General features: G+C 67.3%; 96 protein-coding genes and 2 tRNA genes. 61 read left to right on the top strand and 37 right to left on the bottom strand.

Annotation, left to right across the window (positions count from 1 at the left end):
- Positions 1 to 313 (bottom strand): metal ABC transporter permease (locus OXM58_04975; GenBank protein ID MDE0147703.1); only part of this gene is annotated, 313 nt, incomplete at its 3' end.
- Complete coding sequence (gene aztA, locus OXM58_04970) at positions 310 to 1065, bottom strand: zinc ABC transporter ATP-binding protein AztA (GenBank protein ID MDE0147702.1); 756 nt, start codon at positions 1063 to 1065, stop codon at positions 310 to 312. The genes OXM58_04975 and aztA, both read right to left, overlap by 4 nt.
- 382 nt (positions 1066 to 1447) lie before the next feature.
- Between aztA and OXM58_04965 the strand changes: the two genes are divergently transcribed.
- Positions 1448 to 2488, top strand: coding sequence for a hypothetical protein (locus OXM58_04965; GenBank protein MDE0147701.1), 1041 nt, complete (start codon positions 1448 to 1450; stop codon positions 2486 to 2488).
- 26 nt (positions 2489 to 2514) lie between these two features.
- On the opposite strand, the gene OXM58_04960 is transcribed toward OXM58_04965, so the two are convergent.
- The gene (locus OXM58_04960; GenBank protein ID MDE0147700.1) at positions 2515 to 2937 is read right to left on the bottom strand and encodes a VOC family protein; all 423 of its coding nucleotides are present in this window, start codon (positions 2935 to 2937) and stop codon (positions 2515 to 2517) included.
- A gap of 131 nt (positions 2938 to 3068) precedes the next feature.
- Positions 3069 to 3602 (bottom strand): hypothetical protein, encoded by a 534-nt coding sequence (locus OXM58_04955; GenBank protein ID MDE0147699.1) that lies wholly within the window; start codon positions 3600 to 3602, stop codon positions 3069 to 3071.
- A 151-nt stretch (positions 3603 to 3753) separates the two neighbouring features.
- On the opposite strand from OXM58_04955, the gene kdsA reads away from it, so the two are divergent.
- The 9 genes from kdsA to pntB all read left to right on the top strand — a co-directional run bounded on the left by kdsA (position 3754) and on the right by pntB (position 15081).
- Complete coding sequence (kdsA, locus tag OXM58_04950; protein ID MDE0147698.1) at positions 3754 to 4617, top strand: 3-deoxy-8-phosphooctulonate synthase; 864 nt, start codon at positions 3754 to 3756, stop codon at positions 4615 to 4617.
- 47 nt (positions 4618 to 4664) lie between these two features.
- Positions 4665 to 5948 (top strand): phosphopyruvate hydratase, encoded by a 1284-nt coding sequence (eno, locus tag OXM58_04945; protein ID MDE0147697.1) that lies wholly within the window; start codon positions 4665 to 4667, stop codon positions 5946 to 5948.
- A 112-nt stretch (positions 5949 to 6060) separates the two neighbouring features.
- Complete coding sequence (locus tag OXM58_04940) at positions 6061 to 6390, top strand: septum formation initiator family protein (GenBank protein MDE0147696.1); 330 nt, start codon at positions 6061 to 6063, stop codon at positions 6388 to 6390.
- Positions 6391 to 6568: 178 nt separating this feature from the next.
- Entirely contained in the window at positions 6569 to 7558 is a 990-nt protein-coding gene (gene pdhA, locus OXM58_04935) for a pyruvate dehydrogenase (acetyl-transferring) E1 component subunit alpha (GenBank protein MDE0147695.1), read from the top strand.
- Positions 7559 to 7600: 42 nt separating this feature from the next.
- On the top strand, positions 7601 to 8995 hold the full coding sequence (locus tag OXM58_04930; protein MDE0147694.1) for a pyruvate dehydrogenase complex E1 component subunit beta: 1395 nt from the start codon (positions 7601 to 7603) through the stop codon (positions 8993 to 8995).
- Between the two features lie 35 nt (positions 8996 to 9030).
- Entirely contained in the window at positions 9031 to 10428 is a 1398-nt protein-coding gene (locus tag OXM58_04925; protein ID MDE0147693.1) for a pyruvate dehydrogenase complex dihydrolipoamide acetyltransferase, read from the top strand.
- A gap of 63 nt (positions 10429 to 10491) precedes the next feature.
- A complete protein-coding gene (gene lpdA / locus OXM58_04920) occupies positions 10492 to 11913 on the top strand; it encodes a dihydrolipoyl dehydrogenase (GenBank protein MDE0147692.1) in 1422 nt (473 codons plus the stop codon).
- Between the two features lie 185 nt (positions 11914 to 12098).
- On the top strand, positions 12099 to 13667 hold the full coding sequence (locus OXM58_04915) for a Re/Si-specific NAD(P)(+) transhydrogenase subunit alpha (protein ID MDE0147691.1): 1569 nt from the start codon (positions 12099 to 12101) through the stop codon (positions 13665 to 13667).
- Between the two features lie 4 nt (positions 13668 to 13671).
- Positions 13672 to 15081: a Re/Si-specific NAD(P)(+) transhydrogenase subunit beta gene (pntB, locus tag OXM58_04910; protein MDE0147690.1), complete on the top strand. Its 1410-nt coding sequence runs from the start codon at positions 13672 to 13674 to the stop codon at positions 15079 to 15081.
- A 1-nt stretch (position 15082) separates the two neighbouring features.
- Here pntB and OXM58_04905 read toward each other — a convergent pair whose 3' ends face one another.
- Positions 15083 to 15856 (bottom strand): PhnD/SsuA/transferrin family substrate-binding protein, encoded by a 774-nt coding sequence (locus OXM58_04905; GenBank protein MDE0147689.1) that lies wholly within the window; start codon positions 15854 to 15856, stop codon positions 15083 to 15085.
- Positions 15857 to 15864: 8 nt separating this feature from the next.
- The gene (locus OXM58_04900) at positions 15865 to 16764 is read right to left on the bottom strand and encodes a fatty acid desaturase (protein ID MDE0147688.1); all 900 of its coding nucleotides are present in this window, start codon (positions 16762 to 16764) and stop codon (positions 15865 to 15867) included.
- Positions 16765 to 16929: 165 nt separating this feature from the next.
- Here OXM58_04900 and OXM58_04895 point away from each other — a divergent pair, with 165 nt between their 5' ends.
- From OXM58_04895 to OXM58_04880, 4 genes are all read left to right on the top strand, one after another.
- A complete protein-coding gene (locus OXM58_04895) occupies positions 16930 to 17772 on the top strand; it encodes a helix-turn-helix domain-containing protein (protein ID MDE0147687.1) in 843 nt (280 codons plus the stop codon).
- Between the two features lie 95 nt (positions 17773 to 17867).
- Complete coding sequence (locus OXM58_04890; protein ID MDE0147686.1) at positions 17868 to 20579, top strand: valine--tRNA ligase; 2712 nt, start codon at positions 17868 to 17870, stop codon at positions 20577 to 20579.
- 64 nt (positions 20580 to 20643) lie between these two features.
- Positions 20644 to 21366: a DNA alkylation repair protein gene (locus OXM58_04885; GenBank protein ID MDE0147685.1), complete on the top strand. Its 723-nt coding sequence runs from the start codon at positions 20644 to 20646 to the stop codon at positions 21364 to 21366.
- 52 nt (positions 21367 to 21418) lie between these two features.
- Positions 21419 to 22513 carry an alcohol dehydrogenase family protein gene (locus tag OXM58_04880; GenBank protein ID MDE0147684.1) on the top strand — a complete coding sequence of 365 codons (1095 nt, stop codon included), beginning with the start codon at positions 21419 to 21421 and terminating at the stop codon, positions 22511 to 22513.
- 201 nt (positions 22514 to 22714) lie between these two features.
- On the opposite strand, the gene OXM58_04875 is transcribed toward OXM58_04880, so the two are convergent.
- Both OXM58_04875 and OXM58_04870 read right to left on the bottom strand, forming a co-directional pair.
- Positions 22715 to 23362, bottom strand: coding sequence for a class I SAM-dependent methyltransferase (locus OXM58_04875; protein ID MDE0147683.1), 648 nt, complete (start codon positions 23360 to 23362; stop codon positions 22715 to 22717).
- A 28-nt stretch (positions 23363 to 23390) separates the two neighbouring features.
- Entirely contained in the window at positions 23391 to 24041 is a 651-nt protein-coding gene (locus OXM58_04870; GenBank protein MDE0147682.1) for a class I SAM-dependent methyltransferase, read from the bottom strand.
- A 106-nt stretch (positions 24042 to 24147) separates the two neighbouring features.
- Here OXM58_04870 and OXM58_04865 point away from each other — a divergent pair, with 106 nt between their 5' ends.
- Entirely contained in the window at positions 24148 to 24759 is a 612-nt protein-coding gene (locus OXM58_04865; GenBank protein MDE0147681.1) for a nuclear transport factor 2 family protein, read from the top strand.
- A gap of 10 nt (positions 24760 to 24769) precedes the next feature.
- Here the strand turns inward: OXM58_04865 and argC are convergent, their stop codons facing one another.
- Entirely contained in the window at positions 24770 to 25828 is a 1059-nt protein-coding gene (gene argC, locus OXM58_04860) for an N-acetyl-gamma-glutamyl-phosphate reductase (GenBank protein ID MDE0147680.1), read from the bottom strand.
- Between the two features lie 115 nt (positions 25829 to 25943).
- On the opposite strand from argC, the gene OXM58_04855 reads away from it, so the two are divergent.
- A complete protein-coding gene (locus OXM58_04855; protein ID MDE0147679.1) occupies positions 25944 to 26315 on the top strand; it encodes a hypothetical protein in 372 nt (123 codons plus the stop codon).
- 46 nt (positions 26316 to 26361) lie between these two features.
- Here the strand turns inward: OXM58_04855 and rpsI are convergent, their stop codons facing one another.
- The 4 genes from rpsI to OXM58_04835 all read right to left on the bottom strand — a co-directional run bounded on the left by rpsI (position 26362) and on the right by OXM58_04835 (position 28788).
- The gene (gene rpsI / locus OXM58_04850; protein MDE0147678.1) at positions 26362 to 26757 is read right to left on the bottom strand and encodes a 30S ribosomal protein S9; all 396 of its coding nucleotides are present in this window, start codon (positions 26755 to 26757) and stop codon (positions 26362 to 26364) included.
- Positions 26758 to 26948: 191 nt separating this feature from the next.
- Positions 26949 to 27431 carry a 50S ribosomal protein L13 gene (gene rplM, locus OXM58_04845; protein MDE0147677.1) on the bottom strand — a complete coding sequence of 161 codons (483 nt, stop codon included), beginning with the start codon at positions 27429 to 27431 and terminating at the stop codon, positions 26949 to 26951.
- 199 nt (positions 27432 to 27630) lie between these two features.
- Positions 27631 to 28260 carry a hypothetical protein gene (locus OXM58_04840; GenBank protein ID MDE0147676.1) on the bottom strand — a complete coding sequence of 210 codons (630 nt, stop codon included), beginning with the start codon at positions 28258 to 28260 and terminating at the stop codon, positions 27631 to 27633.
- 108 nt (positions 28261 to 28368) lie between these two features.
- Positions 28369 to 28788: a PaaI family thioesterase gene (locus OXM58_04835; GenBank protein ID MDE0147675.1), complete on the bottom strand. Its 420-nt coding sequence runs from the start codon at positions 28786 to 28788 to the stop codon at positions 28369 to 28371.
- Positions 28789 to 28947: 159 nt separating this feature from the next.
- Here OXM58_04835 and OXM58_04830 point away from each other — a divergent pair, with 159 nt between their 5' ends.
- From OXM58_04830 to OXM58_04820, 3 genes are all read left to right on the top strand, one after another.
- Positions 28948 to 29700: an SDR family NAD(P)-dependent oxidoreductase gene (locus OXM58_04830; protein MDE0147674.1), complete on the top strand. Its 753-nt coding sequence runs from the start codon at positions 28948 to 28950 to the stop codon at positions 29698 to 29700.
- 110 nt (positions 29701 to 29810) lie between these two features.
- Positions 29811 to 31193 carry a 3-deoxy-7-phosphoheptulonate synthase class II gene (locus tag OXM58_04825; protein ID MDE0147673.1) on the top strand — a complete coding sequence of 461 codons (1383 nt, stop codon included), beginning with the start codon at positions 29811 to 29813 and terminating at the stop codon, positions 31191 to 31193.
- Positions 31194 to 31234: 41 nt separating this feature from the next.
- Entirely contained in the window at positions 31235 to 32362 is a 1128-nt protein-coding gene (locus tag OXM58_04820; protein MDE0147672.1) for a nicotinate phosphoribosyltransferase, read from the top strand.
- A gap of 13 nt (positions 32363 to 32375) precedes the next feature.
- Here the strand turns inward: OXM58_04820 and OXM58_04815 are convergent, their stop codons facing one another.
- From OXM58_04815 to OXM58_04805, 3 genes are read right to left on the bottom strand one after another with little or no spacing between them, the layout of a single operon-like run.
- A complete protein-coding gene (locus OXM58_04815; protein MDE0147671.1) occupies positions 32376 to 32915 on the bottom strand; it encodes a DUF3859 domain-containing protein in 540 nt (179 codons plus the stop codon).
- Complete coding sequence (locus OXM58_04810) at positions 32893 to 33384, bottom strand: DUF3859 domain-containing protein (GenBank protein MDE0147670.1); 492 nt, start codon at positions 33382 to 33384, stop codon at positions 32893 to 32895. The genes OXM58_04815 and OXM58_04810 overlap by 23 nt, the downstream gene beginning before the upstream one ends.
- A 15-nt stretch (positions 33385 to 33399) precedes the next feature.
- Positions 33400 to 33975 carry a Uma2 family endonuclease gene (locus tag OXM58_04805; protein MDE0147669.1) on the bottom strand — a complete coding sequence of 192 codons (576 nt, stop codon included), beginning with the start codon at positions 33973 to 33975 and terminating at the stop codon, positions 33400 to 33402.
- 221 nt (positions 33976 to 34196) lie between these two features.
- On the opposite strand from OXM58_04805, the gene OXM58_04800 reads away from it, so the two are divergent.
- Positions 34197 to 35855 carry an NAD+ synthase gene (locus tag OXM58_04800; protein ID MDE0147668.1) on the top strand — a complete coding sequence of 553 codons (1659 nt, stop codon included), beginning with the start codon at positions 34197 to 34199 and terminating at the stop codon, positions 35853 to 35855.
- 72 nt (positions 35856 to 35927) lie between these two features.
- On the opposite strand, the gene OXM58_04795 is transcribed toward OXM58_04800, so the two are convergent.
- Positions 35928 to 36719, bottom strand: a complete 792-nt coding sequence (locus tag OXM58_04795) for a DsbA family protein (protein ID MDE0147667.1) — start codon at positions 36717 to 36719, stop codon at positions 35928 to 35930.
- A gap of 41 nt (positions 36720 to 36760) precedes the next feature.
- Complete coding sequence (locus OXM58_04790; GenBank protein MDE0147666.1) at positions 36761 to 38107, bottom strand: M48 family metalloprotease; 1347 nt, start codon at positions 38105 to 38107, stop codon at positions 36761 to 36763.
- A 155-nt stretch (positions 38108 to 38262) separates the two neighbouring features.
- On the opposite strand from OXM58_04790, the gene OXM58_04785 reads away from it, so the two are divergent.
- A complete protein-coding gene (locus OXM58_04785) occupies positions 38263 to 39369 on the top strand; it encodes an aminotransferase class I/II-fold pyridoxal phosphate-dependent enzyme (GenBank protein MDE0147665.1) in 1107 nt (368 codons plus the stop codon).
- A 62-nt stretch (positions 39370 to 39431) separates the two neighbouring features.
- Here OXM58_04785 and OXM58_04780 read toward each other — a convergent pair whose 3' ends face one another.
- Positions 39432 to 42263: an Rne/Rng family ribonuclease gene (locus OXM58_04780; GenBank protein MDE0147664.1), complete on the bottom strand. Its 2832-nt coding sequence runs from the start codon at positions 42261 to 42263 to the stop codon at positions 39432 to 39434.
- A 557-nt stretch (positions 42264 to 42820) separates the two neighbouring features.
- Here OXM58_04780 and OXM58_04775 point away from each other — a divergent pair.
- The 7 genes from OXM58_04775 (at position 42821) to OXM58_04745 (ending at position 50137) form a co-directional block, all read left to right on the top strand.
- Positions 42821 to 43690: an N-acetylmuramoyl-L-alanine amidase gene (locus tag OXM58_04775; GenBank protein ID MDE0147663.1), complete on the top strand. Its 870-nt coding sequence runs from the start codon at positions 42821 to 42823 to the stop codon at positions 43688 to 43690.
- 108 nt (positions 43691 to 43798) lie between these two features.
- Complete coding sequence (locus OXM58_04770; GenBank protein MDE0147662.1) at positions 43799 to 46369, top strand: penicillin-binding protein 1A; 2571 nt, start codon at positions 43799 to 43801, stop codon at positions 46367 to 46369.
- Positions 46370 to 46477: 108 nt separating this feature from the next.
- Entirely contained in the window at positions 46478 to 46789 is a 312-nt protein-coding gene (locus OXM58_04765) for a DUF1778 domain-containing protein (GenBank protein MDE0147661.1), read from the top strand.
- Positions 46779 to 47342 carry a GNAT family N-acetyltransferase gene (locus tag OXM58_04760; protein ID MDE0147660.1) on the top strand — a complete coding sequence of 188 codons (564 nt, stop codon included), beginning with the start codon at positions 46779 to 46781 and terminating at the stop codon, positions 47340 to 47342. Before OXM58_04765 ends, OXM58_04760 begins: the two co-directional genes overlap by 11 nt.
- Before the next feature lie 176 nt (positions 47343 to 47518).
- A protein-coding gene (prfB, locus tag OXM58_04755) for a peptide chain release factor 2 (protein MDE0147659.1) occupies positions 47519 to 48632 on the top strand; the annotation gives its coding sequence in 2 pieces (ribosomal slippage) (positions 47519 to 47587 and positions 47589 to 48632; 1113 coding nt in all).
- A gap of 117 nt (positions 48633 to 48749) precedes the next feature.
- On the top strand, positions 48750 to 49451 hold the full coding sequence (locus tag OXM58_04750) for an SDR family NAD(P)-dependent oxidoreductase (protein ID MDE0147658.1): 702 nt from the start codon (positions 48750 to 48752) through the stop codon (positions 49449 to 49451).
- Between the two features lie 116 nt (positions 49452 to 49567).
- The gene (locus OXM58_04745; GenBank protein ID MDE0147657.1) at positions 49568 to 50137 is read left to right on the top strand and encodes a VOC family protein; all 570 of its coding nucleotides are present in this window, start codon (positions 49568 to 49570) and stop codon (positions 50135 to 50137) included.
- Positions 50138 to 50205: 68 nt separating this feature from the next.
- On the opposite strand, the gene OXM58_04740 is transcribed toward OXM58_04745, so the two are convergent.
- Complete coding sequence (locus tag OXM58_04740) at positions 50206 to 53229, bottom strand: bifunctional [glutamine synthetase] adenylyltransferase/[glutamine synthetase]-adenylyl-L-tyrosine phosphorylase (protein MDE0147656.1); 3024 nt, start codon at positions 53227 to 53229, stop codon at positions 50206 to 50208.
- Positions 53230 to 53363: 134 nt separating this feature from the next.
- Between OXM58_04740 and OXM58_04735 the strand changes: the two genes are divergently transcribed.
- Positions 53364 to 56483 carry an AsmA-like C-terminal domain-containing protein gene (locus OXM58_04735; protein MDE0147655.1) on the top strand — a complete coding sequence of 1040 codons (3120 nt, stop codon included), beginning with the start codon at positions 53364 to 53366 and terminating at the stop codon, positions 56481 to 56483.
- On the opposite strand, the gene tyrS is transcribed toward OXM58_04735, so the two are convergent.
- Positions 56480 to 57742, bottom strand: a complete 1263-nt coding sequence (gene tyrS, locus OXM58_04730; protein MDE0147654.1) for a tyrosine--tRNA ligase — start codon at positions 57740 to 57742, stop codon at positions 56480 to 56482. The two genes, OXM58_04735 and tyrS, sit on opposite strands and share 4 nt — an antisense overlap.
- 150 nt (positions 57743 to 57892) lie before the next feature.
- Here tyrS and OXM58_04725 point away from each other — a divergent pair, with 150 nt between their 5' ends.
- Positions 57893 to 58981 carry an anhydro-N-acetylmuramic acid kinase gene (locus OXM58_04725; protein MDE0147653.1) on the top strand — a complete coding sequence of 363 codons (1089 nt, stop codon included), beginning with the start codon at positions 57893 to 57895 and terminating at the stop codon, positions 58979 to 58981.
- Here OXM58_04725 and OXM58_04720 read toward each other — a convergent pair.
- On the bottom strand, positions 58978 to 59649 hold the full coding sequence (locus OXM58_04720) for an alpha/beta hydrolase (protein MDE0147652.1): 672 nt from the start codon (positions 59647 to 59649) through the stop codon (positions 58978 to 58980). The genes OXM58_04725 and OXM58_04720 overlap by 4 nt on opposite strands.
- Positions 59650 to 59924: 275 nt before the next feature.
- Between OXM58_04720 and cysE the strand changes: the two genes are divergently transcribed.
- The 25 genes from cysE (at position 59925) to OXM58_04595 (ending at position 81499) form a co-directional block, all read left to right on the top strand.
- Complete coding sequence (gene cysE, locus OXM58_04715) at positions 59925 to 60635, top strand: serine O-acetyltransferase (protein ID MDE0147651.1); 711 nt, start codon at positions 59925 to 59927, stop codon at positions 60633 to 60635.
- Between the two features lie 65 nt (positions 60636 to 60700).
- Positions 60701 to 61804 (top strand): cysteine desulfurase family protein, encoded by a 1104-nt coding sequence (locus OXM58_04710; GenBank protein MDE0147650.1) that lies wholly within the window; start codon positions 60701 to 60703, stop codon positions 61802 to 61804.
- 145 nt (positions 61805 to 61949) lie between these two features.
- Positions 61950 to 62423: an SUF system Fe-S cluster assembly regulator gene (locus OXM58_04705; protein ID MDE0147649.1), complete on the top strand. Its 474-nt coding sequence runs from the start codon at positions 61950 to 61952 to the stop codon at positions 62421 to 62423.
- Between the two features lie 2 nt (positions 62424 to 62425).
- Positions 62426 to 63892 (top strand): Fe-S cluster assembly protein SufB, encoded by a 1467-nt coding sequence (sufB, locus tag OXM58_04700; GenBank protein MDE0147648.1) that lies wholly within the window; start codon positions 62426 to 62428, stop codon positions 63890 to 63892.
- Between the two features lie 57 nt (positions 63893 to 63949).
- Positions 63950 to 64702, top strand: a complete 753-nt coding sequence (gene sufC / locus OXM58_04695) for a Fe-S cluster assembly ATPase SufC (protein ID MDE0147647.1) — start codon at positions 63950 to 63952, stop codon at positions 64700 to 64702.
- A 3-nt stretch (positions 64703 to 64705) separates the two neighbouring features.
- Positions 64706 to 66064: a Fe-S cluster assembly protein SufD gene (gene sufD / locus OXM58_04690; protein MDE0147646.1), complete on the top strand. Its 1359-nt coding sequence runs from the start codon at positions 64706 to 64708 to the stop codon at positions 66062 to 66064.
- A gap of 11 nt (positions 66065 to 66075) precedes the next feature.
- Positions 66076 to 67341: a cysteine desulfurase gene (locus tag OXM58_04685; protein ID MDE0147645.1), complete on the top strand. Its 1266-nt coding sequence runs from the start codon at positions 66076 to 66078 to the stop codon at positions 67339 to 67341.
- Positions 67342 to 67346: 5 nt separating this feature from the next.
- On the top strand, positions 67347 to 67769 hold the full coding sequence (locus tag OXM58_04680; protein ID MDE0147644.1) for a SufE family protein: 423 nt from the start codon (positions 67347 to 67349) through the stop codon (positions 67767 to 67769).
- A 2-nt stretch (positions 67770 to 67771) separates the two neighbouring features.
- Positions 67772 to 68194, top strand: coding sequence for a DUF59 domain-containing protein (locus OXM58_04675; protein ID MDE0147643.1), 423 nt, complete (start codon positions 67772 to 67774; stop codon positions 68192 to 68194).
- Between the two features lie 44 nt (positions 68195 to 68238).
- Positions 68239 to 68406: a hypothetical protein gene (locus OXM58_04670; protein MDE0147642.1), complete on the top strand. Its 168-nt coding sequence runs from the start codon at positions 68239 to 68241 to the stop codon at positions 68404 to 68406.
- Positions 68406 to 68831, top strand: a complete 426-nt coding sequence (locus OXM58_04665) for a hypothetical protein (GenBank protein MDE0147641.1) — start codon at positions 68406 to 68408, stop codon at positions 68829 to 68831. The genes OXM58_04670 and OXM58_04665 overlap by 1 nt, the downstream gene beginning before the upstream one ends.
- Before the next feature lie 29 nt (positions 68832 to 68860).
- Positions 68861 to 69196 carry an iron-sulfur cluster assembly accessory protein gene (locus OXM58_04660; protein MDE0147640.1) on the top strand — a complete coding sequence of 112 codons (336 nt, stop codon included), beginning with the start codon at positions 68861 to 68863 and terminating at the stop codon, positions 69194 to 69196.
- An 84-nt stretch (positions 69197 to 69280) separates the two neighbouring features.
- Positions 69281 to 69610, top strand: coding sequence for a ferredoxin family 2Fe-2S iron-sulfur cluster binding protein (locus OXM58_04655; protein MDE0147639.1), 330 nt, complete (start codon positions 69281 to 69283; stop codon positions 69608 to 69610).
- 105 nt (positions 69611 to 69715) lie between these two features.
- On the top strand, positions 69716 to 69928 hold the full coding sequence (locus OXM58_04650) for a hypothetical protein (GenBank protein MDE0147638.1): 213 nt from the start codon (positions 69716 to 69718) through the stop codon (positions 69926 to 69928).
- A 38-nt stretch (positions 69929 to 69966) separates the two neighbouring features.
- Positions 69967 to 70404 (top strand): hypothetical protein, encoded by a 438-nt coding sequence (locus tag OXM58_04645; protein MDE0147637.1) that lies wholly within the window; start codon positions 69967 to 69969, stop codon positions 70402 to 70404.
- A gap of 202 nt (positions 70405 to 70606) precedes the next feature.
- Complete coding sequence (tenA, locus tag OXM58_04640; GenBank protein MDE0147636.1) at positions 70607 to 71296, top strand: thiaminase II; 690 nt, start codon at positions 70607 to 70609, stop codon at positions 71294 to 71296.
- Positions 71293 to 73161, top strand: a complete 1869-nt coding sequence (locus OXM58_04635; protein ID MDE0147635.1) for an acyl-CoA synthetase — start codon at positions 71293 to 71295, stop codon at positions 73159 to 73161. The genes tenA and OXM58_04635 overlap by 4 nt, the downstream gene beginning before the upstream one ends.
- A gap of 170 nt (positions 73162 to 73331) precedes the next feature.
- Positions 73332 to 73416 (top strand) — tRNA-Leu (locus OXM58_04630).
- A gap of 79 nt (positions 73417 to 73495) precedes the next feature.
- Positions 73496 to 74848, top strand: a complete 1353-nt coding sequence (tig, locus tag OXM58_04625) for a trigger factor (protein MDE0147634.1) — start codon at positions 73496 to 73498, stop codon at positions 74846 to 74848.
- Between the two features lie 166 nt (positions 74849 to 75014).
- Entirely contained in the window at positions 75015 to 75659 is a 645-nt protein-coding gene (gene clpP, locus OXM58_04620; protein MDE0147633.1) for an ATP-dependent Clp endopeptidase proteolytic subunit ClpP, read from the top strand.
- A 186-nt stretch (positions 75660 to 75845) separates the two neighbouring features.
- Positions 75846 to 77114 carry an ATP-dependent Clp protease ATP-binding subunit ClpX gene (gene clpX / locus OXM58_04615; protein MDE0147632.1) on the top strand — a complete coding sequence of 423 codons (1269 nt, stop codon included), beginning with the start codon at positions 75846 to 75848 and terminating at the stop codon, positions 77112 to 77114.
- Positions 77115 to 77291: 177 nt separating this feature from the next.
- Positions 77292 to 79700, top strand: coding sequence for an endopeptidase La (gene lon, locus OXM58_04610; GenBank protein MDE0147631.1), 2409 nt, complete (start codon positions 77292 to 77294; stop codon positions 79698 to 79700).
- 248 nt (positions 79701 to 79948) lie between these two features.
- Positions 79949 to 80221, top strand: a complete 273-nt coding sequence (locus OXM58_04605) for an HU family DNA-binding protein (protein MDE0147630.1) — start codon at positions 79949 to 79951, stop codon at positions 80219 to 80221.
- 151 nt (positions 80222 to 80372) lie between these two features.
- Positions 80373 to 80448: transfer RNA gene (locus tag OXM58_04600), tRNA-Val, on the top strand.
- Between the two features lie 541 nt (positions 80449 to 80989).
- Positions 80990 to 81499: a polymer-forming cytoskeletal protein gene (locus OXM58_04595; protein ID MDE0147629.1), complete on the top strand. Its 510-nt coding sequence runs from the start codon at positions 80990 to 80992 to the stop codon at positions 81497 to 81499.
- Between the two features lie 47 nt (positions 81500 to 81546).
- On the opposite strand, the gene OXM58_04590 is transcribed toward OXM58_04595, so the two are convergent.
- Genes OXM58_04590 through OXM58_04580 form a run of 3 tightly spaced genes read right to left on the bottom strand, consistent with a single transcriptional unit; the run spans position 81547 to position 85581 of the window.
- Positions 81547 to 82551 carry a threonine/serine dehydratase gene (locus tag OXM58_04590; GenBank protein MDE0147628.1) on the bottom strand — a complete coding sequence of 335 codons (1005 nt, stop codon included), beginning with the start codon at positions 82549 to 82551 and terminating at the stop codon, positions 81547 to 81549.
- Positions 82535 to 83416 carry an alpha/beta hydrolase gene (locus OXM58_04585; protein MDE0147627.1) on the bottom strand — a complete coding sequence of 294 codons (882 nt, stop codon included), beginning with the start codon at positions 83414 to 83416 and terminating at the stop codon, positions 82535 to 82537. Before OXM58_04585 ends, OXM58_04590 begins: the two co-directional genes overlap by 17 nt.
- Positions 83413 to 85581 carry a lytic transglycosylase domain-containing protein gene (locus OXM58_04580; protein MDE0147626.1) on the bottom strand — a complete coding sequence of 723 codons (2169 nt, stop codon included), beginning with the start codon at positions 85579 to 85581 and terminating at the stop codon, positions 83413 to 83415. Before OXM58_04580 ends, OXM58_04585 begins: the two co-directional genes overlap by 4 nt.
- A gap of 120 nt (positions 85582 to 85701) precedes the next feature.
- Here OXM58_04580 and dapA point away from each other — a divergent pair, with 120 nt between their 5' ends.
- On the top strand, positions 85702 to 86598 hold the full coding sequence (gene dapA, locus OXM58_04575) for a 4-hydroxy-tetrahydrodipicolinate synthase (GenBank protein MDE0147625.1): 897 nt from the start codon (positions 85702 to 85704) through the stop codon (positions 86596 to 86598).
- 33 nt (positions 86599 to 86631) lie between these two features.
- Here the strand turns inward: dapA and OXM58_04570 are convergent, their stop codons facing one another.
- The 3 genes from OXM58_04570 to OXM58_04560 form a co-directional block, all read right to left on the bottom strand.
- On the bottom strand, positions 86632 to 87870 hold the full coding sequence (locus OXM58_04570) for a cyclopropane-fatty-acyl-phospholipid synthase (GenBank protein ID MDE0147624.1): 1239 nt from the start codon (positions 87868 to 87870) through the stop codon (positions 86632 to 86634).
- A gap of 819 nt (positions 87871 to 88689) precedes the next feature.
- Positions 88690 to 90945, bottom strand: a complete 2256-nt coding sequence (locus OXM58_04565) for an anthranilate synthase component I (protein MDE0147623.1) — start codon at positions 90943 to 90945, stop codon at positions 88690 to 88692.
- Between the two features lie 262 nt (positions 90946 to 91207).
- A complete protein-coding gene (locus OXM58_04560; protein MDE0147622.1) occupies positions 91208 to 91792 on the bottom strand; it encodes a hypothetical protein in 585 nt (194 codons plus the stop codon).
- A gap of 315 nt (positions 91793 to 92107) precedes the next feature.
- Here OXM58_04560 and OXM58_04555 point away from each other — a divergent pair, with 315 nt between their 5' ends.
- From OXM58_04555 to der, 3 genes are read left to right on the top strand one after another with little or no spacing between them, the layout of a single operon-like run.
- The gene (locus OXM58_04555; GenBank protein ID MDE0147621.1) at positions 92108 to 92815 is read left to right on the top strand and encodes a tetratricopeptide repeat protein; all 708 of its coding nucleotides are present in this window, start codon (positions 92108 to 92110) and stop codon (positions 92813 to 92815) included.
- Between the two features lie 43 nt (positions 92816 to 92858).
- The gene (locus OXM58_04550) at positions 92859 to 94211 is read left to right on the top strand and encodes a PQQ-binding-like beta-propeller repeat protein (protein ID MDE0147620.1); all 1353 of its coding nucleotides are present in this window, start codon (positions 92859 to 92861) and stop codon (positions 94209 to 94211) included.
- Positions 94211 to 95599 carry a ribosome biogenesis GTPase Der gene (der, locus tag OXM58_04545; protein MDE0147619.1) on the top strand — a complete coding sequence of 463 codons (1389 nt, stop codon included), beginning with the start codon at positions 94211 to 94213 and terminating at the stop codon, positions 95597 to 95599. The genes OXM58_04550 and der overlap by 1 nt, the downstream gene beginning before the upstream one ends.
- Positions 95600 to 95606: 7 nt before the next feature.
- On the opposite strand, the gene OXM58_04540 is transcribed toward der, so the two are convergent.
- The 9 genes from OXM58_04540 to upp form a co-directional block, all read right to left on the bottom strand.
- Entirely contained in the window at positions 95607 to 96314 is a 708-nt protein-coding gene (locus OXM58_04540) for an SDR family NAD(P)-dependent oxidoreductase (protein MDE0147618.1), read from the bottom strand.
- Positions 96315 to 96318: 4 nt separating this feature from the next.
- Complete coding sequence (gene purF / locus OXM58_04535) at positions 96319 to 97770, bottom strand: amidophosphoribosyltransferase (protein MDE0147617.1); 1452 nt, start codon at positions 97768 to 97770, stop codon at positions 96319 to 96321.
- 40 nt (positions 97771 to 97810) lie between these two features.
- Positions 97811 to 98401, bottom strand: coding sequence for a CvpA family protein (locus OXM58_04530; GenBank protein ID MDE0147616.1), 591 nt, complete (start codon positions 98399 to 98401; stop codon positions 97811 to 97813).
- On the bottom strand, positions 98398 to 99816 hold the full coding sequence (gene radA / locus OXM58_04525; GenBank protein ID MDE0147615.1) for a DNA repair protein RadA: 1419 nt from the start codon (positions 99814 to 99816) through the stop codon (positions 98398 to 98400). Before radA ends, OXM58_04530 begins: the two co-directional genes overlap by 4 nt.
- A gap of 2 nt (positions 99817 to 99818) precedes the next feature.
- Positions 99819 to 100613, bottom strand: a complete 795-nt coding sequence (locus OXM58_04520) for an ATP-binding cassette domain-containing protein (protein MDE0147614.1) — start codon at positions 100611 to 100613, stop codon at positions 99819 to 99821.
- 3 nt (positions 100614 to 100616) lie between these two features.
- Positions 100617 to 101390, bottom strand: a complete 774-nt coding sequence (locus OXM58_04515) for an ABC transporter permease (protein ID MDE0147613.1) — start codon at positions 101388 to 101390, stop codon at positions 100617 to 100619.
- Entirely contained in the window at positions 101387 to 102559 is a 1173-nt protein-coding gene (alr, locus tag OXM58_04510; protein MDE0147612.1) for an alanine racemase, read from the bottom strand. The genes OXM58_04515 and alr overlap by 4 nt, the downstream gene beginning before the upstream one ends.
- The gene (locus tag OXM58_04505) at positions 102543 to 104063 is read right to left on the bottom strand and encodes a replicative DNA helicase (protein MDE0147611.1); all 1521 of its coding nucleotides are present in this window, start codon (positions 104061 to 104063) and stop codon (positions 102543 to 102545) included. Before OXM58_04505 ends, alr begins: the two co-directional genes overlap by 17 nt.
- Positions 104064 to 104374: 311 nt before the next feature.
- Positions 104375 to 105004, bottom strand: coding sequence for a uracil phosphoribosyltransferase (gene upp / locus OXM58_04500; protein ID MDE0147610.1), 630 nt, complete (start codon positions 105002 to 105004; stop codon positions 104375 to 104377).
- Positions 105005 to 105212: 208 nt separating this feature from the next.
- On the opposite strand from upp, the gene OXM58_04495 reads away from it, so the two are divergent.
- Both OXM58_04495 and OXM58_04490 read left to right on the top strand, forming a co-directional pair.
- The gene (locus tag OXM58_04495) at positions 105213 to 105575 is read left to right on the top strand and encodes a hypothetical protein (GenBank protein MDE0147609.1); all 363 of its coding nucleotides are present in this window, start codon (positions 105213 to 105215) and stop codon (positions 105573 to 105575) included.
- Between the two features lie 12 nt (positions 105576 to 105587).
- On the top strand, positions 105588 to 106099 hold a 512-nt coding region (locus OXM58_04490), incomplete at its 3' end, for an ABC transporter substrate-binding protein (protein ID MDE0147608.1).

Genomic DNA, 106099 nt, shown 5'->3' with positions numbered 1-106099 from the left:
AGAAGGCCGCCAGGCTCGCATCCTCGCGCAGCGCCGTGACGCGGGTCACGAAGCCGGCAAGCAATGCCACGGCCATGCCTGCGATCAGCCCGCCAATCGTCATCGCCCCGAGCGAGAGGCCGGCGACGAGATAGCCGACGGCCGCGCCTGGCAGGATCGCGCAGGCCATTGCGTCGCCCGTCAGGCTCATGCGGCGCAGCATCAGGAACACCCCGACCGGCGTCGCGCCGACCGAGATCGCAATGCAGCCGATCAGCGCGCGCCGCATGAAGCCGAAATCAGCGAAGGGCTGGACGAGGAGCTCCCAGATCATGCGGCGTCTCGCCCGCATATATGCGGGGGGCCGGTGCAGGCCTCGCACATCTGGCGTGCGCGGAACCGGTTTTCGGCCGTCAGCACCTCTGCCGTGGGTCCGTGGGCAACGAGCTCGCGCGCCAGCATCAGCGTGCGGGGGAAGTGGGCCCGCACCGTGTCGACGTCGTGCAGGACGGCGAGCACCGTGCGGCCTTCGCCGTGCCAGCGCCGCACCACGCCGATCAGGTCCGCCACCGTTTGCGCGTCGACCGCGGTAAACGGCTCGTCAAGCAGGACGAGCCGGGCGTCCTGCAGCAGCAGGCGGGCAAAGAGGGCGCGCTGTGTCTGCCCGCCCGACAGCGACCCGATCGGCCGCGTCTCGAACCCTTCGAGGCCGACTGCGGAAATCGCATCGGCGACGCGGGCGCGATGACCGGCCCGCAAGCCCGCGAAACCGCCGATCTCCCGCCAGAGGCCCATCGCCACAAGGTCGGCGACCACGATCGGGAACGACCGGTCGACGTCCGATTGCTGCGGCAGGTAGGCGATCTCACTGCGCGCGATCCCGCCGAAGGCGATCCGGCCTTCGAGCGGCCGCAGCGAGCCGGTCACGCCCTTCAGCATCGTGGATTTGCCGGCCCCGTTCGGCCCCACGATGGCGGTCAGGCTGCCCGCGGCGATCTCGCCGTCGAGCCGGTACACGGCCGGATGGCGGTCGTAGCCGAGGGTCAGGTTCTGGAACGAAAGGGCATGGTTCATGATCCGCCCCATGACCCGCCGGACGTGGATGTTGCCCAGAAAAAGCCGGCCCAAAGAACGGCCGCCGCGAGCGCCGCTCCGGCCAGCCGCAGCCCGACGCCGACCGCAAGAAGACGAAACCGGGTTACAGATGGCGTCGTCATAGCCGTTCCTCAGCCGACATCGGTGCGCGGTGGCTCGGCAGGACGGAAAGCGCCTCGGCCTGCATTCGTTGTCCGCGCCTGCCCATGAGACTTTCTCTGCCGAAAGATCGTCAGTCTGTTATATTATAACATTTGATAAATCAACGCCCGACCGGCCGGCTGACATGACGCGACGACGGCCCGGCCGCACCGAACGGGTTTTCCGCTGCCATACCTTTGACGCCGCCGCCTCACTCCCCACATGACCGGGGATGAGCGAACCGCCCAAATCGCCCCCACCGCACTCACCGGCTACGCCCGGCACGGAAATCGCGCTGCCGCCGCTGGACCGGCAGGCCGTCGCCGGCATCTTCGACGATGCCGTGCGCCGCTACGTTGCCGGGCGGCGCGAACGGATACCGGCCTTCGTCGACCGGAATTTCGCGCTGCGCGGCTCGCTCGAGCTGCACCGCCACGCCTTCGGCCTCGACCTCTTGCGCGCGCCGTACAACGTCATGGCCGGGGTCGCGACGGCGGCGCGCGGCGTCGCCGCCGCCGGGTTGCAGGTTGCGGGTGCACGCGGCGCGGCGGACCGGCTGACCGGCCGCACCCTGTTCTGGCAGACGCGGGTCGCCCGCGAGCTGGAATGGCGCCTGCACGCGGATTTGCTGGAACTGCCACTCGACCAGGGCGACCGCCGCACCGAACGGGACCGGCTGGTCGAGGAGGCGCTATGCGATCCGCGGCTGGCCGCGCATTTCGACCGCCTGCTCAAGATCGTCGGTGACCGGGCCGAAGACCGGGCCTTTCGCGACCGGGTCCACGCCGCGATGCAGGACTATCTCGGCAGCCGCGCGGCGGCGGCAGATATCACAGCCTCGCTGTTCGCCGCCGGAGCGGGCTATATCGCGGCCCAGAAGTTTACGCCGGGGGCGGCGGCGCTCTCCGGCGTCGTCGCCGGTTCGATCGCCCATTCCGCCGCGGTCGGGAGTTTCTTTGCCGGGCCCTGGCTGGGCGGGCTGTATTACAGCCTGGTCTCGGTCAAGGTCTCGCCGCTGCTCTACGCCGGCGTGTTCGCCGGGATGCTGGTGCCGTTCGCCATGCTGACGGCGTTCGCCGGGGTGGTCGCCGATCCGCTGCAGCGGACGTTCGGCCTGCACCAACGGCGGCTGAACCGGCTGCTCGACGTGTTCGAAGCCAACCTGACCGGCGAGTCCGACGCCGGGTTCGGCGCCCGCGACCATTATGTGGCGCGGCTGATGGACCTGCTCGACTGGTCTGCCTCGATCGTGCGGCTGGCCGGCGCGCGGTAGGCCGGGCGTGCCGCCGGGCCGTACCCCTAGTCCTTCGGCGGATCGAAGCTGATCATCCAGGCGATACCGAAACGGTCGGTCCAGTTGCCGAAATAGGAGCCCCAGAAGGTCTCCTGCATCGGCATCCTGACCGAGCCGCCCGCCGACAGGGCGGCGAACACCCGGTCGCAGTGTTCGCGGCTTTCCCCGGTCAGGGAGATGGCGAAATTGTCGCCCGCCGCGGGCGGCGGTCCGAAGGCCGAGCAGCTGTCGCTTCCCATCAGGACGGCCGGCCCGATCGGCAGGGAGACGTGCATGATCCGGTCCTTCTCCGCCTCCGGCACGCCCATGTCGGGCGGCCCGTCCCAGAAGGTCTGGAGCACCGAGAAGTCGCCGCCGAAGACCGAGCGGTAGAACTCGAAGACCTCGCGGCAGGTGCCGTCGAAGAAGAGATAGGGGTTGAGCGACATTCGTTTCTTTCCCGGAAGCGGATGGCCGAAGCGGCGGATGCGGTTCCGGCGGTATACGGTTCACCGAACGGAGGGTGCAACGGTCAACGTGCGGGCACGCCGGCCGGACGCAGCCTTCGCAGCCTTCTTCGTCAGGAGTCGCGTCCCCCGCGCCGCGAACGGTCGCGTTCGCGGTCCCGCCGGCGCGGCGGTTCGCCGTTTTCACGGCGCGGCGGCCGGTCTGCGACGCGCTTCGGCGGCCGGGCCCGGGGGTCGCGCAGGCTGAGCCGCGCGTGGACCTTGTCGATCCGGCGGGCGATCCGCGCCACTTCGGGACTGCGGCAGCGCAGGCGCCCCGCGTCCCGCCGCCAGGCTGCGGCGTCGGCGCTGCGCCGGAGCGCCTTGCGGAGGCGGCGCCCGGACCAGCGGCCGGGCCGCTTCGGCGACTTGTTGGCGGCCCTCGCGTTCCAGGCGGCGCGGCGGGCATCTTTCCGCCGGCCGCAGGCGGCCATGACGCCGGCGGCATGCACCATGCGGTGACGCAAGCGGTCGTGCTTGTGCGCGATATGATGCGGCGCCTTCGGCGGGCCGGCGCGAGGGTGCCCGCGGTCCTTGCCGCCGCCGGTCGCGGTACACCCGCCGGCCAGCAGCAGGATGGCCAGGCAGAGGATCGGCTTTCGTATCATGTCGGGGGCGCCTCCGTTTGCCGTGATACGGCGCCGCCCTGACTTTCCGTCGTAATGGCGCGGCCTTGTGAGACACCTACACCGCTGACTTGCGCCTCTTTGCGCCCTACATTCGCGCCAATCCAATGCCGGAAGCCGCCCCGAACTAATCATGCCCGAAGGCGCCGCCGCCCTGCACAACCGTTCCGTCCGCGTCCGCGACGTCGAACTCGGCAACGACCGGCCGTTCGTGCTGATCGCCGGGCCGTGCGCGCTCGAATCCCGCGATCATGCGCTGGAGATGGCAGCGGCGGTGAAGGAGGCCGCCGGGAGCGCCGGCGTGCGCGCGATCTACAAGACCAGCTTCGACAAGGCGAACCGGACCAGCGTGGACAGCCCGCGCGGCATCGGCCTGGACAAGGCGCTTTCGATCTTCGGGGACATCCGTGCAACGACCGGCCTGCCGGTGCTGACCGACGTCCATACCGAGGAACAGTGTGCGGTCGCCGCCGAAGCGGTCGACGTGCTCCAGATCCCGGCCTTCCTGTGCCGCCAGACCGACCTGCTGCTCGCCGCCGGGCGGACCGGGAAGGCCGTCAACGTCAAGAAAGGCCAGTTCCTCGCGCCGTGGGACATGCAGAACGTGCTCGCCAAGGTCGCCAGCACGGGGAACGGCAACATCCTGCAGACCGAGCGCGGCGTGAGCTTCGGCTACAACACGCTGGTCTCCGACATGCGCGCGCTGCCGATTCTGGCGCAGAACGGCTGGCCGGTGGTGTTCGACGCGACCCACTCCGTGCAGCAGCCGGGCGGGCAGGGCGCGTCGTCCGGCGGCCAGCGCGAATTCGTGCCGGTGCTGGCCCGGGCCGCCGCGGCCATCGGCGTCGCCGCGATTTTCATGGAAACCCACCAGGACCCTGACAGCGCGCCCAGCGACGGCCCCAACATGGTGCCGGTGCGCGACCTGCCCGCGCTGTTGCAGACCCTTGCGCAGGTCGACCGGCTGGCGAAAGAGAACCCGGTCCGCCTCGCCTGAGCGCCGCCGCGCCGACCCTCTCCGATACATTCACGATCCGAGCCGCCATGACCGACATCGTCGACATCGTCGCCCGCGAAATCCTCGATTCCCGGGGCAACCCGACCGTTGAGGTCGACGTTCATCTGGACAGCGGCGGCTTCGGGCGCGCGGCGGTGCCGTCCGGCGCCTCGACCGGCGCACACGAGGCCGTCGAGAAGCGCGACGGCGACAGCGGCCGCTATGGCGGCAAGGGCGTGCTGACGGCGGTCGACGCGGTGAACGGGGAAATCTTCGACACGCTCTCCGGCTTCGACGCGCTGGAGCAGGTCCATATCGATACGGTGCTGCGCGAACTGGATGGCACGGAAAACAAAAGCCGCCTCGGCGCCAACGCGATCCTGGGCGTCAGCCTCGCCGTCGCGCGGGCTGCGGCGGACGGAATCGGCATGCCGCTCTACCGCTATCTGGGCGGGCCGGGCGCGCGGGTCCTGCCGACTCCGATGATGAATATCGTCAACGGCGGCGCCCATGCCGACAACCCGGTCGACATCCAGGAATTCATGGTCATGCCGGTCGGCGCGGAGACCTTCGCCGAGGGGCTGCGCATGGGCGCCGAGGTCTTCCACGCCCTGCGGGCCGGCCTCAGAAAGGCCGGGCACAACACCAATGTCGGCGACGAGGGCGGCTTTGCGCCGGCGCTGCGCGGCGCCGAAGAAGCGCTCGATTTCGTGGCGGAAGCCGTCGCCGCTGCCGGCTATACGCCCGGCGACGACTTCGTCCTGGCGCTCGATGCCGCCTCGACCGAATTCTACCGCGACGGCGCCTACCATCTGGAGGGCGAGGGCAAGCGCCTGTCGCCGGACGGGATGGCCGCATACTGGCAGGACCTCGCCGGCCGCTACCCGATCGTCTCGATCGAGGACGGCATGGCCGAAGACGACTGGAGCGGCTGGGCGGCATTGACCGATGCGCTCGGCGACCGTGTCCAGCTGGTCGGCGACGATCTGTTCGTCACCAATCCGGCGCGCCTCGCCGAAGGCATAGAGCAGGGCGTGGCCAACGCCGTTCTGGTCAAGGTCAACCAGATCGGCACGCTGACCGAAACGCTGGAGGCCGTCGAGATGGCGCATCGCGCGGGCTACGCCGCCGTCCTGTCGCACAGGTCCGGCGAAACCGAGGATTCGACGATCGCCGACCTCGCCGTTGCCACGAACTGCGGCCAGATCAAGACCGGGTCGCTTTCGCGTTCCGACCGCACAGCGAAATACAACCGGCTCCTGCGCATCGAGGAACGGCTCGGCCCGGCGGCGACCTACGCCGGCCGCGCGGCGCTCCGCGGCAATTCCTGAGTCGTTTCAAAGGATTCGCTCTCATGTATTATCGAAAAGACTGTAAGTAACTTCCCGATAGTCAACGAATATTTCTGTTGACTTGCGCTTCGCTAAGTGATTCCGTCGCGCCATGTACCTCATGCGCATCTTGCTGAACAAGCTGCGGGCGCTCGTTCTGCCGTTCATCGCGCTGCTGTGCCTGGGCTATCTCGGCTACCACACGGTCCACGGCGATCGCGGCCTGCAGGCCTGGATCGGCCTGTCGGACCGGCTCGATGCGCTGAAGCGCGAAAGGGCGGATCTCCAGGCGCAGCACAGCTGGCTGCGGCACAAGGCAAGCCTGCTGCAGCAGGACAGGCCCGACGCCGACATGCTGGACGAGGCGCTGCGCCGCAGCCTCTATCTCGGCCGCAGGGACGAGATCGTCATCCGTTACCGCGAGCCGCTGCCGTCCGACTGATTTGATTCCGGTCAATGCAGCGGCCGGCCGGACCATCGCATATCTTCCGCACCCGCCATCCCCGCCCGGGAACCGGCGCGCGGAATTTTTTGCCTTGTGGCGCGGCGGCGTTCGCTCCATCTAATGGGATCCGGCCCGCTTTCGGGCGACTCGTACAACCAGTCCGTAGAGGTAGACCGTGCCCAACGACGCCGCCGCGGAAACCGGGTCCGCAACCCGCGACGAGCTGCTTTCCTGGTATCGCGACATGCTGCTGATCCGGCGCTTCGAGGAGAAGGCCGGCCAGCTTTACGGCATGGGCCTGATCGGCGGCTTCTGCCATCTCTATATCGGCCAGGAAGCGGTCGTGACCGGGATGCAAGCGGCGATCCGGGACGGCGATTCGGTGATCACCGCCTATCGCGACCACGGCCACATGCTGGCCTGCGGCATGGACCCGAAAGGGGTGATGGCCGAGCTGACCGGCCGCATCGGCGGCTATTCCAAGGGCAAGGGCGGCTCCATGCACATGTTCAGCCTGGAAGAGCGCTTCTACGGCGGCCACGGCATCGTCGGCGCCCAGGTGCCACTCGGCACCGGCGTCGCCTTCGCCCACAAATATTCCGGCGACGGCGGCGTCTGCCTGACCTATTTCGGCGACGGCGCGACCAATCAGGGCCAGGTCTACGAGAGCTTCAACATGGCCGAACTCTGGAGCCTGCCGGTCGTCTACGTGATCGAGAACAACAAGTACGGCATGGGCACCTCGGTCGAGCGGGCGTCGTCGACCATCGACCTGCATCAGCGTGGCGCGGCCCACGGCATTCCGGGCGAAGCGGTCGACGGCATGGACGTGCTGGCGGTCAGGGCCGCCGGGGAAAAGGCGGTCGCCCACGCCCGCAAGGGCAACGGCCCTGTCATCCTGGAGATGGTGACCTATCGCTATCGCGGCCATTCCATGTCCGACCCGGCGAAATACCGTTCGCGCGAGGAAGTCCAGAAAATGCGCGAGGAGCGCGACCCGATCGAGCGGGTCAAGGCGATGCTGTCGGCCGACGGCGCCGCGGAGGACGATCTGAAGGCGATCGACCGGGACATCCGCGCCATCGTCAACAATGCGGCGGAGTTCGCCCAGAACAGCCCGGAGCCCGACCCCGCCGAACTTTATACCGACGTGCTGGCGGCCTGATGCGTTGCCGCCCGCACGATAGCGCTGTTCCGGGGAGCTTCCATGCCGATTGAAGTGCTGATGCCGGCCCTGTCGCCGACCATGGAGGAGGGCACGCTGGCGCGCTGGCTGGTCGCGGAAGGCGACCGCGTTGCGCCCGGCGACGTCATCGCCGAGATCGAGACCGACAAGGCGACGATGGAGGTCGAGGCGGTCGAGGAAGGGACCGTCGGCCGGATCGAGGTTGCGGAAGGCGCCGAAGGGGTCAAGGTGAACACGGTCATTGCCTGGCTGCTCGAAGAGGGCGAGGACGCATTGGCCATAGGCGTCGCCGGGGCGGCGGAACCGGCGCCTGCCGCGGCCGAACCTGCCGCGACGCCGGAACCCGCCGCCGACCCTGCGCCGCCGGCGCCTGCGCCCGCCGCATCGCAGCCGCCTACTCCGGAAATCGCCGAGGCGGACTATTCCGGCGAAACGAAAGAGGTCACCGTCCGCGAAGCGCTGCGCGACGCCATGGCCGAGGAAATGCGCCGCGACGGGCAGGTTTTCCTGATGGGCGAGGAGGTCGCCGAGTATCAGGGCGCCTACAAGGTGAGCCAGGGACTGCTCGACGAATTCGGCGCCGGGCGGGTGATCGACACGCCGATCACCGAGCACGGCTTCACCGGCCTGGGCACCGGCGCGGCCTTTGCCGGGCTGCGCCCGATCGTCGAGTTCATGACCTTCAACTTCGCCATGCAGGCGGTCGACCACATCATCAATTCGGCGGCCAAGACGCGCTACATGTCGGGCGGGCAGGTCTCGGCGCCCATCGTGTTCCGCGGCCCCAACGGCGCGGCCGCCCGGGTCGCCGCCCAGCACAGCCAGGAGTTTTCCAGCTGGTACGCCCATTGCCCGGGCCTCAAGGTCGTCGCGCCCTGGTCGGCGGCGGACGCCAAGGGCCTGCTCAAGGCCGCAATCCGCGACGACGATCCGGTCGTCTTCCTGGAAAACGAAATCCTCTACGGCCGCAGCGGCGAAGCGCCGACCGATCCTGAGCGCATCGTCCCCATCGGCAAGGCGAACGTGGTCCGCGAGGGAACGGACGTTACGATTGTCAGCTTCTCGCTGATGATGGAGACGGCGCTGGCGGCGGCGGAGATGCTGGACAATGACGGGATCGCCGCCGAAGTGATCGACCTGCGCACGATCCGGCCACTCGATACCGCGACAATCGTTGCGTCGGTAAAAAAGACCAACCGGCTGGTCTCGGTCGAGGAGGGCTGGCCCTTCGCCGGCATCGGGGCTGAGTTATGCGCGGTGGCGATGGAGCAGGCGTTCGACGATCTGGATGCGCCGGTGGCGCGGGTGTGCGGCGCCGACGTGCCGATGCCCTATGCCGCCAATCTCGAGAAACTGGCGTTGCCGGATGCCGAACGGGTCGCGCAGGCGGCCCGCGCGGTTTGCTACGCCGATTGAGCCGGGCCGGATAGAGGAACGGGGGAGCGCCGGATATGCCGATCCCAATAACGATGCCGGCCCTGTCGCCAACCATGGAGGAGGGCACGCTCGCCCGCTGGCTCAAGCAGGAGGGCGACGCCGTCAGCCCCGGCGACGTCATTGCCGAGATCGAGACCGACAAGGCGACCATGGAGGTCGAGGCGGTCGACGAAGGCGTGCTCGGCCGGATCGTCGTGGCGGAGGGCACGGAAGGCGTGAAGGTCAACGCCACCATCGCCTGGCTGCTCGAAGAGGGCGAGGACGCCGGCGCTCTGCCAGCCGACGGCGGGGAAGGCGCCGCACCGGCGGCGGAGCCTGCGCCTGCCGCGCCTGAACCCGCAGCGCCCGAACCGGAAGCGGCCGAATCGGAAGCGGCCGAACCGGAAGCGGCCGAACCGGAAGCGGCCGTGCAGCCGGAAAGCTCGCCCGCCGCCGAAGCTCCGGCAGCCGAAGCGCCGGCGCCCGAAGCGCCCGTCGCCGCGCCTGCGCCGGCGCCCGGGGAGGACGGTCGCATCGCCGCCAGTCCGTTGGCCCGGCGCATGGCGAAACAGGCCGGGCTGGATCTTGCCGCCGTCGCCGGCAGCGGCCCGCACGGCCGGGTCGTCAAGCGGGATATCGAGCAGGCGCTGGCGGCCGGCGCGCCCGCCGCCGAAGCGCCCGCGGCTCCGGCTCCGGCCGCAGCCTCTGTCGCGGCGCCGGCCCGTCCGGCAGTGTCCGCCGCAGGCCCGGAAGATCGTGAGATCCCGCACAGCAATGTCCGCAAGGTGATCGCCCGGCGGCTCAGCGAGGCCGACCGCGACATCCCGCAAATCTACCTCTCGGTGGACATGGAGATCGACCGGCTGCTCGCCGCCCGCAAGGACATCAACGAGGCGTTGGACGGGAGGGCCAAGGTCTCGGTCAACGACATGGCGATCAAGGCGGCGGCGCTCGCCCTGCGCCAGGTGCCGGCGGTCAACGCGCAATGGACCGAGACGGCGATCGTACAGCTCGGCGCGGTCGATATCTCGGTGGCGGTCGCTTACGAAGGCGGCCTGATCACGCCCATTATCTTCGACGCCGACAGCAAGGGGTTGGCGCAGATTGCGAACGAGATGAAGGATCTGGCCGGCCGCGCCCGCGAGGGCCGGCTCAAGCCGGAGGAATACCAGGGCGGCAGCTTCACGGTGTCGAATCTCGGCATGTACGGCGTCGGCCATTTCACCTCGATCGTCAATCCGCCCCAGGCCGCGATCCTGGCGGTCGGCGCCGGCGCGCAGAAGGTCGTCGTGCGCGACGGCGAGATGGCGGTCGCGACGGTCATGACCTGCACGCTCACCTGCGACCACCGGGTCATCGACGGCGCGCTCGGCGCGCAATGGCTGCAGGCCTTCAAGGGCTTCGTCGAGCGGCCGCTCAGCATGTTGGCCTGACGGTCCCTCCCCAGCGGCTCGTCCCCAGCGTCGCCGTAACCCGAACCGGTGGTGAAGAGCGCCATGGCCGACACATCCGATACCAGTTTCGATCTCATCGTCGTCGGCGGCGGGCCGGGCGGCTATGTCGCGGCGATCCGCGCGGCGCAACTCGGCCTGAACACGGCGCTGGTCGAGCGCGAGCATCTCGGCGGCATCTGCCTCAACTGGGGCTGCATCCCGACCAAGGCGCTGTTGCGCACGTCGGAGGTCTACCACCTGATGCAGCATGCCGGCGATTTCGGCCTGTCGGCGGACAATGTCGCCTTCGATATCGGCAAGGTGGTCAAGCGCTCGCGCAAGGTCGCCGCCCGGCTCAACGCCGGCGTGAAGCACCTGATGAAGAAGAACAAGGTGACGGTGTTCGACGGCCACGGCCGGCTGGCCGGCAAGGGCAGGCTCGCCGTTCTGAAGGATGGCAAGGAAACCGCCACCCTGTCGTCGCCGCACATCGTCCTCGCCACCGGCGCCCGGGCGCGCACCCTGCCGGGCTTGGAGCCGGACGGTGCGGACATCTGGACCTACAAGGAAGCCATGGTGCCGGAGAGCTTCCCGAAATCCCTGCTGGTCGTCGGCAGCGGCGCCATCGGCATCGAGTTTGCCAGCTTCTACCGCACGCTCGGCGCTGAGGTGACGGTGGTCGAGATGCTCGACCGCATCCTGCCCGTCGAGGACGCGGAAATTTCGGCCTTCGTGCGAAAGGCGGTCGAGAAGCAGGGCATGAAGGTCCTGACCGGCGCCACGGTCGCCGGGCTCGAGAAAGGCCCAAACGGAAACGGGGACGGCATTGCGGCGACGGTCGAGAGCGGCGGGAGCACGCAGACGATGACGGTCGAGAAGGTCATCCTCGCCATCGGCATTACCGGCAATGTCGAGGAACTCGGCCTGGAGGACACCGCCGTTGCGGTCGACCGCGGCCACATCCGGATCGGCCCGTGGGGCGAGACCGGCGAGCCCGGCGTTTACGCCATCGGCGACGTCGCCGGCCCGCCCTGGCTGGCCCACAAGGCGAGCCACGAGGGCATTATCTGCGTCGAGAAGATCGCCGGCGTCCCGGACGTGCATCCGCTCGACACGAGCCTCATTCCCGGCTGCACCTATTGCCATCCCCAGGTCGCCAGCGTCGGCCTGACCGAGGCGGCGGCGGTCGAGGCCGGCCACGAGGTCCGGGTCGGGCGCTTCCCCTTCGCCGGCAACGGCAAGGCGATCGCGCTCGGCGACGACCAGGGGCTGGTCAAGACCGTGTTCGACGCCGGGACCGGCGAACTGCTCGGCGCGCACATGGCCGGGCCGGAGGTCACCGAGCTGATCCAGGGCTATGGCATCGCCAAGACCCTCGAGACGACCGAGGCCGACCTGATGCACACCGTCTTCCCGCATCCGACGCTCTCGGAAATGATGCACGAAGCCGTCCTCGACGCCTACGGCCGCGTCGTGCATTTCTGAAGGGGCGCGGCGCAGGCGGGTGCCAACGGTACGGCGCGGCCCCGCAATACCCGCTGCATGGGACCGATTGTCGGTTTGAGGCGCGGCGGCGCGGCCGGTATATGCCGGGTCGCGGCTTGGCGTCCGTACGACCCGCCGCTTCTGCCGCGACTTCGATGCGCGACATTGACGGGGGATCCATCCGCATGGCGATGACGATCGGGATTCCGAAGGAAGTCCACAAGGGCGAGATGCGCTGCGCCGCCACGCCGGATACGGTGGCGCAGATCGTCAAGCTGGGCTTCGCCGTGACCGTGGAGAGCGGCGCCGGCAAGGCCGCCAAGTTCCCGGACGCCCTGTATCGCGAGGCCGGCGCTGCGATCGGCACGTCGGCGCAGGACATCTGGCGATCGGACATCGTCATGAAGGTGCGCCCGCCGGCGGACCATCCGAAGGAGGGCGTGCACGAGGCCGACCTGCTGAAGGAGGGCGGCACGCTGATCGGTTTCGTCTGGCCGGCCCAGAACGAAGCCCTGATGGACCGGCTGGCGGCGCGCAACGCGACCGTGCTGGCGATGGATTCCGTGCCGCGCATCTCGCGCGCGCAGAAGCTGGATGCGCTCAGTTCCATGGCCAATATCGGCGGCTACCGGGCGATCGTCGAGGCGGCGAGCCATTTCGGCCGCTTCTTCACCGGCCAGATCACCGCCGCCGGCAAGGTGCCGCCCGCCAAGGTCATGGTGATCGGCGCCGGCGTCGCCGGCCTCGCCGCCATTGGCGCGGCGGTCAGCCTGGGCGCCATCGTCCGCGCCTTCGACACGCGGCCCGAGGTCAAGCAGCAGGTCGAGAGCATGGGCGCCGAATTCCTCGAACTGGATTTCGAGGAGGAGGGCAGCGGCGCGGGCGGTTACGCCAAGGTCATGTCCAAGGAATTCATCGAGGCCGAGATGGCGCTGTTCGCCGAGCAGGCGAAGGAGGTCGACATCATCGTCACCACGGCGCTGATCCCCGGCAAGCCTGCCCCGAAGCTGATCACCGCCGACATGGTGAAATCCATGACGGACGGCAGCGTGATCGTCGACCTGGCGGCCGAGCAGGGCGGCAACTGCGAACTGACCGAGCCGGACAGGGTGGTGACGAAGCACGGCGTCACCCTCATCGGCCACACCGACCTGCCGAGCCGCCTGCCGACCCAGTCGAGCCAGCTTTACGGCACCAACCTGCGCCACCTGCTCAGCGACCTGACGCCGGAGAAGGACGGCGTCATTAACGTCGACATGGACGACGAGGTGATCCGCGGTACCACGGTGATCAAGGACGGCGCGGTCACCTGGCCGCCGCCGGCGCCGAAACTCTCCGCCGCGACGCCCGCCGCCAAACCGAAGGAACCGCCGGCCAAGATCGGGCCGAAGCAGCTGACGGTGCGCGAGAAGGCGATCCGCGCCGCCGTCCTGCTCGTGATCAGCGGCATCGCGCTCGCCTTCGTCGGGGCCTTCGCGCCGCCGTCCTTCCTGAACCACTTTACGGTGTTCGTGCTGGCGGTCTTCGTCGGCTTCCAGGTGATCTGGAACGTCACGCCGGCGCTGCACACGCCGCTGATGAGCGTCACCAACGCGATCAGCGGCATCATCGTGGTCGGCGCGCTGGTCCAGCTCGGCAGCGGCTCGACCCTCGTGCTGGCGCTGGCCGCCGTCGCCTGCCTGATCGCCACTATCAACATTTTCGGCGGCTTCCTGGTCACCCAGCGGATGCTGCAGATGTTCCGGAAGAGCTGACGCCATGGCGACCGGTCTGATTGCCGTCTCCTATATCGGCGCCGCCGTCCTGTTCATCCTCAGCCTGGGCGGGCTGAGCAACCAGGAAACCTCCCGGCGCGGCAACGTCTACGGCATCGTCGGCATGGCGATCGCCATGGTGGCGACCATCGTGGCGGTGTTCCTCGACGTTGCCGATGTCGAGGTGCCGCTGATGATCCTCGTCCCGACCATGATCGTCGGGGCGATCATCGGCATTTCGGTGGCGTTGAAGGTCGAGATGACCCAGATGCCGCAGCTGGTCGCCATCCTGCACAGTTTCGTCGGGCTGGCGGCGGTGCTGATCGGCATCGGCAGCTACGTGGATCCGGCGACGGCCGAGCATTACAAGGGCGTCGAGAAGACGATTCACGACGTCGAGATCTATCTCGGCGTCTTCATCGGCGCGATCACCTTCACCGGCTCGGTCATCGCCTTCGGCAAGCTCCAGGGCTCGATCTCCGGCAAGCCGCTGATGCTTCCCGGCCGGCACCTGCTGAACCTCGCCGGCATTATCGTGTCGCTGGTCCTGATGGGTCTCTTCCTTGCTGCGGACACCGTCCCCGACGGCCTGTGGCCGCTGCTGGTCATGACCGCCATCGCTTTCGTCATCGGCGCGCATCTGGTCATGGCGATCGGCGGGGCGGACATGCCGGTCGTCGTCTCGATGCTGAACAGCTATTCCGGCTGGGCCGCCGCGGCGACCGGCTTCATGCTCTCCAACGACCTGCTGATCGTCACCGGCGCCCTGGTCGGCTCATCCGGTGCGATCCTGAGCTACATCATGTGCCGCGCCATGAACCGGCATTTCGTTGCCGTGATCCTGGGCGGCTTCGGCACCTCCGGCGGTTCGGCGGCGGCGGACGAGGGCGGCGAGGTGGTGCCGACCTCGGTCGAGGAAACCGCGGCCATGCTGGGCGACGCGAAAGAGGTCATCATCGTGCCGGGCTACGGCATGGCGGTCGCCCAGGCCCAGGGCACGATCAGCGAGATCACCAACCGGCTGCGCGGCAAGAATATCAACGTGCGCTTCGGCATCCATCCGGTCGCCGGCCGCCTGCCGGGGCACATGAACGTGCTGCTCGCCGAGGCCAGGGTGCCCTACGACATCGTTCTGGAAATGGACGAGATCAACGAGGATTTCACGCAGACCGACGTGGTGCTCGTCATCGGCGCCAACGACATCGTCAACCCGGCGGCCCAGGAGGATCCGAACAGCCCGATCGCCGGTATGCCGGTGCTCGAGGTCTGGCAGGCGAACACTGTCGTCGTCTCCAAGCGCAGCATGGCGACCGGCTATGCCGGCGTCGACAACCCGCTGTTCTACAAGGAGAACACGCGGATGCTGTTCGGCGACGCCAAGGACAGTTTCGACGAGGTGCTGAAGAGCCTGTAGCTCAGGCGGCGCGCCCGCTCTCCCTCAGGCAGTCGTAGTCGTCCGGCCGGGCATCCTCGATCCCGGTCAGCAGCAGCGCGTCGCGGGCCGGGCCGGGGAGGTCGGCGACGGCCCGGCGAAGCGCCTCGCCGACGCGCGCGACCTCTTCGGCGCTGCGGCGGTTGCCGGTAATGAAGGGAAGGCTCGGATAGTCCGGCGACCGGCCTATTTCCTTCAGGTCGCCGGCTGCCGGCTCGTGGCGCAGCGCCAGCGCCCAGGCGACGCAGTCGATAGCGGCGATATCCGCCGTGCCGCCGGCGACGGCCCGGATCGACCCGCGATGGGTGCCGGTGAGCCGGACGGCGCCGAAGAAGCCGTCGAGGGTTTCGCCGTCCGGCAGCGAATCGATCAGCGCCGCCCAGCCGGATTGCGAGGTTTCGCCGTTGCAGGCGGCGACGGCGCCGCGGAAATCGCCCAGGCGCGTCCGCCCGTCCGTGCTCCGCGCGACCAGGATGCTGCAATAGCGCCCCGGCCCGGCGCCCGCCGCGTCATAGGTCGGGCGGCCGAGCAGCGCCACCCGGCCGGCGAGGCCGTTGACATAGGGCCGGCCGCAGGTCTGGCCGACCAGCAGGTCCGGCGAAATCCAGGCGTCGCCGGCCGGCGTCGTCCGGTCGAGGCGGTCCGGCGCGTCGATGCCGAGCGCCGCCAGGTTTGCGGCGATGGCGGCCCACAGGGCGTCGGTCCCGGCCCGGACCTCGGGCCAGTCGTACATCGGGAGCTGGGCAAGTCCCGGCATGGCGGCGTTCAACCGGATGGCGCGGATGGTGTTTCCGGCATCGCGCCAGGATGCACTGCCGGTTCCTTGGGCGCCAGCAGGTAGCGCCGGATCACGGCGCCGTAAGACGGATAGGCATAGCCGTCGTTGAGGCGCAAAATCCGCTCGCGCTCGCGGCGGTACAACGCCGGCAGCTGGTACCAGGCGACTTCCGGCTGCGCATGATGCAGGGCGTGCAAGTGGTTGTTCAGGAACAGGAATCCGAGCAGTCCGCCGCGCTCGATAATGACGCTGCGTTCGCGGAACGGCGCGACGGCCCGGTGTTCGAGAAAGGTACGGATCGAGAGGACCGAAAGCGCCGCATAGCAGGCAAGGGCGTAGAGCCAGAGCGGGATGCCGCCGACGAGGACGACGAGGGCGAGCACGGCGGGCACGGTCGCCAGATGGGCCAGCCAGGCGCGCAGGATGCGGCGGTCGCCCCGCGCGATGGCGCGCAGGTCGTGGCGCAGCAGGCCCAGGGTGAAGAACAGCGGCGCGATCAGCATCCGGCCGGCCAGGCACCGGTTAGCCTGCAGGATGCCGCGCCGCACCGGCCCGTAGCGTTGCCAATCCTCCGGCCGCACATAGTAGCTCTCCGGGTCGGCGAGCGGTTCGGTCAGGTCGGGCGTGGCGTGGTGCGCCAGATGGGTATCGGCGAAGCGGCCGTAGGGCAGGTACAGGCCCAGCCCCGGCGCGCCGAGCAGGTCGTTCAGCCGCCGGTCGCCGAACGGGTGGCCGTGCATGATCTCGTGCTGGAGGGAGGAGTGCAGCACGAGCACCGGGATCATCAGCAGCGCCGCCGCCGTCGCGCCGATCAAGGGCGTCGCGGCCAGCAGGCCTACCCAGGCGCCGTAGACGCCCGCCGCTACCGCCACCGTCGGCCATTCCATCCGGCGCGCCAAGAAACCGCTCCTGCTCGATTTGGGTGCACGCACAATAAAATCGATGCCCGGAACGGTGCAATTTGTGTTTATCGATGGAATTATGGATTATTGTAACGCGTACGCAATTTTTGTTATTTTGCACAACAGCTCGAAAGTCTGCCGAACCGCGCCATGATCGACAAACGCGACCTCTCCCGGGTCTTCCAGGACCGCGTCTCGCTCCTGATCGAACGGTCGGGCGGCAATCTCAGCCGGTTCGCCGGCAACGCCGGCGTCGACCGCTCGGCGCTGACCCAGTTTCTCTCCGCCGGTTCGACCCGGCTGCCGCGGGCCGAGACCCTGGCCCGGCTGGCCGAGGCCAACGGCGTGACCCTCGACTGGCTGCTCGGCCTGAGCCAGGACGAGGCGACGGTCGCGGAGGTGGCGCCGGCGCTCACGGTCGAGCAGGCCGAGGGCCCGGCCGACGAGGAGCGGTTCTGGACCTGGTATCGGGAGGCCCTCGGCTACAAGATCCGCTATGTGCCGTCGACCGTGCCCGACCTGCTGCGCCACGAGATGGTGACCGGGTTCGAATTCCGCTTCCGCGGCCGCTCGCAGATCGAGGCGCGCCGGTCGCTGAGCCAGCGCCAGCTCGACTATTCGCGACGGCCGGAAACCGATATCGAGGTCTGCATGCCGTGGCAGACCCTCGATAACATCGCGCGGGGGGAGGGGATCTGGGCCGAGCTCGATCCGGCGATCCGCGCCGAACAGATCGCCCTCGTCGCCGACCGGCTGGAGGAGTTGTATCCGACCTTCCGCCTGTTCCTGTTCGACGGCCGCCGCGAGTTCGCCGTGCCGCAGACCATCTACGGCCCGCTGCGCGCCGCCGTCTTCCTCGGCCGGGCCTATCTGGTGATCACCCGGACGGAGCAGGTCCGGGCGCTGACCGTCCAGTTCGACACCCTGATCCGCAACGCCGATATCGGCCCCGACCGCGCCGCCCGCTGGGTCAGGGAACGCTGGGGAAATTGACGGCGTTACGGCCGGGCGACAACGCCGCCATTGACCGGCCGGACGGCGCGCGGATAGTGCGCGGCACGACAATCAAACCGGCGGCGCGGCGCATCATGTTGGACAAGACCTACCGGCCCGAAACCGTGGAAGGCCGGCAATACGAACGCTGGGAAGCGGCGGGCGCCTTCCGGGCCGATCCCGAGGCCGGCGGCGAACCCTACGCCATCATGATCCCGCCGCCCAACGTCACCGGCAGCCTGCATCTCGGCCACGCCTTCAACAACACGATCCAGGACATCCTGATCCGCTTCCACCGGATGCAGGGCCGCAACGTGCTGTGGCAGCCGGGCACCGACCATGCCGGCATCGCGACCCAGATGGTCGTCGAACGGATGCTGGCGGAGCAGGGCGTCGCCCTCGACCGCGGCGTCCCGCAGAAGGACAGCAACACCGGGACGATCGGCCGCGAAGCCTTCATCGAAAAGGTCTGGGCCTGGCGGGAGGAATCCGGCGGCACGATCCTGAAGCAACTGCGCCGGCTGGGCGCGACCTGCGACTGGGCGCGCGAGCGCTTCACCATGGACGAGGGCCTGTCCCGCGCCGTGTTGCGCGTCTTCGTGCAGCTCTACAAGGAAGGCCTGATCTACCGGGACAAGCGGCTGGTCAACTGGGACCCGAAATTCCACACGGCGATCTCGGACCTGGAGGTCGAACAGCGCGAGGTCGACGGCCATCTCTGGCATCTGCGCTATCCGGTCGAGGGCGAAGAGGGCCGGTATATCGTCGTGGCGACGACCCGGCCGGAGACCATGCTGGGGGACACCGCCGTCGCCGTGCATCCGGAGGACGACCGCTATCGCGACCTGGTCGGCAAGCACGCGATCCTGCCGCTGGTCGGGCGGCGCCTGCCGATCGTGGCCGACGACTATGCCGATCCGGAGCAGGGCAGCGGCGCAGTCAAGATCACCCCGGCGCACGATTTCAACGATTTCGAGGTCGGCCAGCGCCACGGGCTGGACATGGTCAACATTCTCGACGCCGACGCCCGGATCAACGACAACGCGCCGGAGGCCTATTGCGGCCTCGACCGGTTCGAGGCGCGCCGCCGGATCGTAGCCGATCTCGAAGCGCAGGGCCTGCTGGAGCAAATCGAAGACCACCGGCACAGCGTGCCCCACGGCGACCGTTCGGGGGTGCCGCTGGAGCCCTATCTGACCGACCAGTGGTTCGCCGATGCCGGGACGCTCGCGAAACCCTGTATCGAAGCGGTCGAGGACGGCCGGACGACGTTCGTCCCGGAGCAGTTTTCCCGGGTCTATTTCCAGTGGATGCGCAACATCCAGCCCTGGTGCATCTCGCGCCAGCTCTGGTGGGGTCATCAAGTGCCGGTCTGGTACGGCCCGGACGGCGAAATCTTCGTCGAGGAGGCCGAGGAAGAGGCGCAGGCCGCGGCCGATGCGCATTACGGCGCGCCGACGGCGCTAAGGCGAGACACCGACGTGCTCGATACCTGGTTCTCGTCCGCGCTCTGGCCCTTCTCCACCCTGGGCTGGCCCGACGAGACGCCGGAACTGGCGCGCTACTATCCCGGCAGCGTGCTGGTCACCGGCGAGGACATCATCTTCTTCTGGGTCGCCCGGATGATGATGATGGGCATGCATTTCATGCGCGACGGGGAGGGCGCGGGCCGGGTGCCCTTCGCCGATGTCTACATCCACGGGCTGGTGCGCGACGGCAAGGGGCAGAAATACTCCAAGTCCAAGGGCAACGTGGTCGATCCCGTCGACCTGATGGACAAATACGGCGCCGACGCCCTGCGCTTCACCCTGGCGTCGCTTGCGGTGCAGGGGCGGGACATCAAGCTCGCCGAGAGCCGGATCGCCGGCTACCGCAACTTCGCGACCAAGATCTGGAACGCCGCGCGCTTCTGCGAGATGAACGAGGCGGCCTACGGGCCGGATTTCGACCCGGCGGCCAACGAGAGCCGGGTCAACCGCTGGATCGTCAGCCAGCTTGCGCAGCTCGAACCGCGGGTCAAGGCGGCCATCGAGGGTTACCGATTCAACGAGGCGGCGCACGAACTCTACCAGTTCGTCTGGCACAGCTACTGCGACTGGTATCTCGAATTCGCCAAGCCGCTGCTGCAGTCGGACGACCCGGCGGTACTGGCCGAGACTCGGGCGACCGCCCTGTGGACGCTCCATAAGGCGCTGACCATGCTGCATCCCTTCATGCCGTTCCTGACCGAGGAACTGTGGGAGCAAACGGGCCCCGGAAGCAGCCATAAGGGCGGCAGCCTGCTGATCGCCGCCGACTGGCCGGCCATCGACGGCGCGCTGATCGACGATGCCGCCGACGGCGAACTCGGCTGGCTCGTCGAAATCATCTCGCGCATCCGGGCGGTGCGCGGCGAGATGAACGTGCCGCCCGGCGCGAAAATTCCGCTGATCCTGAAAGGCGCATCGGCCGGGACCCGGGATCGCGTCGCCGCGCACCGCGCCCTGATCGACCGGCTTGCGCGCCTGTCGGACATCCGCTTCGGCGACGCCGTGCCGCCCGGCTCGATCCAGGACGTCGTCGGCGAGGCGACCGTCGTCCTGCCGCTCGCCGATGTCATCGACCTGGACCGGGAAAAGGCCCGGTTGCGCAAGGAGATCGGCCGGGCCGACGGCGAGATCGCGAAGATCGACAAAAAGCTGTCGAACCGGGGCTTTCTCGCCAAGGCGCCGCCGGACGTGGTCGAGGAAAACCGGGAGCGCCGGGACGAGGCCGACCGCGCCCGGGCGAAGCTGTCCGAGGCGCTGAAACGCCTGGAAGCCGCCTGAGGGCCGGGGCGGCGGTTCCGGCAGCCCGTCAATTCAGAGAATCGCTCTAGTGGCCGGCCGTCCGATGAATCTTCGAAATTCCGTCATTGCCGCCCTGCGCGCAGCCGCCGACCCGGTGAGGGCGCCGCAGCAGCAGGCATACATGAAATCCGACATGCCCTATTTCGGCGTCAGCGTGCCGCACTGCCGGCGCATCGTCGCTGCCGTGTTCAGGGCGCACCCGCTGCCCGACGCCGACGCCTGGGAGGCGGCGATTCTCGACCTGTGGCGCCGGGCCGCCCACCGCGAGGAACGCTACGCGGCGATCGGGCTTTTACACTTCAAGCGCTACTCGCACTGGCTGGAGCCGGCGAGGCTTCCCATGGTCGAAGAGTTGGTGGTTACCGGCGCGTGGTGGGACTATGTGGACGCGATCGCGAACCGGGGCATGGGGGCCATGCTTGCCGCCCATCCCCGCCCGGTGACGGCTGTGCTGCGCGAATGGGCCGAGGACGACGACATCTGGAAACGGCGGACCGCGATCCTCGCCCAGCTTCGGGCCAAGAGCGAGACGGATACGGCGCTGCTGGCCGACGCGATCCGGCCGTCCATCGGCGACCCGGAGTTCTTCCTGCGCAAGGGTATCGGCTGGGCGCTGCGCGAGTATTCCAAGACCGACCCGGCCTGGGTCCTGGCGTTCGTCGCAGCGAATCCCGGGCTTTCCGTCCTGAGCCGGCGCGAAGCGCTCAAGCACCTGGAGCGCAGGAACCGGAACGCCCGCCGGTCCGGCCCCGCCGCTCCGGCCTGAATCCGCGGCGACACCCCTGATTTTTCCGGAACAGCGACGATCGGGTGCCGATATGACTCCGACAATCCCTTCGCGCATGGCGGCCGTTCAACTGGTCGGCCACGGCGGCCTCGACAAGCTGCACTACCGCACCGACGTTCCCGTGCCGGCGCCCGGCCCCGGCGAGGTGCTCATCGAAGTCGGTGCCGCGGGCGTCAACAATACCGACATCAACACGCGCATCGGCTGGTATTCGAAATCCGTCGGCGATGCGACGGATGCGGGCGGCGCCGGCGGGTTCGACGAGGTCGACGCCGCAGACGCCGGCTGGTCGGGCGCCGCGCTGGAATTTCCCCGCATCCAGGGCGCCGATTGCTGCGGCCGGATCGTGTACACGGGGGAAGGCGTGGACCGGAACCGCATCGGCGAGCGCCTCATCGTCCGCAGCATGATGCGCAGCCCGGTCGGCCATCGCCCGTTCGAATGCTGGACCTTCGGCTCGGAGTGCGACGGCGCGTTCGCGCAATACGCCACGGCGCCCGCCGCCGAAGCCTACAGGGTCGACTGCGACTGGTCGGACGCGGAACTGGCGTCGATCCCGTGCGCTTACTCGACGGCGGAAAACCTGCTGCACCGGGCCTCGGTCGGGGCGGAGCGGGTGCTCGTGACCGGCGCGTCGGGCGGCGTCGGGTCGGCGGCAGTGCAGCTCGCGAAACGGCGTGGCGCCGATGTCGTCGCTGTGGCAAGCGCGGCGAAAGCAGACGCGCTGCGAGCCATCGGGGCTGACGAAGTCGTCGATCGCCGGGCCGATCTGGTGGCCGCGGTCGGGCGGGACAGTGTCGACGCGGTTGTCGATCTCGTCGCCGGGCCGTCCTGGCCGGGGTTGCTCGATATTCTGCGGCGCGGCGGGCGGTATGCGACGGCCGGCGCGATCGCCGGGCCGCTGGTCGAGCTCGACGTGCGGACGCTCTACCTCAAGGACCTGACGCTGCTCGGCTGCACTTTCCAGGAAGATGCGGTGTTCGAGAACCTGGTTTCCTACATCGAGCGCGGCGAAATCCGCCCGCTGGTCGCAAAGACGTTCCCGTTGAGCGACATCCGCCGGGCACAGGAGGAATTCCTCGCCAAGACCTTCGTCGGCAAGCTCGTCCTCATCCCGCCGGGGTGATTGCTCTGCCAGAGTGGCACTGACCGAATCCCCCTCCCCTTGGGGGAGGGGCTAGGGGAGGGGTCGTTCGGCAGCGCGCCAACGTCGGTACCGTCAAGGATTCGACCGCCGCATACCCCTCCCCCTAAGGGGAGGGGGGATTCCAGATGCGCATTTCTCTTTCGCGGAGCAATCCCCGAATAGGGAACGGCCCGCCTTCGTTCAGCCGCCGGCGCCGGTCTTCCGCACGGCGATGACCCATCCGGTCACGCCGGTGCCCCGGATATGCTCGCCATGCTCCTCGGCCAGCCGGTCGATCCGGCCGTCCGCGGCGAGCGCGTTCAATTTGGCAGTCAGGGCGCCGTCTTCGTAGAAATGCTCGTTCAGGCCGATCACGAGCGGCGCGCCGGGCGACACGATCCGCAGAATTTCGTCCAGACACTCCGGCTGGATGTGGCCGAAGCCGAAGACGCCCACGGCGACGGCCGCATCGTAGGCGCCGTCGGTCGCATCGAGGGGCGGCGTATTCAGGTCCGCACCGAACAGCCGGCGGTAGAAGCCGGTCCCGCGCGCTTTCTCCAGCATGCCGGCGGAAAAGTCGCAGCCGTCGATGACGCCGTAGCCGGCTTCGGCCAGGGCCGCGCCGGACAGGCCGGTCCCGCAGCCGATATCGAGGATTTCGGCCCGGCGGTCCGTCAGGTAGCGCGCCAGCATTTCGGCGCAGCGAAGCGGCTGGGCGTAGCCGTTCTCCTCGATCAGTTCGGTGTCGTAAGACGCCGCCCAGCGATCGTACATATCGCGGACCTCGACGGGATCGTGCACCTGATAGACGGTCTTGAGGAAACGGCCGTTCCGCGGCGTGTCGACCATGCCAAATTCTCCCTTTGCTCCGGCAGGTTCAGCCTGAGGCCACCGGCGCCTTGCGGATGGCGACGGCCCAGCCGGTCATGCCCGCCGAGTTGATATGGTCGCCATGTTCGTCGGCAAGCCGTTCGATCCGGCCGGCGGAGACGAGGGCGTCCAGCTTCCGCGCCAGCGTGCCTTCGGCGTAGAAATCCGCGTTCACGCCGATAACCAGGGGCGCGCCGGGCGCGAGCAGGCGCAGGATTTCGTCCAGCGCGTCGGGATGGATCAGGCTGAAGCTGAAGACGCCGACGGCAACGGCCGCACCATAGGCGCCGTCACGGACCCCGAGCGGCGGCCGGTTCAGGTCGGCCTCGAACAGCCGCCGGTAGATGCCGCGCTCCTGCGCCTTCTCCAGCATACCCGGCGTCAGGTCGCAGCCGTCGACGGCGCGGTAGCCGGTCTCTGCGAGGACGGCGCCGACCAGTCCGGTACCGCAGCCGACATCGAGGATCGCCGTGCCGCGGTCCGGCAGGAAACGGGACAGCATTGCGGCGCTGCGGCGCGGCTGGACATAGTCGTGATCCCCGGTCAGCTCGGCGTCGTAGGTCTCCGCCCACTCCGAGTAGAATTGGCGCGTTTCGGCAATCGTGCGCACGTCGTGGGCGCGCTTCAGGAAGGTGCCTTCTTCGGCGATGTAGGACATGTGGATTTCTCCTCCGTTCCGGCTATCCTAGCGGCGCGGCGCCACTTTGCCATCGCGCGAATGGATGCGCTTCCCCTGCGTTGAACATTGAACAAGGAGACCGACGGTGGACCGGGAAACCCTGGACCGGCTCGCCCTGCGCGACCTGATCGAGAACTGGGTGCTCTGGCGCGACGCCGGCGACTGGGAGCGCTTCCGCACCGTCTGGCACCCCGACGGCATGATGATGGCGACCTGGACCCAGGGTACCGGCGACGAATTCATCGCCATGAACAGGGCGGGCTGGGAACGCGGCGTCAGCATCCTGCATTTCCTCGGCGGCACGTCGGTCGAGCTGAACGGCGACCGCGCGGTCTGCCAGACCAAGATGACGATCTCCCAGCGCGCCGAGGTCCACGGCGTCCTCGTCGACGTCGTCTGCACCGGCCGCTTCTGCGACTTCATCGAGCGGCGCGGCGGCCGTTGGGGCTTTGTCCTGCGCCAGCCGATCTACGAAAAGGACCGGATGGACCCGGTCGATCCGGCGGCGACCGTCGCGCTCGATCCCGAAGTCCTGGCGCGGTTTCCGGCGGGATACCGCCATCTCGCCTATCTCCAGACGCAGATCGGCTACGACGTCAAGCGCGACATGCCGGGGCTCAGGGGGCCGGAGGTCGAACGGCTCTACGCCTGCGGCAAGGCCTGGCTGGACGGCGGGCCGCTCGACTGGCTGCGCTGAGCCGGCCCGGCTAGGGAAACAGCGGCGCCTGCTCCAGCCCGGCGGTTTCGGGCAGGCCGAACATCAGGTTGACGTTCTGGATCGCCTGCCCGGAAGAGCCCTTGACCAGATTGTCGAGCGTCGAGACCAGGATCGCCCGGCCGGGCAGCCGGTCGGCATAGACCTGCAACAGGACATGGTTCGAGCCGCGGACGTGGCGCGTCGCCGGCGCCATGCCCTCCGGCGCGACATGGACGAAGGGCTCGTTCGCATAGCGCGCTTCGAGGCAGGCCCTGAGGTCCGCAGCGGTCGTGCCGCCGCTCAGCCGGACATAGGTCGTCAGCAGCTCGCCCCGGTTCATCGGCATCAGGTGCGGCGTGAAATTGACCAGCACCTCGCGGCCGGCGGCGAGCGACACTTCCTGCTCGATCTCCGGCGCGTGCCGGTGGCTTGCGACGCCGTAGGGGTGGATGCCCTCGGCGACCTCGCAGAACAGCGTGCCTTCCTTGAGGCCGCGCCCGGCGCCGGACGTGCCGGACTTGGCGTCGATCACGATATCGGCCGGGTCGATAAGGCCGGCGCCGACCACCGGCAGGATCAGCAGCAGGGCGGCGGTCGGATAGCAGCCGGGGCAGGCGACGAGCCGGGCTTCGGCAACGGCGTCCCGATAGTATTCGGTCAGGCCGTAGACCGCTTCCGGCTGCAGCTGCGGCGCGCGATGGGCGTGGCCGTACCACTCGGCATAGGTCCCGATATCGCGGAGCCGGAAATCGGCCGACATATCGGCGATTTTCAGATGGCCGGGCAGGCCGGCGATAATCTCCTGGGTCGTGCCGTGGGGCAGGCCGCAGACGACGACGTCGCAGGCGTCCCAGTCGGCCTCCGCGACGGTCACCAGATCCGGCAGATCGACTTTGCCGGTTTGGGGGCCGAGATGCGGGAACACCGCCTGCATCGGCTTGCCGGCGTGCCGGTCGGCCGTCATCAGCGTAATGCGGAGGTTCGGGTGGGTCATCGCGAGGCGCACGAGATCGGCGCCGGTGTAGCCGCTTGCGCCGAGGACGCCGACCCTGATCTCGCCTGTGCTCATGACATCGACCCGTATTCCGCGCGCCCGCCGATATTTCGGCCCATTCCCGTTCGCGCCAAACTGCTGTAGGTGGGCAGCGAACTAGTCAGACGCCGCCCGAGGTCCAGAAGGCTTAATGGCCCGTCTCTCCGAAACCCTGACGATCGCCCGCTCGGCGAACGACCTGTCCGTGTTCATGCGCGCGCTGTTCTACCAGCCGCATTTCCGCATTCTGAACGACGACGGCTGGGCCTTTCACGTCAAGGAAAATGTCGGCCTGCTCGGCCGCCTGTTCCGCAATCCCTCTGAGTTCGCGGTGTTCCTGCGCGAGAGCGAGGACGATCCGGAGAACGAGACCAGCGTCGAAATGCACGCCTACATGTTCGGCTTCGGCCCGATCCCGAAGATCACGCTGCGCAAGCGGATGGATACGCTGCGCGGCTATGTCGAGCATGTCGCGACCCAGCCCCTGCCGGAAGGGGCGGAGGAGGACGAGAACGGGGACTGATTGCGGGCTGCCGGGCGCCGGGATCGCAGCAGCGCCCCGATGCCGCCTAGCGCTTCGAGAACTGGAAGCTGCGGCGGGCCTTGGCCTTGCCGTATTTCTTGCGCTCGACGACGCGGCTGTCGCGGGTCAGGAAGCCGCCCTTCTTCAGGACCGGCCGCAGCCCCGGCTCGAAATTCGCCAGCGCCTTGGAAATGCCGTGGCGCACCGCGCCGGCCTGGCCGCTGAGGCCGCCGCCCGAGACCGTGGCCATGACGTCGAACTGGTCGCGGCGGTCCGCCGCCTCGAAGGGCTGGTTCATCACCATGCGCAGGGTGGCGCGGGCGAAATAAATCTCGGCGTCGCGGCCGTTGACGTTGACCCGTCCGGCTCCCGGCTTGATCCAGACCCGGGCGACGGCGTCCTTGCGCTTGCCGGTCGCGTAAGCCCGGCCCTGGGCGTCCAGTTTCGGTTCGTCCGGTCTGCCGGCGTCTTCCGCCGCCGCGGCCGCACCCGTCGGCAGCAGGGAGGCCAGGGTCGCCGCCGCCTTGTCCAGGTCGCTCAACTGTTCGCCGCTGCCCGTGTCTTCGGGGCCGGCAGCTTCGGCGGCGGTTTCTTCGGCAGCGGTTTCGGCGGTTTCGGCGGTTTCGGTTGCGCTCATCGGGTCGCAGCCTCTCTGTTCTTGGGCCTGTTCTTGCGGTTGCGCGCGCCCAGGTCGAGCGCCTCGGGCTGCTGCGCTTCATGGGGATGGTCGGCGCCGGCATAGACGCGCAGGTGGGAAAACTGCTGGCGGCCCAGCGGCCCGCGCGGCAGCATGCGCTGCACGGCCTTCAGGATCGCCCGCTCGGGGTGCCTGCCTTCCAGAATCTGTTCCATCGTGCGGCTCTTGATGCCGCCGGGATACCCGGTGTGCCAGTAGATGCGCTTGCCGGCCCGCTTGTTGCCGGTCAGGTGGATCTTTTCGGCGTTGACGACGACGACGTGGTCGCCGCAATCCATGTGCGGGGTGTAGGTGGTCTTGTGCTTGCCGCGCAGCAGGTCGGCCACCTCGACGGCGAGCCGGCCGAGCACCAGGTCCTTGGCGTCGATCAGCCACCATTTCTTCTCGATGTCGGACGGCGTTGCCGAGTAGGTTTTCATCGGGCTGGATCCGGTGCGTCTGGAAGAGTCTCTCGCCCGGCCGCACCCCGCGGCGCCGGCGGGGCGCGTTGGGCAGACCGGGAGCATATCGGTGAGCGCGGCGACAGATAGGCGCGCGAAATCGCAGCGTCAAGCGGCAAATCGTCAATAATTCCAATAATTTATTATTGTGGTAAATTATTACCGCAAGAGGTGCAGGTCAGTGCCGCCGGAGCCTGGGAAAGCCGGGATATGCTGCGGAGTGGTCTCCGGAATGGTTCGCCATGCCCGGCCTGGTCAGGCATCCCCTGGGCGGCGCGAAGCTGTCGATGCGGCGGTTCGGCCTCTCGTGCCAACGCAGGTTGAAGGCGGCGTATTTCGTGAAGAACGCCATGTCCGAATAATTCAGGTGGTCGTGTATCCACCAGGCCAGGGCCTGCCAGGGGGTTCCCGCTTCGTAGCGTGGAAGGAACCAGGGGATGACGATGGAGGCGGTCGCCCCCATGAGGCCGTCGGCATCCCGCCGGTCCCAGACATGGCGGGAATGGTTCCACACTGTCTCGCCGCAGTTGTAACCCGATGTCCGGCGCTCGTGGCCAAAGCGGTTCAACGCGACGGAGCGGAAGGCCGAGCGGATCGTCACATGGCCGAAGGTGGCGTGGAGGGGTTCGAGCAGTTCCTCGCAAAGCCGGGTTCCGGCAGCGATGGCAAGGTCGGGATCATCCGGGATGTTCGGGATGCCGTGAAAGTTCGCGATTTCGCTGTAGAGCATCTCGCGCATGAAGAAATGCTCCGACAACCGGACCCGGCCGAGGGTTTCGAGGGCCTTCATGGAAGCGGGCTTGCGCATCGGTGAATCCTTCCTGGGGTTATTCCTTCCCGGCTTCGTTCGATCGCCCCTTTCCGGCCGGTCCGGCCGGACCCGGCGGCCGGAAGGCAAAACCGTCAGGATCGGGGCTCACGGCAGGGCGTAGCTGCCGGCGACATGGGCGACGAGGCGCGGATCGTCGTCCATCGACAACTCGATACGCCCCGTGGCGAGCCGCCGGCCGGTCTTCACCAGCTCCGCCCGCGCCCTGAGCAGAGCGCCCGCGGGCCGGCGCAGGAAGTGCATGGTCATGTCGGACGTCACGGACTTGCGGCCGTCCGGATAGGCGGTCATCACGGCGGCATACAGCGCGATGTCCGCCGCGCCCATGAGGACCGGCCCGGCGACCGTTCCGCCGTCGCGCAGGAACTCGTCGCGGATCGGCAGCCGGAACTCGGCCGTACCCCAGCCAAGCGCGGCGATCCGGCCGCCCAGCCAGGTACCGAACCAGCGGCGATTGTCGGTCTCTGCGTGAAAGTCATCCGGCGTGATCAGGGGGGTGTTGTCCATCGGCTGCATGTTTGGGGCTATGCCGGCGCCGGGCCGGCGATTGACCCGTTGCGTCCGACTTCGTAGCGTGGTTCGGCGCGCCCTCAATAGCAGGGCCGGCACGTCCGGCGCCACGACTTCAGTGCCGGCGTTTTCGTCGAACGGGGAGAAACGGCGGCAATGGGCGAACTGGCGAACAAGGTGGCGTGGGTCACCGGCGGCGGCACCGGGATCGGCGCGGCGGGGGCCGAGGCGCTGGCGGCGGACGGCGCCGTCGTCGTCCTGTCCGGCCGCCGCAGGGATGTGCTCGACGAGACGGCGGCGCGGATCGCCGCGCAGGGCGGTATGGCCGCGGCGATGCCGGTCGATGTCGCGGACGGCGCGGCGATGGCGGCTGCGGCCGACGAAATCCGCGACCGGCACGGAACGATCGACATTCTGGTCCATTCGGCGGGCACGAATATCCCCGACCGCTCCTGGAGCCGGATCGAACCCGAGGGCTGGAAGCTGATTGTGGATGTCAACCTCAACGGCTCCTACAACGCGGTGCAGGCGGTGCTGCCGGCGATGCGCGCGGCGGGCGACGGCCTGCTGATCCTGGTCTCCTCCTGGGCCGGGCGCTACGACACCCTGCTCACCGGCCCCGGCTACAACGCGACCAAGCACGGCATGCGCGCCATGGCCGCCCATCTCAATCTCGAGGAAGGGAAGAACGGCATCCGCTGCTGCACCGTCATGCCCGGCGAGGTGAACACGCCGATCCTCGACAAGCGGCCGATCCCGGTGCCGGAAGAGGAGCGCGTGCGCATGATGCAGCCCGAAGATATGGGCGAGACCATCCGCTTCGTCGCCCGCCTGCACCCGCGGGTCTGCGTCAACGAAATCCTGATTTCGCCGACCTGGAACCGGCTGAACGTCCAGCCCGCAGGATAAAAAGCCGCAACCATGGGCGCAGTTGGCATTGCCGCCGGCGCGCCCTAGCTTTTTCGGGTCGGGCCGGATCGGCCCCGAATTCTGCACCCGAAACATGACACAGGTGCGCGATGTCCGCCGAAAAGTGGTCGCCGGAGTCCTGGCGCGATAAGCCGGCGCTTCAAATGCCGGTCTATGACGACGAGGCGCGGCTCCGGCAGGTCGAAACGACTCTGTCCGGCTATCCGCCGCTGGTGTTCGCCGGCGAAGCGCGGGAGCTGACCCGCCAGCTCGGCCTGGCGGCAGAGGGCAGGGCCTTCCTGCTCCAGGGCGGCGACTGCGCCGAGAGCTTCGCCGAATTCACGCCGAACAACATCCGCGACACCTTCAAGGTGCTGCTCCAGATGACCGTCGTGCTCATGTACGGCGGGTCGCTGCCGGTGGTGAAGGTGGCGCGGCTGGCCGGCCAGTTCGCCAAGCCGCGCTCGTCGGACGTCGAGCGGCAGGGCGACCGGGAATTGCCGTCCTACCGCGGCGATATCGTGAACGGCATCGATTTCGAGGCGGATGCCCGGGTGCCCGATCCGGCGCGCATGATCCAGGCCTACAACCAGTCGGCCGCGACCATGAACCTGGTCCGCGCCTTCGCGCTGGGCGGCTTTGCCGACCTGCACCAGGTCAACCGCTGGACCCAGGACTTCATCCGGGACGACGTGTTCGGACGGCGCTATGTCGAACTGGCGGAGCGGATCACCGAGGCGCTCGACTTCATGGCGGCCTGCGGCGTCGACGCCTCGACCTCGCCCCATGTCCGTGAAGCCAGTGTCTTCACGTCGCACGAGGGGCTTCTGCTGCCCTACGAACAGGCGCTGACGCGGCAGGACAGCCTGACAGGCGGCTGGTACGACTGTTCGGCGCACATGCTCTGGATCGGCGACCGGACGCGCCAGCCGGAGAGCGCCCATGTCGAGTTTCTGCGCGGCGTCGGCAACCCGATCGGCCTGAAATGCGGGCCGAGCCTCGATCCGGACGAGCTGATCCGCCTGATCGATATCCTGAACCCGGACAACATCCCCGGCCGGCTGACCCTGATTGCGCGCATGGGCGCCGGCAAGGTGCGCGCCGGCCTGCTGCCGCTCATCCGCACGGTCGAGCGCGAAGGGCGCAAGGTCGTCTGGTCGTGCGATCCCATGCACGGCAATACGATCAAGGCCACCAACGGTTTCAAGACCCGGCAGTTCGACCGGATTCTCGAAGAGGTGCGCGGCTTCTTCGAAGTGCACGAGGGCGAAGGCACCTATGCCGGCGGCGTGCATTTCGAAATGACAGGCCAGGACGTCACCGAATGCACCGGCGGCGCGCAGGAGATCACCGAAGAGCGCCTCGGCGACCGCTACCACACCCATTGCGATCCGCGCCTGAACGCGAACCAGGCGCTGGAACTGGCTTTCCTGATCGCGGAAATGCTGAAAGCCGGCCGCCAGCGGGCCGGCCTGCAAGTCGCGGCGGAATAGGCCTCCGGCTACGCCGGGAGTGGACTTCGAAAGGGCCGGCGGTGAACAAGACCCGTCCTGCGGAGGCCGATGTCGCGGCCTGGACCGATGCCTATTTCAACCGGTCCAAGGGCATCGTACGCAAGTTCGGCGACGTCACCGTCACCTATGCGATCTTCATGCGCCGGCCCGTCGTCTCGGCGCCGCGGCTGATGATCGACTGGCTGGAGGCGATGGCGGCGGAGCGCGGCGTCGCCATCGGGATCGACCTGCGATATCCGGAAGGCAAATGGGTCGGCGCGGGCGAACCGATCCTCTATCTCACAGGACCGTTCGAGCATCTCGTCGATCTCGAAACCCTGTTCCTGCAGAAGCTCGGCGCGGCCTGCGTCGCGGCCTACAACGCCGATGTCATGTGCACCGAGCTGCCGAAGGTCGCCTTTCTCGGCTTCGACGCGCGGCACTGCGCCGGGACGGATATGGCCGAGATGATGGCCTATGCCGCCAGCGTCGGGTCGGGCCGGGCCCGCCGCAAGGTCGGCGCGGTCGGTTTCGTCGGCAACGCCACGTCGGCGACGGCGCATTATTTCGGCCGGGACGGCGGCATCGGCACCATGCCGCACGCCATCATCGGCTATGCCGGCTCGACGCTGCGGGCGGCAGAAATGTTCCACGAGGCCTATCCGGACGACGACCTGACCATCCTGGTGGACTATTTCGGCCGCGAGGTGTCGGATTCGCTTCAGGTCTGCCGCGCATTTCCGGAGTTGGCGGCCTCCGGCCGGCTGTCCGTCCGGCTCGATACGCCGGGCAGCCGCTACATGGAAGGGCTCGACCCGTCGATCGCCTATTCGGTGCTCGACCGCAACGCGCCGGAATCGATCCGGGGCTATCGCAGCGAGGCCGAACTGCGCCACCTGATCGGACCCGGCGTTTCCGCTGCGGCGATCTGGACGATGCGCGAGGAGCTCGACGCCGCCGGCTTCGGCGCCGTGCGGATCGTCGCCTCTTCGGGATTCGGCCCGGCAAAATGCCGGGTCATGGCGATCGCCCACGCACCGGTCGACGCGATCGGCACCGGCAGCTTCCTGCCCGACGACTGGCACGAGACCTACGCCACCGCCGACGTCGTCGAATATGCCGGCCGGCCCCAGGTCAAGATCGGCCGGGAATTCCTGCTCCGCAAATAGCGCTGCTATCGGTTCAGTTGAAGGCGGCAACGACCCTGAACGGGACTTCGGCGACGACGCGCCGGCCGTCGAGCACCGCCATTGTCCACCGGCCTGCCGCCATTTCCCACATATGGTCGAAGCGGAACAGTTGCCGCCGCAGGATGCCGATGGCCACGAACCGGTCGACCAGGACGCTGCCCGACCGGCCGGTCGCCGGGTTGGTCATCTTGGGGAACCGTATGACTAGGGCGAGGGTTCTGCCGATCAGGCGTGCGTCGCTCACCTGGAAGCGCATTCCGAATGTGAGGCGCGGTTGCGCGAGGATCGTCTGGGTCCGCCGCAGGAGCCGGACGTTGGCCGCCGTGAAGCGCCAGCCCGAGAGGTCGCCCGGCGCCTCGACCTGGCCGAGGTCGCTGTGCCCATAGATGCCGTAGTCGAAGATCCGGACGCCGTTTTCGCGGATTTTCCAGGACGCTTCGTCCTGCGCGCGCGCCGTCGTGGCTGCGACGCCGGCCGCAACGATCAGCGCCAGCGCCGGGAGGGCCGGTCTAGTTGAGCGGAACCACGACACGCAGCACTTCCTCGTGCAGCAGCGTCTCGCCGTCCAGCAGTTGGAAGCGCCAGAGCCCTTCGGCCAGTTCCCACAGGTAGTCGAAACGGTAGCCGTCGTAGTAGACGCCGCTCGACAGCGGCATGAACGGGCGCGACTGCGACGTGCCAGTGCGCCCGGTCTGCGGATCCTGCAGCGGCGGGAAGGCGGTGCGCAGCGTGAGCTGCCGGCCGAGCAACGTCGGATCGGCGATCCTGAAGCGATAGCCGAAGCTCCGGCCCAACTGGGCAAAAACCGTGCGGGTGCGCCGGAAGATGCGGATGTTGGAGACGACGTTGCGCTCGCCGCTGATCGCCCGCTGCGCCGCGGCCCGGTGGTCGACGCTGAGCTTGTAGACGCCGTAATCGACGACCGAGATCGGAGGCCCGCCCAATGCCGGGCCGGCGGCGGCAACGATCAGGACGATCGGCAGGGCGGCGAATATGCGCATGGGGTGCGTTGGGCGCTACGGCCAGAGGGCGTCCAGCGGAAAGCTGATCGCTTCGAAGGGGGGAATGGAGACCGGATCGGCATTGCGCGCCGTGGCGATCAGGACCCATTCGCCGTCGCGCAGTTCGAAGGCTTCCAGATCGCGCGCCGCCGGGTCGATAAACCAGAGGTGGGCGACGCCTTCGCGGGCATAGACCGGGCGCTTGCCGTGCCGGTCGAGATCGCGGGTCGAGGGCGAAAGCACCTCGCAGACCCAGTCCGGCGCCAGGGTAACGAAAGCCGTGTCGGGAAACTCGGCCATCCGCGCGCGCCGCCAGCCGGCGATGTCGGGCACGACGATGTCCTCGCCGAGGTGAAGTTCCGGCTCGAAGACGATCCACCAGCCGCCGGGACCGCCTTCGCCGAAGTCGAAGGGATCGCCGATCTTGCCGCCGAGGACGGAACTGGCGCGCGCATGCGGCATTGCCGGTCGCGGGTGAGTATGGAGCGCCCCTTCGACGACCTCGGCGACCATGTGCGTCGGCGCGTCGATCACGTCCTGGTAGGTCGCGGGGCGTTCGAGGGGTTTTCGGGCCGCCTGGGGCGGGGCCATGTCTCCAGTCTCCGAACTGACGATGCGCCAACCATAGCATATCCGTATCGGGGACAGTAGGCGCGGCAACCGCTGTCGCCTGCGCGCTCCGTTTCGGCGGCATTGCGATGTTCCGCCGCCTTCCAGCATCGCGCCGGGCGGCAATATCTCCGGCAAGCAATCTCCGACCGGGACGCGTTGACGCCGTCAGCAGACCTTTGGCGCCGGGAATCAGGATAATCATGACCGATTCGCTTCGCATCGCTGTTGCCCAGGTCAATCCGACCGTCGGCGACGTTTCCGGCAATGCGGCGATGATGTTCGAGCATTGGTTTGAGGCAGCGAAAAAGGGCGCGGACCTGGTTGTATTCCCAGAGTTGTGCCTTTCGGGCTATCCCCCCGAAGATCTGGTCCAGAAGGCGTTTTTCCTAGACTTTGTTCATACGGAAATCGATCGACTTAAGAGGCAATCGACAGCGATCCCTGCTGGGCTACTTTTCGGATCGCCTTGGCGTGTCGAAAGCCAAGTCTACAACGCCGCCGTCCTGATCGACCGCGGCACGCTCGCCGTCCGCCGCAAATACGACCTGCCGAACTACGACGTCTTCGATGAAAAGCGGGTCTTCGCTGCCGGCGACCTTCCCGGCCCGGTCGACTTCCGCGGCGTCCGGATCGGCATTCCCGTTTGCGAGGATGTCTGGACGCCGGACGTGCTGGAGTGCCTGGCCGAGACCGGCGCGGAACTCGCCATCGTGCTCAACGGGTCGCCCTACGAGGCCGGGCGCTACGACACCCGCCTCCAGGTCGTGCTCGCCCGGGTGCGCGAATCCGGCCTGCCGATCCTCTATGTCAACCAGGTCGGCGGCCAGGACGAACTGGTCTTCGACGGCGCCTCATTTGCCGTCAACCCGGACTATTCGCTGGCCGCCCAGCTGCCCGGTTTTGAAGAGACCGTCGCGATGACGCACTGGCGGCGCGACGGCGACGGCTGGGTCTGCGAAGAAGGCGAGCGCACGCCGCCGCCCGACGGCCTGCAATCCGTCTATCAGGCGATGGTCCTGGGCCTGCGCGACTATGTGCGGAAGAACGGCTTTCCGGGCGTGATTCTGGGCCTGTCCGGCGGCGTCGATTCGGCGCTCTCCGCAGCCGTGGCCGTCGATGCCCTGGGCCCGGACAAGGTCTGGACGGTGATGATGCCGTCGCCCTACACCTCCGAAGAAAGCCTGCAAGACGCTGCCGCGGCGGCGGCGCTGCTCGGCGTGCGGCTCGACAGGATCGATATCGGCCCGGCCATGGACGCGTTCGGGGCCATGCTTGCGCCGCAGTTCGACGGCCGCGAAGCCGACGAGACGGAAGAGAATATCCAGGCGCGCTCACGCGGCCTGGCGCTCATGGCGATCTCCAACAAGTTCGGCCACATGGTGCTGTCGACCGGCAACAAGTCGGAAATGTCGGTCGGCTACGCCACCCTCTACGGCGACATGTGCGGCGGCTACTCGGTCCTGAAGGATGTCTACAAGACCGACGTTTTCCGGCTGTGCCGCTGGCGCAACCAGCAGCGCCCGCCCGGCGCGCTCGGCCCGGCCGGCCGGGTCGTGCCCGAGCGGGTGATAACCAAGCCGCCCTCGGCGGAACTGCGGCCGGACCAGAAGGACGAGGATTCCCTGCCGCCCTATGCCGACCTGGACGATATCCTGCACTGCCTGATCGAGGAGAATATGGGCACCGAGGAGATCGTCGCCCGCGGCCACGATCTGGAGACGGTGCGCCGGGTCTGGAAGATGCTCGATACGGCCGAATACAAGCGCCGGCAGGCGCCGCCCGGCGTAAAGATAGGCACCCGGGCGTTCGGCAAGGAGCGCCGCTACCCGATCACCAACGCATTCCGCGGCCAGATCTGAGCGCGGCCGGGCGCGGCCCTTCCGGCTCCCCCGTCGGCTGCCCTGTCAAGCGCCGGAGCGTCCGCAATCCGTTCAACACACGGTCGCGTTCCGCGCACCACATTCCTTGCGGGCGCGGGCGAGTTCGGCAGGATATTGCCGGGCGCGCATCATGCCGGGGATCACCTTGCCGCCGATGACGAAGGCCGGCGTGCCGCGGATGCCGAGCCGCTCCGCAAGCTGGAGGTTGGCGTCGATCGCCGCTTCGATTTCGCGCGCCGCCATGTCGGCCTTGAGCTTCGGAATGTCGAGCCCGGCCTGCGCCGCGACCGCCATGATCTTCGCTTCGTTCAGCGCGCCCCGATGGCGCATCAGCCGGTCGTGCATCTCCCGGTATTTTCCCTGTCTCGCCGCGGCCAGCGCCGCGCGCGCCGCGAGCCGGGAAGACGGGGCGAGAATCGGGTATTCCTTGAAGACGATACGGACGTTGCCGTCCGCCTTGGCGGCGGCCAGCATGTGCGGATAGGCCCGTTTGCACCAGCCGCAATTGTAGTCGAAGAACTCGACCACCGTTGCGGTGCCCTTCCGGTTCCCGCCGACCGGGTCGGCCGCATTGCGCAGCAGGGCATCTCGGTTTTCCGCGATGGCCCTCTCGGTCGCCGCTTCCTTGGCCGCTTCGTCGCGCCGGCGCATTTCCTGAATCGCCTCGACGATAACCTCCGGGTTTTTGATCAGATAGTCCCGGACGATTTTCCGGATCTCTTGCTTCTCGCTGTCGTCGAAGCGGGTGTCGGCCTGAACCGGCGTAACGGCAGCGCCGAGGGGCAGCGCGATCGCAACAGCCAACGATACGATGCGGTTGAGCATAATGGGGCGGTTGACCATGATTGGCCTCTCTTTCGCGTCGGGCGCCGCGGAACCGGCGCCTAGCGGCGGCCGGGGCCGGCGTTGAGCCGGCTGCCCTTGATGTCCTGGATCCGCCGCCAGCCGGGCGAGCCGGGCTTGAGCAGGCGTTCGGCCCGCCGAACCTGCAGGCGCACCTGGGCCATGTCGCCGAGCAGCAGATAATATTCGGCGAGCGCGGCGGCACTCTCGCCGAACTGTTCGAGCCGGCCGTGCGCCACAGCCCGCAGCCGCCAGCCGGTCGCGAAGGTCTTGTCCCTGGCGGTTGCATCGACCAGATGGCGAAGCGCCGTCTGGACCCGGTCGCGCTCGCCGGTCTGCAGCAGGGCATGGGCGTAGGCGCTGCGGATCAGGGCTTCGCGGGGCGCGAGGCCGACCGCCGTTGCATAGGCCTGCGAGGCCCGGTGCGCCAGCCCCCGTTCAAGCAGAATCTGTCCCTTGAGCTCGTGAAAGAAGGCGTCGCGCGGCGCATTGCGGATCAGGCCGTCGATCGTCGAGAGGGCGCTGTCGAGCCGTCCGGCGCGATGATAGGCGATTGCGAGCGCATAGCGCGCCTCGGGCGCGCCATCCTTGCCTTCGTACCGCGCAATGACGGTGCCGGGCGGAGTAAGAAATCCCGTCAGTTTGGCCCGCACCCGGGCGTGGATCCTGCGGAATATGGCCGGAGTCGGTTTCGCCGTGTGGGGCGAGCGCCGCATGTGGTGCCGGATCCGGCTCAGGCGCTCCCGTGTCAACGGGTGGGTCCGCAGATACGGATCCTGCAGCGATCCCAGGAGCGCTTCCTGCGAGATCAGCCGTTCCATCAGGGCTGCCAGGCCGCCCGCGGATACGCCCATCCGGTCGAGTGTCGCCAGCGCGAACGCATCGGCCTCGTTTTCCATGCTGCGCGTAAAGCGATAGAGCGTACCGTGGACGATCGAACTGCCGAGGCTTGCGACGGCGCCGGCCGCCTGACCGTCGCCCGAGGCGACGCCCGCTCCGGCCGCCAGGATGAAGGTGAGGATCTGTTTGATGTGGGCCTCGCGGAGCGCGCTGCGCAGCTGGGTCAGATGCTGGCCGGCGATATGGCCCGCCTCGTGTGCGAGGACGCCGATCACCATGCCGGCGTCTTCGGCCTCCTGCAACAGGCCGGTATTGACGAAGATATGCCGGCCGCCGGCGACGAAGGCGTTGAGCCGCCGGTTGTTGACGATATGGACCCGCACGTCGTCGGCGCCGAAGCCGATCGTCGCGAAAACCGGCGCGCTGTAGGCGCGGATGGCGCGTTCGATCTCGGCGTCGCGGATCAGCGGCAGGCCGCGCGCCGAAGCAGTTGCCGGGAGCGCCGTTCCGGCGACGAAGGCCAGCAGGATTGCAAAGGAGCGGATCATCGGGTAGGGCGCAGGGGTCTGGATCTCCTCCGGAAGCTATGGTCGGGGCGCCCGTTATTCGCCTGCGGCCAATTTCCCGCCCGTCCCTTGCCTCGGGAGGCGTCGCCACAGTGATCAAAGTCGCGGACCGCGGCCGGGTTTCGCCATTTATCGTAATGGATGTGATGCGGGCCGCCAACGAGCGCGAAGCGGTTCGCGGAGATGTGATTCATCTCGAGGTCGGCCAGCCGTCCACCGGCGCTCCCCGCGGTGTGGTCGAAGCGGCGAAAGCGGCGATGGACGGCGATGCGCTCGGCTATACCGACAGCCTCGGCATACCGGCGCTGCGCGAAGCCATCGCCGGGCACTATCGGGACTGGTACGGCGTCGACGTGCCCGTCGGCCGGATCGCGGTGACAACGGGATCGTCCGGCGGTTTCGTTCTCAGCTTTCTCTCGGCGTTCGACCCCGGAGACCGGGTTGCGACCGTGGCCCCGGGCTACCCCTGCTACCGGAACATTCTCGGCGCGTTCGGCATCGAGCCGGTCATACTGGAAGGGTCGGCGGCAGACCGCTACCAGCCGACGTCCGCCCTCCTGGAAGCGGCGCATCGCGAAGCGCCGCTCGACGGCCTGATCGTCGCCAGCCCGTCCAATCCGACCGGAACGGTCCTGGGCGGCGAGGAATTCCGGGCGATTTCGGACTGGTGCGCAACCCGTCAGGTGCGCTTCATTTCCGACGAGATTTACCATGGCATCGCCTATGGCGGCCCGGCGCCGACCGCAGCCGCGATCGATCCGGACGCCGTCGTCATCAACAGCTTCTCGAAATATTTTTCGATGACCGGCTGGCGGCTCGGCTGGATGATCGTGCCGCCGGACCTCGTCCGGGCGGTCGAATGCCTGGCGCAGAACCTGTTCATTTCGCCGCCCACGCTCAGCCAGCGCGCCGCCGTCGCCGCCTTCGATTGCCATGAGGAATGCGAAGCGAACGTCGCGGTGTACCGCCGCAACAGGGCGCTGCTGCTCGACGGGCTGCCGGCTGTCGGCTTCGATCGCCTCGCGCCGGCCGACGGCGCCTTCTATCTTTATGCCGATATTGCCGGCCTCACCAACGACAGCCGGGATTTCTGCGCCCGCATGCTGAGCGAGACCGGAATCGCCGCCACGCCGGGTGTCGACTTCGACGCGGCGCGCGGCCACGCCCAGATGCGGTTCAGCTATTGCGCCGCCACGGCCGACATCGAAACGGCGCTGGAACGGCTGGCGCGCTGGCGGAGCTAGCCGGTTCGTCCGTCCGTCCGGCGACAGGGCAATCCCGGGGCAATCCCGGGGCCGTCGGGCGCCTACCCGCCGACGTTCCACCAGCCGCGGCGTTTCCTGACCGGCGAACCGTCCGGTCCTCCGGGTTCCGTACCGGATTCGGACTCGGGTGCTTCCGCCGCGTCCGCGTCGCCGGTGCTCCGATCGGCGCCGGAACCGTTGGCGCCGGAACCGTTCGTGCCCGCCGCGACGGGTGCCGCCGGTTCGGCCGCCTCCGAATTGCCGTCTGCCGGCGAAGAGTCCGGCGCTTCGGCCGGGCCCGGATCGGATTTGGCGGCTGCCGTTTTGGCGCGCGAGCGGCGCGCCCGCTTCGGTTTCGGCGGCTCCTCCGCCGCCGCTTCGTCCGGGCCGGCGGCCGGCGCCGACTCTGCATCCTCCGGCGCAGCAGCGGCCGCCTCCGCGGGAGGATCGGTAGTCCCGGCTCCTTCTTCGGCCCCGGCGGCCCCGGCGGCCGGGGGGGCTTCGGGGGCGGCCGCGGCGGCGGGGGCGCGCCCCGCGCCCCGCCGGGGGGGGGGGGGTTTTCTTTTGGGGGGGCCCGGGGGGGGCGCCGCGGGGGCCCCCCCCGCCGGGGGGGCGCCGCCCGGCTCCGTTTCGGTCGAGGGCACATCGACGTCCGGCGCGTCGGCGGCCTCGACGTCGGTTTCGACCTCGGCCCCGGCGTCTGCGTCGGCCCCGGCGGCTTCCGCGCCGTCGGCTTCCGCGCCGTCGGCCGCCTCGCCGCTGCGCCGCCGCCGGCCCCCGCGCCGGCCGCGCCGGCGCCGTTTCGGTTCGTCGCCGTCTTCCGTCCGGGCCTCAGCGGCCTCGGCGGCGTCCTTGCCGTCCTCGGTATCGCCGGTTCCGGTCTGCGCCTCCGCTTCGATTTCGTCGGTCCGCTCCTCGTCGCCGCGCCGCTTGCGCCCGCCGCGCCGCCGCCGGCGCCTGCCGTTGGCTTCCTCGGCCGCTTCCGCTTCCTCTTCGTCGGCCATGCCGGGCCTGGAAACGGTCTTTTCGATCCGGTGATCCGGCGGGACCAGCGTGTCGTCGGCCTCGACGAGGATGCGGAAATCGTAACGCTCCTCGACCGCGGTCAATTCGGCGCGCTTCTGGTTCAGAATGTAGAAGGCGACCTGGGGCGGCACACTGACCGTAACCTCTTCGGCACGCTGGCGGGTTCCTTCCTCTTCAATGGCGCGCAGGACCGTGAGCGCGGTCGATTCGGTCGAACGGATCAGCCCGCTGCCGCCGCAGGTCGGGCAGGTGTTGCTCGAAATCTCGATAACGCTCGGCCGCAGCCGCTGGCGGGACATTTCCAGCAGGCCAAACGCACTGATCCGGCCGATCTGGATGCGCGCGCGGTCGCTCCCCATGGCGCTCTTCAGGCGCCGCTCGACCGCATGGCGGTTGCGGCCGTCCTCCATGTCGATGAAATCGATGACGATCAGGCCCGCCAGGTCGCGCAGTTTCAACTGGCGCGCGATTTCGTCAGCCGCTTCGAGGTTCGTCTTGACGGCGGTTTCCTCGATGTTGCGCTCGCGGGTCGCCCGGCCGGAGTTGACGTCGATCGCCACCAGGGCCTCGGTGCTGTTCAGCACAATGGTGCCACCGGACTTGAGCTGGACCGAAGGGCTCTGGATGTTGTCGATCTGCGCCTCGACCTGATAGCGCTGAAACATCGGAATCTTCGGCTCCTTGTAGGCTTTGACCCGCTTGGCATGGCTGGGTATCAGGAGCTTCATGAAGTTCTTTGCCGTGCGGTAGCCGACGTCGCCCTCGACCAGGACCTCGTCGATCTCCTTGGTATAGAGATCGCGGATCGAGCGCTTGATCAGGTTGCCCTCCTCGTGGATCAGGGCGGGCGCCGTCGATTGCAGGGTGCGCTCGCGAATCTCGTCCCACAATTTGAGCAGATATTCGTAGTCGCGGCGGATTTCCGCCTTGGTGCGCCGCGCCCCGGCGGTCCGGACGATCACGGCCATTCCGTCGGGAATGTCGAATTCGTCGAGGATATTCTTCAGCCGCTTGCGGTCGGCCATATTCGATATCTTTCGCGAGATGCCGCCGCCGCGCGGCGTATTCGGCATCAGCACGCAATAGCGCCCGGCCAGGGAGATATAGCTGGTGATCGCCGCGCCCTTGTTGCCGCGCTCTTCCTTGGCGACCTGGACCAGGATGATCTGCCGGCGGGAAATGACCTCCTGGATGCGATAGCGGCGCTGCGGCCGGCGGCGGCGTTCGCCGATATCCTCGATCTCGTCGCCGCCCACCGTATCCACGCTGCGGTCGGCACGGGCGGCGCGCGAACCGCGGCCGCGGCTGCGGCGCGGCGCCTCGTTCTCGTTCGCGGGTTCGCCGCCCGGTTCGTCGCTTTCCGGTTCGTCGGTTCCGGCTTTCGCGCCGGCGCCGTCGTCGCCGGCTTCGTCTGCCCGGGCCGTGCCTTCATCGTCATCCGTTTCGCCGGATTCGGACGCATCGGCTGCCTCGTCGTCGAGCGTTTCGACCGGCTCCGGTTCGGAAGCGCCGTCCTCGTCGGACTCTGCCGTATCGGGGGAGTCGATCTCCTCCGCTTCGGCCTTGGCCTCCGCCTTGGCTTCCGCCGCTTCCTGCTGGATCAGCTCCTCGCGATCCGAGATCGGGATGCGGTAATAGTCGGGATGGATTTCATTGAAGGCGAGGAAACCGTGCCGGTTTCCGCCATAGTCGACGAACGCCGCCTGGAGCGACGGTTCGACCCTGGTCACCTTTGCAAGGTAAATGTTTCCCTTCAACTGGGATTTCTGGCTGGATTCGTAGTCGAAATCGTCCAGCCGGTTGCCGCTGACGACGACCACCCGGGTCTCCTCCAGATGAGTCGCGTCAATCAACATTCGTGTCGTCATCGATGTCTCCGTACGGCTGCGCCCTGGCCGGGCGCCAGCCGGAAAATTTGAAATCGCCGTACGGACGGAAGGGCGCAGAACGGACGTTCCGCGGAACCGGTGTTACAAACGGCCCGACAATAACCTGGGCCTATTTCGTGGCGCCTGCGTCATCGCCAAATTCGCGGTCGTTGGAAGGGGCGCTTGGTATGGGCACCCGTTCTGCCCGACTTTGGCGTCCTGCGGCGCCGGAGATTCCGTCCGGCGATTTCGCCATTGCATTTCGTTGCCCTGGCCCCGACGCGTACTTCGGGCGGCGCTTCGCACCCCGATTGTCGGTTCCGATGCGAATGACGCCGCCGGCTCCGCGTTGCCGGAAAAGGCGCTCTTGCGCGAGCGCGCTGCTTTCCAGCACGGGCCGCAACGGCAAGAAACTAGTCTCAATCGGGCGGCGCGACAATCGGGAATATGTTTGTCAATAAAATTTGAATAAACTTTGTTGCGGGAAAAGACGTCGTCTTGGCTGTACATCCGTTCGCAAATGATCGGGAAATAACGGGGCGATGCAGGATCGAACCATGCCGGAATTCTGCAAGAATCGGGCGCGGGTTCAGCTTGGCGGCGCCTTGGCGGGGATGCTTGTCGCGGCGCTGGCGACACCGGCAATGTCGCAGGAGGCGGCGCGACGGTCGGCCGCTGCCGACACGCCGGACCGGCAGCGCTGGACGGTGGTGCTCGATCCGGGCCACGGCGGCATCGACAAGGGCGCGGTCGGTTCCACAGGCCTGGAAGAAAAAGCGGTGGTCTTGTCGATCGCCCGGGTCGTTCGCCGTTTCCTGGTGCGGGACAGCCGGTTCCGCATCCTGCTGACGCGGAATGGCGATCGATACGTTCGGCTGCAGGAGCGTTACGAATTCGCCCGGCGTCACCGGGCTGCTCTGTTCGTTTCGATCCACGCCGACGCCAATCCGTTCGTCGGGCAGCGGGGGCTGTCGGTCCACACGCTGTCGGCGCGCGCCTCGGACCGGCTGGCGGCGCGGCTGGCAGAGCGCGTAAACCGGTCGGATGCGATTGCCGGCGTCGATCTGCGGGGCTCCGGCAGATCGGTTTCCGCCATTCTCCTTGACCTTGTCCGGCGGGAGACGCGCGCGGGTTCCGCCAGGATTTCGTCGCTGATCGTCCGTTCGGCGCGCGCCCGCGTCCGGCTGCTGAGCAAACCGCAGCGCTCGGCGGATTTTGCGGTGCTGCGGGCGCCGGATGTGCCTTCGGTGCTCGTCGAGCTCGGTTTTCTCACCAATGCGCAGGACGAGGAACTGCTGCGCACGATGACATACAGGAAGCGCCTCGCGGCTGTGCTTGCGCGCGCAATCGCGCAGTATTTCAGCGGGGCTGCGGCCGCCGGCAAGGCCGGCAATCGGGCTTTCGGCGCCGAAAATTCGCGCCGGTGAGTGGCGCCGCCGCCATAGTTCAACCATATAGCTGTGACAGTGGTAACGTGCCCGGCGCCGCCGGCACGGGAGATCGACCGGTGCAGGGCCGCCGGGGCGGAAGAGTTTATGAGCGATATCAGGATCACGCCTGAAGACCGGATTGCCGCCGACGAAACGCCGCACCCGGACGGCCGGCAGCAGGATTCGGCAACGCCACGGCGCGGAACCCGCAAACGGCCTTCCTTCCTCGGCCGCCTGGTCGTGGGTCTGCTCAGCCTGGGTTTCGCCGTGGCGATCCTGGGGTTCGCGGTCGTGTTGTTCGCCTTCTGGTTCTACGGCCGCGATCTGCCCGGCCTTGCCCGGCTGGCGAACTACGAACCGCCGATCGTGAGCCGCGTCTACGCCGGAGACGGCCGCCTGATCGGCGAGTTCGCCACCGAAAAAAGAATTTTCATCCCCTACAAGCTGATGCCCGAGACGGTCGTGCATGCGTTCATTTCGGCCGAGGACCAGCGTTTCTTCACCCATCGGGGCGTCGACCTGATCGGAACGATGCGCGCCGGCTTCACGACGGTGGGCTCCTATCTCGCCGGAGGCAGCCGGGTGGTCGGCGGCTCGACGATCACCCAGCAGGTCGCCAAGAACTTCTTCTTTACCAGCGAGAAGACGCTGAAGCGTAAAATCCGCGAAATCATCCTGGCCATGCGCATCGAAGCGGCCTTGTCCAAGGATCGGATACTGGAACTGTATCTGAACGAGATTTTCCTCGGCAATCGCGCCTACGGCGTGGCTGCCGCGGCCCAGACCTATTTCAACAAGCCGCTGCGCGACCTGTCGATCGCCGAGGCGGCCATGCTCGCCGGCATGCCGCAGGCGCCGACCCGCTACAACCCCTTCAGGAACCCGAGGGCTGCCACGGCCCGGCGCGCCTATGTCGTCCAGCGGATGCGCGCGGACGGCTACATCACCGGAGACGAGGCGCGCCTCGCCCTCAAGGCGCCGCTGGGCCTGGTCCGGCAGGAGGCGCAATCCAGCGTCGGCGCGGAATATTTCGTTGAGGAGCTGCGCCGGGAACTCATCGCAAAATATGGCGAAGAGAAAATGAAAAAGGGCGGCTATTCGGTGCGCTCCACGCTCGACCCGGCGCTGCAGCAGTATGCCGACGAGGCGTTGCGCAAGGGTCTGGTGGCCTATGACCGGCGCCACGGCTATCGCGGACCCGTGGCGCGGCTGCCGCAGACCTACGGCGCGCGCTGGGCCGAGGGATGGCGGAAAAAGCTGTCTCAGGTGAAGCGGCCGGCCGGCGCCGGAACATGGTCGCTGGCGCTCGTCCTGAAGACCGAAAGGAACCGGGCCGTCATCGGATTTGCCGACGGCGGCAGCGGCGCGATTCCGCTGGCGGAACTCGCCTGGGCGCGCAAGCAGAGCGTCAAGACGCGCAAGAGCGGAAAGAAGATGTACACCGCGGTGGGGCCGCGCGTCCGCAAGGCCGCCGATGTCCTGCGCACGGGCGACGTGATCCTGGTCGAGCCGGTTCGCGTGAACCGCAAGGGCAAGGCCTACCCGGACGGGACATACACGTTGCGCCAGATTCCGATGGCTACGGCCGCGATCGTCGCCATGGATCCCCACACCGGCCGTATTCTGGCCATGAGCGGCGGATACAGTTTCCGGATCAGCCAGTTCAACACGGCGACCCAGGCACGGCGGCAGCCCGGCTCCGCCTTCAAGCCGATCGTGTTTCTCACGGCACTCGAAAACGGGTTTACGCCGACGACCAGGGTGCTGGACGCGCCGGTCGTGGTGAAGCAGCCGGACGGCGAATATTACAAGCCGCTCAACCACTCCGGCAAATTCTACGGCCCGACGACGCTGCGCCGGGGCCTCGAACTGTCGCGCAACGTGATGACGATCCGCCTGGCCAATCGGGTCGGACTGGCGAAGGTGTCGGATATGGCGGGCCGCCTGGGTATCGCAGAGAAACTGCCGACCACCATGTCCGCGGCGCTCGGCGCCTACGAGACGACGCCGCTCAAGATGGCGGTGGGATATTCGATGATGGTGAACGGCGGGCGCCGGGTGACGCCGACGCTGGTCGACCGGATACAGGACCGCCGCGGCCGGACGATTTTCCGCCACGATGCCGTCGAATGCGCCGCGTGCCGGTCGCCGGAATGGCAAGACCAGGAAATGCCGAAACTGCCGGACGAGCGCGAGCAGGTGATCGGCAGGCAAAGCGCATTCCAGATCGTCTCGATCCTGCAAGGCGTGGTCGAGCACGGCACCGGCCGCCAGGTTTCGCAGGTCGGCCGGCCGCTTGCCGGCAAGACCGGAACGACCAACGATGTCGTCGATGCCTGGTTCGTCGGCATGTCGCCCGGTCTCGTGGCGGCGACCTGGGTCGGTTTCGACAATTCCTATTCGCTGGGCAATTTCGAGGAAGGCGGCCGGACCGCCACACCCATATTCCGCGATTTCATGAAAAAGGCGCTCATCGGGCCGGAGGAGGATTTCCGGCCGCCCAGGGGACTGGTGGCGATCCGCGTCAAGCCGGACCGGGAGAGCGGGAAAAGGAAGAGGGACAAACCCTATCTCGAGTATTTCAAGATCGGTGCGAAGCCGGGGTCGGCGCCCGACGGGCTGGCGCCGGGCGAGGGCGGCTCGGACTTCAGCGAGACGGCGAGCGAAGAGTATTGAATGCCGGCCGACGGTCAGGATGGCTTCGCGGGGTCTAACCGCTGGGCCCAGGATTGACGCAGGCAGGAGATATACCTACATTGTCGGGACAATCCGGAGGGTGTCGCCGTGTTGGACTTCAGGGATGTCGAAGCGCTTTCGGACGAGAAGGCAACCGACCACCTCGAGATGCGCGTGAGGCCGAGCGAAAAGGCGCTCATGTCGCGCGCCGCGGAACTGACAGGGGTCAAGCTCTCGGCGTTCGTCAGGGCGTCGGCCGCGCGGGAGGCGGAGCGGGTTCTGCGCGAGCATCAGACCACGGCGCTTTCGGAGCGCGACCGGCGGACGCTGCTGGAGGCGCTCGACAATCCGCCGCCGCCGACAAGGGCGGCTCGGGACGCGGTTCGCGGATACCGCTCCCGGATCGCCAATGCAGGGTGACGGAGACCGCGAGGCCGATTTCACAATCGTCATCGAGCCGTTCGATCCTGCCCGGCATGAGCGGTCGGGCTTTTCCTGCGGCACGGAGCGCCTCGACAACTTTCTGCGGTTCAGCGCGAGGAAGCAGCAGAAAGACGACTTTACGCGGGTATTCGTCGCGGTGGCCGAGGGCTCGCCCAAAATCCTGGGCTACTATGCGCTGAATGCCCATGCGGTCGCGACCGGGGATCTCGGAGCCGACCGCCCCAAACGCGCGCCCAACACGGGCAGCATCCCGGCGCTGTACCTCTCCATGATTGCCGTGGACCTTAGCTGGCAAGGCAAGGGACTCGGGTCGGACCTTGCCATCGACGCGCTTGCCCGCGCCCGGAATGTCGCAGGTGAGGTAGGGCTCAAGCTGGTCGTTCTCGATGTGATCGGCGACGGCGGAAACGAGACCTTCGCCCGTCGTATGGCGTTTTACCGCCGCCTCGGTTTTCGGAGCTTTCAGGATCGCCCGGAGCGGATGTTCATCGCCATCGGCACGATCCGGGCCATGTTCGGCGACGGATAGCGTGCCGCGGCGGACTCCGCCGAAAGGGACGAGACGGCCTACGGGACGACCGGCGCCGGGAGGAAACAAGCCCCGGCCTTCCTTCCGGACAAGCGGTCGTGATAGACGAACGCGCCGGACTGGCATGATCCTTTCCGGGACGGCATTCCGGCCCGGACCCATCGCTGAAGGCTGACATGAAAGCGGAAACCCAGGCGGTTGCCGATGAAATCAGGCAGTCGATCGGGCTGCTGAGGAGGCATCTTTGACCCGGAGGCCCTGGAACGGCGCCTCGGCGTTCTGAACGCCCAGGCCGAAGAACCGGATTTGTGGAACGATGCCGACCGCGCCCAAGCGGTCATGCGCGAACGCACCGCGACCGAAAAACGCCTCGCCGGGTTTCGCGCGCTGGAACAGGAATTCGAGGATACGCTCGAACTGATCGCCCTCGCCGAAGAGGAAGAGGACGCCGAGACCCTGGACGACGCCGAGAAGGCGCTCACCGCGTTGCAGGCCGTTGCGGCCAAGCGGCAGCTCGAGAGCCTGCTGTCCGGCGAGGCGGACGGCAACGACTGCTTCCTCGAGATCCATGCCGGCGCCGGCGGCACCGAGAGCCAGGACTGGGCCGAGATGCTGGTGCGCATGTACACCCGCTGGGCCGACGCCCACGGCTACGGGATCGAATGGCTGGAGGAGAGCCTCGGCGAAGAGGCCGGCATCAAATCCACGACCCTGCGCATCAACGGCGACAACGCCTATGGCTGGCTCAAGACGGAAAGCGGCGTGCATCGCCTCGTGCGCATCTCGCCCTACGACACGAGTTCCCGGCGTCATACCAGCTTCGCCTCGGCCTGGGTCTATCCGGTGGTCGACGACGATATCGAGATCGAGATCGACGAATCGCAGGTCCGGGTCGACACCTACCGGGCGTCCGGCGCCGGCGGCCAGCATGTCAACAAGACCGACAGCGCCGTCCGCCTGACCCATACGCCGACGGGAATCGTCGTGCAGTGCCAGAACGACCGCTCCCAGCACCGCAACCGGGCGGAGGCCTGGAAACTGCTTCGCGCCCGACTGTTTGAACTGGAACTTCAGAAACGCGAGGCGGAGGTCCAGGAAGCGCACGAGGCCAAGAGCGAGATCGGCTGGGGCCACCAGATCCGCTCCTATGTGCTGCACCCCTACCAGATGGTGAAAGACCTGCGCACCAACGTCGAGAAGGGCAACGCCCAGGGCGTGCTCGACGGCGACATCGACGGCTTCCTCGAAGCGGCGCTTGCCGCAAAAATCGGTGCAAAACGCGAAGCGTAACGGAGCGGGCCACCGTTTCAGGCGGAACGGCCGGCAGGGCCGGGCGTCACCATGTCCTCCCCGCAGCGCACGCCGCCGCGCTACCTATCGTCCGACGGACCGATCGGGGGAACAGGCATGACCGAGACCAGAGAATCCGCGCTCATCGTCGGCACGGGCCCGGGCCTCAGCGCATCGCTGGCGCGGCTGTGCGCGGCGCAGGGCATGGCGGTGACAGTGGCGGCGCGCGATACCGGCAAGCTGGCCGGGCTGATCGCCGAGACCGGCGCGACGGCGCGCGTATGCGACGCCATCGACGGCGCTTCCGTGGACGCGCTGTACGACGCGGCGGTCGCCGACCACGGCGTGCCCGACCTGGTGGTCTACAATCCGAGCTACCGCGAGCGCGGCCCGCTTTCCGGCCTCGACCGGGAGGAGGTGCGCAAGGCGCTGCTCATCTCCTGCTATGGCGGTTTTCTGGTCGGCCAGAAGGCAGCGCAGCTGATGCTGCCGCGCGGCAGCGGCTCGATCCAGTTCACCGGCGCCTCGGCAAGCGTGAAGGGCTATCCGCAGTCGGCGTCCTTCGCGATGGGCAAGTTCGGCTTGCGCGGCCTGGCCCAGAGCATGGCGCGGGAGTTGCAGCCGAAGGGCCTTCACGTCGCCCATTTCGTGATCGACGGCGGCATCAGCGCGGGCCCGGACGATCCGCGCAACGACAGGGGCGACGACGGGCTGCTGCTGCCGGACGCCATCGCCGAGACCTACCTTCACGTCCACCGCCAGCACCGCAGCGCCTGGACCTGGGAGGTCGAGCTGCGGCCATGGGTGGAGAAGTTCTGACCGGCCGGCCGCCGCCGTTGACGGTTCGGCCACCGCCGAAACAGAACGGCTCCGGTGCGCGCTCCGCTGCGGCGCGCCGGTCAAGGTAACGGCCACGTCCCGATCGGGAGGCTTCCATGACTCTGAGACCGTCGATCCGACTGAGCCATGCCGGGTTCCACGTTTTCGACGTCGACCGGATGGTGGACTTCTTCACCACCGTCTATGGCCTTCGTGTCACCGATCGCGGCATTGCCGGGGAGACGGGCGAGATCGTATTTCTCTGCGCCGACCCGAGGGACCACCACCAGCTGGTGCTCTACGAGGGACGAACGTCGAGGGAGGGCGTTCACTACAACCACATGTCCTTCGAGGTGAACGACCTCGACCGGCTCAGACAGATCCACCGGGCGCTTCAGGACTATCCCGGCGTCACCGGCGTCCACACCATGAACCACGGGGTCTCCTGGGCCGTCTATTGCCACGACCCGGAGGGCAACCGCACCGAAGCCTTCGTCGATACCCCCTGGTATGTGAACCAGCCCTACTACGCCGACAACCTGGACCTCTCCCTGAGCGACGGGGAGATCGCCGAGATCACCAGACGGATGCTCGAAACCGAGCCGACGGCGGAACCGGTCGAGCGTTGGCGCGCCCGCTTTGCCGAAGAACTGGGGCTCGATCCGGCGCAGCGGCCCTCGGCATAGGGCAGGCCCGCGACCCGGCAGGCCCGGCGAAAATCCGGGCCGTGCCGCCTTCGGCAAGCGGCATGGACTCAGTCTCCCTGGCCGGCATCCAGCGCGTGGGACGGCAGCGGGCCGGTTTCGGCCGGTGCGGCGCCCGCCGCGGTTTCGGTCACCGCACGGTCGAAGATCCGGCGAACGGCGCCGGCCAGTTCCGTCATTTCGGCTTCCAGCACGCGGATATCGGGCTGATCGGCCGCGCGGCAGAGCAGGGGATGCAGCGAGGCCGGCGGCCGACCGTCCGCGTCAAGCGTGGCGCCGGTCAGCCGCAGGATCGCCTGGATCGTCTGCCAGAGGCCGGCGGCCCGGAGCAGCGTATCGGCATCGTCCGGATCGATGCATCCCGCCTTTCGCAGCGCCGTCAGGGCTGCGGCGGTATTTGCGTGCCGCAGGTCCGGGTGGGCGTTGCTGTGCAGCAGGATCAGGAATTGCGCGACGAACTCGATGTCGAGGATGCCGCCGGGCATATTCTTGACGTGCCAGACCGTCGGCGCCTCGCGGTTCTCGGCCAGCCGCCGCCGCATGTCGGCGACGTCGGCCGCCAGCTTCGCCGCCTCGCGCGGCCGGTTGACGGACCGGGTCGTGACCGCCATGACATCGCGCGCCAGAGCTTTGGTTCCGGCGATAACCCGGGCACGGGTGATCGTCATCTGCTCCCAGGTCCAGGCATGGTTGGCCTGGTAGTCCTCGAACGCCGAGAAACTCGTCGCCAGCGGCCCCTTGTTGCCGAAGGGTCGCAACCGGAGATCGACCTCGAAAAGGCCGCCTTCGGCCGTCGGCGCCGTCAGCGCACTGAACAGGCGTTGGGCGAAGCGCGCATGGTAGAGGCTGAGCGCCAGCGGTTTCGCGCCGTCCGATTGGGCCTCGCCGATCCGGTCGTCATACACGAACAGCAGATCGAGGTCGGAGGTTGCCGTGAGTTCCCGGCCGCCGAGCTTGCCGAGCCCGACGATACAGAAGCTTCCGTCCTCAAAGCGGCCGTGCTTTTCGGCAAACGCCGCTTCGACACGCGGCAGGATGGCCGTTACCGCCGTATCCGCGACATCGGCATAGGCGCCGCCGGCCTCCGCCGCCGAGATTCTGCCGTGCAGGAAGCGCACGCCGATCCCGAAGCGCGCCTCGGCGCACCAGCGGCGGACCGCGTCCAGGCTCTCCTCGAAGCTGCAATCGACGGGAAGGGATTCGGCAAGACCGTCGGTCATCGCCTGCCGGTCCGGCACCCGGTCGAAAAATCCGCGGTCGAGCAGCGCGTCGAACAGGGTGGGCCGCCGTCCCAGCGTTCCCGCCAGTTCGGGCGCCGTGCCCATGATTTCGGCGATCAGGTCGAGCAGTTTCGGGTTGGCGTGCAGAAGCGAGAACAGCGGCACGCCGGCCGGCAGGCTGCGGATAAACGCGTCGAGCCGGCGAAACGCCTCGTCCGGCGCCGGCGAACTGCCGATCGCCTGAAGCAGGGTGGGGGTCAGCTCCGTCAGCAGCTGCCGGGCCCGGTCGCTGTGGGTCGCCCTGTAGCGGCCGTGGTGCCAGCCCCGTATCACGGATGAAACCGTCTCGGGCTCGGCAAATCCGAGCGTGGAAAGCGTGTTGAGCGTGTCCGGGTCGTGGTCGCCGCCGGTGAACACCAGGCTGCTCGGCCCGCCCAGGTCGGGCGCCTCCTCGAACAGGCCGGCATAGTGGCTTTCGACCCGCTGGAGATGGTGGAACAGCGCGGCCAGAAAGGCGTCGGCCGAGGGATAGCCCATGAAGGTGGCGAAGGCGCCGAACTCGGCGGCATCGTCCGGCAGCGTCTGGGTCTGCCGGTCCTCGACCATCTGGATACGATGTTCGACGGTGCGCAGGAATTCGTAGGCTTCGGTCAGATCGTGTGCGGCCCGCGGCTCGACCCGGTCGGCCGCCACCAGCGAATCGATCGCCCGGACCGTGGCGCGTTCGCGCAGGCTGGCGTCGCGACCGCCGAAGATGAGCTGTTGGGTCTGGGCGAAAAACTCGATTTCGCGAATGCCGCCCCGGCCCAGCTTGACATCGTGGCCCGGCAGGCCGCGCGGCGAACGGATGGTGCCGCCGCCGCGCCGGGCGTTGATCTGGCGCTTGATGGAATGGACATCCTGAATTGTCGCGAAATCCAGGCTGCGGCGCCAGATGAACGGCCGCAGCCGCTCCAGGAAGGCCGTGCCCGCGGCCATGTCGCCGGCCACGATGCGCGCCTTGATCATCGCGGCGCGCTCCCAGTTCTGGCCCATGCTTTCGTAGTAGACCTCGGCCGCGTCGACGGAGAGGGCGACCGGGGTCGAGGCCGGGTCCGGCCGCAGGCGCAGGTCGGTACGGAAGACGTAGCCGTCCGCCGTGCGCTTGTGCAGCAGGTCGACCAGGCCCTGGGTCAGCCGCACCATCTCGCGCTGGAGCCGTTCGGGCCGCGCGATCGGCACGACCTCAGGGTCGAAGAAGACGATCAGGTCGATGTCGCTCGAATAGTTCAGCTCGTGGGCGCCCAGCTTTCCCATGCCGATCACGAACACGCCGCAGTTGCGGGCCGGCGAGAGCCCTTTCGGATCCAGGGTCAGGGCATCGCGGCCCGCGGCTTCGCGCAGCAGGGCCTCCAGGGCGGAGCCGATGGCCCAGTCGGCAAAATCGCTGAGCGTCGCCGTAATCGCCGGGACCGCCCACGCGCCCGACAGGTCGGCAAGCGCGATGCCGAGCGCGACCTGGCGGCGCGCGACGCGCAGGATGCGGGCGACGGAGTCGATTTTTCCGGTCGCGGCGAGCGCCTTGCGGGCATCCTCCAGCGCGGACCGGATCGCCGTGTCATAGCCGACGGTGAAGCACGCCAGCGCGAAGTCCGGATGCTTCAATAGACATTCCGAAAGAAAGGGACTATTGCCGAAACATGCGCGCAGGAGCCGCCCGTTCCGACTGTCGAGCAAGCGCGTTGCATCGAGCCGCGCTTCGCCCTCGAGTTCCTCTTCGACCGCGGTCGACCATCGCTCCAGATTGCGCGCCAGCATATCCGGATCGGACGGTGACGGTGGCGTGCTCAGGCGGTGGAACGGACTCTCGCTCACCGGTTGTCCATCTCGTGTGCCGTTTGCCGGGGCCTGAACGGTGCGCACCGCCGGCCCGCCTGCTGCCGGGCGGCGAAGCGCCGGAACATCCGGCGTCACTACTCTCGTCTTTCCCTGATTAGGACGCCGGTACGGTGATTCGCAAGCCGATCCGCATTGCCGTCAAGAGCCTTGCGGTTATCGTCGCGCTCGTCGTCATCGCAGCGGGGGCGGTCGTGTGGCGTCTCTATCTCGGGCCGGTCGATGCAGAATTCGCCGCCCGCCATGTCCGGGCGGAACTGGCGCGCTCGTTTCCGGACCTGACGATCGGGCTGGGAACGACCGAGGCGGTCTGGCCGGGCGATATGTCGGGGTTGCCGTTGCGCAGCAAGGATTTGCGGCTGACCGGCAAGGACGGCGGCGAGGTGGCGCATTTTCCCGAGGTCGTCGTGACGATCGCGCTGCTGCCCTTGCTGACCGGGCAGTTGCGCCTGGAGTCGATCCGCTTCGTACGGCCGGAGATCGCCCTGGAGCGCGACGGCCGGGGCAACATTGCGCTGCGAACCGGCGCTTCGCAGCCAGGCGGGCAGGACCGGCTCCTCGCAATGATATTCGGCCGTATGGCCGGCCGGCCGGCGGATGCCGAGCCGTTGGGAAGTCTCCGGTCTATCGAGATCGTCGGTGGCAACGTTACGCTCTCGGACCGGCCGACGCGTCGGGTGTGGCGGGCCGATTCGCTGCGGTCTGCGTTGCGGCGCCGGCCGGAAGGCCTGGCCGCAGACGTTTCCTTTACCCTGCGAACCGGCGGGAAGGCGGCGCGGATCGGCGGCGAAGCGGATTACCGCAAGGCCGATGGAAGAGTAACCGGAACCCTGACATTCCAGGGCCTGGACCCGGCAACCCTGGCGGCGGTCTCGGAGGCGCTGGGCGCGCTGGAAAACCTTCAGGTGCCGCTGTCCGGCAAGTTATCCTTCACGGGTTCGGACGACGGGCGATTTCAAAGCGGCGCTCTGGAGATCGCAGGCGGTGCGGGAACCCTGAGGGTGCCGGGCGTCTATCGCGGACCGGTGCGGATCAGGTCTCTGCATCTGGCGGCGGCGCTCAAAGAAGGCGCGCGGACCGCCGATATCGGCCGGCTCCGGGTCGATCTCGGCGATACGAAGCTCGATTTCACCGGCAGGGTGCAGCGCACCGGGGACGGACTTGCCGTCGACGGGAACGGTTCGCTCACCGGCTTCGGCGTCAAGGCGCTGGGCAGGCTGTGGCCGGGCAAGGTCGGCCCTGACGCCCGAAAGTGGGTTCTCCGCAATGTCGGCGCCGGGCGGGTGAAGAAGATCGATACCCGGTTCCGCCTAACAGTTCGCGATGGCGGGAACCGCCGGGTGCAGGTGCGTCGCCTCGCCGGCCGGTTCGGTTTCGACGGCCTGGATATCCGCTTGCCGGGAGCGCTGCCCGCGTTGCGCGATGCGGGCGGCGAAGCGCGATTCGACACCGGGAAGATCGACTTCCGGATCCAGCGGGGCAGGATCGGGAAAAGCAGGGTGAACGAAAGTTCGGTCCAGATCGACGGCCTCCGCGGCGATGCCGCGAAGATTGCCGTCGACGCGACAGTCGACGGATCGGTGCAGGATTTCCTGCGCCTGATCGACCGCGGGACGCTGGCGTCGATCAAACGGCAGGCGGCCGATCCCGCCGCGATCCGGGGGCAGGCCCGCGTCCGGCTGAAGTCGGGCTTTCCGCTGGCCGAAAGCCTGTCCTTTGCGAAGGTTCCGTTCGCGGCGGAGGCGCAACTCCGCGAGGTTTCGTGGCCCAGGGCCGCGTTCGGCCTGAACCTGGCCAAGGGCAAATTCGATCTTGCCGTCAGCAGGACAGGGTTCGAACTGGAGGGCGAAAGCACGGTCGGCGGCGCGGCGGCCAGGCTGCGCTGGCACGAGAAATTCGGCCCGTCCTCGAAATCCTGGCGCCGCCGGTTGTCGATCCGGGGGCGGCCGACGCCCCGGCTGCTGCTCGCCGCGGGCCTCGATATCCGCAGCTTCCTGTCCGGCCCGTTCGGCGCCGACGTGACGCTCAGCGCCTACGACGACGGCCGGACGGTCGTTGACGGCAGCTACGACTTTCGTGGCGCGCGCCTCAACATTCCCGTCCTCGGCATCGTGAAACCGCCCAAGCAGCCGGCGAAGGGATCGTCCAGGCTGGAGTTCAGACGTGGCCGGCTTGCCGCGATTTCCGGTTTTTCGCTGCAATCGTCGCCGGTCGCGTTCCAGGGCAAGGCGACGATGGAAAGAAACGGCCGGACGCTGCGCCGCCTGACCGTCACCCGCCTGTCGGCCGGGCGCACCCGGCTTTCCGCAGTGCTGGAGCGGCGGACGAAGACCGGGCGGCGGCTTCGCCTGACCGGCCGGGTGCTCGACCTGTCGCCGTTCCTCAAGGCTCCGCCGGCGCAGTCGAAGCGCACCGGAGCAAGCCGTTCGAACGCCGCGCCGCTCATCGAGCCTCTGGACATGGAATTCCGGGTCGACCGGCTGTTCGTTGCAAAGTCGCTTCCCCTGTGGTCGGCGACGGGCGCCGCGCGGTACGACGGCAGGTCTCTGCACAGGGTGCGCCTGTCCGCGGCGCTGCCGTCCGGCAAATCGCTGGACTTTCGCCTGACTCCGGCCGGCGGCGGCCAGACGATCATGCTCGCCTCCGATGACGGCGGCGGCGCCCTGCGCGCGCTGGGCATCGTCGACAATCTGCGCGGCGGGGCGCTGTCCGTCCGCGCCCTTCGCCGCCCGACGCTCGAGGGCAAACCGATGTCCGGCACCCTGCGCCTCAAGAATTTCCAGGTCGAGCGGGCGCCGGCGATCGCCCGTTTCTTCGCGCTCGCCGAACGCCGCCGTATCGACGGCAGCATCCGGATGCAACGGCTCGACATGAAATTCGATCTTCGGGGCGACCGGCTCCGGATCGGCGAAGGCCGCGCCTACAGCAGCTTGATCGGCGTAACGGCGGCCGGCGAGATCGGCCGCGCGAAGCGGCAGGTACGGCTGCGCGGCACGCTGGTGCCGCTCTACGAATTGAACAGCGTGTTCGGCAAGGTGCCGGTCATCGGCGATCTGCTGGTCGGCGAAAAGGGTAGCGGCCTTCTGGCTGCCCATTTCACCGTCAAGGGCTCCCTGGACAAGCCGAAATTCCAGGTCAATCCGGTTGCCCTGCTTACGCCGGGAGCGCTGCGCCGGCTCTTCGATTTCGGCAGCGGCGGCAAGCGGCGCAAGAGCAAGGAAAAGCGGAACTAACCGGCGCGCGCGGGCCGCACCAGGACGTGCCGCTTCTTGCCGGCGGAGAGCTTGATCGCACCGTCCGGGCCGACCGCATCGGCGCCGATCGCCTGGTTTTCGTCCGTTACCGGTTCGCCGTTGAGCCGGGCGCCGCCGCCGCGGATCAGCCGGCGGGCTTCGCCGCCGCTGGCGGCAAGACCGGCGCGCCGGAACAGGTCGAAAGCGGGGATGCCGGCCGCCAACTCGCCGGCAGGCACCTCGACGACCGGCAGGCCGCGATCTGCTTCGCCTTGCTCGAAGGTCCGCCGCGCCGTTTCGGCCGCGGCCCCGGCGGCCTCCGCGCCGTGCAGCATGGCCGTTGCGGCGGTCGCCAGCACCTTTTTCGCCTCGTTGATCTCGGCGCCGCCCAGCGCCTCCAGCCGGGCAATCTCGCCGAGCGGCAGATCGGTGAACAGGCGCAGGAAGCGGCCGACGTCGGCGTCTTCCGTATTGCGCCAGAACTGCCAGTAGTCGTAGGCGCTCAGCCGGTCGGCGTTGAGCCAGATTGCGCCCTGGGCGGTCTTGCCCATCTTGGCGCCCGAGTTCGTCGTGATGAGCGGCGACGTCAGGCCGAACAGTTCGCGCTGCTCGACGCGCCGGCCCAGTTCGACGCCGTTGACGATGTTGCCCCACTGGTCCGACCCGCCGAGCTGGAGCGAACAATCGTAGCGCCGCGCCAGTTCGACGAAATCGTAGGCCTGGAGGATCATGTAGTTGAATTCGAGGAAGGTGAGCGGCTGCTCGCGGTCGAGGCGCAGTCTCACGCTGTCGAAGGTCAGCATGCGGTTGATGGTGAAATGCCGGCCGTATTCGCGCAGGAAATCGACATAGGCGAGATCGTTCAGCCAGTCGGCGTTATTGGCCATAACGGCGTCGGCGGGCCCGTCGCCGAAGGTCAGGAAATTCTCGAACACGCTGCGGATCCCCGCCATGTTGGCGGCGATCTGCGCGTCGCTCAGCAGCTGGCGGGACGAATCCTTGCCCGATGGATCGCCGACCCGGGTCGTGCCGCCGCCCATCAGGACGATCGGCCGGTGGCCGGTCTTCTGGAGCCAGCGCAGCAGCATGATCTGGAGCAGGCTGCCGACATGCAGGCTGTCCGCCGTACAGTCGAAGCCGATATAGGCCGTGACGACTCCGCCGGCCGCCTTTCCGTCGAGCCCGTCCGCGTCGGTGCACTGGTGAACGTAGCCGCGCTCGTGCAGAACGTTCATGAATTCGGATTTGAAGCCGGACATGGGCCGCGCTATCTCCCTCGTGGCCCCCTTTTCGACCGGGGCGCGAACCGCGACAGCGGCCTGATGGACCGGCGATCTAACACAGCCCGCCCGGCCGGACAAATTGCCCGGACAAACTGAAATGCCAGCTTCGGTTTTCCACATCCGCCCATGACGCTGCGCACCGCCATCGGGATGATGAGCGGCACCTCGCTCGACGGCGTCGATGTCGCGCTGGTCCGTTCCGACGGCGCGTGGCGGATCGAGGCCGGGCCCGCGCGGACAAGCGCCTATTCGGCGGACCAGCGCACCGCGATCCGGTCCTGTCTGGGGCAGGATCGAGGGTCCGGAGCGGCCGTCGCTGCGGTAACGGAGGCCCATCGGGTGGCGCTCCAGGCGTTTCTCGCAGCGGAAAACCTGCATCCGGCGGGAGTCGATTGGGTCGGCTTCCACGGCCAGACGATCCACCACGATCCGCAAAACGGCGTGACCGTCCAGATCGGCGATGCGCAGGCGCTGGCCGCCGCCGCCGGCATATCGGTCGTCAGCGACTTTCGCAGCGCCGACGTGCGCCGGGGCGGGCAGGGCGCACCGCTGGCGCCGCTCTATCATGCCGCGCTTGCCGCCGGTCTCGACAAGCCGCTCGCCGTCCTCAATCTCGGCGGCGTCGCCAACGTGACCTGGATCGGTTCCGCAGGGCCGGACGCAGGTGTCGAAGAGACGCTCCTCATGGCCTTCGATACCGGGCCGGCCAACGCCCTGATCGACGACTGGATGCTGGATCGGACCGGAGCACCGTTCGACCGCAACGGCGAGACGGCGGCGCGCGGCGCGGCGGACGGCGGGCGCATCGCGGCCTGGCTCGGCCATCCCTGGTTCCGGACTGCGCCGCCCAAGAGCCTCGACCGGAACGCCTTCGACGCCGCGGTCGACGATCTGAGCATAGAGAACGGCGCGGCGACGCTGACGGCCTTCACCGTGCAATCCGTCGTTCGCGCGGTCGGGTGGATGCCGGAAGCGCCGCGGCGCTGGCTCGTTGCCGGTGGCGGGCGCAGGAACGGATTTCTGATGGATTGCCTGCGCGCGGCCCTCGACGCGCCGGTCGATCCGGTCGAGGCGGCCGGCTGGAACGGCGACGCCCTGGAGGCCCAGGCGTTCGCCTGGCTGGCATTGCGTGTCGTGGACGGGCTTCCGACCAGTATCCCGGAGACGACCGGCGTACCGGAGCCGACGAGCGGCGGGATCATCAGCAGGCCCTAGCGCCGGCCGCCGATCACGCGCTTTCGCGGGGTTGCGAGGGCGACGTCGAGATACTGCTCGACATGGCCCTGCATCTCATCGAGATGGTCGTTGAAAAAGTGGTCGCAATCTTCGACGACCCGGAGATCGATCACGACGCCCCTCTGGGTCATCAGCTTTTCGGCCAGCTTCTCCACGGATTCCAGCGTGACCAGCGTGTCCTGGCGGCCGTGCACCATGAGGCCGGACGACGGGCAGGGCGCAAGAAAGGAGAAATCGTACATGTTGGCCGGCGGCGAGACCGTGATGAATCCGTCCAGTTCCGGGCGCCGCATCAGGAGCTGCATCCCGATCCAGGCGCCGAAGGAGAATCCGGCGATCCAGCAGCCCGATGCGTTTTCGTTGTGGTGCTGCATCCAGTCGAGCGCCGCCGCGGCGTCCGACAGCTCGCCCTCGCCCCGGTCGTAGATGCCCTGGGACCGCCCGACGCCGCGGAAATTGAAGCGCAGGGTGGAAAAGCCGCGCCGTGCAAAGACGTGATACAGGCGGTAGACGACCTTGTTGTTCATCGTCCCGCCATGCTGCGGGTGCGGATGCAGGATCAGCGCGAGCGGCGCGTTCGGCCTCTTGCTGTGATGGTAGCGGCCTTCGAGCCGGCCGTCGGGGCCGGGAAGAATGACATCAGGCATCCGCCGGACCCCTTCGGTTGACGGCGGTAGCCCCGGGCGCCCGCCCGATGGCGGAAAACCGCAAGAAAAGCGGGGATTTGGCGTGTCTTGACCGCTCTGGAGCAAGCATTATCTGGTAGAATGGCGCGTGAGGCGGGGGCGGTGCAACCAGGCGCCGATTGGTATCGAGCGCCGGTCCATATGCTGCCGCGCCACCGGGGTTTCAAGCGCCAGATTGTAGCGGAGCGAGGGCGAGATGCGCCTTCGGTGCTCCGTGAGGGAGGAGCGGCAACGGCATGTTTCGCACCTTGCGCGAAGAAATCGACGGAATCATGGCCCGCGATCCGGCGGCCCGCAGCCGGTTCGAGGTTGTCCTCAACTATCCGAGCTTTCACGCCATGCTGTTCCACCGGGCGGCACGGTGGTTCTGGCGGCGCCGGATGTACCTGCTGGGCCGCTGGACTTCGCAATGGGGCCGCTTCTGGACCGGGATCGAGATCCATCCCGGCGCGAAGATCGGCAAGCGGCTGTTCATCGACCACGGCATGGGCGTGGTGATCGGCGAGACCGCCGAGATCGGCGACGACGTGACCCTGTACCACGACGTGACCCTGGGCGGCACGTCGCCGAGCGTCGATTCCGACGCCCAGCGCAACGTCAAACGCCATCCGACCCTGGAAGACGGCGTGATCGTCGGCTCCGGGGCCCAGGTTCTCGGGCCGATCACCGTCGGCGCCAACGCGCGGGTCGGCGCCAACGCTGTCGTCGTGCGCGATGTCCAGCCGAACGTCACCGTGACCGGCATTCCGGCCAAGACCGTCATGCCCAAGGACAAGCGCACAGTGAAGAAGTTTGTCGCCTACGGCACGACCGGCGACCTGAGCGACCCGATGGTGCCGGCGATCGAAGCGCTGCGCAGCCAGGTCAACGCCCTGACCGAGCGGATCGAGGAACTGGAATCCGAACGCGACCGGCGCGAGGAACCGCCGGCCGCCAAATCCGCCTGACCGCCGGTCCTGCGCCGCAGATTCAATTCGCTAACGGGTTCATTTCGCTAACGGGCGCCCCGCCGATGACGCGCGTCTATCTCGACCACAACGCCAGCGCCCCGCTCAGGCCCGAAGCGGCCGAGGCGGTGACGGCGGCCATGGCGCTGCGCGGCAACCCGTCGTCGGTCCACGGCGAGGGCCGGCAGATGCGCGCCGTGGTCGAGCGCGCCCGCATCGATGTGGCCAAACTGGCCGGCTGCGATCCCGCCTCTGTCGTCTTCACGAGCGGTGCGACGGAAGCCAACGCCATGGCGATGAAGGCGTCGCCGGGTCCGGTTGCCGCCGCCGGGATCGAACATCCGTCGATCCTGGAAAATATCGGCGATTTGCGGGCGATCGCCTGTCTGCCCGAGGGACGGATCGACCTTGAGGCGCTGGAAACCATGCTGGACGAAAACCGGGACCTCGCCGCCGTCGCCCTGATGGCGGCGAACAACGAGACCGGGGTGGTGCAGCCGGTGGCCGAGGCCGCCGGACTGTGCCGGGCCGCCGGGGTCCGCCTTCATGTCGATGCGGTCCAGCACGCGGGAAAGAACGGGCTGGCGGACATCTGGGCGCATTGCGACAGCATGAGCGTGACTGCCCACAAGATCGGCGGACCGACCGGCGCCGGTGCGCTGATCGTGCGCGACCCGGGCGCCTGGCCGGCCCTGATCGCCGGCGGCGGGCAGGAGCAGCGCGTCAGGGCCGGGACCGAAAACGTCTCCGGCATCGCCGGCTTCGGTGCGGCGGCGCGCTCGGCGGCCCGGGAGGCCGACGGCTGGGCCGAGGTGCGCGACCGGCGCGACCGGCTGGAGGCGGCGATGCGCGAGCGCGCTCCGGAGCTCCGCGTGATCGGCAGCGGCGCGCCGCGGCTGCCGAATACTCTCTGCGCAGCCGTTCCCGGCATCCCGTCCGACCTGATGACGATGCGCCTCGACCTCGCCGGCATCGCCGTCTCGGCGGGCTCGGCCTGCTCGTCGGGCAAGGTCGCCGCGTCGCCGGTCCTGTCGGCGATGGGGGTCGAGGACAGGGTCGCGCAGTCGGCTATTCGGATCAGCCAGGGCCCGTACACGACCGACGAGGATATCGACCGATTCCTCGCTGCTTGGAGCGAGACGGTGACCGCAAAAAGCCGGGCCGCCTGAACCGCCGGCGTTCCGGACCGCCGCTGCGGCAATACCGCACCGGATCGGTCTTGATTTCAATCTGACCGGCCTACCTTAATCGAGACAAATCCGGTCCGGTTTGGCGGCGCGCCGCCTCGCCGCGGGTGTTTCGGGAGGATCGCCGATGCTGCGCCTCAACAGGATTACCGATTACGCAGTCGTCGTGCTGACGCAGATGGTGCGCGAACCGGACAAGCAGGTGACCGCGCCGCAGCTTTCCGAGGAATCCAGCGTGCCGGCGCCGACCGTCGCCAAGGTGCTGAAGGCGCTGGCGAAGGAAGGGGTGCTGGCCTCCCAGCGCGGCGTGCACGGCGGCTACCGGCTCGCCCGCCCGGCCGGCGACATTTCGATGCTCGAAGTCATCCGCGCGCTGGAAGGGCCGGTCAGCCTGACCGCCTGCGTCGACGGCGCCGAGGGCGACTGCGACGTCGAATCGCTGTGCCCGGTGCGCGGCAACTGGGACCGGGTGAACACGGCGATCCGGGGCGCGCTGGCCGACGTGACATTGGAGGATATGGCCATTCCCACCATGTTCGGCGTGCCGTTCGAGGCGGCGGACAAGGCCCACGGGGCCGGCCTGGCGCAGGAGGCGCGCTAGCCATGGCAGCCACCGCACAGACCGTCGCCCAGGTCCGCGATCTCGGCAAATACAAGCATGGCTGGGAAACCGAGATCGAGATGGAGACGGCCCCCAAGGGGCTAAACGAGGACATCGTCCGCTTCATCTCGGCCCGCAAGGACGAGCCGGACTGGATGCTCGACTGGCGGCTCAAGGCCTACCGCCACTGGCTGACCATGACCGAGCCGACCTGGGCCATGGTCGACTATCCGGCGATCGACTTCCAGGACATCTACTACTACGCCGCGCCCAAGAATACGGAAGGGCCGAAGAGCCTCGACGAGGTCGATCCGGAACTGCTGCGGACCTACGAGAAGCTCGGCATTCCGCTAAAGGAGCAGGAGGTGCTCGCCGGCGTTCAGGGCGCGCCCAGGGTCGCGGTCGACGCCGTGTTCGATTCGGTTTCCGTCGCCACCACCTTCAAGAAGGAGCTGGAGAGCCACGGCGTCATCTTCTGCTCGATCTCCGAGGCGTTGCAGAACCATCCGGACCTGGTCCGGAAGTATCTCGGCACCGTCGTGCCCTACACCGACAATTTCTATGCGACGCTGAACTCGGCGGTCTTCTCCGACGGGTCGTTCGTCTACATCCCGCCCGGCGTTCACTGCCCGATGGAACTGTCGACCTACTTTCGCATCAACGCGAAGGACACCGGCCAGTTCGAGCGCACGCTGATCATCGCCGACGAGGGCAGCTACGTCTCCTATCTCGAAGGCTGCACGGCGCCGATGCGCGACGAGAACCAACTCCATGCCGCCGTCGTCGAACTGGTCACGCTGAAAGACGCCGAGATCAAGTATTCGACGGTGCAGAACTGGTATCCCGGCGACGAAACCGGCAAGGGCGGCATCTACAATTTCGTCACCAAGCGCGGCGCCTGCCGGGGCGACGATTCGAAGATCCGCTGGACCCAGGTCGAGACCGGTTCGGCGATCACCTGGAAGTATCCGTCCTGCATCCTGCAGGGCGACAATTCCGTCGGCGAGTTCTATTCCGTCGCCATCGCCAACAACGCGCAGCAGGCCGATACCGGCACCAAGATGATCCATCTCGGCCGCAACACGCGCTCGCGCATCATCTCCAAGGGCATTTCGGCCGGCCGGGCCCGCAACACCTATCGCGGTCTGGTAAGAATGGGCCCGAAAGCATTGAACGGTCGCAATTTTACCCAGTGCGATTCGCTGCTGATCGGCGACCGGTGCGGGGCGCATACGGTGCCGTATATCGAAAGCCGGAACCGGACGGCCACGGTCGAGCACGAGGCGACGACCTCGCGGATCGGCGAGGACCAGCTGTTCTACTGCCGCCAGCGCGGCATCGGCGAGGAGGATGCAGTGGCGCTGATCGTCAACGGCTTCTGCAAGGAAGTGTTGCAGGAACTGCCGATGGAATTCGCCGTCGAGGCTCAGAAGCTCGTCGGCATCAGCTTGGAAGGCAGCGTCGGCTAGACGGCGACGGGGCGTTGGGGACGCCCGCCGGGAAACAGGCAAACAGGTTCGGGAAACATGCTCGAAGTCGTGAATTTGCACGCCGCCGTTGACGGCAGGGGGATCCTGAACGGCCTCGACCTGGCGGTCGGGCCGGGCGAGGTCCATGCGGTCATGGGGCCGAACGGTTCCGGCAAGAGCACGCTCAGCTATGTGCTTTCCGGCCGCGACGGCTACGAGGTCACCGAAGGCAGCGTCCGGTTCAGGGACCAGGACCTGCTGGCGCTCGAACCCGAAGAACGCGCCGCGGCCGGTCTGTTCCTCGCCTTCCAGTATCCGGTCGAGATTCCCGGCGTCACCAACATGACCTTCCTGAAGCACGCCGTGAACGGGCTCAGGGTGCAGCGCGGGGAGGAAGAGCTCGACGCCATGCAATTCCTCAAGCTCGTCCGGCAGAAGGCCAAGGCGCTGGGCATGAGCGACGACATGCTGAAACGCGCCGTCAATGTCGGCTTTTCCGGCGGCGAGAAGAAGCGCAACGAAATCCTCCAGATGGCGGTGCTGGAGCCGGACTTCGCCGTGCTCGACGAGACCGACAGCGGCCTGGATATCGATGCGCTTAAGATCGTCGCCGACGGCGTCAACGCCCTGCGCGGGCCCGGGCGTTCCATGCTGGTCATCACCCACTATCAGCGGCTGCTCGACTATATCGTCCCGGACCGGGTTCATGTCCTGGCCGGCGGGCGGATCGCCCGGTCCGGCGGCAAGGAACTCGCGCTCCGGCTCGAAAGCGAAGGCTACGCCGCCTTCGCGGACAAGGCGGCGGCCTAGGCGATGGCGCGCCTCGCTCCGATCGACGAAACGGCCGGTGGGCCCGCCGCTTCCGGCGCCGACTGGCTGACCGGTTGGCGCAACGGACCGGCAGGCGGTCCCGATGCCTCGCCGGACTGGCTGGGCGCGGCGCGGGCTGACGCGGCCGGCCGTTTCGCCGGGCGCGGCCTGCCGGACCGGCGGGTCGAGGACTGGCGCTATACCAATCTTGCCCATTTGACCGGACTTGAGTTGGACTGGGCGCCGGCGCCGGCCGACGTGGCGAAAGAGAGCCTGCCGGCGCTCGTCTTCGGCCGGGAGGCGGAATGCCGGCTGGTCCTGGTCAACGGGCAGGTCCGGCCGGCGCTGTCGACGGTGCCGGCCCTGCCCGAAGGCACGCTGCTGACCTCGCTCGCCGACGCGCTGGCGTCGGGCCATCCGGGCGTTGCGGATCTGCTGAAGCAGCGGGTCGCGGCGGACGGCGGTGCGCTCAAGGCGCTCAACGACAGCTGGCTGGAGGACGGCTACGTTCTGATCGTGCCCGACGGCGTCACCGTCGACATGCCGATCGAGATCCTGTCCGTCGGCACCGGCGGCGCCCTGCCGCCGGCCTACCAGCCGCGCAATCTCATCGTGGCCGGGGCGGGCAGCCGGGTCACGGTGGTCGAGCATCATGTCGGCCTGTGCATCGGCGGCTATTTCGCCAATCTGGTGACCGATGTCGCGGCGGGCGCGGAAGCCATCGTGCGCCATTGCAAGGTTCAGGACGAATCCCGGGAGGCGATCCATATCGCCCTGCTCGATGCCGCGCTGGACAGCGGCGCCATGTTCGACAGTTTCTGCTTCACCCTCGGCGGCCGGATTTCGCGCAACGAATTGCGGGTCTCGCTGGATGCGCCGGGCGCCCATTGCCGGCTCAATGGCGCCTACCTGGCCAGCGGACGGCAGCATTGCGACCACACGACGTCGGTCGATCATGCCGCGCCGGAGACCCACAGCGACCAGCTCTACAAGGGCGTGCTGGACGGCCGGGCGCGCGCCGTGTTCCAGGGCAAGGTGACGGTCCGGCCGGACGCCCAGAAGGTCGAGGGCCACCAGATGAGCCGGGCGCTGCTGCTGTCCGAGACCGCGGAAGTCAACACCAAGCCGGAACTGTTCATCCATGCCGACGACGTGCAGTGCAGCCACGGCGCGACGGCCGGGGACCTGGACGGCGAGGCGCTGTTCTACCTGCGCTCGCGCGGCGTGCCCGAGGGGCAGGCCCGGCAGCTGCTGGTCGAGGCCTTCCTGAACGAGGCGATCGACGCGGTGGCGCTGGCCGGCATGCGGCTGCCGCTGGAGCGCAACGTGGCGCGCTGGATGGCGGAGCGGCCCCGACCATGACTATGGGCGCCATGACCGCAGCCCCCGCCCTTCGCGATATGCCGGCCCACGGTCGCAACACCTACGATCCGGCGGCCGTGCGCGGGGATTTCCCGATCCTGTCGCGCACAATCTACAACAAGCCGCTGCGCTTCCTGGACAACGGCGCGAGCGCGCAGAAGCCGCAGTCCGTCCTCGATGCGGTGCAAAACAGCTATGCCCGCGAATACGCCAACGTCCATCGCGGCGCCCATTATCTGAGCGGCGCGGCGACCGAGGCCTATGAGGGCGTGCGCGAGAAGGCTGCCGGCCTGCTGAATGCGCCGGCGCCGGAGACTATCGTCTTCACCAGGAATGTGACCGAGGCGATCAACCTTGTGGCCTGTTCCTGGGCCGACGCCCATCTTTCGGCGGGCGACGAGATCGTCATCACCCAGATGGAGCACCACGCCAACATCGTGCCCTGGCAGCTGCTGCGCGACCGCAAGGGGATCGTGCTCAAGGTCGCCCCGGTCGAGGACGACGGCCGCTTCGAGGTAGAAAAGTTCGCCGCCCTGCTGACCGACCGCACGAAGCTGGTCTCCGTGACCCATGTGTCGAACGTGCTCGGCACGGTCGTGCCGGTCGCCGAGGTGACGCGGCTGGCGCAGGCGGCCGGCGCCTGTGTGCTGATCGACGGCGCCCAGGGGGTCGTCCATCAGCCGGTCGACGTGCAGGCGATCGGCTGCGATTTCTACGCCTTCACCGGCCACAAGCTCTACGGGCCGACCGGCATCGGCGTGCTCTACGGCACGGCGGAGCGATTGGCCGAGACGCCCCCGTGGCAGGGCGGCGGCGACATGATCGAGTCCGTGTCGTTCGAGAAGACGGTCTATGCCGATCCGCCGCTGCGCTTCGAGGCGGGCACGCCGCCTTTCGTGCAGGCGATCGGTCTGGGTGCGGCGATCGACTATGTGCAGGCGCTCGGCATGGAGGCCATCGGCGCCCACGAGCATCTCCTTTGCGACCATGCGATGGCGACCCTGCGCGCGGTGCCCGGCGTGCGTCCGATCGGCGAGGCGCCGGACAAGGCGGCTATCGTGTCCTTCGTCGTCGACGGCCTGCATTCCATGGATGTCGGCGCGATCCTCGACCGGCAGGGCATCGCCGTGCGCGTCGGCCATCACTGCGCCCAGCCCCTGATGGCGCGCATGGGCATCGAATCGACCGTCCGGGCCTCGATGGCGCTCTACAACACGACCGAAGAAATCGACGCGCTGGCCGCGGGCATCCGCCATGCGCAGAAGCTGCTGGCCTAGGCGCGATGGACCTGACGGCCTACGAGGACTATGCCGAGACGCTCGAAGCGCTCGACGACGAGATGCGCTTCGAATACCTGCTCGACATCGCGAAGAAGAAGCGGGGCGAGCCCTTTCCGGAAGAGGCGATGGACGACGCCCACCTCATGCACGGCTGCATGTCGCGGGTCTGGATCGTCCACGATACTTCGGAGGACCGGCACTATTTCCGCGGCCATTCCGACGCCGCTATCGTCAAGGGGCTGGTCACCATGATGACCGACAGCTTCAGCGGCCTGACGACGGCGGAGCTGGCGCAGATCACGCTCGATCATGTCCGCCGGCTCAATCTCGGCGCGCTGACCACCCAGCGCCAGGTCGGCATGATGGCGATGCTGAAACACCTCCAGAAGCTGGCCGGCGCGCGGCCCGGCTTCCAGGCGGCGTGACGATGGCCGGCGAACCCGGCGGCGGGGCCTCATCAGGCGGAAGCCTTGCCGACTTCATGGCGGCGCCGGCGGAGGAAGGCCTGACGGCGGCGGCCGGCGCACCGCTCGAAAACCCGCAGGGGCGGGCGGACCGCGACGCGGTGATCGAGGCGCTGAAATCCGTCCACGACCCGGAAATCCCGGTCAACATCTACGATTTGGGCCTGATCTACGAAGCCGACCGCCGGCTGAACGGCGATGTCGAGATCACCATGACGCTGACCGCGCCGCACTGTCCGGTCGCCGGCGAGATGCCCCGGGAGGTCGCCGAGGCGGTGGCCGCCGTCGACGGGGTCGGGCGGGTCACGGTGACGTTGACCTGGTCGCCGCCCTGGACGCCGGACCAAATGAGCGACGATGCAAGGTTTATTCTTGATATGTTCTAGGAAAAGTGATATATATTGAGAGTATGAGGCTTTGGGAGAATGCGATGACTGTCATCGAGACCGGAAAAGAGAAACCTGCAACGCCGAAAGCGGAAGAGGGAGAGTCCGAGACACCAAAATTTATGAGTACCAAGAGCAAGACGTTGTCGGATCATCTGCATGCGACCACTCTTGGGAAATATCCATGGAATTCCGATAAGAAAACCTCGTAATGCCAAAGGAGCGGGAAATATTCGCCGGTCTGATTGAAAAGGAAGGCGAGCCCGCCACAGAAATACTTCTTACTTTAGGATTGTTCCACTATCACAAATGGGACCGGATTGTAGATCGGGAGAGGCAGAATGACGGGAAGCCTTTGTCGATAGTCCAACAGCACAGAATCGGCGATGAATTTTCGCCGGAAGACGTTCGCCGTTATCGGCAGATTGCAACCGAGACGATCAGGGATTTGCAGAAACAGGCGTTGCTCGGCGACCTCAATTCGACTTTCTCGCGGCACCGCGACACCTGGTGGCGCGGGTTCGGGCAAAGCTTCGCCGCGGCTCTCGCTTACAGTATCCTCCTTCTTGTCTTGTTTTTTGTCGTACGCTGGCTAGGTTCCGATCTGGCGGCGATATTCGGCCGCGTCGCCGGATAGGCCGCATTTCGGATGGCGAGACGAAGCCCATGATGCCCCAGGTGATCACGCTGACCGACCGCGCCGCCGACCGGGCAAAGGCCCTGATCGGCAAGGCGGAAGACGAGGTGCTCGGCCTGCGCGTCGGCGTGAAGTCCACCGGCTGCTCCGGCATGAGCTACTATGTCGAATACGCTCGGGAGCAAAAGAAATTCGAGGATGTGGTCGAGGACAAGGGCGTGCGGATCTTCATCGAGCCCTCGGCGACCATGTTCCTGTTCGGCAGCGAGATGGACTGGGTGGAAGACCGGTTCAACGCCCGGTTCGATTTCGTTAATCCCAACGAAAAGGGCCGGTGCGGCTGCGGCGAATCCTTCACCGTCTAGACTTCGATTCCCGACAAATCATTACATTTCCTGACAGCTTTCGATTGCTGACGCCCAACGCGTCGCAAACCTGCCGGAATCGCCATGCCGAAAGTCACCTTCGTCGAGCGCAACGGCAATCCGCGGGAAATCGAGGCCAGGGCCGGCCAGACCCTGCTGGAAATCGCCTGGGACAACGGACTCGACGTCGAAGGCGCGTGCGAAGGCTCGATGGCCTGCGCGACCTGCCACGTCATCGTCGACCCGGCCTGGTTCGACCGGCTGCCCGATCCCTCCGAGGATGAGGAGGATATGCTGGACCTGGCCTACGATATCCAGAAGACGTCCCGCCTCGGCTGCCAGATCACGTTGACCGAAGCCTTGGACGGACTGGTCGTGCGCCTGCCGAAGGACGTCCGTAACATGCTGCTTTGACATGGCCGGTCGGGACGGAAATCAGGCGAGCATCGAGAAAAAATTGCGCGCAATTTTGTGCGCATTTTTCTTGACCGGCCCGCTGCCGGTCCACACAATTGCGGCGTGAACGGACGACAGTTCATTGCGCGGGTCCGCAAGTGGGCGAGAAGCCGGAATCTGGAGGTGCGCTTCGTGGCGTCCGAAGGCGCCGGTTCGCACGGAACGCTCTATGCCGGCGACCGCAAGACCACCGTCAAGGACCGCAAGAAGGAAATCGGCAAGGGGTTGATCGCCAAGATGCTCGCCGACCTCGGGATCGACAGGGACGATTTCTAGGTATGTGAACGACGGTAAAATCCGCGGAGGGCCGCAACATGCCGGATGCCTATAACTATCCTGCCGAGATCGAACGCGATGAGGACGGACGGTATGTCGTCGCGTTTCCGGATTTCGGGTGGGGCGCCACCGACGGCGCCAGCCCGGACGAGGCGCTGGATGAAGCCAAAGACCTGCTGCGCGAGCTTATTGCGACGACAATCCGGGAGGGCGGAGGCCTGCCCCGGCCGTCGCGCGCCGGCAGGGGGCAGCCCCTGGTCGTCCCGCCGGTGCAGATCGCCCTGAAGGCGGCCCTTTACGAGGCCTGGCGTGAGGCCGGGATATCGCAACGCCGGTTGGCCCGCGACCTCGATGTCGCTGAAAGCGAGGTGCGGCGCATGTTGAATCCGGAACACAGCACCAAGGCCGCAACAATGGACCGCGCATTGCGCCGGCTGGGAAAGCGCGTAACGGTCACGGTCGACGAGGCTGCCTGAGCCGCCTTCGGCGGTGAGACGGTCGGGCCGCTGCGGTTGCAACTGTTCGATGCTGCGGTCGCTCGATCGCTTGCCGGGTGACAAAGCGTCGTTTCGGCGGTCCTGTTTGACGCTATAACGGCCTCTTAGACTGCACAGGAAAGTACAGGAAAGACGCTGGAAGGGCTTGTCGCGTACCTGCCCTGGGGGCGTCCGCAAGAATATGGTCGAGGCTTCGAAGGAACCCGTTTACGAAGGCGCGCTGTTCAACCGGCTGCGGGTCGGCGCCGGGGCGCAGTGGGACGCCTATGTCGGGCACGAGTTCGTTCGGCAGCTGGGCGCCGGCAGCCTGCCGGAAGCGGCGTTCCGGCATTACCTGATCCAGGATTATCTGTTCCTCATCCACTTCTCGCGCGCCTGGGCGCTCGCCGCCTACAAGGCGGAGACCCTGGCGGACATCCGCTCGGCTGCGGAGGTGTTGGCCGGCATATCCGATACCGAAATGCGCCTGCACGTCGAGTTCTGCGCCTCCTGGGGCCTGACAGAAGCCGATATGGAAGCCGCGCCGGAAGCGCCGGGATGCCTCGCCTATACCCGCTATGTGATCGAAACCGGCCTGCGCGGCGATCTGCTGGACCTGCATGTCGCGCTCGCGCCCTGCGTCGTCGGCTATGGCGAGATCGGCCGGACACTCGGCACTCTCGAAACGGTGGCGAACAACCCCTACCGCGCCTGGATCGAGATGTATTCGGGCGATGAATATCAGGCGATCGCGCGCGGCGCCGCCGCTGCCCTGGACGATCTCTGGGCCCGCCGCGGCAGCGACGCCCGCCTGGCCGGCGTACAAAGGATTTTCGACGAAGCGACACGGTTGGAGGCCGGTTTCTGGCAGATGGGATTGGATGCCGCATGACCGAGCCTGCCGCAAACCGCAAGATCCGGAACCAGGCGGATATCAGGGCACTGGAAGCGGCGACCGCGGACGGCTTCCTGCCCGTCGCCTCCACCTGGGAACTGCTGGCCCGAGGGCGCGACCTGTTCGGCGACCGGCCGGCCTTTCGCTTCCTCGAAACCGGCGCGCCGGGCGGCCCGGCGGTCGACATCTCCCATGCCGACCTGTTCGCCCGGGTGACCCAGGCGGCGAACCTGTTCACCGATCTCGGCGTCGGCCCGGACGACGCAGTCGCCATGCTGGCGCCGAACATCCCGGAGGCGCATTTCGCCCTGTGGGGCGGATCGGCGGCGGGCCGGGCCTGCCTCGTCAACAATCTGCTCAATACCGACCATATCGCGGAACTGGTCGAAGCGGCCGGCGCCAAGGTGCTGGTGGCGCTGGGGCCGGATCCGGCGCTCGATATCTGGCGCAAGGCCCTGGACGTCCACGACCGGGCGTGGGGTCTCAACGCCGTTCTGTCGATCGGCGGCGCGCAGGACGGGGCGGACGATTTTGCCTCGGCGATCGCCGGCTATCCCGCCGACCGCCTGACTTCGGGCCGCGCGATCCGGCGGGAAGATATCGCGTCCTGCTTCCATACCGGCGGCACGACCGGCGCACCGAAACTGGCACTGCACAGTCACGGCAACCAGGTGCATGTCGCGTGGTCAGCCAGCCGGATGTTCCATATCCGGCCGGACGATATGGCGATCAACGGCTTTCCGCTGTTCCATGTCGCCGGATCGATGGTATTCGGCCTCTCGCTCCTGGCCGGCGGCGCCGGCCTGCTGCTGCCGACCCGCCTGGGCGTCCGCCATCCCGACGTCATCGCCCGCTACTGGGAACATGTCGCGGAGCATCGCGTGAGTTTCCTGTCCGCAGTCCCGACGCTGCTGGCGGCGCTGCTCAGCCAGCCCTACCCGGAGGCCGACATTTCGTGCGTGCGCCGCATGGTGATCGGCGGGTCGCCGCTGCCGACGGAAATGGCCGACGTCTTCGAGGAAACTTACGGCATTCCGGTGCGCAACGCGTTCGGCATGACCGAGAGCGCGGGCATCGTTACCATAGAGCCCTATCTTGCGCCGGCGCGGGTGCGGGGATCCTGCGGCCTTCCCTTGCCCCACACCGAAGTCATTGCCGCGGCGCTCGGCCCGGACGGCGCCGACGTCTCGAGGCCGATGCCGGTCGGAGAAACGGGCGTGATTGCGGTGCATGGCCCCAACGTCAGCCCCGGCTACACCGATCGCAAGCGCAACGCCGGCACGTTCACCGAAGACGGCTGGCTGATCAGCGGCGATCTCGGCCATCTCGACGAGAACGGCTACGTTTACGTCACCGGCCGGTCCAAGGATGTCATCATCCGCGGCGCCCACAATATCGACCCCGCCATGGTCGAGGAGATCGTGAACCGGCATCCCGCCGTCGAGATGAGTGCGGCGGTCGGGCAGCCGGATGCCTACGCCGGCGAACTGCCTGTGGTCTATGTCGCGCTCAAGCCGGATATGCCGGCGACCGAAGAGGAAATCCTCGCCTTCGTGACGCCGTTGATCGCCGAACGGCCGGCCGTGCCGAAACGGGTGCATATCCTGCCCGGCCTGCCGCAGACTGCGCTCGGCAAGGTGTTCAAGCCTGCCCTGCGGCTGCAGTCGATCGAAAGGGTTTTCGGCGAAGCGCTGGCGCCCTTGCGGGACGACGGCGTTACCGTGGCGGTGACCGGGCAACAATCGGCGGCGGGCCTTTCGGCGCATATTGCGCTGGGCGGCGCGGACGGCGCAGCGGAAGAACGGGTCAGGTCGCTCCTGCGTGGCTTTCCGGTGGACTACAGGGTGGAGGTCTCCGTCTGACGGGCCGCCTGCCCGGTTCCCGGGCGATTGCGGCGCAACGTCTTGATTGCCGGGCAACGCTTGAACGATGGCCGGGGCGGCCTTATACGCTGCCCGCGCGGCGGCGGCGCGCCCCGTCCCTTTCGGGAGTTCCCCGTTCGGGATTTTCCCGTTCGGGATATCGGGGCCGCGCGGGCGTGGCGGAATTGGTAGACGCGCTGGCTTTAGGTGCCAGTGACGAAAGTCGTGGGGGTTCGAGTCCCTCCGCCCGCACCATCCGGCCGACCGGATCGAACGGAAACGAACCGAACGGGCGCCCGCGCCGCCCGAGCCTCAAGATTGGATTTGCCGAACCATGCAGGTGACGGAAACGACGGCCGAAGGCCTGAAACGCGAATACAGGGTATCCATCCCGGCGAAAGACATCGACGGCAAGGTCACCAGCAAGCTGACCGAGGTCGGCCGGGATATCCAGCTTCCGGGGTTCCGCCGGGGCAAGGCGCCGCTGCCGGTCCTGAAAATGCGGCTGGGCAAGTCGGTGCTGGGAGAGGTGCTGGAGGAAACGCTCCAGGAGAGCGTTGCGAAGACGCTGGAGGACAAGGAACTCAAACCGGCGATGCAGCCGCAAATCGAGATCGGCGACTACAAGGACGGCGGCGATCTCGAATACACCATGTCGCTGGAAGTCCTGCCGGACTTCACCGTCATGGACCTGGCGACCATCGAACTGGAACGGCTCCGGATCCCGGTGGCGGAGGACGTCGTCGACCGGGCGGTCGCCTCCTTCGCCGAGAACCGGAAGGAATCCGAACCGGCGCCCGACGGCCACGAGGCCGCGGCCGGCGATATCGCTGTCATCGACTTCCGCGGCACCGTGGACGGCGAGGCGTTCGACGGTGGCACGGCCGAGGACTATCACCTGAGTCTCGGCGCCAACACCTTCGTCCCCGGTTTCGAGGACCAGTTGATCGGCGCGAAGGCCGGCGACCGGAAGGACGTGAAGATCGCGTTCCCGGAAGAATACCCGGCCGAAACCCTGGCAGGGAAGGATGCGGTCTTCGACGTGACGGTGAAAGAACTGCGGACATCGAAATTGCCGGAGATCGACGACGAATTCGCCAAATCCCTGGGCGCCGAAGATCTGAACGCGCTGCGGGAAGCCGTAAAGGCCGACATCGAGCGCGAATATAACGGCGTGAGCCGGACCCGCCTGAAACGCGACCTGCTCGATATTCTGGCCGACGGCCACGAATTCGAACTGCCGCCGGGCATGGTCGAGGTCGAATTCGAGGCGATCTGGACGCACTATGAAGAACGCAAGGCGCAGGACGGGCTCGACGAGGACGAAAAGGACAAGTCCGAAGACGCGCTGAAGGCCGAATATCGCGATATTGCGGCCCGCCGGGTCCGTCTCGGCATCGTGCTCAGCGCGATCGGCGCCGGGCAGGACATCGAGGTGTCCAACGAAGAACTGAACCGGGCCATCCTGCGCGAGGCGCAGAATTATCCAGGACGCCAGCGCGAGGTGATGGAGGCCTACCAGAAGAACGCCGAGATGCGCGACGGCCTCAAGGCGCCGATCTACGAGGACAAGGTGATCGACTATATCGTCGAGCTCGCCCAGGTCAGCGAGAAGGACTCGACGCTGGAAGAGGTCATTGCCATGCCGGAAACGGACGCCGCGCCGGCAGGAGAGGCGGCCGCGTAGAAAACAAGGCCCCGGAACCGCCTGCCGCAAGGGCCCGGCGGCCTGCGGCGGGGCGGACACCGGACTGGCAGCGCCTGCACGGGAAGCCTATGTACTGGCGTCGGACCGCTCCGCCCGGCCGTCTCCAAAGCCGAACCCCCAATCGAGAGAGCTTCGAGAGAGCCGTATGCCCGATCCCGCCGATCACTACATGAACACGCTCGTGCCCATGGTCGTCGAACAGACCAACCGCGGCGAACGGGCCTACGACATCTATTCCCGCCTGTTGAAAGAGCGCATCGTCTTCATCACCGGCGCCGTCGAGGACCAGATGTCGTCGCTGATCTGCGCGCAACTGCTGTTTCTGGAAGCCGAAAACCCGACCAAGGACATTTCGATCTACATCAATTCTCCGGGCGGTATCGTGACTTCCGGCCTGTCGGTCTACGACACGATGCAATATGTCCGGCCGGAGGTGTCGACCGTCTGCGTCGGGCAGGCGGCTTCCATGGGCTCGCTGCTGCTTGCCGCCGGGGCGCCGGGCAAGCGCTATGCGCTGCCGAATGCCCGAATCATGATTCATCAACCGTCCGGCGGGTTCCAGGGCCAGGCGACGGACATCGAAATTCACGCCCGGGAAATTCTTGCCGTGCGCGCGCGGCTGAACGACATTTACGTCCGGCATACCGGCCAGGAGCTCGCGGCGATCGAGGATGCGATGGACCGAGACCGCTTCCTGACTCCGGAGGAATCGAAGGATTTCGGCATCATCGACGAGGTCGTGACCAGCCGGCCCCAGGACAGCGATGACGACAACGGGGACGGCGGATAGTCGGGCAGCGCGCCGCAGACCTGATTCAATCTGGTCACGGTCCGGGCCTGTCGCTATCATGCGCCCCAATCGCGACGTTTCGGACCGCGGCGTCGCGGGAAACGGGGCCAGACCGCCAGACCGATTGATGCGGATTTTCGATTTGCAAGCCGATCCTGACGCCGATCCTGATAGGGCCGACCACCGATGAGCAAATCCGGCAACGGCGATTCCAAGAACACCCTCTACTGCTCGTTCTGCGGCAAGAGCCAGCACGAGGTGCGCAAGCTGATCGCCGGTCCGACGGTGTTCATCTGCGACGAGTGCGTCGAGCTCTGCATGGACATCATCCGGGAGGAGAACAAGTCCAATGTCGTCAAGAGCCGCGACGGCGTGCCGACGCCGCTCGAGATCAACGAGGTTCTGGACGATTATGTGATCGGCCAGCATCACGCCAAGCGGGTGCTTTCCGTCGCGGTCCACAATCACTACAAGCGCCTGGCGCACGGCGCCAAGTCCAACGGCGTCGAACTCGCCAAGTCAAATATCCTGCTCGTCGGGCCGACCGGCTGCGGCAAGACCCTGCTGGCCCAGACGCTGGCGCGCATCATCGACGTGCCCTTCACGATGGCGGACGCCACGACGCTGACCGAAGCGGGCTATGTCGGCGAGGATGTCGAGAACATCATCCTGAAGCTGCTCCAGGCCGCCGATTACAATGTCGAGCGGGCGCAGCGCGGCATCGTCTATATCGACGAGGTCGACAAGATCAGCCGCAAGGCGGACAACCCGTCGATCACCCGCGACGTTTCCGGCGAGGGCGTGCAGCAGGCGCTGCTCAAGATCATGGAGGGAACGGTCGCTTCCGTGCCGCCCCAGGGCGGGCGCAAGCATCCGCAGCAGGAATTCCTCCAGGTCGATACCACCAACATCCTCTTCATCTGCGGTGGCGCCTTCTCCGGTCTGGAGAAAATCATTTCGTCGCGGGGCCAGAACAAGTCGATCGGCTTCGGCGCCGACGTCCGCGCGCCCGACGAGCGCAAGACCGGCGAGGTGCTGCGCGACCTGGAGCCGGAAGACCTGCTGAAATTCGGGCTGATTCCGGAGTTCGTCGGCCGCCTGCCGGTCATTGCCACGCTTGAGGACCTGGACGAGCACACGCTGGTCCGGATCCTGACCGAGCCGAAGAACGCGCTGGTCAAGCAATACCAGCGCCTGTTCGACATGGAAGGCGCCAAGCTCAGCTTCACGGACGATGCCCTGGCGGCGATCGCCCGCAAGGCGATAGCGCGGAAAACGGGCGCCCGCGGCCTGCGCTCGATCATGGAGAATATCCTGCTCGATTCGATGTTCGACCTGCCGGGCGACGATGGGATCGAGGAAGTCGCGATCAGCCAGGAGGTCGTCGAGGGCGGGGCGCAGCCCCTGCTGCTCTATGCCGACCGCAAGGCAGAAATGGGCGGCGTCAGCGCCTGAAGCGCCGACCCGGCGTCGCACTTTACCGCGAGGCCCTTGATCCGGCGGCGAACGAACCGATTTATCGGCTTGAAGGCGCGTTCAGCGGCCGCGGTGGCGGCGCCGGTTTACCGGCCATGACCTTTCCTGCGGTCGATGCCTGAACGGAGTCGGTCGTCAACGTTTCGGGTGAAACATATGTTCGAACTTCAGGGCGGTGTGTTGCTGCCTGTACTGCCGCTTCGCGATATTGTCGTTTTTCCGCATATGATCGTGCCGCTCTTCGTCGGGCGGGAAAAATCCGTCCGGGCGCTCGAAGACGTCATGCGGGACGACAAGCAGATCCTGCTCGTCGCCCAGAAGAATGCCGCTCAGGACGATCCTTCGACCGCCGACATCTTTACCGTCGGGACGATCGGCACGGTGTTGCAGCTGCTCAAACTGCCCGACGGCACGGTGAAGGTGCTGGTCGAAGGCGGCCAGCGCGCCAAGATCCTGCGCTACGCCGATAACGATACCTTCTTCCAGGCCTGGTCCGAGGTCATGGAGGAAGAGGGCGAAGACGACAAGGAAGTCGAAGCGCTCATGCGCACGGCGGTCTCGCAGTTCGAGCAGTATCTCAAGCTGAACCGCAAGATTCCACCCGAGGTGCTGGTGTCGATCAACCAGATCGACGAGCCGGGCAAGCTGGCCGATACGGTGGCCTCGCACCTGAACCTGAAAATTCCGGAAAAGCAGGAACTGCTCGAAATCGCCCCGATCGGCGCGCGGCTGGAAAAGATCTACTCCTACATGGAGGGCGAAATCGGCGTGATGCAGGTCGAGAAACGCATCCGCAGCCGAGTCAAGCGCCAGATGGAGAAGACCCAGCGCGAATATTACCTGAACGAGCAGATGAAGGCCATTCAGAAGGAGCTGGGCGAGAGCGAGGACGGCAAGGACGAACTGGCCGAAATCGAGGAGAAGATCAAGAAGACCAAGCTATCGAAAGAGGCGCGGGAAAAGGCCGATGCCGAGCTGAAGAAACTCCGCTCGATGAGCCCGATGTCCGCCGAATCGACGGTCGTGCGCAACTATCTCGACTGGCTCCTGGGCATTCCCTGGAAAAAGCGGACGAAAATCAAGCGCGATATCGGGCGCGCCGAGCGCATCCTCGACGAGGACCATTACGGCCTGGAGAAGGTCAAGGAACGGATCATCGAATATCTCGCCGTTCAGCAGCGGATGAAGAAGATCAAGGGGCCGATCCTGTGCCTGGTCGGCCCGCCCGGCGTCGGCAAGACCTCGCTGGGCAAATCGGTCGCCCGCGCGACCGGCCGCAACTTCGTGCGCCTGTCCCTGGGCGGCGTGCGCGACGAGGCGGAAATTCGCGGGCACCGGCGCACCTATATCGGCTCGATGCCGGGCAAGGTGGTCCAGTCGATGAAGAAGGCGAAGAGCTCGAACCCGCTGTTCCTGCTCGACGAGGTCGACAAGCTGGGCGCCGACTGGCGCGGCGACCCCTCGTCGGCGCTGCTCGAAGTCCTGGATCCGGAGCAGAACGGAACCTTCAACGACCACTATCTCGAGGTCGACTACGATCTCTCGGACGTGCTGTTCATCACGACGGCCAACACGCTGCGCATGCCGCAGCCCCTGATGGATCGCATGGAGATCATTCGTCTGCCCGGCTACACCGAGGACGAAAAGGTCGAGATTGCCAAGCGGCACCTGATCCCCAAGCAGGTCGAAGCGCACGGTCTGAAGGAAAGCGAGTGGTCGGTCTCCGATTCGGCGCTGCGCTCGCTGATCCGCTACTACACGCGGGAGGCCGGCGTCCGGAACCTTGAGCGCGAAATCGCCAATCTGGCGCGCAAGGCGATCAAGCAGATCGTCAGCGGCGCGACCGAAAAGGTCACGATCACCAACCGGAACGTCGAAAAGTTCGCCGGCGTCCGTAAATTCCGCTTCGGCCTTGCCGAGGACAAGGACGCGGTCGGCGTCGTCACCGGCCTGGCCTGGACCGAGGTCGGCGGCGAATTGCTTTCGGTCGAAGCCGTCACGCTTCCCGGCAAGGGCAAGGTGTCCGCGACCGGAAAGCTCGGCGACGTCATGAAGGAATCGGTCCATGCGGCCGAGAGTTTCGTGAAATCCCGGGCGGTCAGCTTCGGCATCAAGCCGACCATTTTCGAGAAGCGCGACATCCATGTGCATGTGCCGGAAGGGGCGACGCCGAAAGACGGGCCGTCGGCCGGCGTCGCCATGATCGCCGCCATCGTTTCGGTCCTGACCGGCATTCCCGTGCGCAAGGATGTCGCGATGACCGGCGAAATCACGCTTCGCGGGCGGGTATTGCCGATCGGCGGTCTCAAGGAGAAGCTGCTCGCTGCGTTGCGCGGCGGCCTGAAGACCGTGCTGATTCCCGACGAAAACGAAAAGGACCTCGCCGAAATTCCGGACAATGTGAAGCGCGGCCTGAACATCGTCCCGGTCAGCGCCGTCGACCAGATTCTGGAACACGCGCTGACCGCGCCGCTGACGCCGATCGAGTGGGCGGAAGCCGCTGACGGCGTCGCGGCCGTCCCCGGGGAAAGCACGAGCGGCGAAGTCGGCGTGGTCACGCACTAGCGGCACCATCGCGCAAGGCAATGCGAGTGGATGGTGAAATCCGCCGGGATGGTAAATTCCCTGCGAGATACACGCTTTGCTGCGGTTTCGGTGATTGACCGGGTTGCCGCGTTCGCCTTACACTTGGGGCAATCCGGCGGATTGAGTTCGAAATGCGGGAGGAGGCAGCCGTCTTGGCAGAAAGACGGTGCGTGGCGCACATCCGGCGGATGGTCTTCAATTATCCAAGAGCAAGAAGGAACCCTTAGGTGAACAAAAACGACCTTATTGCTGCCGTTGCCGCCAGCACGGGCCTGAGCAAATCCGACGTTGCATCTGCTATCGATGCGACGCTCGCTTCGATTACCGATACCCTGAAGTCCGGCGGAGAGGTGAAACTTGTCGGTTTTGGCTCCTTCCACGTGACTAACCGGGCGGCTTCCACCGGCAGAAATCCGCGTACTGGAGAAACGATCCAGATCGCTGCCTCCCGTCAGCCGAAGTTCAAGGCCGGCAAGGGCCTGAAAGATGCGCTGAACTAGGCCCTTCTTGCCCGAAAAATTTTCGCAATACAGGAAATGGCCGTCCGCATCAGGATGGCCATTTTCGGTTCGGCCGCCGACAACCGATCGAGGCGAATTGCGGCCTGGATTTTCCGGCCGGACGTTGGCGGCGGCGCAGCGGCGGTGTTGCGGGCGGTTAGCTCAGATGGGAGAGCGACTGGTTTACACCCAGTAGGTCGGCGGTTCGATCCCGTCACCGCCCACCAGACCGGGGCGGGTCGCGGGCCGGGGCCGCATCCCCGCAGGTCGGGATCGCAGGCCGGACATTCCGGGGGTTCGGCGCTTTCCTGCCGCAATCGTAAAGAAGAGGTGAGACAGCGCCGCTAATAGACGGAAAGAATTGGTAAATCGGCTTGTGAATTCCTCTGCAAAAAGAAGGATATCTCTCGGAAATAAAAAGAAAATCTGTTGATCTGTACAATTGCTCAAGTTATCTTGCCGGGAACAGACCAAATTTCATCGGGCCGACGGGAACAGGCAGGCATGCAGCGGCGAAATTCGCGCATTTCCGGTGGCCGGATGCAAGTTTCGGAGAGGGCATTCCGGGACGCGGTCCGGTCTCGCGCCCTCCGGTCGACCCACACCGGACCGCACACACGCACCAACGTCGCGGGCGGTCCCCGCGTCCTCCTTTGAATTCGAGCATGGCAGGCAAGCATGTTTTCGAGAGACAAGTCAAAAGACAACGCTGGTTCGAGCCCCGCACCGGCAGTCTCCCGTCCGGAGCCCGTACCCCCGCCGGATCCGGTGGCCGAGAGCAAGCCGGAGCCTCGGCAGCAGCGACCGACCGTCAAGCCTTCGGTCATAACCGAGGGCCTTCACGTTACCGGTAACCTGGCGTCGGGCGGCGAGCTTCTCGTCGACGGTTCGGTGACCGGGGATATTCACGTCCGCGGATTGACGATCGGCGCTTCGGGCAAGGTGGAAGGCAAGATTGTTGCCGAGGAAATCACGGTGTCGGGCGCCGTCGACGGCCAGATCAGCGCCAAGACGGTGACCATCGGCCGAACGGCGCGTGTCACGGGCGATGTGCTCCATGATGTGTTGTCGATCGAGAGCGGCGCCGAGTTCCAGGGCCGATGCCAGCGGCGGCCTGCCAGCGAACTCGAAGTGCCCAAGACGGCGGCACAGCTTGCGCAGGCGCAGAAGCCGGCGCAGCAGGCACAGCAGAAAGCCGCGAAGACGCCGCCTCCGGCCAATGTCCGGCCCGTCACGGCGCCGAAGCCGGCCGGCGCATCGGCAACGCCCGCAGGGTAAATCGGGCAAGGTCCCGCCGGAAGCGGGCGCCGGTTCAGCGCGGCAGCCTATCGGGTGTCCGGGCCGTTCAGCGCCCGGACGAAAATTTCCGCATCGACGTTGCCGCCGGAGGCCACCGCGACGACGGTGCGCCCGCGGCAGGGCATTTCACCCGACGTCAGGGCTGCCAGCCCGGCCGCGCCGCCCGGCTCGAGGACGAGCTTCAGATCGTCGAACGCGACCTGCATGGTGTGGAACGCATCCGCATCTTCAATGGCGATGCCGGGCGCCAGCACCTGCCGGTTGATTTCGAAGGTCAATTCGCCGGGCGTCTCCGCAAGCAGCGCATCGCAGACGGAGCGGACCGGGCCCGGCAGGGCGATCCGCCGTCCGGCTTCCAGCGAGCGTAAGGTATCGTTGCCGGCGGCGGGCTCGCTGGGATGGACCGGCACGCCCGGCATCGCCGTTTTGAGCGCCGTTGCGATACCGGCGATCAGGCCGCCGCCGCCGCAGGGCACGACGACGGCGTCGGGAACGATCCCGAGCGCGCGGCACTGGCTGGCGATCTCCAGGCCGACAGTGCCCTGGCCGGCGATGGTGTCGGGATGGTCATAGGGCGGCACGATCGGGCGGCCGAGGTCTTCGGCCAGTGCTTCGGCAAAACCGACACGGTCAACGGTGTCGCGATCGAACGGGCGGACGTCCGCCCCCCAGCTTTCGGTTCGGGACCGCTTGATGGCCGGGGCATCCAGCGGCATGGCGATGGTCGCGGGAATGTCCTGCAATCTGGCGGCGGCGGCGACCGCCTGGGCGTGATTGCCGGACGAATACGCCACGACGCCCCGGCGCCGCCGATCTTCCGGCAGGCGGGAAATGTTCGTCCAGGCGCCGCGGAACTTGAACGACCCGGTCCGTTGCAGGCATTCGGCCTTGATCCAGACGGAAGCGCCCAGCCGGGCATCCAGCGCGTCCGAGCGCAACAGGGGCGTGACGGCGGCTACACCGCGCAGGAGCCGCGCCGCATCGACAAGGCTGTCGAAGTCCGGAGGACGGAGATCAACCGTGCCGCCCATGCCGCTCGTCGATCGATTTCAGGAAACCGTCGACCGCCTCGGCCGCGGCCGGTTCGTGAAGGCGCGGCGCATGGCCCACTCCGGGGACGGTGACGCCCCTGATGTCCGGGTGATCGTCCAGCATGGCCTGCAGGCCTTCGTCGGTGAGTAGATCGGAATTGCCGCCGCGAACCGCCAGCACCGGAACATGGTGGAGCGCGCGGAACATGGCCCGGAAATCCGGTGCGCCGCCGGTTCCGCGGCGGATCGGCTGCACCAGCCGCACGTCCCAGTCGTAGTGCAGGAGACCGTCGTCGCCTTCGCGGTAGGTTGCACGCGCCACGTCTTCGAAGTCCGCATCGGTCCAAGCCTCGAACTCGGGATACCGCTCCCGGGTCGCCGCTATCGCCGCGGGCCAGTCGGGCGCCGGCCGGTCCGTACCGGCATAGGTGACGATCTCGGCCGTTGCCGATGCCTCGATTTGCGGACCGACGTCGTTCAGGACGACGCCGGCGATTGCGGAAGGGATCACGGCGCCGAGTCCCATCGACAGGAATCCGCCCAGGGAGGTGCCGACCAGAACGATTCGGTGCAGGCCGGCTGCAACGATCAGATGCCGGATATCGTTGATATAGGTTTCGGGCGTGTAGGTCCGCCAGTCGTCGGCACGGTCGGAAGCGCCCCGGCCGCGATAGTCCGGACAAACGACGCGGCGCTCTGCAGCGTGCGCCTCGGCAAGGGCGGCAAAATCGGCCGAATTGCGAGTCAGGCCGGCCAGGCAGAGCAGGGGAACGCCGGTCCCGGTTCCGCCGTCATAGTCGCGGTAATAATGGCTCAACCCGTCCTGCCCGAGAAATCTCGACTCGCGATAAGGCTGTCGGGTCATCTGCTTATTCCGGTTGTCGCTGGACCGGCGCTTGCCGCGCCGGGGCGGGCCGTTGCGTGGGGCCGGGAGACGCGGGCGTTCCCGCAGGCGCCGGATGCGTCGCAGGCGATTTTCGACCCCGCCGCGCGCCAGGCGACTGCCGGTGTCGCCGCCAGTCCGTTAAGGCCCAGGCGCGCCCGGTAGACAGTGACATTCGCCAGCACGCGGCGCAGGAAATTTCGGGTTTCGCCGAAAGGTACGGATTCGATCCAGTCGACCGGGTCGATATCCCGGTCGGGATGGCCGTACCGTGCGATCCATCGCGCCACCCGGCCCGGCCCGGCATTGTACGCCGCCGCGGCCAGCAGGTAGGAGCCTTCGTACCGGTTCACCAGGTGGGCGAGATAGGTGGATCCCAACCGGATATTGTAAGCCGTGTCGCGGCTCAGGCGCCTGCGGCTCCATTTCAGCCGGGCGCGCCGGGCGGCGAATCTTGCGGTCGACGGCAGGAGCTGCATCAGGCCCCGCGCGCCGGCCCCGCTGCGCGCTCTGGCGTTGAATTCGCTCTCCTGGCGAATAACGGCCAGGACCAGCGCCGGTTCGACCGGCAGGCGTTTCGGCAGGGCGATAACGGGAAAGGCGAGGCGGCTGCGCACCGAACCCAGCGGCAGGGCAAGGCGCGCGGCCCGGACCGCGATGTGGCGTTCGCCCAGTTCGGCGGCCAGTTCGGCGATCAGCGACAGGCGTCGGCCGGCCCCCTGCATGTCTTCGCCGGATCCGCCGGCAAACCGGCCGGTACTGCGATTAGTCAGGTGCCAGAGCAGCCGGCGGCTTTCCGACTTTGCCCGGTAGCGGTGATAGAAACGCGTCAGGCGGACGGCCGGTTCCCGGTCGAATGCCGCCCGCGATTGCGGCGGGACCACCGTATCCGGGGGCAAGACCAGGTGCTGCGCCTTGAGCCGCATCCGTGACAACTGGCCGTGCAGGCCGAATGCTGCCGGGGCCGCTTTCCGATACCAGGCTTCCGCGTCGCCAGGCTGGAGTTTGTTGCGCCAGGTCTCGCCGATCCACCAGGCCGACATGGCGCGGATATCGTGGCGCAGCGATCCGGAATGAATCCGCTGGAAATGTTTCAATGCCGTTTCCGGTTTGCCTTGTTTGCGCAGGGCGATCCAGCCTGCGAGGCTTTCGGCGCCGGCGAAACGGTAGCCCGAGGTATGGCGATGGCTGGCGGCCACCGCATAGGCGCCGGCGTGGCGCCGCTCCTTGAGCAGCTCCCGGACCGCGAGCGTCCGTTCCAGCCACCAGCGCCCCGCTGTGGCCTTGCCCGGCTCCGGCGCGGAAATGAGCCCTGCGCTCGCCGCTTGGAGATTGCCCCTGCGCCGGTTCCAACGCGCGAGATCGAGGCGGAATCCGGGCTCCGATCGGTTCGCTGCGGGCACTTTGGCGATCCGCTTCAGCGATTTCGGAACGGTCCATGGACGCGGCCTTCGCTGAAGGTCGATGCGCGCCCGGAGCGGGATGGCGTAGCCGGACGACAGTTTGAAGAACAGGATGAGCCTGTACGCGCTGCGATAGCGCCCGCGGTCAAGATGCATGCGGACTCTGGCCGCCCTGTCGGCATGGGAAATCCTGCGTCCGTATCTCCGGAAGAACTTCTTCTCGCCCGCGGTTCCCGCCGGCAGGCCGAGCCAGCATCGGGCGATCTCCCCGTCAACCGCTCCCCGGTCGCCGCGCTTGCGCAACAGGTCGATATGGCGGATGCAGCCGATCGGTGTGGTCGGCGGGCGCTGCGCGAACCAGGCCAGCATTCGCGCGTCGGAGACTCGGCCCCGCAGCGCCACTTCCACCCGCTGTTCGAGGGTCCGCTGCAACGGCCAGTCCGGATGCTCCTCCAGGAATTCGATGATTTCCGCGGCCCGCGCCGGATTGCCCTCGCGGCGATAGTAGGCAAACCGCACCGCGTCGCGGTCGAACGGATCGCGGATTCGCCGGATCGCCCGCCGTGCCCGGACAAACTGTCGCCGCTCGATTGCGGCCAGCGCCTGCTTCGCCGGACCGGCCTGGCGTTTCGCCGCCTGGGCGCCGTCTGCCGAGGGCGCTGCCGCTATCGGACCCAGCAGGACGCCGAGACACGCAGCCGCGACAAGGCCGGGCCGGCACAGGGGAAAGGAGCGGCGGCTCACCGCGGCCGGTCCACGACAATTTCGGTCCGGTTGCTGCCGGCAGGCCTTCGCTTGATGACGGCGGATCGCCGGTATACCTTATCGCGAGGACTCATGGATTGCAGATCCCGGAGAATTCCCATGTTCAAGGGTTCGATGGTTGCCCTGATTACGCCGTTCGACAATGGCGCCGTGGACGAAGACAGTTTTTCCCGGCTGGTCGACTGGCAGATCGACGAAGGAACGGAAGGCCTGATCCCGGTCGGGACCACCGGCGAATCGCCGACGCTGAGCCACGACGAACACATGCGCGTGGTTGAGCTGTGCGTCAAGCGGGCAGCGGGCCGGGTGCCGGTGATCGCCGGTACGGGCTCCAATTGCACCCGCGAGGCCATCGAGTTCGCCAAACACGCCAGCGCTGTCGGCGCGGACGCCCAGCTTGTCGTGACACCCTATTACAACAAGCCGACCCAGGCCGGACTGATCGACCACTATACGGCGCTGCACGATGCGACCGACCTGCCGATCGTCATCTACAACATCCCGCCGCGCTCGGTGATCGACATGACGGTCGGGACGATGGCGGAACTGGCGAAACTGCCCCACATCGCCGGCGTCAAGGACGCGACGGCGAAGCTCGACCGCCCGCTGGCGACGCGCCTCGCCTGCGGTCCGGATTTTGCCATCCTGTCCGGCGAAGATGCGACGGCCCTCGCCCTGCTTGCGCAATCCGGCGACGGCTGCATCTCGGTTACGGCCAATGTGGCGCCGCGCCTTCTTGCGTCCATGCACAAGGCCTGGCGCGCCGGCAACCTCGACGAAGCGATCCGGATCAACGAGCTGCTGATGCCGCTGCACGAGGCATTGTTCTGCGAAGCGAGCCCCGGCCCGGTAAAATATGCCGCGAGCCTGATGGGCCTGGCCTCGCCGGAAACGCGGCTGCCGCTGACCGAAATCGCCGAGAGTTCGAAGCGGCAGGTCGAGGCTGCGCTGGAGCATGTCGGCCTGTGGAACGCGGCGCGGGCGGCAGCGGAATAGGCCGTTCCACGCCCGGGCCGGCCGGGCGACCCGTCACGCGGCGGCGGATACCGTCTCGCCGCGGTGCAGATCCTCCCAGCGCTCAATATAGCCGCGGGTGAGCGGCACCGCATCCCTGCGCCGCGCGATCTGAATCTGGAAGACGAGCTGGTCCATCCGCCGGAACGACAGTTCGCAGCCGGTCAGGTAGAACTCCCACATCCGGCAGAATCTCTCGTCGTACAAGTCGAGGATTTCGTCGCGGTTGGCGGCGAACCGCTCTCGCCAGTGCTGCAGCGTGCTGGCGTAGTGCAGGCGCAGCGCCTCGATATCCGTGACCCACAGGTTTTCCTTCTCGATTGCCGCCATCACTTCCGAGAGAGCGGGGGTATAGCCGCCGGGGAAGATATACTTGGCGAGCCACGCATTGGTCGAACCGGGAGGGCCGGCGCGGCCGATCGTGTGGAGCAGGGCGACGCCGTCCTCTTTCAGCAGCGTTCGCAGCTTGCCGAAAAACTCGCGATAGTGGGTCGCGCCGACATGCTCGAACATGCCGACCGAGACGATCCGGTCGTAGGTCTCGCGCTCTTCGCGATAGTCCTGGAGGCGGAAGCGGACCTGGTTGTCCAGGCCGGCCTTGCGCGCGCGCTCCTCGGCGGCGCCGTGCTGTTCCCTGGAGAGCGTAAGCCCGGTGACTTCGACCCCGGCCTCGCGCGCCAGATAGAGCGCCAGACCGCCCCAGCCGCAGCCGATATCGAGGACTTTCTGATCCGATTCCAGCAGCAGCTTGGCTGCGATATGGCGTTTCTTGTTGTGTTGCGCTTCTTCCAGGCTGTCGGTCTCATCGTTGAAATAGGCGCAGGAATACTGCTTGTCCTTGTCGAGGAACAGGTCGTAGAGCCGGCCGGACAGATCGTAGTGATGCGCCACGTTGCGCTGCGCCTTGCCGACCGGATTGTATTGCTGGAAGCGCCGCGTCAGCCGGCTGCATGCGCCGCCGAAACGCCCGATCAGCGTGTCGTTCTCGAACGCGCCGACCGCGCTGCACAACAGGTCGAGAAAGTCGTAGAGCGTGCCGTTTTCGATCGTCAGGCGGCCGTCCATATAGAGTTCGCCGAATGCGAGCTTCGGATTGAGCAGCAGTCGCCGCTGCGCTGCGCGGTCGTGGATGCGCACCGTGACGTCGGCGGCGCCTTCCGCCTGCTGCCCGGCCACATGGCGGGCCCCGGCGGCGTCGACAATCGTCAGCCGTCCGGCGGGCAGGCATTTGTCCATCAATCGCGCCAGCAGCATCTTTCCCATTCCTCCTGACCGGAAAATTAGCGCGCCGTCCGCCGGGAATGCAACAGAGCCGGGCGGCATTGCCGGCAGATCGGCGCAGCAGGGCCCCCTCGAAAGGAATCCTCTGCGAACAGCCGCAAGTATCCGCCAGCGGACGCTTTCCTATCCCTCCCGCTCTTCAGAGGGGGAGGTCAGGTGGGGGTGCAGTAGCGTCAGGCACGGCCCTACAGGCACGGCACCCCCATCGACCTCGCTGCGCTCGGCCACTTCCCCCTCTGAAGAGGGGGAAGGACAGGTTTGCGGCGGCCTGGCCCTTTTCGCAGAGGCATCCCCACGGGATTCCCCTGCGAAATGCCGTGAGCCGGGCCGGTCTTTCAAAATTATTTCCTTTTTTTCGTTAATATTCCTTGACACGGCAGGTCCCGCGCCCTATATCGGCCCCGTCAACGCCCGAAGTGCGCCTGCCGCGGCCGGCCGACGCCCCCTGAAAAGAAGCAAACGAAGAAACAGGCGGGAGACCGTGCGGGACCGCTCCGCCTTTCCCGTTTTCCGGCCCGCCGCCGGTGTCAAGCGGCGCTCCCACCCGGCCGGAAATCTGTAATATTTCCTATCTGGATTATTTTCTTGCACTCTCGTACGGAGTCTTTCCAACGATTCCAAAGGGTTAGGGCTGCCGGACGCACAAAAAAAGAAAAAGAAAAAAATTGACCATTCATTCAAAATCCGGCCGTTTTCCGGCGCCCGTCCCGTCCGGCACACCCTTTCGCAGGGAATCCGAAAGGAAGCACGCCGAAGCGTTCGGCGCCGGCAGGTCTGCCTGCCCGGCCGGTTTCAGGCCGCTGCGACCGGCTGTTCGCGCCACGACGGGCGGGCCAGCCGGACCGCGTTGCGGACGATGGCGAATCCGGCGTCTCCGCCGAGGCTCAGAATCGATTCCGGATGGAACTGGACGGCGCGCCACGGCCGATGCCGGTGTTCGACCGCCATCACGATGCCGTCGGCCTCCGCGGTGGCCGAAAGCTCCGTGGGCAGGGCCTCGACAGTGGCATAGAGCGAGTGGTAGCGCCCGACCGTCAACCGAAGCGGCAGCCCTTCGAACAGGCCGCGTCCATTGCAACGGATGTCGGACGCCTTGCCGTGGCACGGTTCCGGCAACAATGCGAGGCGCCCGCCGCAATATTCGATCATCGCCTGCAGGCCCAGGCAGACTCCGAAAACGGGCGCGGTCATCTCGTCGAGCAGGGCCAGGGTCCGGCCGGTGCGGAAATCCGCCGGCGTTCCCGGGCCGGGCGACATGACGACGAGATCGGGTTGCAGGCCCCGCAGGACGGCCTCGCCGGTGAAGCCGGTGCCGGTTTCGGCGCGCAGGGTGACGACCCGGGCGCCGGTCTGCCGGAAATAGTCGGCGATCGTGTGCACAAAGGAATCCCGGTGGTCGATCATGGCGACGGTCATCCCCGTGCCCGGCGACGCTGCGGCCGCCGCCCGCAGCGCGACCGGCGGTCCGGCCTTTGCGCCCGAAATCGCCGCGACCAGCGCCGAGGCCTTCAGATGTATCTCCGCCTCTTCCTCTTCGGGCACGGAGTCGTGCAGCAGCGTGGCGCCGGCGCGAAATTCGGCCCGGCCGCCGGCGATCCGGATCGTCCGGAGCGTAAGCCCGGTATTCACGTTGCCGTTGAAGCCGAGCGCGCCGACCGCGCCGCCATACCAGCGGCGGGGCGATTTCTCGTTGTCCTCGATGAACTGCATGGCGGCAAGCTTCGGCGCGCCGGTGACGGTGACGGCCCACATATGGGTCAGAAAGGCGTCGAGCCCGTCGAAACCCGGGCGCAGCCTGCCCTCGACATGATCGACGGTGTGGATCAGCCGGGAGTACATTTCGATCTGGCGGCGCCCGATCACCCTGACGGTCCCCGGCGCGCAGATGCGCGACTTGTCGTTGCGGTCGACATCGGTGCACATCGTCAGTTCGGTTTCGTCCTTGGCGGAATTGAGCAGCCTGCGGATCTGTTCGTGGTCCTCCATCGGCGTCGCGCCGCGCTTGATGGTGCCGGAGATCGGACAGGTTTCGACCCGGTCGCCGGTAACCCGCACGAACATCTCCGGCGAAGCGCCGACCAGATACTCTCCGCCGCCCAGGTTGAGGAAGAACCCGTAGGGCGAGGGGTTGGCGTCGCACAGGCGGCGGAAGATCGACGAAGGCGGTTCCGGCGCCGGCCGGGATTGCAGCATGCCCGGCACGGCTTCGAACAGGTTGCCCTTGCGGAACTCCCGCTGGGCCTTGCGCACCAGGCCTGCATAGTCGCCCGGCCGGCGATCGGCCAGATGCCCGCCGGTCCGGTCCGGCCGGTAGGGAACCGCGCTTCCGTCGCGCGGCAGGCCGTTTGTGCGGGCGCCGTTATATTCGAAATCGTAAAGATGGCGGCGGGCGACGCCGGCGCGGCGGTCCACGACGATCAGGTCGTCGGGCAGGTAGAGCACCAGATCGCGTTGATCCCCGGACCGTTCGAGACTGAGGCGAATCGGATCGAAGGCGAAGGCGAGATCGTATCCGAATGCGCCGTATAGCCCGAGATGATCGTCCCTGTCGGTCCGGAACGCCGCAAGGACCGCCCGTAGCGCAGTGAATACGCCGGGTTGTCTGCTGCGGTCTTCCTCGAAGAAAGCGCGGCCCGCCGGGAATGCAACAGAGCGCGGCGCCACGTCGACCCGCGTGTCCGGCGTGCGCGAAACCTCCAGCCCGTCTTCAGGTCCGAGAGCCGCGCAAACGATCTCCAACAGGATGGCGCCGCGGTCGTTCAGGGCCTCAAACCGGATCCGGTCGCCCCGCACCTCAATGGCGAGCGGCGGATCGACGAATCCCGTATCCCAGCGCGAATAGCGGCCCGGATACTCGAAACCGCTGGTGAACACGGCGCCGCGGGACCGGTCCAGACCGTCGACAAGCGCGGCAATCGCGGCATCGCCATCGACGTCCACCGTCCTGCGGGTAACGGCGAATTCGCGATTCCGGCCTGCCGTGAAAGAAGTCTCCGTCGGCCGCGCGGCGGCGGCGGGGCGGGCGTTGCGCAGTTCTGTTTCGAGCATCGTCTCTTCCCGGAGTGAAAGGGAGTGAAAGGGCGCCGGGAAGAGAACTGCAGGATCGAAAAAGGCCGCTCTCCTTCCGGGGCGGCCCTGGCGTGCGTTCAAAAACGAGGCACGATCAATCCGGTACGGCCGCCTTTCGCGCGCGCCGCCACCACTGGATCGCTGTGCCATTTCTCGTCATGGGGTGGCGTCTACTGCGTTCCGGCAGCGGCGTCAACCGCGCCTCCGGCCCATCGTGAACGCAGGCTGGCGGGTGCGGCGATCAGCCGGTCCGATACCCGGCTCGCAGCCCCGGTTCCGGCTCGGTCGGAGGCGCCGTTTCCGCCGGCTGTTTCGGCGGCTTTGCGTTGCTGCCCTCCTGGACGCATTTCTCGAGGCGCTTCAGCGCCACAGCCGTCCCCGTGAGCCGGAATCCGTAGTCGCGTTCGCCCTGCGTCAAGCGGAGTTTCAACCCTCTGCGCAGCAACTCCCGGATATTTCGGTCCTTACCGAGGTCCAGCCACAGCCGCTTCGTATCGTAGCGGAGCACCGTGCCCGACGCAGAACGGATCGTCTTGCCGTCGATCACCATGGTCATCGTGTAGGGGCTGTGCGGACTGAGCGACCAGTCCGGGGCGGACACGCCGATGAACAAATCGTGATTGCGGAACAGGAGAAAATAGAGGGTGATGCCGCTGTTATACTTCGCCGACATGATGCAGTGGCTGAAGGCGCCGGCGCGGTCGACATAGGAGGCTCCGTTCCAGTCGCCGACCGACCATTGCGCCGCCGCCGGCGTCCAACCGGCTGCATTGCCCAGAAAAAGGGCAGCAAACAGAATGCGGCAGCAGCGAAGGGCTCGGGGCATTCGTTCGGGTCGCTTCCGGGCTGCGGTACAGCGGCCGATTGCAAACGGTCGATGCAGGCTGCGCAATTTTCGCCCTGGCGGCCGTTGCGTTCAACCGGTCCGACCGGGCCCGGCGCGCGCCCCTGTCGCGGTTTATCTTGCATTGGCAAAGGCCTAACTATAGGCGCGTTCAGCAAGCGAATGGCTGAAGGGCGCCGCCCTGTGCAGCCGGTTCGCGGGGCGGCCGGCCGCGGTTGGACAGGCGGGCAGCGAGGTCGGCGCCCGGGACGCTTCATATCGGGTATGGCCGGCGACGCCTCTCAGGAGCGATGATCCTTGGCACGCAAGCGTAAACGGGACGACGGCGGCGCGCCGCAGACGGAGATCGACCGCGAGGAAGAACTCTTCATTCAGGAAGTGAATGAAGAGCTCAAGCAGGAGCGGTATCTCCAGACCTGGAAGAAATACGGCCAGTATATCGTCGGCTGTGCGCTTCTCGCGGTCGGCAGCGTGGCAGGCTGGCAGTGGTACAAGGACAGCATCCGCAGCGCGCAAGAGTCGCAAAGCGTGGAATTCGCCTCCGCCGCCGCGCTCGCCGCCGGCGGCAAGTCCGGCGAAGCGGGCAAAATTCTCGACAAGCTGGCGCGGGAGACGGATGGCGGCTACGCGGTGCTCGCCCGGTTGAAGCAGGCCGCGCTCGTGGGGAAATCCGGCGATTCGAAAAGCGCCGCGACGCTCTATCTCCAGCTTGCCGACGACGACCGGATCTCGCCGGTGTTTCGCGAACTGGGCACGGTCTTGTGGGGCCTGCATGCCCTGGACAGCGCCGGTCCGGACCAGGCGATCGCGCGCCTGACGCCGCTTGCCGCAGCGGGCGGGACATGGCGTTACACCGCGCTCGAACTGATCGCCCACTATCACCGCAAGGCTGGGCGGAACGGCGATGCTGCGCGTATATTCAAGCAACTGGCGGACGATGCCGGGGCGCCGGCCACCCTGAAACGGCGGGCCGGCGAGATGTTGTCCATGCTGGGAGGATCCTGAGCCTTCGCAGGGTTGCGGACGGATCGGCCGACAGGTGAACGAAATGCGGAATCTCAAGCTTGCGTTGGCGATGGCGGCCGGGTTGGTCCTGGCGGGCTGCGACACGGTCCGGAATCTTTTCGATGCCGACGATCCGCCGCTGCAGGGCCGGCGCCTCGCCGTTCTGCCGACCGTCGACATTCTGAGGGCCGATTCGAGAATTTCGGACGTTCGCGTCCTCCTGCCCCGGCCGGCGCCCAACGCAGCCTGGCCGCAGCACGCCGGCTATCCGAACCATGCGATGCATCATCTGGCGCTGGGCAAGGATCCGCGCGAGGCCTGGTCGGTCCGGATCGGGTCCGGTTCGGCGCGCCAGGGCATGCTGTCCCTCTCAAAGAGCCGGCGTTTGCTCGCACGACCGGTGATCGGGGACGGTCGCGTTTTCACAATGGATTCGAACGGCAGTGTCCGGGCGTTCGACCTGAAGACCGGGCGGCGGCTCTGGTCGCAGGCAGCCCTGCCGCGCCACGAGCGCGACGGCGATGTCGGCGGCGGGATTGCCTATCACGACGGGCGGATTATCGCCGCAACCGGGGCTGCCGAGGTTCTGGCCCTTGAGGCGGCGAGCGGCAGGGTGCTGTGGCGCAGCAATACCGGTGCGCCGATGCGCTCGCCTCCGGCGGTCAGCGACGGCCGCCTGTTCGTCGTGACCTCGGAAAATACCGTGATCGCCTTCGATACGAAGGACGGCAAGAAACTGTGGGATCATGAAGGAGTCGCCGCCCTGACCGGCATTCTGGGCGGGGGTGCGCCGGCCGTTGACGAAGGCGTCGTCGTTGCGCCCCAATCGACAGGGGAGGTGGTCGCCCTGCGCGCCGAATCCGGCAGGCCGATCTGGACGGAGAATGTCGGCGTTGCCCGGCGCGGCGATCCGACGGGCGGTCTCAGCGCCATCATCGCCAGTCCGGTGATTGACCGCGGCGTGGTCTATGCCGTGAGCAACGCCGGACGGCTGGCGGCGATCGAACTGGGCTCCGGGCGGCGCCTGTGGGATCTCGAAATGAACGGCGTGCAAACGCCGTGGGCCGCCGGCGACTATGTGTTCGTGTTGACAAGCCGCGCGGTCCTGGCGGCGATCCGGCGCATCGATGGCCGGGTCCGATGGGCGATTCGGCTCGACCGGTTTACCGATGACGACGACCTTATCGACGGCAGGCCGTTCTGGACCGGTCCGGTCCTTGCCGGCGATCGCCTGGTCGTTGCCGGATCGCATGGCGAAGCCCTGGCCGTTTCGCCCTATACCGGAGAAGTGATCGGCTGGATTCCGCTTAACAGGGGGGTCTTTATCCCGCCGGCGGTCGCGCAGCGCACGATGCTGTTCCTGGACGACAGCGGTCGGTTGACCGCCTTGCGGTAATGGGCCGCGGCGAGGCAAGTGTCGCCATTGTCGGCCGGCCGAACGTCGGAAAATCCACCCTGTTCAACCGGCTGGTGGGCCGGCGAACCGCCCTGGTGCACGATACGCCCGGCGTGACGCGCGACCGCAAGGAAGCGCAGGCGCGCCTGCACGGCCTTGCTTTCTCCGTTGTCGATACGGCCGGACTCGAAGAGGCGGCGGCCGGCGCGATCGAAAGCCGGATGGCGGCGCAGGCGCTCCGGGCGCTCGAAGGGGCGGCGGTCGCCCTGTTCCTGATCGACGCCCGGGCCGGCGTCACGCCGGACGACCGGCACTTTGCCAACCTGCTGCGCCGCGCCGGCACCCCCGTCCTGCTGCTCGCCAACAAGTGCGAGGGCCGGGACGCCGAGCCGGGCCGCCTCGACGCCTTCGGCCTCGGCCTGGGGGAACCTCTCGCAATTTCCGCCGAGCACGGCCTGGGGATGGGCGACCTGCGGCTTGCGCTCGGGCCGTACCTGGAAGGGCCGGCCGAAACCGGGAAGGATGCCGCTGCCGAAATGGCGGACCGGCCGATGTCTCTCGCCATCGTCGGGCGCCCGAACGCCGGCAAGTCCACCCTGTTCAACCGTCTGATCGGCGAAGAGCGGGTGCTGACCGGCCCGGAACCCGGCATCACCCGCGACGCCATCTCGTTCGACTGGCGATGGCCCGACACCGCCGACGGGCGGCCGATCCGCCTGATCGATACGGCCGGCGTCCGCCGCCGGGCGAAGGTGGACGGCTCGCTGGAAAAACTGTCGGTGATGGATACCTGGCGCGCGATCCGTTTCGCCGACATCGTCGTCCTGATGATCGACGCGCAGACGGTCCAGGCTTACGGGTACGGTCTCGAGAAGCAGGACTTGACGATCGCCCGGCAGGTCGAAGAGGAGGGCCGCGGCCTGGCCATTGCCGCTAACAAGTGGGACCTGGTCTCGGACCCGCAGAAAGTCCGCCGGCAGATCGGTGAGAGCCTCGGCAAATCCCTCAGCCAGCTGCGCGGCGTTCCGCTCGCCTGCATCTCCGCCCTGGACGGGCAGGGGATCGACCGGCTGATGAGCGCCGTGCTGAAGATCGACGCGGCGTGGAACAGCCGGGTCGGCACCGGCGCGCTCAACCGCTGGATCGAGTCGATGCAGGAGGCGCACCAGCCGCCCCTGGTGAACGGCCGGCGGATCAGGATCCGCTACGCCACCCAGGTCAAGGCGCGGCCGCCGACCTTCGCGCTCTTCGCCAACAAGCCCGCCGACCTGCCGGACAGCTACCTGCGCTATCTCGCCAACGGCCTGCGCGAATCGTTCGGCCTCGACGGCGTGCCGCTGCGGCTGCATCTGCGCAAGGGGAAGAACCCGTATGCGGAGACTGGCTGAGGGCCGCTCAGGCGAACACTGTCTCGCCGTTGCGCCGGCAGTTCTCTGAAGCCAGTTCGACGAACAGGCCGGCGACGCTCTCCGGCGGCGGCAGGGTCATCGGGTCCTCGCCCGGCATCGCTTCGGCGCGCATCCGGGTCCGGACCACGCCTGGGCTGAGGAGGTTGACGCGGATATCGGTCTTGTCGAGCTCCGTCGCCCAGGTCCGGACCAGCGCTTCGAGCGCCGCCTTGCTTGCGGCGTAGGGTCCCCAATAGGGGAAGGTCCCCCGGGTGACGCCGCTGGTGACGAAGATCGCCCGGCCGGCCGGGGACCGGCGAAGCAACGGCTCGAACGCCCGGATCAGGCGCCAGTTGGCGGTGAGGTTGACGTTCATGGCCTCGGCCCAGCGCCCGGGTTCGACATGCGCCAGCGGCGCCAGGCCGCCGAGGACCGCGGCGTTGCCGACCAGAATGTCGAGCCTGCCGAACCGGTCGGCGATCGCCCCGGCCATTTCGTCGATCCGGTCGTGATCGGCCAGGTCGACGGGGATCAGGGTCGCCTTGGCGCCCTCGGACGCGGCCGCGATCCGGTCGTCGACTTCTTCGAGCGCGCCGGCCGTCCGCGCCGCCAGGATAAGGCGGGCGCCTTCGGCGGCGAACCGCTCGGCCACGGCGGCGCCGATGCCGCGCGACGCGCCGGTGATCAGCGCAATCTGGCCCCCGAGGGCGCCCACGGCCTCAGTTGTCCTCTTCGAGCAGCGAAAGCTCGTTGCCGATCGAGCCGTCCTCGAAGTCGGTGAGGCGCGTCGGGTAATCGCCGGTGAAACAGGCATCGCAGAATTGCGGCGCCGCGTCGTTGCGGCCGCCCGGTTCGCCCATCGCCCTGTGCAGCCCGTCGATCGACAGGAAGGCCAGCGAGTCGACGCCGATCAAGGCCGCCATTTCCGCGACGTTGTGCCGGGCCGCCAGCAGCTTGTCGCGCTCCGGCGTGTCGATGCCGTAGAAGCAGGAATGGCCGGTCGGCGGGCTCGAAATGCGCAAATGGACCTCGCGCGCGCCTGCATTGCGGATCATCTCGACGATTTTGGTCGAGGTCGTGCCGCGGACGATGCTGTCGTCGACCAGTACGACCCGCTTGCCGTCCAGCGCATCGCGGTTCGGACTGTGCTTCAGCCTGACGCCGAGATGCCGGATCTGGTCCGCCGGCTCGATGAACGTGCGGCCGACATAGTGGTTGCGGACGATGCCGAGTTCGTAGGGCAGGCCGGCTGCCTCGGCGTAGCCCATGGCTGCCGGGACGCCGGAATCCGGCACCGGGACCACAACGTCCGCCGCCACGCCGGCTTCGCGGGCCAGCTCGGCGCCGATGGACTTGCGCGTGCTGTAGACGCCACGGCCTTCGACCCTGCTGTCCGGCCGGGCGAAATAGATGTATTCGAAGATGCAGAACCGGCTGCGCCGCCGCGGGAACGGCCACAGGCTCTCGACGCCGTCGCCGTCCAGCACGACCATTTCGCCGGGCTCAACGTCGCGCAGGAATTCGGCGCCGATAATGTCCAGCGCGCAGGTTTCCGACGCGAGCACGAAACTCGCGTCGAGCCTGCCCAGCACCAGCGGCCTGACGCCGAGCGGATCGCGGACCCCGATCACCTTTTTCCGGCTGACCAGCACGATGGAATAGGCGCCTTCGAGCTGGCCGATCGCATCCGTCACGCGGCCGACCAGCGTATCGCTGCCGCTCTTGGCGACGAGGTGGATGATCACTTCGGTATCGGTGGTCGACTGGAACAGCCGGCCCTCGCGGACCATGGCGGCGCGCAACGCCCGCGCGTTGGTGAGGTTGCCGTTCTGCGCGACCGCCAGCCCGCCGAACGCGAAATCGGCGAACAGCGGCTGCACGTTGCGCATGATGCTGTCGCCGCTCGTCGAATAGCGGACATGGCCGATCGCCATATGTCCGGGCAGGCGCGCGATCACGTCCGGCGCGTTCAGGGTGTCGCCGACATGGCCCCTGGCCCGGTGCATGTGAAAATGGTCGCCGTCATAGGCGACGATGCCGGCGGCTTCCTGGCCGCGGTGTTGCAGCGCGTGCAGGCCCAGGGTCGTCAGCGCGGCGGAATCCTCGTGTCCGAAGACACCGAAAACCCCGCATTCCTCGCGCAGCCTGTCGTCGTCGAACGAGTTGGTCATCCCCACCGTCGGCCCGATCACAGTATGGCCCGGCACGCGGTTATCGGGTGGCATCGCGCTTCTCGCTGCCCGCCCCGCGGGCGTCGTCGACTTTTTTCTTGATCTCGGCGCCGGTCTGCAGGTCCTGCGCCGCCCTGCGGCCGCTCTGTATGACGCCTTCGGGCAGCAGCCCTTCGGCAACGTGCAGCCCCTGTTCCAGATAAGGCTTGGAGACCGCGTCGCGCATCCAGGGAATCTGGCTGTCCCTCGGATAGAACGAGATCAGGACGAGATAGCCCAGGACGATCAGGACGGCGCCGCGGACAACGCCGAAAAGGCCGCCGAGCAATCGGTCCATGGAACTGAAATGGCTGTCCCTGACCCGGCCGGAGACCGGCGATCCGACAAACGTGATGGCGAACAGCACCACGATGAACACGGCGATCGACGCAATGATCCGCGCCGCCAGCACGTCGTCGACGATCTGGCGGGCATAGGGTTCCGTGTAGGGCAGAAGAAACCAGGCCGCCGCTGCAGCCCCGACCCAGCCCAGCAGGCTGAACATCTCCCGCGTGAAGCCGCGGATGAACGCCAGGATGGCCGAAAGCAGCAGAACGGCGATTACGATGAAATCCAGTAGGGTCGGGGTCACCCGCGGCCTCGGCTTCCGGACGCCTCGGCCGGACTTTCGAACAGCGCAAGCAGTTCGCCGAGATGGCCGATCGATTTCTGCTGCAGGCCGGCCTGCGCGCCGTTGTTATCATCGGCGCGGGCCCGGCGCTTCGGCACGATGGCCCGCTCGAAGCCGAGTTTGGCGGCCTCTTTCAGCCGGTTGTCCATCTGACTGACCGTTCTGATCTCACCGGACAGGCCGATTTCGCCGAATACAACCGTACGGCCGGGCACCGGACAGTCCGTCAGCGACGATACCAGCGCTGCGGCGACGGCAAGGTCCGCAGCGGGTTCGGCGACCCGCAGCCCTCCGGCCACGTTGAGATATACGTCGCGTCCCGCCAGCGCAAGCCCGCACCGGGCCTCGAGCACGGCGAGCACCATGTGCAGGCGCGCCGTGTCCCAACCGATGACCGCCCGCCGCGGCGCGGCGAACGTCGCCGGCGCAACCAGCGCCTGGATTTCGACCAGCAGCGGCCGGCTGCCCTCCATGCTCGCGAGAACGGCGGCGCCGCTCGCCCGCGCGCCTCTTTCCGCCGCCTCGCCGAGGAACAGGGCGGACGGGTTCGGCACTTCGGCGAGTCCGCGGTCCGTCATCTCGAACACGCCGATCTCGTCGGTCGGGCCGAACCGGTTCTTGACGCCGCGCAGGATGCGGAACTGGTGGCTCCGCTCGCCTTCGAAATAGAGCACGGTATCGACCATGTGCTCCAGCACGCGCGGCCCGGCGATGGCGCCTTCCTTCGTGACGTGGCCGACCAGAAGCAGCACGGCGCCGCGTTTCTTGGCTGCCCGGATCAGTTCCTGGGCCGAAGCCCGGACCTGGGAAACCGTGCCCGGCGCCGCTTCCAGCGTATCGACATACATGGTCTGGATCGAATCGATGACGACGAGATCCGGACCGTCGGCGGCGTCCATGCTGGCGACGATGTCGCGCACGCTCGTCGCGGCTGCCAGATCGAGCGGCGCGCCGGCGACCCCGAGGCGTGCGGCGCGCATCCGGATCTGGTCGACGGCCTCCTCGCCGGAAACGTAGACCGCCGCGCCGTCCGCCGCCGTCCCGGCTGCGACCGCCAGCAAAAGGGTCGATTTGCCGATGCCGGGATCGCCGCCGATCAGGACGGCGCTGCCCGGCACGAGCCCGCCGCCGAGCACCCGGTCGAACTCGGCGATCCCGCTGGGCCGGCGCGGCGGTTCGCCGGATGCGCCGGAGAGGCTGGCGAGGGCCAGTTTGCGGCCTTTCGATCCTGCGCCGGCGCCCATGCCGCCCGGCGCCGCGGTCTCGACCTCCTCGACGACGCTGTTCCATGCGCCGCAGCCGTCGCATTTGCCGGCCCATCGGCGATGGACAGCGCCGCAGGACTGGCAGACGTAGCGGGTGACGGCCTTCGCCACGCCTACCGCCTGACCGCCATGCCGATCGGCCCTTCGGCGCGGCCGTGAATGAACTGGTCGACAAAGGCGTTACCGCTCGAATCGATCTCCCCCGCCGGCCCGTCCCAGACGATCCTGCCGCCGTGCAGCATGGCGATCCGGTCGGCGATCTTGCGGGCACTCGTCATGTCGTGGGTGATCGAGACGGCGCTCGCCCCGAGATGACGGACGCAATCGACGATCAGCCGGTTGATGATGTCGCCCAGGATCGGATCGAGGCCGGCGGTCGGCTCGTCGAAAAAGACGATTTCCGGATCGGTCGCGATCGCCCGGGCCAGCGCCACCCGCTTCTGCATGCCGCCCGACAGTTCCGACGGCGACAGGTCGGCGACATCGGCGGCCAGCCCGACCTGCGCCAGCTTCGCCAGGGCCGTGTCGCGGGCCTGCCGCTTCGGCATGGCCGACCGGCTGCGCAGCGCGAAGGCGACGTTTTCCCAGACTTTCAGGGAATCGAACAGGGCGCCGCTCTGGAACAGCATGCCGATCTTCGCGGTATGCGCCTGGCGCGCCCGGCCGGTCAGCGCGGTCACGTCGGCGCCGTCGATACGGACCGATCCTTCGTCCGGCCACAACAGGCCGAGAATACATTTCAGCATGACCGACTTGCCGGTGCCCGATCCGCCGATCACGACGACGGATTCGCCCGCGCCGACCGTGAGGTCGATGCCGTCAAGCACGGTCTTGGCGCCGAAGGATTTCTTCAGGCCGCGCAGCTCGATCTTCGGTTCGGTCCCGGTCTTGCCGGTTGACGCACTCATCGATCAGGCTCCGAAGAATGCGGTGGTAATCATGTAGTTGGCGGCCAGGATCAGCACGGAGGCGGAGACCACGGCATTGGTCGCCGCGGCGCCGACGCCTTGGGCGCCGCCCCTGGAATGGAAGCCGTGATAGCAGCCCATCAGCGTGACGAGGAATCCGAAGACCGCCGCCTTGACGAGGCCGGTGATGACGTCCAGCGGCTCGAGGAACTGCCAGGTCAGTTTCAGATAGTTGGCGGCGTTGAAATCGAGCGAATGGATGCTCACCACATAGCCGCCGAACACGCCGATGATATCGGCGACCAGCACCAGGATCGGCAGTGTGATAACGCCGGCGATCAGGCGCGGAACGATCAGGTACTTGTACGGGTCGGTCGACAGGGTCGAGAGCGCGTCGATCTGTTCGGTCACCCGCATGGTGCCGATCTCCGCGGCGATGGCGGCGCCGACCCGGCCGGCGACCATGAGGCCGGCGAGCACCGGGCCGAGCTCCCGCGTCATCGTGAGGACGACGACGGTGGCGATCGCCGATTCCGCGTTCAACCGGGCAAATCCCGTGTAGGACTGCAGCGCGAGGACCATGCCGGTGAAGATCGCCGTCAGGCCGACGACAGGCAGCGAAAAATAACCGATCTGGATCATCTGCCGGCCGATCGACCGCCCGTAAATCGGCGGCCGCAGGCAGTGGCTGACGGAAACGGCGGCGAACGCGACCAAGCGTCCGGTCGCGACCAGAAAGCCGATAAAGACACGGCCGATGGGCGCCAGGAAATTCATCCGCCGCCCCGCGCGGGCCGGGCCGTTTCGACGTCGCCGGTATAACTGCGGCGATAACGGCCGCCGAGGCCGGTCAGAATTTCGTATCCGATGGTGCCGGCGTTCGCCGCGACGTCGTCGATCGTGTGCCGGGCATCGATCAGGTCCATGAGGACGCCGGGATGGATGTCGCTGCCTTTCCGCATGGCCTCGGTGACGTCGACGGTCAGCAGATCCATGGAAACCCGTCCTGTCACCGGGCAGGCGTGGCCGTCGATGAAAGCCGAACCCCGATTGCTTGCGGTGCGGAGATACCCGTCGGCATAGCCGGCCGCAAGGGTTGCGATCCGGGCGGGCGGGGCGGTTCCGGCGGTGGCACCGTAGCCGACCGTGCGGCGCTCCCGGATTTCACGGATCTGCAATACGGGCGCCTGAAGCCGGACGACCGGCCGCATGGGGTTTGCGCCGGCCGCGGGCGTCGGGTTGCCGCCGTAAAGGGCATAGCCCGGCCTTCCGAGATCGAACCGGTAGCCGGTGCCGAGGAACAGGCCGGACGAATTGGCGAGGCTGGCCCGTGCGGCGGGGAAGCGCGGCAGGATTTCGGCGAAGGCCGCTCGCTGCCGGCAATTCAGCGGATGATCCGGTTCGTCGGCGCAGGCGAGATGGCTCATCAGGAGCAGGCCGGGCAGCGAATTTACGGCGGCGAGATCGAGCGCGTCCAGGTCTTCGGGATCGAGGCCGAGCCGAGTCATGCCGGTATCGACATGCAAGGCCGCCGGCATGGGCCCGGCTTCGGCGCAGTGTTCGAGCCAGGCGCGCACCTGTTCCGTGTCGTTGAGGCAGGGCGCCAGCCGGTGACGGGCGAACAGCCCCGCCGTACCCGGCAGCTGGCCGTGCAGCACGAATATCCCGGCTTCGGGCAGCAATTCGCGCAGGGCGACGCCTTCCTCGCCATTGGCGACGAAAAAGGTCGTGCAGCCTTCGGCTGCGAGGCGCCGGGCGACCGGGACAGCGCCGAGGCCGTAGCCGTCGGCCTTGACGACGGCGGCGCAGTCCCTTCCCGCCCCGGGGCCGCCCATCCGGTCGCGCAACAGGCGCCAGTTGGCGGCGAGCGCATCCAGGTCGACGGTCAGCACGCCCGCGGCTTCGCCGGTCTGCACGGCGGATACCGGTTCAGCGCGCCTCGTCATGATAGGATTGCGCCAGATCGCTGAAACGGGTCAGTTCCGGCTCGAAATGCAGTTTCACGCCGCCGATCGGTCCATGGCGCTGCTTGGCGACGATAATGTCCGCCTTGTTGTAGGCGCGCTCCATATTCTCCGACCATTTCGTCCATTTGTCGGTGTTCGGCGGCGGTTCCTGGCGCTCCAGGTAATATTGTTCCCGATACAGGAACATGACGACGTCGGAGTCCTGCTCGATCGATCCGGATTCGCGCAGATCGGCCAGTTGCGGCCGCTTGTCCTCGCGCTCCTCGACCTTGCGCGAGAGCTGGGCCAGCGCCAGGACCGGCAGGTTCAGGTCCTTGGCCAGCGCCTTCAGCGACCGGGTGATTTCCGACAGTTCCTGAACCCGGTTTTCCGGCCGGTGCCCCGGCGCCGGCCGCAGCAGCTGGACGTAGTCCACGATGATCAGCGAGAGGCCGTGCTGACGATGGAGGCGCCGGGAACGGCTGCGCAGGGCCGCGATGGTCAGGTCCGCGCTGTCGTCGATATAGAGCGGCAGATAGTTCAGCTCCTGCGAGACCTGAACGAAGCGGGTGAAATCGTCCCCGGAAACCTCGCCGCGCCTGATCCGGTGGGAGGAGACGCCGGACTGCTCGGCGAGGATCCGGGTAGCCAGCTCTTCGGCTGACATTTCGAGGGAGAAGTAGCCGACCACCGCGCCGTCCTTGCGCACGGGCCGGCCGTCTTCGCCCCGTTCTTCGCGATATGCCCTGGCCGCGTTGAACGCGATATTGGTGCCGAGGCTCGTTTTGCCCATCGAGGGGCGAGACGCCAGAATGACCAGTTCGGACGGCTGGAGACCGCCCAGCTTGCCGTCGAGGTCGCGCAGTCCGGTCGCCACGCCGGTGATCCGGCCGTCCTGCTTGAAAGCGGCTTCGGCCCGGCCGATCGCGTCGCCGAGCGCGGCGGTGAATGGGGCAAAATCGCGCCGCGTCTCGCCGGCGGTCGCGAGATTGTGGAGGTGCTGCTCGGCCTGTTCGATCTGGGCCGGGGCGTCAAGGTCGAGATCGATATTGTAGGCTTCGTTGACGATGTCGGAGCCGATCTCGATCAATGCCCGGCGCAGATGCCGGTCGAAGACGGTCCGCCCGTAATCGCCGGCGTTGATGATCGTGACGACCGAGGCGGCAAGGCGGGCCAGGTAGTCCGCGCCCCCGACCTCGTCCAAGGAACCGTCGCTTTCGAACAGGTTCTTGAGCGTGATCGGATCGGCGACCTGGCCCATATCGACCAGCTTGCGGATGGCGCCGAAGATGCGGCCGTGGCGCGCATCGGCGAAATGCTCGGCCTGGAGGAAATCGGCGACCCGGTCGAAGGCCCGGTTGTTGGCGAGCAGGGCGCCGAGCAGCGCCATCTCCGCCTCGTAGTTATGCGGCGGCACGCGGAAGGCGGAGCCCTCGTGCAGGCCGTCCGCAAGCGGACCGCCTCCGTCGAGACCGCGGGCCGGAACCGGACCCGAACCTTCCATGAATTACGCCTTTCAGTATGCACGCCGCCAAAAAAAGGACCGTACAGTAATGCGGAAGAAAAAACGGGAGAATCCGATCGATAGCCGATCGGTCCCAAACAAAGTTATGCACAGATTGTGGAAAGTGTAGAGAAAGGCCGGAACTGTCCGAAACGAAGCTTCGGCCGGTTTCGCAAAAGCGCGTTGATTTCAGGGCGCTGCACCGGACGGCTGAATCCGCCGGTCAAGGCCGAAGGCGCGGCCCGGGCTTGTTGACCGCGCCTGTATCCGTCCGTCGCGCCGGGCCGGGCCGGAGGGCGGGCCCGCCCTGTTTACTGGGTGCCGTAGATCCGGTCTCCGGCGTCGCCGATGCCGGGGACGATGTATCCGTGATCGTTCAGCCGCTCGTCGATAGCGGCGGTGAAAACGGGCACGTCCGGGTGTGCGGCGTGAAACGCCTCGATGCCTTCCGGAGCCGAAAGCAGGCACAGGAACTTGATCTGCCGGGCGCCGGCGGCCTTGATCCGCTCGGCCGCGGCGACCGCCGAGTTGCCGGTTGCGAGCATCGGGTCGAGCAGGATAACCGGCCGTTCGCCCAGATTCCCGGGCACCTTGAAATAGTATTCTACGGCCATCAGCGTGTCCGGATCCCTGTAGAGGCCGACATGGCCGACCTGCGCCGAGGGAATGAGGTCCAGCATCCCTTCGAGCAGGCCGTTTCCCGCCCGCAGGATCGAGATCAGCACGAGTTCCCTGCCGCTGAGGAACGGCGCGGCCATCTCTGCCAGCGGCGTCTCGATCGTCCTGTCTTCGGTCTTCAGGTCGCGGGTCACCTCGTAGCCGAGCAGCAGCGAAATTTCACGCAGCAGCAGGCGAAACCGCGCCGAGTCGGTTTCCTTCTTCCGCATGTGTGACAGCTTGTGCCGGACCAGAGGATGATCGACGACCGTGACATTTTCCATCGATGGATTCTCCGGAATTAAGCCGTGATTGCCAACGGCGCGATCCCGAAGGCCCGCGGGCGGCAGGCCCGTATCATCGAACCGGAGCGCCCAACGCACAAGGGGGTGCACAAGGGGCAGGGCCGCCCCGCCGTTCCGCCCGCACGAAAGCGTATACGCCGCCTCGGCGGCCATCTCGTGGGGCCGACGTTCGCCGTACCGCGGAATCATGCAGCTTCCGGAAATTCTGCCTCTTGTGTTACAAAAAACGCAACACGGGAGGCAGAAATTTGCACTTCTGGATTACACCCGATGGATTTACGCTTCGCTCGATTTCTCGGATCGGGAGAGCGGTCGCCATGCCTCGGTGCCCGGCAGAGCCGTCGCGATGAACGACAGGCCGGTCAGATCGGTCGCGCTCGCCGTTTCTGCCGTGCGGACCTCCGGCCGGCAGGGCGCAGACCGCCGAAAGCGCGTGCCCGACGCTCAGCACGAAAACGGAGCGGCTTGCCCGCAAGGCGCACCGGCCGGCATGGTTTTGCCGGCGGGCATCGCGGCGTCGCTCGACCGAATGCAACGGCTACTATCGTAAGGGAGAAACACCATGGAAATGCATGAAAAACAGACGGATTCGGTCAGCCGCCGGAAAGTCCTGGAATACGGCGCGGCGCTGGGCGGCACCGCCGCCATGTCGTCGCTGATCAGCGTGGAGGCGCTCGCTGCCGGCAACGCCAAGGTCAACATGCAGCTCGGCTGGCTGGCCAGCAACGGCATCATGGGCGAGGTCGTCGCCAAGCGCATGGGCTACTACAAGGAACTGGGCATCGATCTGAATGTCACGCCGGGCGGTCCGGGCGTCGACGGCGTCGCTTCGGTTGCCGCCGGCCGCGCGCAAAGCGGCCAGCTTTCGTCGAGCCCCTCCCTGATGCTGGCGCGTTCTGCCGGCATCCCGGTCAAGGCCTTCGCCGCCGGTTACCAGAAACACCCCTTCACCTATTTCTCGCTGAAGAAAAACCCGATCCGCACGCCCAAGGACATGATCGGCAAGACCATCGCCACCCAGCCGACGGCGGTGATCCTGCTGCGCGCGCTGCTGGCCAAGAACGGCATCGCCGA

This window comes from Rhodospirillaceae bacterium (genome assembly GCA_028819475.1).
Taxonomy (GTDB): domain Bacteria; phylum Pseudomonadota; class Alphaproteobacteria; order Bin65; family Bin65; genus Bin65.
This window is presented reverse-complemented; position numbering and strand designations above follow the sequence as displayed.

What these genes read in the sequence shown, in the direction of transcription:
- OXM58_04885 (MDE0147685.1), top strand. Translation starts at nt 20,644, where the DNA reads ATGAATCTTCGAAATTCCGTCATTGCCGCCCTGCGCGCAGCCGCCGAC.
- OXM58_04960 (MDE0147700.1), bottom strand. Translation starts at nt 2,937, where the DNA reads ATGTCGCTCAACCCCTATCTCTTCTTCGACGGCACCTGCCGCGAGGTC.
- OXM58_04655 (MDE0147639.1), top strand. Translation starts at nt 69,281, where the DNA reads ATGCCGAAAGTCACCTTCGTCGAGCGCAACGGCAATCCGCGGGAAATC.
- OXM58_04705 (MDE0147649.1), top strand. Translation starts at nt 61,950, where the DNA reads ATGCTGCGCCTCAACAGGATTACCGATTACGCAGTCGTCGTGCTGACG.
- OXM58_04670 (MDE0147642.1), top strand. Translation starts at nt 68,239, where the DNA reads ATGACTGTCATCGAGACCGGAAAAGAGAAACCTGCAACGCCGAAAGCG.
- OXM58_04750 (MDE0147658.1), top strand. Translation starts at nt 48,750, where the DNA reads ATGACCGAGACCAGAGAATCCGCGCTCATCGTCGGCACGGGCCCGGGC.
- OXM58_04930 (MDE0147694.1), top strand. Translation starts at nt 7,601, where the DNA reads ATGCCGATTGAAGTGCTGATGCCGGCCCTGTCGCCGACCATGGAGGAG.
- OXM58_04725 (MDE0147653.1), top strand. Translation starts at nt 57,893, where the DNA reads ATGACGCTGCGCACCGCCATCGGGATGATGAGCGGCACCTCGCTCGAC.
- cysE (MDE0147651.1), top strand. Translation starts at nt 59,925, where the DNA reads ATGTTTCGCACCTTGCGCGAAGAAATCGACGGAATCATGGCCCGCGAT.
- alr (MDE0147612.1), bottom strand. Translation starts at nt 102,559, where the DNA reads ATGACGAGGCGCGCTGAACCGGTATCCGCCGTGCAGACCGGCGAAGCC.
- clpX (MDE0147632.1), top strand. Translation starts at nt 75,846, where the DNA reads ATGAGCAAATCCGGCAACGGCGATTCCAAGAACACCCTCTACTGCTCG.
- OXM58_04560 (MDE0147622.1), bottom strand. Translation starts at nt 91,792, where the DNA reads ATGCCCCGAGCCCTTCGCTGCTGCCGCATTCTGTTTGCTGCCCTTTTT.
- OXM58_04780 (MDE0147664.1), bottom strand. Translation starts at nt 42,263, where the DNA reads ATGACGACACGAATGTTGATTGACGCGACTCATCTGGAGGAGACCCGG.
- OXM58_04710 (MDE0147650.1), top strand. Translation starts at nt 60,701, where the DNA reads ATGACGCGCGTCTATCTCGACCACAACGCCAGCGCCCCGCTCAGGCCC.
- OXM58_04940 (MDE0147696.1), top strand. Translation starts at nt 6,061, where the DNA reads ATGTACCTCATGCGCATCTTGCTGAACAAGCTGCGGGCGCTCGTTCTG.
- der (MDE0147619.1), top strand. Translation starts at nt 94,211, where the DNA reads ATGGGCCGCGGCGAGGCAAGTGTCGCCATTGTCGGCCGGCCGAACGTC.
- OXM58_04675 (MDE0147643.1), top strand. Translation starts at nt 67,772, where the DNA reads ATGGCCGGCGAACCCGGCGGCGGGGCCTCATCAGGCGGAAGCCTTGCC.
- eno (MDE0147697.1), top strand. Translation starts at nt 4,665, where the DNA reads ATGACCGACATCGTCGACATCGTCGCCCGCGAAATCCTCGATTCCCGG.
- OXM58_04900 (MDE0147688.1), bottom strand. Translation starts at nt 16,764, where the DNA reads ATGGAATGGCCGACGGTGGCGGTAGCGGCGGGCGTCTACGGCGCCTGG.
- OXM58_04830 (MDE0147674.1), top strand. Translation starts at nt 28,948, where the DNA reads ATGGGCGAACTGGCGAACAAGGTGGCGTGGGTCACCGGCGGCGGCACC.
- OXM58_04810 (MDE0147670.1), bottom strand. Translation starts at nt 33,384, where the DNA reads ATGCGCATATTCGCCGCCCTGCCGATCGTCCTGATCGTTGCCGCCGCC.
- tyrS (MDE0147654.1), bottom strand. Translation starts at nt 57,742, where the DNA reads ATGTCCGGCTTCAAATCCGAATTCATGAACGTTCTGCACGAGCGCGGC.
- OXM58_04825 (MDE0147673.1), top strand. Translation starts at nt 29,811, where the DNA reads ATGTCCGCCGAAAAGTGGTCGCCGGAGTCCTGGCGCGATAAGCCGGCG.
- OXM58_04880 (MDE0147684.1), top strand. Translation starts at nt 21,419, where the DNA reads ATGACTCCGACAATCCCTTCGCGCATGGCGGCCGTTCAACTGGTCGGC.
- OXM58_04495 (MDE0147609.1), top strand. Translation starts at nt 105,213, where the DNA reads ATGCAGCTTCCGGAAATTCTGCCTCTTGTGTTACAAAAAACGCAACAC.
- OXM58_04855 (MDE0147679.1), top strand. Translation starts at nt 25,944, where the DNA reads ATGGCCCGTCTCTCCGAAACCCTGACGATCGCCCGCTCGGCGAACGAC.
- lpdA (MDE0147692.1), top strand. Translation starts at nt 10,492, where the DNA reads ATGGCCGACACATCCGATACCAGTTTCGATCTCATCGTCGTCGGCGGC.
- OXM58_04590 (MDE0147628.1), bottom strand. Translation starts at nt 82,551, where the DNA reads ATGGGCGGCACGGTTGATCTCCGTCCTCCGGACTTCGACAGCCTTGTC.
- sufD (MDE0147646.1), top strand. Translation starts at nt 64,706, where the DNA reads ATGGCGCGCCTCGCTCCGATCGACGAAACGGCCGGTGGGCCCGCCGCT.
- OXM58_04665 (MDE0147641.1), top strand. Translation starts at nt 68,406, where the DNA reads ATGCCAAAGGAGCGGGAAATATTCGCCGGTCTGATTGAAAAGGAAGGC.
- purF (MDE0147617.1), bottom strand. Translation starts at nt 97,770, where the DNA reads ATGACCAACTCGTTCGACGACGACAGGCTGCGCGAGGAATGCGGGGTT.
- OXM58_04925 (MDE0147693.1), top strand. Translation starts at nt 9,031, where the DNA reads ATGCCGATCCCAATAACGATGCCGGCCCTGTCGCCAACCATGGAGGAG.
- OXM58_04550 (MDE0147620.1), top strand. Translation starts at nt 92,859, where the DNA reads ATGCGGAATCTCAAGCTTGCGTTGGCGATGGCGGCCGGGTTGGTCCTG.
- OXM58_04570 (MDE0147624.1), bottom strand. Translation starts at nt 87,870, where the DNA reads ATGCTGCTGGCGCGATTGATGGACAAATGCCTGCCCGCCGGACGGCTG.
- OXM58_04905 (MDE0147689.1), bottom strand. Translation starts at nt 15,856, where the DNA reads ATGCCGGGACTTGCCCAGCTCCCGATGTACGACTGGCCCGAGGTCCGG.
- OXM58_04660 (MDE0147640.1), top strand. Translation starts at nt 68,861, where the DNA reads ATGATGCCCCAGGTGATCACGCTGACCGACCGCGCCGCCGACCGGGCA.
- clpP (MDE0147633.1), top strand. Translation starts at nt 75,015, where the DNA reads ATGCCCGATCCCGCCGATCACTACATGAACACGCTCGTGCCCATGGTC.
- OXM58_04770 (MDE0147662.1), top strand. Translation starts at nt 43,799, where the DNA reads ATGAGCGATATCAGGATCACGCCTGAAGACCGGATTGCCGCCGACGAA.
- upp (MDE0147610.1), bottom strand. Translation starts at nt 105,004, where the DNA reads ATGGAAAATGTCACGGTCGTCGATCATCCTCTGGTCCGGCACAAGCTG.
- OXM58_04645 (MDE0147637.1), top strand. Translation starts at nt 69,967, where the DNA reads ATGCCGGATGCCTATAACTATCCTGCCGAGATCGAACGCGATGAGGAC.
- OXM58_04565 (MDE0147623.1), bottom strand. Translation starts at nt 90,945, where the DNA reads ATGCTCGAAACAGAACTGCGCAACGCCCGCCCCGCCGCCGCCGCGCGG.
- tenA (MDE0147636.1), top strand. Translation starts at nt 70,607, where the DNA reads ATGGTCGAGGCTTCGAAGGAACCCGTTTACGAAGGCGCGCTGTTCAAC.
- rplM (MDE0147677.1), bottom strand. Translation starts at nt 27,431, where the DNA reads ATGAAAACCTACTCGGCAACGCCGTCCGACATCGAGAAGAAATGGTGG.
- OXM58_04800 (MDE0147668.1), top strand. Translation starts at nt 34,197, where the DNA reads ATGACCGATTCGCTTCGCATCGCTGTTGCCCAGGTCAATCCGACCGTC.
- OXM58_04685 (MDE0147645.1), top strand. Translation starts at nt 66,076, where the DNA reads ATGACCGCAGCCCCCGCCCTTCGCGATATGCCGGCCCACGGTCGCAAC.
- pntB (MDE0147690.1), top strand. Translation starts at nt 13,672, where the DNA reads ATGGCGACCGGTCTGATTGCCGTCTCCTATATCGGCGCCGCCGTCCTG.
- OXM58_04795 (MDE0147667.1), bottom strand. Translation starts at nt 36,719, where the DNA reads ATGGTCAACCGCCCCATTATGCTCAACCGCATCGTATCGTTGGCTGTT.
- OXM58_04585 (MDE0147627.1), bottom strand. Translation starts at nt 83,416, where the DNA reads ATGACCCGACAGCCTTATCGCGAGTCGAGATTTCTCGGGCAGGACGGG.
- OXM58_04760 (MDE0147660.1), top strand. Translation starts at nt 46,779, where the DNA reads ATGCAGGGTGACGGAGACCGCGAGGCCGATTTCACAATCGTCATCGAG.
- sufC (MDE0147647.1), top strand. Translation starts at nt 63,950, where the DNA reads ATGCTCGAAGTCGTGAATTTGCACGCCGCCGTTGACGGCAGGGGGATC.
- kdsA (MDE0147698.1), top strand. Translation starts at nt 3,754, where the DNA reads ATGCCCGAAGGCGCCGCCGCCCTGCACAACCGTTCCGTCCGCGTCCGC.
- argC (MDE0147680.1), bottom strand. Translation starts at nt 25,828, where the DNA reads ATGAGCACAGGCGAGATCAGGGTCGGCGTCCTCGGCGCAAGCGGCTAC.
- OXM58_04835 (MDE0147675.1), bottom strand. Translation starts at nt 28,788, where the DNA reads ATGGACAACACCCCCCTGATCACGCCGGATGACTTTCACGCAGAGACC.
- OXM58_04520 (MDE0147614.1), bottom strand. Translation starts at nt 100,613, where the DNA reads ATGAGTGCGTCAACCGGCAAGACCGGGACCGAACCGAAGATCGAGCTG.
- OXM58_04635 (MDE0147635.1), top strand. Translation starts at nt 71,293, where the DNA reads ATGACCGAGCCTGCCGCAAACCGCAAGATCCGGAACCAGGCGGATATC.
- OXM58_04805 (MDE0147669.1), bottom strand. Translation starts at nt 33,975, where the DNA reads ATGGCCCCGCCCCAGGCGGCCCGAAAACCCCTCGAACGCCCCGCGACC.
- OXM58_04840 (MDE0147676.1), bottom strand. Translation starts at nt 28,260, where the DNA reads ATGCGCAAGCCCGCTTCCATGAAGGCCCTCGAAACCCTCGGCCGGGTC.
- aztA (MDE0147702.1), bottom strand. Translation starts at nt 1,065, where the DNA reads ATGGGGCGGATCATGAACCATGCCCTTTCGTTCCAGAACCTGACCCTC.
- OXM58_04745 (MDE0147657.1), top strand. Translation starts at nt 49,568, where the DNA reads ATGACTCTGAGACCGTCGATCCGACTGAGCCATGCCGGGTTCCACGTT.
- OXM58_04890 (MDE0147686.1), top strand. Translation starts at nt 17,868, where the DNA reads ATGTTGGACAAGACCTACCGGCCCGAAACCGTGGAAGGCCGGCAATAC.
- OXM58_04515 (MDE0147613.1), bottom strand. Translation starts at nt 101,390, where the DNA reads ATGAATTTCCTGGCGCCCATCGGCCGTGTCTTTATCGGCTTTCTGGTC.
- sufB (MDE0147648.1), top strand. Translation starts at nt 62,426, where the DNA reads ATGGCAGCCACCGCACAGACCGTCGCCCAGGTCCGCGATCTCGGCAAA.
- OXM58_04785 (MDE0147665.1), top strand. Translation starts at nt 38,263, where the DNA reads ATGGATGTGATGCGGGCCGCCAACGAGCGCGAAGCGGTTCGCGGAGAT.
- OXM58_04915 (MDE0147691.1), top strand. Translation starts at nt 12,099, where the DNA reads ATGGCGATGACGATCGGGATTCCGAAGGAAGTCCACAAGGGCGAGATG.
- OXM58_04680 (MDE0147644.1), top strand. Translation starts at nt 67,347, where the DNA reads ATGGACCTGACGGCCTACGAGGACTATGCCGAGACGCTCGAAGCGCTC.
- lon (MDE0147631.1), top strand. Translation starts at nt 77,292, where the DNA reads ATGTTCGAACTTCAGGGCGGTGTGTTGCTGCCTGTACTGCCGCTTCGC.
- OXM58_04875 (MDE0147683.1), bottom strand. Translation starts at nt 23,362, where the DNA reads ATGGTCGACACGCCGCGGAACGGCCGTTTCCTCAAGACCGTCTATCAG.
- OXM58_04965 (MDE0147701.1), top strand. Translation starts at nt 1,448, where the DNA reads ATGAGCGAACCGCCCAAATCGCCCCCACCGCACTCACCGGCTACGCCC.
- tig (MDE0147634.1), top strand. Translation starts at nt 73,496, where the DNA reads ATGCAGGTGACGGAAACGACGGCCGAAGGCCTGAAACGCGAATACAGG.
- OXM58_04775 (MDE0147663.1), top strand. Translation starts at nt 42,821, where the DNA reads ATGCCGGAATTCTGCAAGAATCGGGCGCGGGTTCAGCTTGGCGGCGCC.
- OXM58_04505 (MDE0147611.1), bottom strand. Translation starts at nt 104,063, where the DNA reads ATGGAAGGTTCGGGTCCGGTTCCGGCCCGCGGTCTCGACGGAGGCGGT.
- OXM58_04895 (MDE0147687.1), top strand. Translation starts at nt 16,930, where the DNA reads ATGATCGACAAACGCGACCTCTCCCGGGTCTTCCAGGACCGCGTCTCG.
- dapA (MDE0147625.1), top strand. Translation starts at nt 85,702, where the DNA reads ATGTTCAAGGGTTCGATGGTTGCCCTGATTACGCCGTTCGACAATGGC.
- OXM58_04790 (MDE0147666.1), bottom strand. Translation starts at nt 38,107, where the DNA reads ATGATCCGCTCCTTTGCAATCCTGCTGGCCTTCGTCGCCGGAACGGCG.
- OXM58_04720 (MDE0147652.1), bottom strand. Translation starts at nt 59,649, where the DNA reads ATGCCTGATGTCATTCTTCCCGGCCCCGACGGCCGGCTCGAAGGCCGC.
- OXM58_04955 (MDE0147699.1), bottom strand. Translation starts at nt 3,602, where the DNA reads ATGATACGAAAGCCGATCCTCTGCCTGGCCATCCTGCTGCTGGCCGGC.
- OXM58_04870 (MDE0147682.1), bottom strand. Translation starts at nt 24,041, where the DNA reads ATGTCCTACATCGCCGAAGAAGGCACCTTCCTGAAGCGCGCCCACGAC.